Genomic DNA, 86036 nt, shown 5'->3' with positions numbered 1-86036 from the left:
GGGAGAGGGAGAGGGAGAGGGAGAGGGAGAGGGAGAGGGAGAGGGAGAAACTCGGCGTTCCCCACAACACACGCATAAAAACACCGCGAAAGCAGCCTTGGCGCAAACACCAAGGAAGACATTTTCTATCCCTTCACGGTCATCGGCTTCCCAGCCTGTACCGTGATTATTCAATAGATTAATTTTACTCGCGAGGCAACAAGTTTTGGAACGTGCCACGGTAAACTATGCATCGCGTAAAGAGAACCCGGAGCATATTGAGGACTGCCCAAATAGAACTATGCATCAATTTCAGACTTTCTGCCCCTGTGTATAGCGGGTCGCTCCGCAGGTTGGTCAGCTGGCGTCGCCCACCGTATACCAGCACCCTCAGTCGAGGTTTGGGGAAGAAAGCGAATTCCAGCGCTTTGGATCGCACCAACGATTTTGTCGCGAGTGCCCTCCACGTGAAAGGCCCCGCCTTTCTCGATACGTTGAACGGTGACAATTCCGCAGCCTGCTCTGTCAGCTAGCTCACGTTGACTCCACCCTAGCAGCTCCCTCGCCGCGCGCAGAAGGTTTCCTGGGACTTTTTCGCTCATGGAATGAGGAATGACTTGAAGTCTTCCCATGTCAACGACACTTCGCGGAGCATTGATTTCAAATCCAATAGGATGCATTCTCCATCCCATGGGATTTTAAATAAATCATTTGGGCTAGACGAAAACTCCGACGACCGCTACACAAGGGCATCAGACGGAGCGAATCATTAGTCGTGAAGCGCGATATGGGGCGACCGACTGGAAAGCTCGACAAAGATGCAGTGCGACTGGAGGAGACGCCCTCCGATCTGTGCGCCATTGATGCCGGGAAGCGGATTGCTCCTCAGGAGTTTGGAGAGGTGTATGAACGTATCAGCTGCAGAGTTTGAATATGGGCCTCGACGCCTGCAACGGGAAGACCTGGCCATAAGGCTCGAAGCATTGGCAGCCGACTTGCGCGGGGTGGGTACCAAGGGATTCACTCTATCTACTTCATTCGTCGACATCACAGATTGGAGTCTTGCGGTTCGTCCAACGGCCTGCCTGGAGGGTTTCGTCTGGGACCATCCGACCGTTGGGACAGAGCGTGTAAAGACGTCTGAGCTCTACTATTTCGACAAGAAGGCGGGCATCGCGCGGACGCTGTCACGCTGGTACCGGCTCGGTCAGCCGTATCAACCTTTCAATCTGGATTTCGATTTTTGAGACGTGGACCGATGCGCAACCTTCCCTATGACATCGGAAGTCTTCCAGAAGCGATGGCCCACTGCGCGCTTCGGCGGGCGCTGAGGTCTGTGATCGACCGCGATGTGGCATTCGTCGCCTGCATCGTCGTGGACGACCCTGAAAGATTATCCACTTATGAACTCGCGGCGGAGAGGTTGTTTCTCAGGCGGGACCTGAGGGGCATCAGAATGGCCCAGGACAAGACTTCGGTCTGTGCGTTTTCCGACAGCACCGCGTTATTAACGCGGATGCACGGCGACGCCACGATCTATAACCGGAATGTCTTCTTGTTCGCGTCTGAAGACCTCATCCCGACGCATTTCCGACTTGCCTGCGAGTTCCTGATCAAGCTCGCGCCTCCGGACGCAGGGCTGGTGACCTCCGCGATCAAACTGATCCGAGGTGAGGTCATCGGCAAGGAGATTGCCGACATTATTGCGCGGGCGGACTGGAAAGACCTTCGGATCCTGTTTCGTGACGGCAAGTCGATCCGGCAATCGGCCGATAGGCTTGCTCAGGCGAAGAAGATGAGGATGTCCAACGCTGACATCGATGAGGCTGCACGCCGCCAATCTCAGGCGAAAGCATTGCGTGACCTCGAGGGCTATGGGGACGCGACTGCATGGGGCAAGCAGATGGTGGCCGACCTCACCAAGTTTAGAGCGGGCGCTTTGCCTTGGTCCGAGATCGAGCGGGGCATCCTGCTCTACGGTCCTCCGGGTACTGGCAAGACCCGGTTCGCCCGTCTGTTGGCAGAAGCCTGTGACGTACCTCTTGTCTCCGGGTCATATGCGCGGTGGCAGTCGCACGGTCACCAAGGCGACGCTCTCAAGGCCATGCGAGAAACCTTCAAGACGGCGTCCGCATACGAGGCATCCATTCTGCTGATCGACGAGTTGGACAATTTCCGCAATCGTGACCTCGAGTCCGACACAGGTGATTATCTCAGAGGCGTGACCAACGGTTTGTTGGAATGCCTGGACGGGGTCGAGAGGCGTGTGGGGACGGTGGTGGTCGCCACCACCAACCGGATCGACGTCATCGATGAGGCTGTGATCCGGCCCGGGCGTATCGATACGCACATCCGGATCGATCCTCCGGGTGCCGACGATCGCTGCCTCATCCTTGAGAGGTATCTCGATTGGACCATACCGACCGACTTTCGAGAGGAAATCGCCATGGCAACCGAGGGAGATACGGGCGCATCGCTCGAGAGGCTCGCTCGGGTCATTCGTCGCTGGGCACGTGACAGCGGAACAAAGGTAGGAATGGAAGCCATCCGCGCCTGCCTGCCCAAGATCTCGTTTATTCCAGAAGGTAGGGTTCGAGCCTCGGCTCTGCACGAGGCGGGACACGCCGTCGTCGGGCTCACGCTAGGGCGCGAACTGATGGAGCTGCGCCTGGCCCACCGCTATCTTGAAGATCGCGGGGAGTATCAGCTCGGCGTCTGCCGTTTCACTGAGATCCCCTTTCATGGTCGGGGCCCGAGCTTTCTGCTCGACGAAATCAAAATCACGCTTGGCGGCATGGCGTCCGAGACCGAGTTCTTTGGTGCTCACAGCGACGGATGCGGCGGACACCAGAATTCTGATCTGGTGCGCGCAACGAACTATGCGACCTCATACGAGGCAGTCTATGGCATGGGCCAGAGCCTTGTCTCCGAACCCTTCAAGGGCAACGGCCAGCTTGCCCGGCTCCGTCAGTTCAATCCCGCCATCTGGTCGCGCGTTGATGCGCTTCTGAAACAGGCGTTCGAGGAGACAAGGACGATCATCCGCGAGAACAAAGACTTCGTGTCCGCCTTGGCCGACAGTCTTGCCGAGGCTAGGAACCTGTCGGCTGAAGACGTGGCCCGCCTCCAACTCGATCACGCCTTTCGGTTTCGAGAGGACAAGCCGCAGTCGCGGGCGGGCTGATCGTCATGAAGCTATGGGTCTTCTCGGACCTCCATCTGGCGTTCAGCTCGATGGAGACACCACTCGCAATCCCCGACGCCGATATCTGCGTCGTCGCAGGCGACATCCATGTCCGCGGTCCCGAACGCAGCATCGCGTGGTTGGGCGAGCATGTCTGCCCACATATGCCCGTGGTCTTCGTTGCCGGCAATCATGAGTTCTACCATTCCAGCATCGTGGAGGGCATCGCCAATGGGATGGTGGCCGCAGCCCGGTTCCCGAACCTCCATTTCCTCGAAAATGGCTTCGTCGAGATCTTCGGGGTCTGGTTCTTCGGCGCGACGCTCTGGACAGATTTCGACATCATGGGGTCACGGGCGCTCGCCATGGACCATGCTGAGCAGGTCATGAACGATTATCGGCAGATCGCCTATTCCAAGAACCCGTATATGCGGCTTCGGTCCTACCACACCAGCCGACGCCATTGGGAGACCAGACGATGGCTGACGGCTTTCCTCGACAGCAGAAGACCCGAAAAGACGGTCGTTGTCACACATCATGCGCCGAGTTGGCAGGCGATCGCCCCTGAATACAAGATCGACATCACCTCGGCCGGCTTCGCTTCCAACATGGAAACGCTGATACACGAGTTTCGGCCCTCGTCTTGGGTCCATGGCCATGTGCACACGCGGCTGGACTATGAGATCGGCAGCACACGGTTGATTTGCAATCCGCGCGGCTACCCCGGAGAGCGATCTTATGGGAAATTCGATCCTACCGCAGTTATCGAGATCTAGGGCGCGTTAGCCCTGAGAGTTCAGCGTTGCCTCTGGACACGCAGTCGCAACGGCGTCGCTGGCGCGCCACACGACCTCGCCGATAATCCTTGACAATTTTCCTATAACTCGCAAAACCTAGGTAAATAATCCGGCGGTGGATTCGTCCCTTCAAGGATCAAAATGCAAAACTCCGGCGGCCCAGATTTCCGCTTCTATGGCCACGGGGTCAAGACCTTCCGTGTCCATGACGGCAGAAGCCTTCGAGAATTTGAAGAACCTTTCGGAATGGGAGGTGCTCGGCGGCCGCTGCGCGGTTTGCGGCCCTGTCTCCTGGCTCGACAAGAAAGCGATCGAGCGCCAGATCGGCAATCAGTACCTGCTCAATCTGCGCGGCAAGCTTCGCTGCAGCTGTGGCAACAGGATCGGAAACGAGGTCCTTATCGAGCGGATTGACCGAAACGCGTGAAGCCGCAATTATCGGCGGCGGAAGCAGACTTTTGCCATGTGTAACCTCTACCGCTTCGAACCACGAGACTGGTCCGCGCGCTTCGCTCAAGAAGTCGGAGCCTTCGAGAACCTGGTCAACATGCGAGAGAGCTACGAGGTTTATCCCGACCGCGAGGGACTGATCCTTCGCAATACCCCGTTAGGAGGTCGCTTGGCAGCCATCTTTCCTGGAAAGTCTCCTTCGGGCCACGAACCGTCAAGTCGTGATATTCTGTCGACGCTCGCGGGGAGCGATGTGGTGGGAGGCGTGGCGGAGGAACCGTCATGGAGTCCGATGTACCGCGTACCCGCCATCCATGGAACAAGGGTATTCTCGTGGGCCAGAAGCGGCCGCTTCAGCCCAAGAACGTGTGGTCAATTCGCGTCCGCCTCGAAATGAGCGGCGCAACGCGCGAACTGGCCCTGTTCAATCTCGCAATCGACAGCAAACTTCGCGCGTGTGACCTCGTCAGACTGAGAGTGGAGGACCTTTGGTCCGGAAGCGCGATCAGGGACCGGGCTACGATCATCCAGAAGAAGACAAAGCGCCCCGTTCAGTTCGAAGTCACAGAACAAACGAAAGTCGCCCTCGCCGCATGGCTGCCGTCGGTGAAGAGGACAGGAGGGAGCTATCTGTTCCCAGGAAGGCGTCGCCAGTCGGCCCATCTCTCGACCCGACAATACGCGCGCATTGTGCAACGATGGGTCCGAAGCATTGGGCTCGAAGCGAGTGCCTACGGAACTCACTCTATGCGACGGACGAAGGCTGCCTTGATCTACAAGAAGACTGGAAACTTGCGGGCCGTCCAAATCCTCCTCGGCCACACCAAACTAGAAAGCACCGTCCGTTACCTCGGTATCGAGATCGACGACGCATTACGAATTGCTGAGCAAATCGAGCTCTGAGTTCGGCGGCCATCGGCGAAAAGCCGGTGGTCGTCAACGCGCCAATAGCAGTCATCCACACTGACGATGATACACGCCTATCCAGCGACCTGACGGAAGGCGTGCGTCTGAAGCAAGGCAATGAGAGCGAACGCCGCAGCCCCGGCAAGCCCGGCCGCCGTTACGACCCACAACGATATCGGCACGCCGATCCCGGCCATCGACATCGACATCGCGAACGGAGCCAACCCCGATGTCACCTGCTTTGCCGATGTCGACCACCCGAGCCGTGATCCGTATCCCAGTCGGCCGAACAGTTCCAACGGCAGCGTTCCGCCGACGATGCTCGTTAGCCCGGAGCCGAGACCCATGAGGATGGCGAACACGACCGCCCCCGCGAATGACGGTGTCGTCGCCAGCAAGACCACGATGCCGATGGGCATCAGAACCGCCGCGATGACTGCGAGCCAAACCTGCGACAGGCCGCTTCCGAAGACGAGATTGATCAGGCGGCTCGCGACCTGCGCCGGGCCGAACAGGGATGCCACCAGAAGCCCGGTAGCGCCGAGACCAAGGGCCTGCGTCAATGGCACGATATGCACCAGCATCGCCGAGAGCGCGTAGCCCTCGATCGCGAAACCGAGCAGCATGAACAGGAAGACGAGGCTGCCGTTGCGATGGGCGACCGCCGCCTCCACAGGGAGGTCCGTGAGGCGCGCCACCGTGACCGCGCCGGAGGTCAGCCTGGCGAGCGCCCAGTGAATTGGAAGGCACGCGACGACATGGAGGGCGGCATACAGCAGAAGCACTTCCCGCCACGACATCATGGCATGGAGCCATGTCGTCAGCGGCCAGAACAAGGACGAGGCGAATCCGGCGATGAGCGTCAGGTGGACGATAGAGGTCTGAGCCTTGCGGCCACCCGCCTGGACAATCGCAGTGAAGGCGGTCGAATAGAGCACGCCTGCCGACACGATCTGCATCAGGGCGAGCGCGACGGCGAATGTCCAGGCTCCCGGCGCGAGCGCCGTCAGGACCAACGTGGCGGCTGACCCGATCGATCCCACGGCCATCACGCGGCCTGCGCCCCATCGGTCGGCCAGCTTGCCGGATGTCGGAGCCGCGAAGGCCCCGACCAGCAGCGCCACCGAGAACGCCCCGAAGACCCAAGGTTCCGACACCGCGAGATCACGCGCGATGTCGGGGACGAGGATGCTGATGCAATAATAGAGGGTGCCGTATCCGACGATCTGGGTCGCCCCCAGTCCGGCAAGCGCCCACATGGGCAGTTTCGCTTCAGGCATCACACGCTCTCAGCCACTTTCTCGGGCGCAGCCTTCGAGCCGCACCCGCATCCCGACTTGCCTTCGTCCTTGGCGACAGCGTCGGCGACACAGCAGGCGTCGACATCGGCCGGGGCCGGACCTCCACAGCAACCAGCCTCCGTTGTATTCGACGTGGTCGTCACCGAGCAGACGCCCGTCTCCGGCAGGACCAATTCGACGCGCCGCGCAGCCACATGGTCCCCGGCAATCTCGGCGACGACCGAGCGCACCTGCTCGTATCCGGTCTTCATCAGGAAGGTCGGCGCACGGCCGTAGGACTTCATGCCGACGATGTAGAAGTCCTTCTCGGGATGCGACAGCTCCTCGACGCCGTGCGGCGGGACGGTGCCACAGGAATGCAGGTTGGGATCGATAAGCGGTGCCAGCGCCGGGGGCGCTTCGACGACAGGGTCGACCTCGACGCGGAGTTCACGGAGAAAGCCGAAGTCCGGCCGAAACCCGGTCGTCACCACGATCTGGTCGATCGACAGCTGGATACGCTCCCCGCCCGCCTGCGCCAGCACGGTCGGGCCGCCGTCGGTCATGATGGAGTCGGCGGAGAACGAGGTCAGCATGTTGAGGCGGCCGTCCTCCATCGCCTGTTTGGCGGCGAGGCCGAGCGCGCCACGTTCCGGCAACTTGTCGTTCAGGCCGCCGCCCAGCAGGCAGTCGACGCCGTCGTGGCGGAGCGCCCAGAAGATTTCGGTCGCGGGATCGGCGTCCTGCAGTTCCATGAGCGCGATCGCGACGTTGATTGCGGAATGGCCGCTGCCGACGACCAGCGTCCGCTTGCCCGCGAACTCGCTCCGGCGCGCGCCGACGACGTCGGGGATGCCGTAGGACAGGTAGCTGAAAGACCCTTCGCCCGGAATTATCAGCCCGTCGACGCCGAGCGGGTTCGGCTGGCCCCAGGTGCCAGAGGCGTCGATGACGGCGAGGACGTTCTTCTCGATGCCGTCCTGCTCGTAGCGAACGACGAACGGGGCCGCGTCGCGGTTCTTTGAGCCGACCTTGCTCAGGCCCTTGCGGGTGATCGCCGTCACCGTCGCGCCGAGCTTCAGGCCCTGGGCTATCCGCGGAACCTTGGAGAGCGGCGCGAGATAACCATCGACGATTTCTTTTCCGTTGGGGTGATAGTCGGGATCGGGCTTCGACCAGCCCGCATCTTCGAGGAGAACGCGCGCTGCGTCGTCGATGTTGTACTTCCAAGGAGAGAAGACCCGGACATGGCCCCATTCGAGCACAGCCGCTCCGGCGGACGCCCCCTTCTCGAAGACGAGCGGCTCGATGCCGCGCTCGATCAGGCGTGCGGCGGCTGCGAGGCCGACGGGTCCGGCTCCGATGACCGCCACGGGAAGCTCTGCATTCTGTGTCATTCCACTCTCCTTTTATATTTCCAGAAGGATCGAATTATAGGATCAAAAAAAGGGGTGGATCATGCCGCCGCCTCGTCTTCGTTGTTCGCCGCAGCACATCCCTCGTCGGCGCAGCACTCGTCCATGAGAAAGCCGATCAGCGACTGCATGCTCGAATAGTCGGCCCGGCAGATCAGGGTCGTCGCCTGCCTCTCCTGCGAGGCGAGGCCCGTGTCCAGGAGCCGCTTGAGATGGTGCGACAGAGTCGAGGCAGGAATGCCGACACGCTCCTGAAGCTGACCGACGGGAATGCCCCGGCGACCCGCCCGGACGAGCGTGCGGTAAATCTTCAGGCGGGACTCGTTGCCGAGCGCTTCGAGTTGGGATGCTGCTTTTTCGATGATCATGGAAATAAGCTACGCGGCCTCGCAATATGCGTCAACTGGTATTTCGACAATCTTCGAAATAAGCTCAAGTGGCCCGCGGACCTACTAGGATGACGGCGGTCCCGACAAGGCAAATGGCGGCACCGGAGACATCCCACCTGTCTGGTCGACTCCCCTCAACGATCCAGAGCCAAAGGACCGACGCGACGATATAGACGCCGCCATAAGCCGCGTAGGTCCGGCCTGCCGCGTCGCTGTCGACGAGCGTCAGCAAGTAGGCGAAGAGAGCGAGCGAGGCCATGCCCGCGATCAGCCAGATCGGTGACTTGTCGAGGCGGAGCCAAGCCCAGAAGGAGAAGCATCCGGCGATTTCGGCGAGCGCAGCGCCCGCATAGGCGAGAAAGGTGAGCATCGATGTCCTTTGTTCTTGTTCGGTGGGCCGGAGGCCACCGCCTCCGGCTGTTTCAGAGGCTGGTGGAGATGGCGGACAGCCAGTCGGGCACCATGCCTTCGAGATAGGTCTGAAGGTGTCGATCCCATCCCGTCAGGGTCATGACGCCCGCGAAAACCAGGAGGATGCCGAGAGCTGACTTCAGGCCGCGCGCGGCACCGACGAGCCTGCCACGCCAACGAAGTAGCGCCTCCCTCGAAACGGCGGCAAGCGCGAGCAAGGGAGCGGCGGTGCCGATCCCGAATGCGGCCATGGTCGCGCCCGAGGTCCAGAGGCTCTCGCCCCGGATCGCCATGACCGAAGCCGCGCCAAGCGTCGGGCCGACACACGGTGTCCAGACCGCTCCGAGCAGCAGGCCGACCGCGAACTGACCGCCGACACCCGCCCCGGAGAAACCGCCGAGCCTTCGTTGGGCGAGATCGCCAATCGGACCCGCCGCCGCGGCCAGCGCCGGTTGGAACCGCGGCAGCGCGAGCACCGCGCCGGCGACGACCAAGAGAACCGCCGACGCGATCCTGAAGGTGTCCATGTCGAGGCCGAGAGCGAAGCCGAGCGTCGACACGAACATGCCGATGCCTGTGAAGGACAGCGCCAACCCGGCCGCGAGCGCCAGCGGCGCGAACCTGTGCTCCGCCGCCGCCCCGGCGAGGACGACGGGCATGAGCGGTAGGACGCAGGGCGAGAGGACAGAGAGGACCCCAGCGAGAAAAGCCAGCGCCAGCATCCGTCACAGCGCCTTCCGGAACAGCGCCTCGATCTCTGCCGGATCGGTCTGGCCCATCTGTCGGTCGATCTCCTTGCCGTCCTTGAATACGATCATCGTGCTCTGCGTCGTCACCCGGAGCTTGGCGAGGACATCCTTCTGGCTGTCGAAGTCGACGTCGACCTTCCTGAGCGTTTTGAAGTCCGGCTTGTCGAGAAGCTCGGCGACGATGGGCTTCTGCGCCTGGCAGGTCTCGCACCAGGGGGCGGTGACGTGGACGAGGACGGGGCCGCCCGCCTGGATTGCGGTGTCGGTCTCGTCGGCGAGCGCGAGGCCCGGCAGCATGACCGAGAGCGCCATGGTGGCGGCGAGGAAACTACGGCGGTTCATCATCATGCGGGTTCCTTCTGATCGATAGCGTGCGCGAGGTCTGGCGAGAAGTGGTCGAAGAGCATGTCGGCCGCCTCAGCGGCGCTCTCGGGTGCAGTGATGACGAGATGGACGCCGTCGGCCCTGATCGTCCTGTCGAAGTCGAGAAAGGCACAGCAGGCTCTCTCCTTTGCTACGAGTTCGGCGACCTCATCGGCTGCATCGGCGGCGTAGACGAGCGACAGCGTGAGGCGGCCACGCGAGGACTTGAGGAGCGAACGCCGGGCGAGATCGCGGATCGACGCCGTTCGCGCCTTGAAGTCACCCGCGTCGAGCGTGCAGGCGATCGGCGACGACTCCTTCGTGGAATCGCACGAAGGGCCGCAGCCACATCCGGACGACAGCGGCGTGCCAATGGCGCTCGTCGCGGGGACCTCTTTCGATGTCGACGGCTTGCGGATCATCAGGTACATGCCGATCGGCACGGCGAGCAGAAGCGCGGGAACACCCCATGCGGCGACCGCGCCGCCGACTGCGGCAAAGCCTACCCCCGCTATGGCGGAGGGCACGATGCTGACCGCGCAACACGCGGCGCAGGCGGCGAGAGCCGCGCCTCCGGTGGCCGCGATCTTGGTGGACGTCTGCATGATGTTCGACCTTCTCCTGTTGGACTGGCCAAACCGTAATCCTTCAAGTAACTTGAAGGGCAAGGAGAAAAATCGGCCATGAATCTTCACATCCGCGTGTTCACCATCGGGGCGCTCGCCAAGGCCACGGGCCTGACCACGCCCACCATCCGATACTACGAGGAGATCGGTCTTCTGCCGCCAGCGCGGCGGACCGAGAGCGGTCAGCGGCACTATTCCGAGGCAGATGTCGAGCGGCTGACCTTCATCAAGCAGTGCCGGGATTTCGGGTTTTCGATCGAGCGCGTCAGGCTGCTGGTTGAGTTGTCGGTCAGTCGGGATCGCGATTGCGTGGAAACCCGCGACATCGCCCAACTCCATCTCGACGAAGTCCGAGCCAAGCTCGCCGAATTGCGCTCGCTGGAGACCAAGCTCCAGGGCTTCGTCAAGCGTTGCGACGAAGCCTGCGCCGGCGGCCCAGGTGTCGACTGCGTGATCTTTGAGGACATGTCGAAGCCGCAGGCAAAGGGGTGCTGCAGCTAGAATGTCTGTGTTACGATCTCTCCCCGTATGGGTCGATCTTTGGAGCGATGGCAAATGACGACCGTTGACACGGACCTGCGGCGTGTCGTCCTGTTTGTTGCGATCGCCAACCTTGCCTACTTCGGGATCGAATTCACGGTCGCGCTCGCCATAGGCTCGGCTTCATTGCTGGCCGACAGCGCTGACTTTCTCGAAGACGCCTCGGTCAATCTGCTCATTTTCTTCGCCGTGGCCTGGTCGGCGCGAAACCGAGCCCGTGTCGGCATGGTCTTGGCGCTGATCCTGCTGGCACCTGCCTTGGCGTTTCTCTGGACCGCTTGGCAGAAGTTCATGAACCCGCTGCCGCCAGAGCCGTTCGCGCTTTCCATGGCAGGTCTTGGCGCACTGGCGGTCAATCTGGGATGCGCCTACGCCCTGGCCTCTTACCGCCACCACAGCGGCTCTCTCACGCGGGCCGCGTTCCTGTCGGCGCGCAACGATGCGTTCGCGAACGTCGCGATCATCGCCGCGGGCTTGGTGACGGCGTTCCTGTGGAATTCGGTGTGGCCCGATCTCGTGGTGGGCTTCGGCATTGCCTACATGAACCTCGATGCTGCCAAGGAGGTTTGGGAGGCGGCGCGGGAAGAGCACCAAGCGGTCTCGTAGCAGTGTTCCGGTGACTATTTGTGCCGCCAGACCTTCACGGCCGATATCACGAGGATTGCGGCCAACAACGGGAGCAGGATGGCTTCCGGCACCAGGCCCAGAAGTCGGCCGCCGATGAAAGTCCCGAGGATGGAACCGGCCGCCATGACGAGCAGGAAAGTGCGGTTCCGGCCGAGGACGGCGAAGCTGCTGTCGCGGCTGTAGCGGGTGAAGCCGACGACCATGGTCGGCAGGCTCACCGCGAGCGATAGGCTACCCGCAAGCTTGATGTCGATGCCGAAGAGCAGGATAAGCGTGGTGATCAACAACTCGCCTCCGGCGACACCGAGGAGCGAGGCCACGACGCCGATCACGAAGCCCGCGGCTATTCCGGCGATGATCTGCGCGAGGCCGGAGAACGCCGGACGGCCATCGCCGCCGGGTTGATGGCCGAGGACCAGAACCACGGCGATCATTAGAAGTAGAACGGCGATGACGCGATAGAGCGTCTCCGATTTCAACCGGGTTGCCCATCCCGCGCCGACCCACGCTCCGAGAAGGCTCCCCGCGAGGAGATTGACGATGACGGACCAATGGGAAAACACGTCCGAGAACGGGATCGTGGACGCCCGGAACGGCAACGCAGTCGCCACGACGACGAGGCTCATCGCCTTGTTAAGGATGACCGCTTCTAGCGCCTGGAAACCGAAGACGCCGATCAGGAGCGGCAAGCGAAACTCGGCCCCACCGAGACCTATCAGGCCTCCCAAAGCGCCGATCACCGCGCCGCCCCCGAAAGCCCCCGCCTTGCTCTGCGTCATGTCCATCTCCCCGTGCCTTGGCGACCTATCATGTCGCCAGCTAAGCGCCAACGGGCATCAGGTCGCCGTCTTCAAATTCACCCGCGCCTCCAGTTCTGCGGAATTCTCCTTCCGCTCGCTGTAACGGTCGGTGAGGTAGGCCGCGCAGTCCCTCGTCAGCAGTGTGAACTTGACGAGTTCCTCGCAGACGTCGACGACCCGGTCGTAGTAGGACGACGGCTTCATCCGACCGTCGGCGTCGAATTCCTGGAAAGCCTTGGCGACGCTGCTCTGGTTCGGGATCGTGATCATCCGCATCCAGCGGCCGAGCAAACGCATCGTGTTGATGGCGTTGAACGACTGCGAGCCGCCTGAGACCTGCATGACGGCGAGCGTCTTGCCTTGCGTTGGCCGGACCGCGCCGATGGAGAGCGGAATCCAGTCGATCTGCGCCTTCATGATCCCCGTGATGGCTCCGTGGCGCTCCGGGCTGACCCAGACCTGGCCTTCGGACCATTCGGAGAGCTGCCTAAGCTCCTGCACCTTTGGATGGCTCGCGGGCGCGTCGTCAGGAAGCGGCATGCCCGACGGATCGAAGAACCGGACCTCCGCCCCGAAATGCTCGAGGAGCCGCCCGGCCTCCTGCGCCAAGAGACGGCTTTAGGACACCTGCCTGAGCGATCCATAGAGGATCAGGAGGCGGGGCCGATGGGTGGAGAATGCGGGACGCAACGCTTCGACGTCGGGAAGGCGCAGATGGCGGCTGTCAGCCGCTGGCAGATCAGACAATGCGCTTGCCTCCCTTGTCCAGAACCTGCTCGCCGTCTTCCTTCGTGAAAGGACCGTGGAAGATGTCGGTGGGCAGGATGTCGAGAACGACCTCGGACGGACGGGAAAGCCGGGTGCCGAGCGGCGTGACGACGAACGGTCGGTTGATCAGGATCGGGTCCTTGAGCATGGCGTCGAGCAACTGGTCGTCGGTCAGCGAGGGATTGTCGAGACCGAGTTCGGCATAGGGCGTGCCTTTCTCGCGGATCGCTTGCCGGATGGTGAGCCCCGCGTCGGCAATCATGGTGACCAGCTTGGTACGTGACAGCGGGTTGACGAGATATTCGATCACGGTGGGCTCAATGCCGCCATGACGGATCAGGTCCAGCGTGTTGCGCGATGTCCCGCATTCGGGATTGTGGTAGATGGTGACATCCATTGTCATACGACCTCTTTTGGTGAAAAGGTGGGGCGGTTCCCGGCGAACAGCCATGAGGCAAGCGCGGCGGCCAGCAGCGCGCCGACAGTCTCGGCGATGACGAAACCGGGAAGGTCCAGCGGGCGGATGCCGCTGAACGTATTGGTGAGGCTTCTCGCGATCGCCACTGCCGGATTGGCGAAGCTCGTCGACGAGGTGGCCCAGTACGCTGCGGTGATGTAGAGCCCGACCAGCCAAGCCACTGAGTCCGGCCTGAACCTCACGCCGCCGAGGATCGTGAACAACAGGCCGAAGGCCGCCACGGCCTCGGCCGTCCACTGCGGCATTCCGGTCCGGACCGTTTCCGACACCTGGAAGATCGGCAAGTCGAACATCGCGTGTGCGATCCATGTTCCCGCGATGCCACCGACGATCTGCACGAGGGCATAGGCGGCCGCTTCCGACAATGTGATGTCCCGCTTGATCGCGGCCACCAGACTGACGACCGGATTGAAGTGCGCCGAGATCGGCCCGAGGATTGTGATCAGGACGACCAGGATAGCCCCGGTCGCCAAAGTGTTGCCGAGAAGGGAAATGGCGACGTCGTCGGAGAGCTTGTCGGCCATGATGCCGGAGCCGACCACCGTCGCGACTAGAATCGCGGTACCGAGCGCCTCGGCCGCCAGCCGGCGGCGGATGTCGAACGTCACCTCAGTTCGCCTTCGTCGTGTCGCGGCCGATCTGGTCGAGCCGCTTCTGCAGGGCGAGCTTGTCGATCGAGGTCATCGGCAGGCTCGTGAAGATGCCGATCCGGTTGTTGAGCATCCGGTAGGCGTCGTCGAACGCCAGATGCCGCTCCGCCTCCGTGCCCTCCGCAGACGCCGGATCGGGAATGCCCCAATGTGCCGTCATCGGCTGCCCCGGCCACACCGGACAGGACTCGGCTGCCGCGCTGTCGCAGACCGTGAAGACGAAGTCCATCTGTGGCGCACCGGGCGCGGCGAACTCGTCCCAGTTCTTCGACCGTGCGAAGTCGGTGTTGTAGTTGAGGGTCTTGAGGAGCTGGATGGTGTATGGATGGACCTCGCCCTTCGGATGCGACCCTGCGGAATAGGCCTTGAACTTGCCCTGGCCGATCCGGTTGAGGATGGCTTCGGCGAGGATAGAACGTGCGGAATTGCCCGTGCACAGGAAGAGCACGTTGAAAATCTTGTCGGTCATCGTCGTTTCTCTGGTTGGCTCAGCTGGAGTGGGCCGCCTCCTTTGGAGGACAGCAGGGGGTCAGTTCCTTGATCAACGGAGCGCAAAGTTCGGCGTTGCCGCCGCAGCAGTCCCGGATCAGGTAGAGGGTGACTTCGCGGAATCGTTCTAGGTCGGAACGGTAGATGATCGAGCGGCTCTGGCGGTCGCCGCGGACAAGCCCGGCATTGGCGAGGATCGAAAGGTGCGCCGACATCGTGTTCTGCGGCACGCCGATCAGGCGCGCCAGCTCTCCAGCCGGAACGCCGTCGGGTTCCCGCGCGACCAGAAGCCTGAACGTCTGGAGCCGAGTGGCTTGGGCCAGGGCGGCAAGCGCCGCGATCGTCTGAATCTCATCCATATATCCAGACTAATGGATATATGGATTTTGTCAACGAACTTTGTCGGACTTCGGATGTCCTAATCTAGGAAGCGCATCATGTAGACGGAGGCCCGAAATTGCCCCCAAGGGTCGACGAAGTGCCGCGGAACTACACCAATCTCCTGCCACCCGAGCCGTCGATAGAGGCGTTCGCCAGCGCCATCCTGGACGGTGTCGAGGAGTAGCACAGAACGCCCGCGCCGTCGGGCTTCCGTCTCAAGAGCGAGCATGAGCACCTCGCCGATGCCGCGGTTTCTGTAGTCTCGATGGACGAGCAACTTGTAGACTTCGCCTCGATGGGGGGCGTTGGCCTCCGGTGACAAGTAGAGCTGGACGGTCCCTGCGATCTGGCCGTCGACGGCCGCGCATATGAGAAGACGCTCTCCGGCTGCCACCGATGCTACGACGCTCACCCAATAGGCCTCGACAATTGCTCGGTCGATCGGCAAGACGTGTCCAATCAAAGCGCCGCCTTCTACGCAGTCTATCAATATGTCTGCGAAGCGAGAGAGGTACGACCTCGCCTCGGTTTCGTGGAGAATGTCGATGCTCATCGTGGTCATTCGTGGCTGCTCCCGTACGTCGAGCAAATTGGGCGCACGGATGCGCCACCAATTGAAGTCCGAAGTGCCTGAGGGACAACAGGTTCGGGCTTGCAGCCGAGATCAAAGTCCCTTGGCCATCCCCTGAGGACACCTTCTCTTTTGACCCGGCGGCCAGCTTGCCAAAGCCAATGATCTGCGTATATTGAGAATAATTCTCAATAGCAATAATGAGCAAACCCATGGATGCGAACGTTAACTGGAGGTCGGGGGGCTGGCGAACCGAGCGTGGCGAGCCGCCGCTCGCCGACGTCTACAAGTCCATCAGGGTCGCCCCGAACGCTTCGCACTTCCGGCGAATGGCGGCTTTCATCGGTCCGGGCTACATGGTCGCGGTCGGCTACATGGACCCCGGAAACTGGGCGACATCCATCGCGGGCGGCTCCAAATTCGGCTTCACGCTTTTGAGCGTCGCCCTGATCTCGAACATCATCGCGATCGTGCTTCAGTCGCTTTCGGCCAGGCTTGCCATCGCCTCCGGCCGCGACCTCGCACAGGCCTGCCGAGATGCCTTTCCGAAACCCGTCGCCTATGTGCTCTGGCTATTGGCCGAACTCGCCATTATCGCCACGGACATAGCCGAGGTGATCGGCACGGCCATCGGCCTCAACCTGCTCTTCGGCATTCCGCTCGAAATCGGCGTCATTATCACGGCGCTCGACGTCTTCCTTATCCTCTATCTCCAGAAACTCGGCTTCCGTTGGATCGAAGCCTTCATCATGGGGATGCTCGGCGTCATCGCGGTTTGTTTCTTCGTCCAGATCGCTCTCGCTGATCCCGTTTGGGGGGATGTCATCCGCGGCTTCGCGCCGACGACGGAAATCCTCAAGAACCCCGAGATGCTCTATCTTGCCCTCGGCATCCTCGGTGCGACCGTCATGCCGCACAATCTCTATCTTCACTCGGGGATCGTTCTGACCCGCGAGATCGGCGAAAGCGTGCGAGAAAAACGTCAGGCGCTGACCTATGCGACCATCGACTCAACGGTGGCCCTGATGTTCGCCCTGCTGGTGAACGCATCGATCCTGATCCTCGCCGCCGCGACCTTCCACACCACGGGGCGGTCTGAAGTCGCCGAACTGGGCGAAGCCCATTCCCTCCTGGCTCCTATCCTCGGGTTCGCGATTGCTCCCGCATTGTTCGGAATCTCGCTGCTCGCTTGCGGCATCAATTCGACCGTGACGGCGACTTTGGCTGGCCAGATTGTTATGGAGGGCTTCATCCAATTCCGGATGCCCCCATGGATGCGTCGCCTGATCACACGCGCCATTGCGATCGTCCCGGCTGCCATCGTCACGATCTGGTATGGCGAAGGCGGCACGGCGAAACTCCTGATCCTCTCTCAGGTCGTGCTGTCGCTGCAGTTGTCGTTCGCGGTCTTTCCGCTGGTCATGTTCACAGCCAGCAAGGCGAAGATGGGAGAACTCGTCGCGCCCCGATGGCTCTCCGTTGGGGCCTTTGCCATCGCGGTCTTTATCGCCGGATTGAACATCAAGTTGCTCTACGACGTCGCTGTAGGCAGTTGACGCACCAACGTTAACCACGATCCCAACCGAGCCATTTGGCGGATTGCTCGCAACCGCGCTGCCGGGGTATTAACGCTTCGTTAATCATGCCGGGGACGGAACATGAGAGCGAAGTGGGTTGTAGTCGTTGCCACCGTAGTTTCTGCAATCGCGGTGGGCGCGGTCGCCGCTCCTGAATTCGCCGTTCCCGACCGCGAGCCATTCATGCGCATCGGCAGGATCACGTCGCAACCCATCGGCCACTACGAATTCTGTAAACGCTACGTGGATGAATGCTCGGTCAAGTCGATCCGGCGCTCCAAGGCGCAGGTCACCGAGGCAGGATGGGCTGCGATCAGGCAGGTGAACACCGAGGTGAACGCGCGGATTGCGCCGATGACCGACGACGAGATTTTCGGGCGCACCGAGGTCTGGGCCTACCCGGTCAATGTCGGGGACTGCGAAGACTATGTCCTGGAGAAGCGCAAGCTGCTTCTCGCACGCGGCTTCTCCGAGGCCGATCTCCTGATCACGGTCGTGCGGAAATATGACGGCACGGGCCATGCGGTGTTGACCTTGAGCACCACCGACGGTGACTTCGTCCTCGATAATCTCGACACCGAGGTCAAGAGCTGGTCCGAGACGCCCTACCACTATCTCAAACGCCAATCCGCGAGCGACACTGGCCGTTGGGTCGAGATCGAGAACTGCCCCGACGACATCCCGGTCAGCTCGATCGAGTGATGTTGCCCGCCCCAAACCGTCCAAATTTACGAAACGTTTAGCTTAATATGTTCTTTCCAAGATCGCCTAAGGTGATCCGTGCAATGAATTCGGCCGTTCTCGCCGCGCCACCGCGGTCGGCATTACATCATTCATTTTATGGATTGCCCATGACCCATATTGCCACCTACGAGCCTATATCCGTTCCTTCCGTCGAGGTCAGGACATCTGTCATTGTTTCGGTCAAGACTCGCCTCGTCGGCCCGGACACATTGCGGGCGCTGGCGATTCTGCTTGTCATGCTCGTGCATATCCCCGTAGAGGCGACACCCTCGTTCCTGGTCGGAGTTCGAAACTACGCCTGGCTCGGTGTCGACATCTTCTTCGTCCTCAGCGGCTATCTCATTGGTACTCAGCTGTTCAAAGAGATCGGCGCAGCCGGCCGTATCGACTTCAAGTCCTTCTATTTGCGTCGGGCGTTCCGCATATTTCCCGCCTTCTTCGTCGTGCTCGCGGCCTACGCTCTATTCCCCATAGTGCGCGACAGTGCGAATATGCAGCCTCTCTGGAGCTTCGCCACCTTCACAGTCAATTTCGGCTTCGATCCGCGAGAAGGCAATGCGTTTTCCCAGGCGTGGTCGCTCTGTGTCGAGGAACACTTCTATCTGATACTGCCGTTGCTCCTGCTCGCGTTTCGCGGTCGACTTGGTATGAAGACGACCCTTTGGCTGGTCGCTTCCTTGGTGGCAACCGGGATAATCGTACGGTTCGCGCTCTGGGAGGGTGAAGTCCGGCAACTCGTCGAAGCCGCCAAGTTCCGGGAGGCCTTCGCTGTCTATCTCCGGGATGTCTACTATCCGAGCTACACCCGGATCGACGGCCTGTTGTTCGGCGTTCTGTTGGCGGCGGCGAGGTTCTACAAACCGGAGCACTATCGCCGCTATGCCCATCCGAGCGTCGCGATACCCGTCGGCATCGGTTTGGTCGCTGTGGCGCTCTATGTGTTCTCATTACGCGGACCGCTCGAGGGCAGCAATGTCTTTCCCGTTTTTCAGGCCGAACTGGGAGCAGTGTTGGGTTTCCCGATCATATCGATGGGCATCGCACTCTTGCTGGGAGCAATGCTCGATCTCGAACCTGAGTTAAAGGGGTGGTCGATCCCGGGAACGGCCATGGTAGCCACGCTTTCCTACAGCCTCTATCTAACGCACAAGTCGACGTTCCACATCGATCGCGTATTGTTCGGAAAGGAAAACCTGGAGGGAGGCCTCGGATTTCTTGTCTACCTCTCAACCAGCTTCGTCGTGGCGGCCGTTCTCTGGTTCTGTGTCGAGAGGACGTTTCTGATGATCCGTGATCGGGTCCTGACGAAACGATAAGAACGACGGCCATAGTTACCTCAGTGGACTCTCGGGCCTTCTGAGTTCGATCTCACAGCCAGCGTCTGACGCGCAGCTTGTAGTCGGCGTAAGGCTGACCGAGTTCGGCAGCGAGCACGCGCTCCTCGATGACGACTTGAAGATGAATGGCGGCGAGAAGCGCCGCCACGGCAACGGCCTGAGGTTCGGACGGGAAGACGGCAAGTGACCCGATAAAAAGTAGAGCCTGGCCGACAAACACCGGATTGCGCGAGATCGCGAAAGGCCCGTCGTCCACAATCGCGCCCTGATGGCCTTCGGCTGCACCAATCCGCCAGGACGCCCCCATGTGCCGTTGGGCCGCCAAGGCTAGCACCACGCCGATCGCCATGACGAGAAGGCCGAAGATTTCGAGAGTTCCATCATGAAGGCTGGACCACAGTTGCGTCCGCCCGCTGTAGATGGACCACGCCTCCCAGAGCGGTGGATAGATGGCCCCGAATATGAACGTCAACCTGAAGAGCAAAGCGGGAAGCGCCTGACGCTCCTTGCCGACACCGAAGAGCCAGACCGGGCGGCCGGCTTTCTTGGCGGCGGTTGCCGTCAGTACCATGAAACCCATCAGGTAGGCCCACATCACCAGGATACCAAGCCCTTCACCGATCGTCATCGTTTCCTCCAGTCAGTGATGGTCGTGAACGCATTTCGCGTGGTCGGCCAGAACCTCGATGACCCGGCATTCGGACACATGTCCGTGACGGCATCCTTCCACCATCTGCTCCAACTCGGTTTTGAGAGCCAACAGGCTTCTGATCCTCTGGTTGACCTCAATCAGCCGGGCCTGGGCTATTGCATCGGCTGTTGCGCAGGGCTGGTCTGGTCGGTCTTGCAGTTCGAGGAGCGTGCGGATCGCATCTACTTCAAAGCCAAGCTCGCGCGCATGTCGAATAAAGGCCAGGCGTCTCAAGTCGTCGATCTGGAAGACGCGTCGATTTCCGCCGTCTCGTTGCGGCGACGCCAGCAGTCCAATTTGCTCGTAGTACCGAATCGTGGGCACTTTCACACCGCTTTCGCGCGCGGCGTCTTTGATGGACATCGAGTGCATGTCTCTCTCCTCTAGTCCCTTGAGCATGGCGACCGTTCAAGGCGAATTCAAGCCCGACGCACGCACCAAGAAAATTACCCGATCGATGAAAATACCGCTTGCTCCTCTAGCCGCTAGAGGGTGTAGGCCAACATGAATCATCCTGGGGAGTACCATCATGGCGAATGCATCTAGCAAGAAGCGCTACCGCGTCGACGGCATGGATTGCGCAAGCTGTGCCGCGAAGATCGACACCGCCGTCCGCAAGCTGCCTGGCATAAATGACGTCTCCGTTTCCTCTACCGCAGGCACGATGACGGTGGACTTCGTCGGCGAGGAGAACCTCGAAGCCGTCGAGCGGACGGTCAAGAAGCTCGGCTATGGCGTCGCGCCGAAGGAAAGTTCGGACAAGACGCCGAAGAGCACTCCTGCCCACAGCGACCATTCGCATGAGGGGCATGATCATGACCATGAGGGCCACGATCACGACCACAATCATGAAGGCCACGATCATTCCCATGACAAGCACGATCACGGCGACAAGACCGAAGAGAGTCTTGGCCTGCATGGGCATGATCATGGCCCCTCCGACGGCCCCTGGTGGAAATCCAGGAAGGCCCTTCTGACTCTCGCGAGCGGCGCGGCACTTGTCGTCGCCTATTTGGTCGGCCACTTCATCCCGTCTATCGACAAATACGCCTTTGCCGTCGCGATGCTGGTCGGACTTATCCCGATCGCCAAACGTGCGCTGGCTGCCGCGTTGGCGGGGATTCCCTTCACCATCGAGACCCTGATGACCATCGCGGCCGTCGGCGCTGTCATCATCAATGCGAGCGAGGAAGCGGCCGCCGTGGTATTCCTGTTCCTGGTCGGCGAATTGCTGGAAGGCATAGCCGCCGGACGCGCCCGCGCCAGCATCCAGTCGTTGACGAAGCTCGTTCCCACGACCGCGCTGATCGAGGAGAACGGCAAGACGCAGGAAGTGCAAGCCGATACTCTCCAAATCGGAGCCATCATCGTGGTGAGGCCCGGCGACCGGATTCCGGCGGATGGCACCATTGTCGATGGCGCTAGCGCGGTGAATGAAGCGCCTGTGACAGGCGAGAGCGTTCCAGTGCGTAGGGCAAAGGACGATGACGTCTTCGCAGGGACCATCAATGGCGAAGCAGTCCTCAAGGTCCGCGTCACCGCCGCCGCCGCCGACAACACGATCGCGCGGGTCGTGAAGCTCGTCGAAGAAGCGCAGGAGTCCAAGAGCCCCACGGAGCGGTTCATTGATCGCTTCTCCAAATACTACACGCCCGGAGTGCTGGCCGTCGGCGCGCTTGTCGCCGTTCTGCCGCCACTCGTGTCGGGCGCGTCATGGTCTGAATGGGTCTACAAAGGCCTCGCCGTCCTTCTGATCGGCTGCCCCTGTGCCTTGGTGATCTCGACGCCGGCTGCAATCGCGGCGTCGCTTTCGGCTGGCGCGCGACGCGGCCTTCTGCTCAAGGGTGGCGCGGTCCTGGAGGGCCTTGGCAAGATCACGGCCATCGCACTCGACAAGACGGGGACACTTACCGAGGGGAAACCCAAGGTCACCGACATCATCTCCCTGAGCCGTAGCGAAAGCGAAGTCCTGGGACTTGCCGCAGCTTTGGAAACGGGCTCCAGTCACCCGTTGGCTCTGGCGATCCTGGCTAAGGCCGAGGAAGCCAAAGTGCAGGCTGCCTCGGCCTCGGAATCGAAGGCGATCGGGGGCAAAGGCGTCACCGCGATGGTCGACGGCACTTCCATATTCCTCGGATCACCTCAAGCGGCAGCGGAAATCGCCACGATTTCGTCAGACTTCAAGGAGCTCATCCGGCTGCTGAACGACGACGGCAAGACGGTGTCCGTGCTTCTCGCGGGCCAGGAGGTGGCCGGAGCTATCGCTATGCGTGATGAGCCTCGGCCGGACGCCAAGGATGGGCTCAAGGCGCTCAAGGAGCTTGGCATTCAGACTGTCATGCTTACAGGCGACAACAGCCGCACCGCCAAGGCGATCGGCGCGCAGCTTGGGATGGACGATGTCCGTGCCGAGCTCCTGCCGGAGGACAAGCAGAAGATCGTCGGCGAACTACGCGCGAAGGGCATGGTCGTGGCAAAGGTCGGCGACGGTATCAACGACGCGCCTGCACTCGCCGCGGCCGACATCGGCATCGCCATGGGGGGCGGCACGGACGTTGCACTTGAGACCGCGGATGCCGCCGTCCTGCATGGCCGTGTCCGCGACATCTCGCGTATGATCCGGCTGTCGAAGAATACCATGTCCAACATCACGCAGAACATCACCATCGCGCTCGGCCTGAAGGCCGTATTCCTCGTGACCACGGTCATTGGCGTAACCGGGCTGTGGCCTGCGATCCTAGCCGACACCGGAGCGACGGTGCTCGTCACCATGAATGCCCTGCGCCTGCTGTCGCCGAAGCTAGGAGGTGAGACCGAATGATCGGCCGCCTCGTCGCATTCCTTCTGATCTTTGCGGCCGCCTCGCTATCGTCGGTCGTCCAGGAGGCGTGCGCGGCAGACCTGGAGATCAAGAGAGCGTGGTCCCGTGTTGCGCCTCCAGGCGCTCCGGTGCTCGGAGGCTATTTGTCCATCACCAACAGTGGTGTTGAACCCGACCGCCTCATCGCGGTCTCATCCCCGATAAGCGACAACGTCCAAATCCATGCGTCGGCGATCAACGATGGTATCGCGACCATGCGGCAGGTGACGGATGGCGTTGCGATCCCGCCGGGCCAAACCGTCGAATTCGAGCCAGGTGATCTTCATCTCATGCTGCTCAATCCGAAGTCCCGCCCGGGGGAAGGTGAGAAAATCCCGCTTACATTGACCTTCGAGAAGGCGGGACGGTTTGACGTCGAGCTCGTAGTGGCGCGTTCGCCGCCAGAGGTGGCCAACGAGCATCAGGACCACATGCAATGACTCCTCGCTTTCGACGCCTGCTGCCGATTTATGTGGTTGCGGCTGTGGTCGTCCTTAGCCTGTCGATCTATGTCCGGCTTCCCACCGTATCGAGGAACGAGATTACCGCCCAATCAGGGCTGGAGATCGGCGACTTCAATTTGAAGACACTCGATGGACGGGATTTCTCGAAGGCGAACATCGCGGGTCGCCCGCTTGCCGTGTTCTTCGGCTTCACCCACTGCCCGGAAATCTGCCCGACGACATTGGCCGAACTGACCTCCTTGCTGAAGGAGATGGGCGAAGCTGCCAATGAACTCACGCCCATCTTCATAACCGTCGATCCCGAGCGGGACAGCGCCGAGTCCCTGCGCCAATACATGACCGCATTCGATGCACGGATCATCGCCCTTCGCGGCGACGTCGACGCCACCAGATTGGCAGCCAAGGCCTTCGCGGCCTCCTTCAAGAAGGTGCCAACCGAGGGCGGAGACTACACTATGGATCACAGCGCGGGCGTCAGGTTGGTCAAAGCCGACGGGACCTTGCAGGGCACGCTCGACATGCATGACAGCCGGGATGCGCAGGTCAAGAAACTGATCATGCTCGCCCATACGGCCCCGACACATGTCTCCAGCAACGAAAATCCACCTGCGGCGAGGGCGAATTGAAGCAGAGGACCACCTTGCACGACACTGGGACCGACACGAAGCCGATGCGCCTTGCCGCCGCGACCTTGGTGTTCACGCTCATAGCCTCGGCCGTGACCGCCTCCACTCAGGATGTCCATAGCCAGTCTTCAGAGTACGAAGGCTCTGTGCTCGTCGAGCACGCCGAATTCGTTCCATTCGGGTCGGATGGCTTTGCAGGCTACCTGACGATCTGGAACGGGTCCTCCTCGGATAAGGTCATCCGTTCGATCGAGGTCGAAGCCTTCGGCAAAGCGGAGCTCGCCAAACGTGTCAGTGACGACGTCGTGCGTTCCATGCTGGACGCGTCCGTTGTGACGGTGCCGTCGAAATCCGAACTTCACATGGATATCGATACGGTGTTCCTGCTCTTGAACGGCACCAAAGCCATCGAGAGCCCCAAGATCACCGTCCGTTTTGATGACGGGTCGTCCGCCTCGCTGCAAGCGCGCTTCATCGCCGATGATACGTCATTGACCGACCATCACCATCCGTCACCGAACAAGCCATGACTTGGCCGACCGTGGGACCCACGACAATAAGCAGCTTTCGGGCGCTGGCCGCCGGAGCAGTGTTCGGCATGACGCTGGCGATGGGAGGCTGCTCCGAGTCCAACCTTGACCCGAATGCCGAATATTCGGCGGCCTCCGCGCAAGTCGCCTACACCACATGGAGAGCATCAGATGCCCACCGACAATGAAGTCCGCGAACGCCAGCAAATGCGCAACAGGGTCACTGTGATCCTTCTGGTCCTCTTTGTCGCGATCGTCTTCGCGCTCAGCTTCAGCCATGTGCTCAAGGAGCAACCGCCCGCGAAGAAGACGACGCTTGTCGAGGAGCCCGCAATCGAAGCCTTGGCGGCAACATGAACGGTGTGAAGCAGACACCAAAGACCGCCAGCGCGTGGGGACCGCTCTTCGCGGCGTGGATGGTCGCGCTCGCGGCGACCTTGGGGGCACTGTTCATCGGTGAGGTCATGGGGCAGACGCCCTGTGTACTCTGCTGGTATCAGCGTGTGTTCATGTTCCCCCTCGCCATCGTGTTGGGCATAGCCTCGTTTCGCGACGACACCCGTGTCTGGCTTTATGCCGGCCCTCTCGCCCTGGTCGGCTTCTTGATCGCCGCCTATCACAGCCTTCTCTATTTCGGTTTCATCGCCGAGGCGCTCAAACCATGTGGCAAGGGGCCATCATGCTCCGACGCGGCAATGACCATTCTGGGCCTGCCCATCCCCTTGCTTTCGCTGGCAGCCTTCGCCGCCATTCTGGGCCTGTTGGCCCTCACTCATCAAAGGAACCACTCATGAACAGGCGTCTCCTGGTGTTCGTCGTGGCAGTCGCCGCGATTTTGACCTTCGTGGTGGGCGGATACATATATGCCTATGTCAGGATGCTTCAAACACCTACGTCCGCTACCACTTCGGCTGCTGAAACTTCCCTTGTGAGAGCTCATTCGCCCGTAATTGGAAAGGTCGACGCCCCGGTCACCATCGTCGAATTTCTCGATCCGTCATGCGAAGCGTGCCGCGCATTCTTCCCGATCGTCAAAGACGTCCTGGCGCAATATCCTGACGATGTTCGCCTTGTCGTCCGATATGCCGCTTTTCATCAGGGATCGGACGATGCGGTCAGGATCATTGAGGCCTCGCGCAAGCAAGGCAAGTTCGAAGAGGTTCTCGCGGCGCTCTTCGATAACCAAGAACTATGGGCAGCCCACGGCGCTCCGGATATCAAGAAGGCCTGGGAAATCGCGCATGGTCAGAAAGTCGAGGGCATGCAGGCCAGGCTCGACAGCGTCACGCCGGAAATCGACGCCATCCTCAAACAGGACGCCGCCGATGTCGCCGCGAACAAGGTTGAACAGACTCCCACGTTCTTCGTCAACGGAGCGCCATTGATCGATTTCAGCGAAGAGGGCTTCAGGACATTGGTCAAGCGCCAGGTCGAAGCTGCCCGCAGCGGCTCTAAGACGTGAGGTCCATGATGAAGCGCGCCTTGATTCCCATTGTCCTCCTCCTGACGGCCTGCGCCAAACCGCCGGAGGACATTGTCGCCACCGCAGTTCCGGTCGATCCCTATATCCGAAAGAGCTGCGTTGAGTTGGCGGCGCTGCAGATGGAAAGGCAACAAGCCCTGACTGAGCTGGAAGCGCGGCAGCGCGCCACGGCCCAGGAAGACCGGGATGCGATGTGGGCTGTCCATATCCCGATGGCCAGCATCCGAGGCGGTGACAAGGAGAAGGACATCGCCTCGGCAAAAGGCGAGCTTCAGGCTATTGCGTCAGCCAGTCGATCGGGTGGCTGCACGTCCTAGCCTTAGGCACGGCCATCGATATCGGGTCCATCGAACCGACACGAATATTCGCTAGGGATGACTCGTTGTTTGGAGGGGGCGACGACATGCGTGGCGGACGCCCCATTCCACGGCGTCGAACAAGGACAGGAGTGACAACCTCGTGGCGACATTCAATCTCACCAAAGGCCAATCGTTTCGGATCAAAAAGGACATCCAGCTTGTCCACTCGGGCCTCGTCTGGGAATCGCCCGAGGAGGGCGGCCCCACTTTCGATCTCGACGTCCACTGCTTCGCGCTGATCCATACCGGCGGCGACCGCACTCGGGCCCGGCTCTACAACTTCGGCTCCCATGCCCTCTGCTATGCCTTCGTGCGGGGGCCCGGCAATCTCGACGGTTCCCTGAACAAGCGGCCTGACGGCTCGTTCGAGACTGACGACGGTTCGATGTGGCACCAGCGAGACGACCGCACCGGGCGCGGCGTGGTGGAGGCCGATGATGATGGCGACGGTGGCCATCATGACGAGGGTTTCCGCGAAGAATTCAAGATCGTGCTGGCAAAGCTGCCGTCCGATGTCGTGGAACTGGCGGTATGGGGCACAATCCACGACGCAGACAAGAAGCGGCAGGATTTCGGGGGAGTGAAAAACGCCTATATCGAAGTCTGCGACATGGCCGACGTCGAGCTGTGCCGCTACCAGCTGACGCAGGAATTCGCCGGCAAGACGACGATCCATGTCGCCTCGTTCCTCAAACAGTCTGATGGCTCCTGGGAATTCCAGGCCGTCGGGGCGGCGACCAGCGAAGGCCTCGGCGAGGTCATCGAAGCCTACCTCCGCTAAACGTCCGAATCCCCCTCAACTCACATTGACAGGATGAACCGAATGACGACCTTCAGACTTGAGAAGCCGGAAGAGGAAGTCCGCCGCGTGGGCTTCGTTCTGCAGAAGCAGGGCATCCACGAGCGCATCCCCGCCCAGGTTGGCCTCAACATCGACGTGTCGGGATCGATGCAGAACCTGTTCTCGAACGGGATCGTCCAGTCGGCGCTGGAACGCGTCCTTCCCGTCGCACTCTATTTCGACGACGACGGCCGGATCGACACATGGGTGTTTTCGGGCGACGCCAACATGGCCGCGATCACACAGGCGACCGCATACAATTACAAAGACTATGTCCGGCGCGAGATCACGGACAACCGCGGCCTGGACGGCATCCTCTGGGGCGGCACGAACTACGGCCCGGTCATCCGGTCCAATCTGCTCACCTATGGCCTGCTCGAAGTCCATGAACCCAAAGGGTTTCTTGGCATGATCTTCGGCAGGAAACGCGATGTTCTCGGCGAGGAAACGCGGTCGGGCATTCCGGCGATCAACTATTTCCTCACTGATGGCGAGAACTCCGACATCGAGAATGCGTGGAACCTGCTGGAACAGGCCGAGCATGCCGAATCCCAAATCTATTACATCATGGTGGGCATCGGTCCGAGCGACTTCACATTCCTCAGGAAGGCCGCGGAGGCGTTCCCCAATGTCGGCTTCGTCAGCGTCGAGGACCTCGGCAGCTTTGTGGGCAGCGACGACGCCTATGAGAAGCTCCTGCCCGCCGAATTGTGCTCGTGGCTCAAACATGAACATGAAGATGAGGACGACGACCATCCTTGACCCCAGTCAGCGTGTTTCCCCGGGAACAGCTTGAGATAGGGTGTCGTGCCAATACGGTTTGTATTGAGGGTTCATTTGAAAGCCGGCCCTTCGAAAATCTCCCGAGAGTGTGTGGCGCGTATTTGCCACGCCGCGGACCTGGCCCTTTCATGGTGGGCCAGGTTTTTGCGTTATAGATAGCGCTGCAGTTCGGCCGACGCCTCCCTGTAGTAATTGCTGAACTCGGCCGCCTTGGCACTGCCTCCAGTGCGCTCCAGCCAGTCCTGAAGCACAGGCTGCTGAGCCCGGGCGAAAGCACTGAGGTCGAGATTGCGGTCATATCGAAGATAAGAGACGAAGCTCGCGACGACACGCCCCATCGGTGTCGTTCCGGCAGCTTTTGCCACTCTGGCGGTCATCACGGGGGAATGCTTCAACAGCAGGTCGACGTAGCGCCGGATCGCCTGCCCCTGATCCATAAGTTCGCTACGCTCGATATCGAAGTCTTCGCGATCAACGATGTGCTGATTGCGATACACGACTGGCGCGGCATCCGAGATGTCACACAGCCAGCCACCCCTTGGCTGAAGGAGATCGGCTTGGAACTCCTCGTCCTTGTAGGCGTAGAACGGCATCGTGCGACAGCGGATGGGCTTGGTCGCATGGATGCCGCACAGATTGTCCGGCGTGAGCTGCGGGCAAGGCATGGACGGAGGCACGAAGGATACGGGCGACACGAGCAATTGCATGCGCTTCTTCGGCGGCAAGATGACACTAGCTCCGATCTTCTCCAGGACTGACTGGCCACGCGTCCCGGGTTTGACGGGCGTGATCATCATTGCGAGCGGAAAGCGATCGGCCATGTCGACGGCCTCCCGCACGGTCAGGGGGACGAGCCCATTGCAGCAGAGTCCGCACGCCGTGCAGGCGAACCGTCGTTCTGACATCGTCAGGCTCCACAGCACTTTTTGAATTTCTTTCCCGATCCGCAGGGGCAAGGGTCGTTTCGGCCGACCTTCAGCACGCGGACCGGAGGGGACTTGGGATTCACCTCGCTGTGGTCATAGCGCCACTCGCCGTCAACTCTCACGAAGCTCGCGAGCTCGAACTGGGAAAGTTCTCGCCCGCCATTGCGGTAGCGGAAGGAGAATTTCACAGAGCCCGTGTCGTCTCCCCGTTGTCCGCCATCGGTCTCCATAATCTCGAGGCCGATCCATTCGGTGCCCGGAAGGGACGCCTCCATGTCGACCCGGTTGAAGGAGTCCATGGCGTGATCTGTGTTGGTTCGCTCGATGTAATCGAGATTTCCCACGGTGAACGCGACATACCGGGACCGCATGAGCGCCTCCGCGGTCTTGGCCGGCTCTCCATTGATGAGCGGTCCGCAGCAGGTATCGAAGTCTTGGTCGGAGCCACAGGCGCAGGCAGTCATAGGCGGTCCTTTCTTTGGCACAATCATCTGAGGGGAAGTTTCGAACGCAGACGTTGCAGGGCGCGATAGAGCACAGGGCGCTCCTTCACGAACCGCTTGAGGCTGGTTGCCGCCCGGCTCACTTGCATCGCGGCATTTCCCGTGGCCCCGATCGGCATCACCATGTCGAACTGGGGAGTCTCGACGTTGCACCATCGCCTCTTGTGCGGCTGGTCGCCGATGCCGAAGTCGAAAATGCGGAAACGCGCCTTGCAGAGCCGCTCGACGATCAAATGGTAGAGAAATTCGCCAGGGCTCGCTCCTGGGACCGCACTCTCATCGACGGACCCGAATTGGCTGATCGCGTAGGCTCCCTTCGTCGAAATCCCCGCGATGGCGATTGGCTGCCCCGCCGGACCCTTCAGACGCAGTACATGCAGGCGCAGTATGTGGCCGCCATCGGCTTCAGGCGATATCACGAGGCGGTTGAAGAACGACTTCGTCGACGGATCGGCGAAGACATTCGGCAGACCAGCGGCCCTGAAGCGGGCTTCCTTCTGCGCAAAGAACTGGTTGAGCACAACCGATGCCGATAGCGGATCGGTGATTTCTTCATAGTGCCAGCCTCCCGCCGCATCGAATTTGCGCCAGGATGCCCGAAAGACCTTCATCCTCTTCGCCCTGTCGAGTTGGGCGATGGTCGATGACGTGTCGTCGGCGAGTTCGAGCTGAAACGACGAGTTCACGCTCGGGACGCGCGACAGACCCAAGAGGACATTATCCTGGCCACCCCACGCCAACGCAGTCTTGTCGAATTGAAGTAGATCGGCATGGTCGGCGAGCTCCTGTAAAATCGAGTTGAGAAACTCCTCTGGATCAAATCCGCGCTCGATATGGGCGACCGCGGTGTTGAGATTGCTGAAGCGGGTTCCGAGTGGCCTTGCGGTTCTCCCTAAACCACCTGATGCGATTTCCAACGGAAGAATGATCCGGCTGCCGCCCTGAACATGTTCGACGACCAAGGTCTCGGCGTTAGTCGCCTCTTTCCAGGCGCGGCACCACGCCGTAGTCTGGTGGACCGATACGGACGGGAGCTTCTCCATTTCGGCCCATGTCCCGGATATCAATCCGATTTCCTTATGAACGGTGGTTGACATGGGCGACCTCAGCCAGACTGCCCGGGGTTCATCATCTCGTTCTCAACGGCGTCGATCGACGGCCGCTCGTAGGAGGAGATAGTCTTGCGGCCATACTCCAGCGCGACCTGCGGTACAGAGCCGTTCATGTAGGCGATAAGCGTCTGCTTCACGATCACGTAAAGGCGGTTCTGCTTCGTCCTCACCGCCTTGATCATCGAGCAGAGCGGATTGACGATGCAGTACGACACCAGGATGCCAGTGAAGGTGCCGACCAGAGCCGCGCCGATCAGCTCGCCAAGTACCTCCGGCGGCTCAGTGATCGCGCCCATGGCATGGATGACGCCGAGAACCGCGGCGACGATGCCGATGGCCGGGAAGGCGTCACCCATCGACTGGATGGCATGCAGCGACTTGAGCTTGTCGTGGGAGATCGTCTCGATCTCCTCGTCCATCAGCGCCTCGATTTCGTGGCTGCGGGCATTGCCGATGATGATCAGACGCACATAGTCGCAGATGAATGCCGTCAACTCCGTGTTCTTGAGAACCGAGGGTGCGGTCTGGAAGATCGAGGATTCTTTCGGATTGTCGATATGCGCTTCGATCTCGTTTCGCGACTTGGTGCGCAGGTCTCTCATCAATCCGTAGAGGACCCCAAGCGTGTCGAGATAATTTCGCTCCTTGGGGACCTTGTAGGCGAAGGCCTCGCCGAGGGCCTTTCCTGCGTCCTTGATCACTTTGAGCGGATATCCCGCTACGAAGGCCCCAAGGCCGGCCCCGAGGATGACGATGAATTCGTAGGGTTGCCAGAGAACATTCAGATGCCCTCCGCTCGCCATGAAGCTTCCGATTATGCAGCCGAATACGATGACCAGTCCGATGATGATGTTCACTTGAGGGTGTCCCTGAAATTTCGATTGGACGGGACGCATGGCAGACATGCGATCCGGTCTCTTCAGGCGAACGGTGTCAACTGCGCCATCTCTCACGGCAGAGCCGGTGGCGGCGCGGTCATTGTTCGCTGGTGAAGTGCCGCATGGCGGCTGACGTCAGGCGATTGCCGACGTCTTCGGGGGGCGGTCGATGGAGCTGGGGCGGTTGGTCACGACATCGGACGAAAGCGCGATCGCCCATGCGGCACGGTTGATCGAAATGTCCATGCCTGCCGCGCTCGTTCCAGTCGGCAGGTCATGTGCGTGGTCCGCCGAGTTATGACCATGTCGGTGCTGGACTCCGCCCTTTGCGAAGTGAGGTCCGGCTTGGTTCTGTTCGAGGTCGTCGTGGTCGATTGCCGTGATGATCGCAACATGCCCGGGCACAGAACCTGCGCTCGACGAGGGTGATGGAAGCGGCACGAGCAAAATAGCGATGATCGTCGCGAGGATCGCGACTGCTCTTTGCCATTTGCTTCCAAATTGTCTCAGCATCAATGCCAAACTATGTGCGGCTGTCCAACGCGTCGAAACCGGATAGTCTCGAATCACGCATTGATTATTCCACATGTCGCAGACGAACACAAATGTGGCTGCCTGCCTCGGAGCGTATTCCCTGTGGGTGGAGCACCCCTGCGGTGTATTTTAGTCGGGAGAGGTGTGAGGCTTGATGGCAGCTTTGGGCCAAGAAGAGCCCTGCCCTAAAGTCACGGATGCGCCAACACCGGTCATCGAACGAAGCTCCTTTGACTTAGGAGAGCCGGTAGTGCAGCCGCACACAGCCTTTGTCGAGCGTCTTTGCGCTGATCAGCTTCGGGGTTAATCTGAAGCCAGTCGGTGGGAAAAGAGGACGACCACCGCCAAGCAACTCGGGGATGATGTAGATCTCGATTTCGTCGAGCGCGCCACGTTCCATGAACGCCATCTGCAGCATGCCTCCGCCCAGCATCCAGACATCACCATCATCGAGCTTTCGAAGCTCGGCTATCAGGTCGTCCACATTGTCTTTGATCTCAAGCGAGCCTTTGGGGTTTTCGATAGGTCGCGACGTAACAACGACGACCCGCTGGTCGCCATATGGCCAAGGTGCGGGATCTTTTGCTAAGAAGTCGTAGGTGCCGCGACCCATTACGACTGTGCGAATGCTCTTCACGAAGATCCGGTAATCATGCGCGCCCAGATCCATTTCGTCGTACTTGAACAGCCAGTCGAGTTTGTCGTTCTCGTCTGCGATGAAGCCGTCCAGACTCGTTGCTATGTACCCAACAATCTTGGCCATCAAAGCCTCCTTGATTTATAACCGAATGCACGTTTATATATCGCTATGACGAGACGCAAGACAATTCCGGATGAACAGGTTCTTGACACCTTGTTCGAGCTGATGATGAAGACAGGACCTGATGGCTTGACTTTTGCGCGTGCTGCCAAGGCTTCAGGCTTGTCTGCGGCGACACTGGTGCAGCGCTACGGCAACCGTGAGCGCATGGTCGAGGCAATCCTTCTTCAGGCCTGGGACCGCTTGGATGCTCAGACGGAAGCCGCAGACGATGAGGAGGATCTGTCGCCTGAGGGAGCCATCAAGCTTCTACTGCGGTTGATGTCTCCCAATATGGCCGAGCGTGACGCCACTGACGGGCTTCTTCTGCTTCGAGAAGATATACGGAACCCAAGACTTCGCGAAAGGGGCGCAGCGTGGGGACGCGCATTAGTCTCGGCACTGGGGCGACGGCTGTGTTCGGACCCGCAGGAGGCGAATATTCTGGGCTGGCAGATGGCCGCTCTCTGGCAGGGCGCGCACACTTGGTGGGCGTTCGATCAGACGGTGCCCGCAGATCGTGCGATCCGGCAGACTCTGGAGGCTTGGCTGCAACGGCGTTGACAGCTGGCCCCGCAAGACATTCAACGGCGGTGGTTTTTGCTGACAAGTTGCCCCAGAGCGGCAGGCCTTAGAAAGCAGCCGCGGCAACATTAACGGCGACAAAGCGCCATTAGCGGTCATCCCTCTCAGATCGACAGGAACAAAGGGCGGCTCGAGCCGCCCCCCAAGGTCACTCAGCGGGTGCCATCGCGTCCTTGCCGCTGCGGAGGCCGGCCAGCGCCAGCGCGGCTCCGGCGGCAGCTACGATAGCCGCTCCGGAGAACGCGGCTTTGAAGCCGGAGAGAAGGTCCGCCACATCCGCCGGGCCCGACTGATAGGCGGCCGCCACAGCCACCATCGCGGCAAGGCCCACTGCCGATCCCACCTGGTAGGTCGTGTTGATCAGGCCGGAAGCCAGTCCGGTCTCCTCCGGCCTCGCGCCCGAGACGCCGACCATCGTCGCCGGAATGTACGCGAGCGACATGCCGAACGCCGCGAGCAGAGAGGCTGGGAGGACGTCGGCCAGGAAGTCCCCGTGGGCGGGCAGGCGTGAAAGCATGACCAGCGCGGCCGCCATGACCGCGAGACCCAGAACGAGGTTGGTCTTTGGCCCGAGGAGCGCGATGAACTTAGCCGAAAAGCCCACCATCAGGACCATGATGGCCACCGTCATAGGCACCAATGCCAATCCCCCCTCCCATGCGGAGAAGCCGAGCGTCTGTTGGAGATAGAGGTTGAGGTAGAACCAGAGCGGAATCCACGCGGCCCCCAGAAGCGCCATGAGCACGTTGCCGACCGCGAGGTTCGGGGTCCGGAAGATGTTCAGCGGCAACAACGGCTCGGTGCGGGCGGCCTGGACGAGCACGAACACCACGAGCAACGCGGCAGCACCGCCGAGTTCGGCCAATGTCGCCGTCGAGGTCCATTGCCCGGGTCCAGTCGTGACGATCGCGTAGACGGCGAGGATCAGGGCGGCTGTGATGAGGACCGCGCCGATCCAGTCGACACCGCCTTCAGAGACCGCGCTCTTGCTCAGTACCGCCGGGCTTGCGGCCAGGACGATCAGACCAAACGGGACGTTGATCAGGAAGGTCCACTCCCAGCTCATCCACTGGGTGATGACGCCGCCGAAGAAGACCCCGGCCGTGCCGCCCGCGGCCGCCGAAGCGCCCCAAAAGGCGAAGGCCCTGCCGAGTTCCGCTCCGTTGTGGCCGAAGAGACCGACGAGGATGGTCATGGCCGACGGCGCGATCAGCGCGGCTCCGAGCCCCTGGAGCGCGCGGCCGGAAAGCAGGACCTCCTGCGACGTTGCGAGACCCGCAACAAGCGAGCCGACCGTGAGCACCGCGAAGCCGAGCATGAACAGACGCCGCGCGCCGAACAGGTCGCTGAGACGTCCGCCGAGAAGCAGCAGGCCGCCGAAGACGATCACGTAGGCGTTGAATATCCACGATAGCCCTTCAGCGCTGAAGCCGAGATGCGTTTGGATCGCCGGCAAAGCGATCCCGATGATGGAGGTGTCGAGGATGACGATGAACTGGGCGGCGCATAGGAGCGAAAGCGCCCACCACCGCCTTGGGTCAGGTGTCGTGATTGACATGTCGAAGTTCCTTCAAGAAGCGGAAATCCCGGGAGCGAAGCCCGGGACCGCACGCCATCGCGCGGTCGACATCGAGTTCTAGTGTTTCCAACGCTCGCAAGGTCAAGAGGGTTTTACGGCCTGACGCGGGAGTCGGAGCCCACCGCGTGGGCTGGCAGGTCGGCGGCGTCCTCGTCGCCCCGGCCCCACTTCACGGTCACGTCGCTTTCCAGCACCGCCCGGCACGCTAGGATGAATCCCGCGGCCTTCTCTTCCTCGGTCAGCGAGAATCTGGTGTGGGGCAGCAGGGTCACGGACCCGCCCGCGAGCCGCGACTTGCAGGCACCGCAACGCCCCGATCGGCATCTGTGGGGGTAATCGACGCCGGACGCGAGCGCGGCGGCGAGCAAGGTCTGGTCCGGCCTCACCGCAATGGTGCGGCCGGCTTGCGGCATGTACGCGGTAAAGCCGCCCGTGGGCTTCGCGCTTTCGACGTGATGCTGATTCATTCGATGCTTCCTTCAGTTGGACGGCGGGATTGCCATCGAGCGGAAGGATGCTGTTTTCAAGCGTTGGAAGGTCAAGCCCGTGGTGCTCACCGGTGTCGGGCGGGCGTCGAGAAGCGTCCCCGCTTCATTCCGGTTTGGCGTCGCACTCGGCCGGAGTCTTCCTGGTCTGCTCCATGAGCTTGATCTCGAGCCAGAAGATCGTGCGCCCGACCTTCTCCAACGGGTGGTCCCCGCTCTGTCTGCACTGCGGCGAGGCGGCCGCGTTCGCCGTCTCGGTGTCTCGTGTCGTACAGGACGTCGCCGCCAGCAGAACAAGAGCGGCGCAGGCGAGCTTGGCAAAAGGCATACAGACCTCCATTCGTGCGCTGCATATCGAGCGCCCCTTGGACTGTTATCGAATTCGATCAACCGATCCTAGCCGCCCGAAGCCGCAAGGCGTTGGCGATCACGCTGACCGACGACAGAGCCATCGCGGCCGCCGCGATGATCGGAGACAGAAGGAGACCGAACGCCGGATAGAGCACGCCCGCAGCGACCGGAACCCCGGCCGCGTTGTAGACGAAGGCGAAGAACAGGTTCTGCCGGATGTTGTTCATGGTCGCGCGCGACAGCTCCCGGGCCTTGACCAGCCCCTGCAGGTCGCCCTTGAGCAGGGTCACTCCCGCGCTCTCGATGGCGACGTCAGTTCCCGTGCCCATGGCGACCCCGACGTCGGCGGCGGCAAGCGCAGGCGCGTCGTTGACGCCGTCCCCCGCCATGGCGACGACCCGGCCCTGCGACCGCAAGCGCTTGACGATCTCGCTCTTGTTTTCAGGCAGGACTTCGGCCTCGACTTCCGCGATCCCGAGCCGCTGGGCGACCGCGAGCGCTGTCGTCCTGTTGTCGCCCGTGAGCATGACGACGCGGATGCCTGCATCGCGCAGAGCTTGAAGGGCGGCGGGGGTCGTCTCCTTGACCGGGTCGGCGATCGCGAGCAATCCGGCGACCTTGCCGTCGACCGCCATGAAGATGACGGTCGCGCCTTCTCCCCGGAGGTGTTCGGCATCGGAGGCGAACTCCCTGACATCGACGCCTTCCTCCTCCATGATCCGGTGGCTGCCAAGGACAAGCCGCCTGCCGTCCACGAGACCGACCACGCCCTTGCCGACCGGGCTGTCGAACTCCGACGCTTCGGCCAGCGGAATGCCGCGGTCCGCGGCCGCTTCGACCACGGCGAGCGCGAGCGGATGTTCGCTCGACTTCTCGAGGCTGGCGGCGAGCCGCAGGAACTCGCGCTCGTCGATGCCGGCCACGGTCCTGACGGAAGTCACCTTCGGCCGACCTTCGGTCAGGGTGCCCGTCTTGTCGACCACGAGGGTGTCGACCTTCTCGAAACGTTCGAGCGCCTCCGCGTTCTTGATCAGGACCCCGAGTCCCGCTCCCCTGCCGACGCCGACCATGATCGACATCGGCGTGGCGAGGCCCAACGCGCACGGACAGGCGATGATCAGGACGGCGACCGCGGCGACGAGGCCGTGCGCGAAGCGCGGCTCCGGCCCCCAGACCATCCAGGCGGCGAAGGCGACCAAGGCGATCCCGATGACCACGGGCACGAACCATCCCGAGACCTGGTCGGCCATGCGCTGGATCGGCGCGCGGGAGCGCTGCGCGTTGGCGACCATCTGGACGATCTGCGAGAGCATTGTGTCCCGGCCGACCTTACCCGCCTCCATCAGGAAGCTTCCGGTCTTGTTCATGGTGCCGCCGATCAGCGCCGATCCGGCCTCCTTGGTGACGGGCATGGACTCGCCCGTGATCATCGACTCGTCGACCGAGCTGCGGCCTTCGAGAAGCTTGCCGTCCACGGGGACCTTCTCGCCGGGCCGGACACGGAGCCTGTCGCCGACCACGACCTCCTCAAGCGCGATGTCGCTTTCCGATCCATCCGTGGCGACCCTGCGCGCCATCTTGGGGGCGAGGTCGAGCAGCGCCCGTATAGCTCCGCCCGTCTGCTCGCGGGCGCGGAGCTCGAGGACCTGACCGAGCAGGACAAGGACGGTGATGACGGCCGCCGCCTCGAAATAGACCGGGACCGCGCCGCCCATGCCGCGGAAGGTCTCGGGAAAAGCGCCGGGAGCGATCGCTGCGACCACGCTGTAGAGCCAGGCCACGCCTGTCCCCATGGCGATCAGGGTGAACATGTTGAGGTTCAGCGTCCTGAGCGACTGCCATGCGCGCTCGAAGAACGGCCAGCCCGCCCAGAGTACGACGGGCGTCGCGAGCACGAGCTGAATCCAATTCGAGACCATCGGGTCGACGACCATGTGGAGGTCGACGAGGTGTCCGCCCATCTCGAGCACTAGCACCGGAACCGCGAGCACGAGGCCGATCCAGAAGCGGCGGCGCATGTCGAGATACTCGGCGCTCGGCCCTTGGTCGGCCGTGGCGATCTCCGGCTCCAGCGCCATGCCGCAGATCGGGCAGTTACCCGGCCAGGGCTGCCTGATTTGGGAATGCATCGGGCAGGTGTAGATCGTGCCTTCGGGCACATTACCCCGCGGCGAGGCCTTATGACCGGGATGGTCATGGGACGGGAGGTCGCCGGATTGATGTCCTTCGTAGCGGTGCTGAGCATGGTCGTGATGATGATGCTCATGAGCTTGCCCGTGTTGGGCTTGGCTCTTCGCGGGGCCCTCTCCAGGCAGGTGGTTCCCGTGACCTTCCATGTCATCCTTCGTGCCCACGAGAACCTCCTCCGGTGTTTGAGATATTGCGAGAAAGCCGAATACCGCGACGCACGGTTTCGGCTGCGCGAATTGTTTTCCAAGGCCTGTGCGATCTGGTATGATCGACCACCATACAAGGGAGGCTTCGATGATCACGATCAAGCTCCTGACGGTGACAGTGTTGACGCTCGGTGGAGCGACGGCCGCGCACTGCCAGCCGCCTGCATTCTACTCCGCTCGACTTTCCGACGACCAAACGGTCGGCTTGTTTCTCGAGCATACGATCTCCGCGGCGGAAGCAGGCTTCGACTACGACGTGATGATCGGAGTCGGAAGCGTGAGGTCCGCGGGAAGCGATCTCTATGTCGACCCCTCCGCCCACCCTGCCGCGGTGCGGTGCGTCGAGCCCGCAGTCGTGATGGTCGCGGGGCGGGAATATACGATCGGCAAGCTCGATCCTTCCGACTGGAAGACCGCGCTGTGGAACACGGTCTGCCACGCTCCGATTTCTTGATCTTGGGCGGCTGCGGGCGTTCATGCTTTACCCCGCAGCTATGATGCGTCGATGGTCGGTCGCCTGCGGCAAATAGGCGATGTCGAGGGAAAGCGAGCGGCCGGGAATTTCGACGTTTGCCGCATGCGTCCAAGGCACGTCCGGCGGTGTCGTCGAAAGTCTCGTGAAGACGTCGGCGGAAACCACCAAAGACGCCTGAAACGTCTTGGACACGCTTTGAAGTCTTTGGGCGACGTTGACGGCGTCGCCGACGACGGTAAATTCGGAGTGGCCGCCGGCCTCGAGTACGCCGCCCATGACCGTTCCGACATGCAGGCCGATACCAGCCCACAATGCAGGGAGCCCCTTGACGTCGCTCGTCCGCTTCCAATCCGTCAGCGCCGCGACCAATTCCAGCGTGCAGGCCAGTGCCTTGTCCGCATCATCCGGTCCTGAAGTCACGTGCCCGAATACAGCCATCACTCCGTCGCCCATGTATTTGTCCACCGTCCCGCCATGGCGGGTGATGATCGTGGACGCGATTGCCCGGTAGCGCGACAGCACGTATGTGAGTTCCTTCGAGGTCGCAGATTCGGCGAATGTCGTGAACCCGCGAAGGTCCACGAACATGATCGCTGCGCGCCGCCGCTCCATCCGCAGCGCCGGACTGGCGTCCTCGATCTGGGAAACCACCTGCGGAGAGAAGAACCGGGCCAGGTTGTTGCGCCTGCGCGCCGACGCCTCCGCATGTTCCCGCGTCTGTCCGTGATCCCTTGCCACTACATAGACGGCGAAAGCCGTGAACCCGAAGCTCGCGGCGAGGCCGAGGTCCCGGTTGAGGAACGCTCTGATCACGGCAGCGGGCTCCGTGCCCTCGTGGCGGATCGCCATTGCCGCCAAGAATCCGATCCATGACAGAATGACGATCGACGAGAAGACGAGGACCAGTTTGCGGTCCGATGAGAGGCCGACGTGGTTCAGAAGGATGAAGGCGACCACGAGGCCCGTCGTGGTGAGGCTATGGGTGTGATCGACGGGAGCCTGGAGGAGCTGGGCATAGAGCACAAGCGCCACGGCCAGCGCGTCGAGCGCGACGAACCCAGTTCGCATCCACCGGGAATCCAATCCGAACAGAACCGTCAGCGCGGAAGCCGCACTGACGGCAAGATAGGCAACGATCACGGCGGTCTGGATGGACGCGCCGTGATCGGCCCCGAGCACGAGGTTGCCGATCAGAATCGCGAGCGCGACGAAGCGGAGCAGTTCGACCCGTAGTCCTCCAGGCGGTCGTTGCCGCGCCTCGTCCGCGAGTTCCGTCACGGCGTTCCTCCGGTCACTTCACGTAATAGATTGTGGTGCCGGACATCGTGCTCCTGGAACCGATGACGTTCTTGACGGTCACGTGATGGGAGCGCAACTCGTCAGCGATGGCGGGATTGGCCGCGATCACTGCCTGAAGCTGCTGGACGTAGTCGTCGGTCGCCCGACGCAGGACTTCGGCCTTCTCGGGCTTGTTGAGCTTCTCGACATACCGGATCGTGAAGCCCTCGGGCGGGTGGTACGCCTTGTTGCCAGAGAGGTCGTTCGCTATAGAGGGGGTCGCGCCCATCAGGAACGCGAGGCCGGCCAGGGTCGTGACTGTCTTCTTCATGGTCTTGTCCTTTTCTGACTGGTGCTCCGCGTCAGCGGAGGCGGTGCCTGGTGGAATGTCCGTTCCTCTAGGCACCTCGCACGGAGACCGACGGTGACGAACCGTCGGTTGGTCGACTTCTCTCCAAGCCGCCGCCGTCGCGGCCGGCGCCCTCCACTTCCCGGCACTGGAGACCGGGAAGCCGCTTACCCGCGGACGCGGATCACTTGACTTCGGTGACGGTGAGCTTGCCGTTGACACGGTCGGCGACGAACTCGATGTCCGAGCCTTCCTTGAGCTTCGCGGCGTCGACGCCGTCGCCGATCCTGAACACCATGGTCATCGCGGGCATCTCGAGGTTCTTGAGTTCCTCGTGGATGATCGTGACCTTTCCGGCCTTCTCGTCGAGCTTCTTGATCTTGCCCTTGGTGAATTCGGCCGCGAAGGCGGTCCCGGCGAGCGCCATCGCGAGGCTGGCGGCGACCGCCAGATTGATGATTTTGCGCATTCTTGTGCTCCTTTCTTGGGGTTACTTCTTCGCCGTGACGTCGACGGCTCCATGCATGCCCGCCTCGTAATGGCCAGGGATCAGGCAGGCGAAGGTAAGCGTTCCGGATTTGGTGAACTTCCAGATGATCTCGCCCGTCTTGCCGGGTGCGAGGCGCACGGAGTTCGGGTCGTCGTGTTCCATCTCGGGGAACTTCTCCATGACCTTCTTGTGCTCCATGATCTCGTCCTGGGTATCGAGGACGAATTCGTGGTCGGTCTCGCCGCCGTTGCGGATGGCGAAGCGAACGGTCTGTCCTTCCTTCACCGTCACCGAGGCGGGCATGTAGAGCATCTTGCCGTCCTCGGTCTCTTTCATGGTGACCTGGATGGTCTGGGTGACCTTCGCCTTCTTGCCGGGCTCACCCGCGAGGGAGTCGCCGGGGTGCCCGCCTTCGTGGCTGCCTGAGGCGAGCGCCGTCGTTCCGAGCGCCGCAAGCGCGATTGCCATGAGATATGTCTTCATCGTGTTTCCTTTCACTGATGGTTGTCGTGGGATTGCTTGACGGCGTCCTTGGCGGGCACCATCGTTTTGGAGTCAGCGGCCTTGACGGGATCAGGGAGGGAGCCCGTCCATTCCCAGGCCTGGGTTCCGGGCGGGTTTTCGTACCAGCCGGGATCGCTGTAATCGTCCGCCGAGATGCCCTCGCGGACCTTCACCACCGAGAACATGCCGCCCATCTCGATCGGGCCATGCGGACCCCAGCCGGTCATCATCGGCACGGTGTTCTCGGGGATTTCCATTTCCATCTCGCCCATGTCGGCCATGCCCTTGGTTCCCATGGGCATGTATTCCGGCTGGACCTTGCGAATTTTCTGGGCGACCTTGCTCTTGTCGACGCCGATGAAGGTGGGCACGTCATGGCCCATTGCGTTCATCGTGTGATGCGACTTGTGGCAATGGACCGCCCAGTCGCCGAGATATTTGGCGTCGAACTCGTAGGCCCGCATGGCACCGACGGGGATGTCGATAGAAACTTCCGGCCACCGAGCCTCGGGCCGTACCCACCCGCCGTCCGTGCAGGTGACCTCGAAGTCGTAGCCATGCATGTGGATCGGATGGTTGGTCATCGTGAGATTGCCGACGCGCACCCGCACGCGGTCATCCTTGGAGACGACGAGAGGGTCGATCCCTGGAAACACCCGGCTGTTCCAGGTCCAGAGATTGAAGTCCGTCATCGTCATCACTTTGGGCACGCGCGTCCCGGGATCGATGTCGTAGCCGGAGAGCAGGAATGCGAAGTCCCGGTCGACGGGCATGAACTTCGGGTCCTTGGGATGGATGATGAAGAGGCCCATCATGCCCATCGCCATCTGCACCATCTCGTCGGAATGCGGGTGGTACATGAAGGTGCCCGATTTCACGAGATCGAACTCGTAGACAAAGGTCTTGCCGACCGGGATATGCGGCTGACTCAGCCCGCCGACGCCATCCATGCCAGAGGGCAGGATCATGCCGTGCCAGTGGACGGTCGTGTGCTCCGGCAGCTTGTTGGTGACAAAGATGCGAACGCGGTCGCCCTCGACCGCCTCGATCGTTGGACCGGGCGACTGACCGTTGTAGCCCCATAGATAGGCGGTCATGCCTTCCGCCATCTCGCGCTCGACGGGTTCCGCCACAAGGTGGAACTCCTTGACGCCGTTGTTCATTCGGAAGGGAGCCGTCCAGCCGTTGAGGGTGACCACGGGCTGGTAGTCACGTCCGGACTTCGGATGGAGCGGTCCCTGCGTCGAGGCCTTGTCCATCAGGGCTGCTTCAGGCAGACCCATGTTGGTCGTGGCCGCCCAGGCGGAGCTGGAGACCATGGCGGCCCCCGCTCCGAGTATCTGTCTTCTTGAAAACATCGTCGTTCCTTTCTAGTGCCCGCCGCCTTCATTCGAAGGCGCTGACGAAGCGGACTCCGCTGGGGTCGAACCTGCGCCGCCGCCGTAGATGGCCGCCGTCAAGTTCGCCGCCGCGAGCCAGAAGTCGCGCTTGGCGTTGATGGAGAGTTGGGTGGCGTTCACCTTGTCACGGGTGTCGGCGAGCAGCTCGAACGTGTTGGTGATCATGCCGTTGTAGGAGAGCAGCGACTGCTGCTCGATCGTCGACCTGAGCGGCACCAGGCTGTTGCGGTAGTGACGGGCGATGTCGTAGCTCGACCGATAGGCCTCGTAGGCAGACCGCGATTCCGAGCGGACATTGACCGCCTTCTCCGCGAGCTGGTTGGCCGCCCGCATATAGGCGAGCTCGGCCTTGCGCATCCGCGCCTTGCCGCTGTCGAAGATCGGGATGACGAATTCCAGTTCCTTGGAATAGGTCGTGTCCTTCTTGATCTTGCCGTCCTCTTTCTCGCGCTCGGTCTCGAAGCCCGACACGATCTCGAGATCGGTGACGAAGCGGGTCGCCTCGGTCAGCCCGTAGGATTTGGCGTTTGCTTCGAGCTCCAGCTTGGCGACCTGGAGGTCGACCCGGTTGGCGAGCGCCTGGGCCTCGATCACATCGTTGGTGATCAGTTTCTTGGGCAAAGACGGCAGACGGTTCGGCAGTTTGTAGGCGACGTCGTCGCCCCACAGCCCCATCAGGCGCGTGAGCTCTTCCTTCGCCAGCCTTTCTGCGAGCCGAGCTTGCGCCGTCTGACCAGCGATCTCGGCGTTGAAGGCGTGCTCTCTGGCCTGGGAGGCCTTGGTCAACGATCCGGCCCGGCCCAACTCCATAGCGAGCTCCGACGCCGCGTCAGCGGTGATCTGGGCTTGGCCGAGCTGGATGACGGCCTCGCGTGCCGCGACCGCGTTCACCCAGGCCCGACGGGTGTTGGCCGCCAATTCCAAGGTCTTCAGCGCGGCGTTGAGCTGCGCCTGTTCGAAGCGGACCTTCGCCACCTTGATGGTCTTGTCCCGCGTGGCCAGCGCCAGCAGGTTGACGGCGAGCGTGCCCTCGATCGCACGGTAGGCTTCGAGACCGGGCGTGCCGATGCCTGTCAGACCGACCGCCACCGTCGGATTGACGAGAAGCGTAGACTGCCAGACATCGGCCCCGGCGTCCCCGAGGTCGGCGTAAGCCGCCTGAAGCCCCTTGTTGTTGAGAAGAGCGATCTGGACCGCCGTTTCGGCATCGATCGTCTTCGATTGCGCGAGAAGCGTCTTGACGCGCGCTCCGACCTGTTCGGCCTCGCCCCGGCTCTGTATCCACACGGTTTCCTTGGCGAGAACCGCGCTTTTGCTCTGCGCCGACGAAAATCCGGCGTCGATGGCCATGAATTCGTTGGACGCGCATCCGCCCAGAACGAGCACGGCTAGGAGCGCGCCCGACATGAAAAGTCCCCTCATGACTGGTCACCTCCCTCGGAGGCGGCGTCGTCATTCAGCTTCTTCCACGGCTTGGGGTCGACGGGGTCGCGGTGCAAGTAGCCCGCGATCGGGTTATGGTGGTGCGACGAGACGATTTCGGCGCTTGGGTCCGAAGGGTCTCTGGAGGCGGTCACCTCCGATGGATAGGTGGACGCGCATCCGCCGAGGAATAACGGCAGGATGGCCACCGACAACAGGTGTCTCATTGTGGAATCCGGGCATGGGTTTGATCGGGGCGCGTCCGGAAGACGAACTACGCCCGGCGTACCGCATCAGCGGCTTTCGATCATGCGCGGATACTGGGGGGACGGTGCAGGCTGGAGAGCTGCCCGTGGACGAAGCCGTCGTTCAGGAAGACGATGACGGATTCATTGCGGGGGGACCCGTAGGCGGGCGCATCGGCCATGATGGCCAGGCTGATGCAGAAATCGGAGCAGCAGTTCTGCTTGTCCTGCTTCTGGTCATGCTTTGCGACGTCTGTGGTGACGCCTTGGCCGTGATGATCGGATGCGCCCATCGACGCATGGTCGGCGTGGTCGTCCTGCAGGCTGACGACGGTCGCGGACACCTCAGCGCCATGCATGGCGAAGGTGGCGTTGGGCAACGTGTAAAGCGCCAGCGATGCCACCACCGCCAAGCGAACCAGAACCAGCATTTTCAAGAATGCGATTCGAACCACGTTTCCCATTTCCTCTGGATAACACACCAAGCTAGCCTGTCAATTTAGACCGAATGTTGGCGGCCGACTCCGATGCGTCTTCTTTCAGTCGAGGGTTAATACGATGGCAATCATGTCCAAAGCTTATCCTATCGACCATTCCGCGACGCTAAACCTTGTCAGCGTGACAAGGTCAACAGGGGTTCAGGAATTTTTCGAAAGGCCGTTTCCTGCCTCGGGTCATACCCGAGCCGTTCGGGCCGGAACATTTGTCCCGCAGAGTTGTTCGGTGTGTGGTGGAGGACGATGCCGATGCCCGTGCGCGGCGTGAACCGCATGTTTCTGATACTTGTCGCGGTGCTGTTCGCATTCCACGTTCAGGCCATGGACCACCCGCGCACTCTGCCGCATGGTCATGAGGCTGAGCGAATTGCCCACGCCGACCATGGCCTCCGATGCGGTTCCGCCTGTTGCTCGACCTCCGCTTGCTGTGTGCAGGCGGCATCGGCCGACGAGATCGAAGCGCCCGTCACCCATTCCCCCGTCTACGGGATCGACTACCATCGCGAGATGGCGCTCGCCGCCGTCGCTCCGCCCGATCCGCCTCCACGATCGCCGTTTGTCTAGGATCGAAACAGACACACGATTGATGGAGAAACAAGATGTTCGAACTTACCCGCACGACCATTGCCGCCGCGTCGGTCCTTGCTTGGGTCGCGACCGCCGCCACCGCGCAAGAAGCCGCCTTCCCCGAGAAATGCATGATGTCGGGCGACATGATGGCGCAGCACGAGCAGATGATGAAGGGCCATGACATGAGCGCCATGCAGGCCGACTTCCAGAAGGAATTCATGGAGGGCATGAAAAAGACGATGCCGCTGATGATGGGCGGCATGATGAAGGAAGACCCCGACGTGGCTTTCGTGTGCGGCATGATCGCCCATCACATGGGTGCGATCGAAATGTCGAAGACCGAGCTCAAGCACGGCAAGAACGACGAAGCCAAGGCGATGGCGCAGAAAATCATCGACGCCCAGCTCAAGGAGATCGAAGAGATGTCCCGATGGGTCGAGGCCAACGCGAAGTGAGGAGATAGGACGATGCACCAGATGAGCACCGACATGAAGGCTTGCGTCGACGAATGCCTAACCTGCTACAGCACATGCCTTTGGACCGCCATGGGCCACTGCTTGGAGATGGGCGGCGAGCACACGAAGCCAGCCCATTTCCGACTGATGGCCGCCTGCGCTGAAATGTGCCGGACGGCAGCGCATTTCATCCTGATCGGCACGGACCATCACAGGCACACATGCCGCGAATGCGCTGAAATCTGCGAAGAGTGTGTAGCGGACTGTGCACGTATTGGCGGCATGGAGGCATGCGTCGACGCGTGCCGCCGTTGTGCCGAAAGCTGCCGCCGCATGGCGGCCTGAAACCCGGCACGGAGCCGGGGCGAACCCGGCTTCGTGCGACCCTTCAGCCGTCGATTGCGGGCTTCGCGGCGGGCCGGGTCATACGGTCGATCGTGTCGTCCTTCAGGACGAGCGTATGCCACGCAGCCGCGGCAACATGAACGGCGACCATGCAGAGGATGATCCACGATCCGGCGACGTGGAGCGGCGCGACGCTGAAGGTCAGGTAGCTCGCGACGAAGCCCAGGCACGCCTGGCCGATGATGGCGGCGTAGAACGCGAGATGGAGCGCTTGGGCGGCTTTGGCCGTGCGCGTGTCGGGTGTCGCAATGCCGCCGCCTACCAGTCGAACGATCAGGCGAACGCCCATCAGGAAACCGATTGCCATGCCGCAGTAATTGTGGACGAGGTGCTGGATGATATCCCAGCGGTCTGGTTCCATCCCCATGTGAACCGCGTGATGGGTGCGCTCGACACTGCCGCCCGTGAGATACTGGACGGGAATCATCAGGACAATGATCCAGTGCAGCGCGATCTGGATGGGGCTATAGCTTCCTTGCATCGGGTCCTCCGTGAGCGGTGTTCCCGATAGTGATAAATCTTGCCGATTAACAAATGCCGCGTGACGGAGAGTGAGGATGCATATCGCGAAGACGGTCATTGGGCTGTTGTTGACGGTCATCCCCGTGGCTGCCGTCACGCGCGAAGCCGACCCGGTCGTGCGCGAACGGCAGGCGGACATGAAGGCGATGAGCGCGGTGGCGAAGTCCCTTTCAGAGTTCTTCTCTGGCAAGAAACCATACGACGCCATGGTCTTCAAATCGCAGGCGCGATCGATCGGCGACCTCGGCGGCGAAAGGCTGATCACGCATTTCGCCGACGTCGTCACTGCAGACGGATCGCAGGCGCGGGTGGAAATCGGGCTCGAACGCACCAAGTTCGATAAGCTCGCGCACGATCTGGCGATCTACGCGCGGCAGGTCGCCGCCGGGGCTTCGGACGGCGACACGATGCCGAGCAAGATGCGGATGCGTCCAGCCGAAATGACGGAAGGCGGTCCGTTCGCTCGAAAACGCAAGGAAGCCCCGGACGTCGATTCATACTCGTCGGAGCACGCCTTTCACATGATGCTTCAGACGTGCTCTACCTGCCACGCCGCTTTCCGGGTGCGGCGCTGACCCTGTCGGCGCTGCGACAAATTGCCGTGATCCCCTTCCTCGCGACGCTTCGCCGTGTCATCCTTGAGCGATGAAGCTTATCGCCCGCCTCCTCTCGGTCATCGCTGTCATCGGATTGCTCGTCTTTCCGATAAGCGCTGTTGCCGCCGGGAACGCGATGGCCGCCGCCGAACGGGCGCAAGCACAGGCCGTGGCCGACATGGGCGACATGCCCTGCTGCCCCGGCATCAAGCCCATGAAACCGGATTGCGGCAAGGACTGCCCTCTGGTCGTCATCTGCACGACCTCGACAGCGGTGCACCTAGCCAAATCCGGCTGGTCGCCTGCCGCGATCCATTGGTCATCGATGGACTTCCGGCCATCAGCCTCAAGCGCGCTAGCGTCGCTGGCCGCCGAACCTCCGGCGCGACCTCCGAAAGCCTGATCTCACATCGACCCATGAAACGCGGCGCTTTGGCACGAAGTGTCGGCCGCGACCGTAACCCGTGGCCGGACGACGTCCGATAGCCAAGAAGATGTGAAACGATGAACTCCATTCTCTCGACCGCGAGGATCGCCCTCGCCACCCTTCTCCTTTACGCCACCGCTCTCCCGGCCTTCGCCGGAGCCGCCGACTACGAGTTCCAGTCCGTGAAGACCGAGCTGCCGACCGGGCCGGAATCCGAGTTCGCAGTGAAGATCGTCGACAAGCGCACGGGCAAGCCCGTCCCCGACGCCGTGATCTTCTCGACCCGCCTCGACATGGCTCCCGACGGCATGGAGATGATGAGGTCGACGCTAGACCCGCTGCCGTCCGCCGAACCCGGTGTTTACAGGTTCAAGCTCAATCTCAACATGGCGGGGGACTGGCGCTTCCTGATCGCCGCCAAAATCCAGGGCGAAGAGGAGACGGCCAAGGGCGAGATCATCCTCAAGGCGACCGAGTAATCCGATGATCAGGACGCTGTTGATCATACTCTCCCTCGCCGCCGCCGGCGGGGGAGGATACCTCGCAGGCACAGGCAAGTTGCCCTTCGACCGTGCCCTCGTCACCTTGTGGCTCCCGTCCGAGTGGTCGGAGGCCGCGGAGAAGTCGGAAGGCACCGGGCCGATCATCTATTACAGGCACCCGGACGGCAAACCGGAATATTCCGGCACTGCCCGCAAGACTGCGGATGGACGCGCCTTCACGCCCGTCCGCGAGAGCGAAGACGTGAGTTTCGCCGATCTCGGCAAGGCGAAGGAGAAGGCGGTCACTCATGTAGCTTCAGCCGACCGTAAGGTCCTCTACTACCGGAACCCGATGGGCCTGCCCGACACCTCGCCGACTCCTAAGAAGGATTCCATGGGGATGGACTACATCGCGGTGTTCGAGGGCGAGGCCGACGACAGCGGCACCGTGAAGGTGTCGCCGGGCAAGCTCCAGCGGACGGGTGTGCGCTCGGTCGAAGCGACGCTAGCTCCGATCGTGCGCCGCCTCCGGTTGCCGGGAACGGTGACGCTCGACGAGCGGCGCGTGCGGATGGTCGCCATGCGGACCGACGCCTTTGTGGAGACGGTCGCGGATGTAACCACAGGCGACCGCGTGCGGGAGGGCGAGCCTCTCTTCCAGTTCTTTTCAAAGGACATCGCGGCCGCCGCCGCCGAGCTCGTGACACAGCAGGAGACGTCGGCCAAGGGCGGCGCGCTCAAGCTTCGCAACTTCGGCCTCTCCGATGACGTGGTCGAAGGCATCAGGCGCAGCCGGAAGGTGCCCGACAGGCTCGATTTCGACGCGCCCGTCTCGGGTGTCGTCCTCGAGCGGATCGCGATGCCCGGCATGATGGCCGAGACCGGGCAGACCCTGTTCCGGATCGCCGACACGTCCAGAATCTGGGTCGTCGCCGACGTGCCGGAGAGCCAGCTCGACGCCGTCGCCGACGGTGCTAAGGCGATCGTCACCGTCAGAAGCCTGCCGGGCCGGACGTTCACAGGGACCGTCGCCGTGGTTTATCCGGAGGTTCGGATGGAGACCAGGACCGCGAAAGTCCGAGTCGAACTCGACAATGCCGACGGCGCGCTGCTCGCCAACATGTTCGCAGACGTCGCGATCGAAGGCGGCACCGCGAAGCCCGTGATCACCGTGCCGGACACGGCGGTCGTCGACACCGGCGATCGTCAGGTCGTGTTCATCGACCTTGGCGACGGCCGCTTCGAGCCGAGGAATGTGAAGACCGGACTGCGCGGCGAAGGCCGTACCGAGATCATGCATGGAGTGAAGGCCGGAGACCGTGTCGTCGTAGCCGCCAACTTCCTCCTCGATGCCGAAAGCAATCTGACGTCCGCCCTCAACGCCATGACCTCCGATGAGGCCGAGCCATGATCGTCAACCTGATCTCCTGGTCGGCGCGCAACCTGCTGCTCGTCATCGTCGGCGCTGCCCTCGCCGTCGCCGGCGGCCTTTACTCGCTCCGCTCACTGCCCCTCGACGCGATCCCCGACCTCTCGGACGTCCAGGTCATCGTCTTCACCGACTATCCGGGCCAGGCACCGCAGGTCGTCGAAGACCAGGTCACCTATCCCTTGACTACGTCGATGCTAACGGTGCCGAAGTCGAAGGTCGTGCGCGGCTTCTCCTTCTTCGGCGTCTCCTTCGTCTACGTCATCTTCGAGGACGGTACCGATCCCTATTGGGCGCGAAGCCGGGTCCTTGAATACCTGAACGCGGCGGCCAGCCGACTGCCGACGGGCGTGACTCCGACGCTGGGTCCGGACGCCACGGGCGTCGGCTGGGTCTACCAATACGCCGTCGTCGCCAAGGAGCTCTCCCTCGCCGAACTGAGATCGCTCCAGGATTGGGCCGTGCGCTTCGCGGTCTCGAAGACCGAGGGCGTCGCGGAGGTCGCGAGCGTCGGCGGTTTCGTGAAGCAATATTCCATCGTCGTCGATCCCGTGCGGCTCAAGGCGCAGGGCGTCTCGCTTCAGGACGTGGCCGACGCCGTCCGTTCGAGCAACCGCGACGTCGGCGGCCGCACCGTCGAGCTCTCGGAGTTCGAGTTCATGGTGCGCGGGCGCGGATATCTCAAGGGTGTCGAGGACATCGAGAGCATTGGGCTGAGAAGCCAGGACGGCGTGCCGCTGAGGCTTTCCGATGTCGCCAGGGTCGAGGTCGTCGGCGACGAACGTCGTGGCATCGCCGAATTGAACGGCGACGGCGAGGTGGCGAGCGGCATCGTGCTCCAGCGCTTCGGCGAGAACGCGCTGACCGTCATCGACAACGCCAAGAAGAACCTGGAGATCGCGGAGAAGAGCCTGCCAGGGGACGCGAAGATCGTTCCGGTCTACGACCGTTCCCGGCTGATCGAGGCGGCGATCGAGACCTTGAAGTCGACGCTGGTCGAGGAGTCGATCGTCGTGGCGCTGGTGACCGTCGTCTTCCTTCTCCATGTCCGCAGCGCGCTCGTCGCCATCATCATGCTGCCGGTCGGCATCCTGATGGCCTTCATCGCGATGCGGTTGCTCGGGCTCGGCTCCAACATCATGAGCCTCGGCGGCATCGCCATCGCCATCGGCGCGATGATCGACGCGGCCATCGTGATGATTGAGAACGCTCACAAGCATCTCGAACGCGCGCCGCCGGACAAGCCGAGGACCGAGGTGCTGGTCGAGGCGGCATCCGAGGTCGGCCCGGCGCTGTTCTTCAGCCTGCTGATCATCACCGTGTCGTTCTTGCCGATCTTCACGCTGGAATCCCAGGAGGGACGGCTGTTCGGCCCGCTCGCCTTCACCAAGACCTTCGCGATGGCCGCCGCCGCGCTGCTTTCGGTGACGCTCGTCCCGGCGCTGATGGTGGTCTTCGTGCGCGGCCGCATCGTGCCGGAACACCGCAATCCGGTGAACCGCATCCTGATCTGGCTCTACCGTCCGCTGATCTCCGGCGTGCTCAAGGCAAAGACGCTGACGATCCTTCTGGCGCTGATCATTCTCGCCGCCACCGCCTGGCCCGCGCGCCAGATTGGCAGTGAGTTCATGCCATCCCTCAACGAAGGCACGCTGATGTACATGCCGACGACCCTGCCGGGCCTGTCGGTGACCAAGGCGGCCGAGCTTCTTCAGATGCAGGACCGGATCATAAAGTCGTTCCCGGAAGTCGAGACCGTGTTCGGCAAGGCGGGCCGCGCGATGACAGCGACCGATCCCGCGCCGACCGAGATGTTCGAGACGATCATCACGCTCAAGCCTGAAGAGGAATGGAGGCCCGGCGTCACCGTCGACAGCCTCAAGCAGGAGATGGATGCGGCACTCCAGTTCCCCGGCGTGTCCAACGCCTGGACGATGCCGATCCGGGCGCGCATCGACATGCTGTCGACGGGCATACGAACCCCGGTCGGGGTGAAAGTGTTCGGCACCGACCTCAGGGAGATGGAGCGCATCGCCCGCGACATAGAGACCACCCTCAAGACCGTTCCTGGCACGTCGTCGGCCTATGCCGAACGCGTCATCGGCGGCTACTACCTTGACATCGTGCCTGACCGCGTCGCTCTGGCGCGATACGACGTGAGCGTCGACGCCGTCCAGGACGTGGTTGCTATGGCGCTGGGCTCCGAAAGCGTCACGTCGACCGTCGAGGGCCGCGAGAGGTACAGCGTGGCGGTGCGCTATCCGCGCGCCTACCGTAGCGATCCGAAATCGATCGCCGAAAACGTCCAGGTCTCGTTGCCCGGCGGCGGCACCGTCCCGCTTGGCGAGGTTGCGCGGATCGAACTCACCCGCGGCGCGACCTCCATCCGGACTGAGAACGGCCAGCTCGCGGTTTACGTCTTCGTCGACATCGCCGGCCGCGATCTGGGCGGGTATGTCGCCGATGCCCAAAGATCGGTCGCCGAGCGGGTGTCGATGCCGCCGGGCTACTCCGTCGCCTGGAGCGGCCAGTTCGAATATCTCGAACGGGCCAAGGCGCGGCTCGCCATCGTCGTGCCGCTGACGCTGGCGCTGATCTTCCTGCTGCTCTACCTCAACTTCGGCAGGCTGACCGAGACGCTGATCGTGATGCTGTCCCTGCCCTTCGCGCTGGTCGGCGGCATCTGGCTGATGTGGTGGCTGGGGTTCAACGCCTCGGTGGCGGTCGCCGTCGGCTTCATCGCGCTTGCGGGCGTAGCGGCCGAGACGGGCGTGATCATGCTGATCTACCTCGACCAGGCGCTCCGCGAGCAACGGGAGGCGTGCGAGCATGAGGGCCGCACCTTCGGTCGTGCCGATCTGAACCGGGCGATCATGGTCGGCGCGGTCGAGCGCGTGCGGCCCAAGATGATGACCGTCGTCGCGATCATGGCGGGTCTAGTTCCGATCCTGTGGAGCACGGGCACGGGATCGGAGATCATGCAGAGGATTGCCGTGCCCATGATCGGCGGCATGGTGTCGTCGACCCTGCTCACCCTGATCGTCATCCCCGCGGTCTATGGCCTCGTCAAAGGCGTCGGCCTGGCGAGAACCGGAGAACACCGAACAACCGCGCCGGAAACCGCTTCCGCGCAAGTATTGAAAGGAACATGAGCATGAAGAGAAGAGAGTTCGTCGCGGCGCTTGCCGCCACTGTCGCCCTCCCCGCGGCATCCGCCCTCGCGGCGGAGCCTGACGCGTTCACCGTCTACAAGGACCCGAACTGCGGATGCTGTTCGCTGTGGGCGGATGCCTACCAGAAGGCGGGCTACCGGGTGGAGATCGTCGAGGAGCGAGACCTGATCTCGCACAAACGGAAGCTCGGGGTACCGCTCGACATCCAGGGCTGCCACACCGCCGTCTACCGCGGACAGTTCCTCGAAGGCCATGTGCCTATGAAGGCAGCCCGCATGCTCGAAAGCCGGACCGATCTCGCCGGGCTTGTCGTGCCGGGGATGCCCGCCGGATCGCTGGGCATGGGGGACGATGCCTCGGCGTCCTACGACGTGATTGCGGTCGGCAAGGACGGTAACACGTCTGTGTTCTTGCAGGTCAGGCCGAAGGCATGAACCGGGCTTGGCGGCGGAGGCGCGTTGCCGTCATCCCCAGCGGCTCGGGCCTGCTCGGCTCATGTCCTTGAATATGACGCTGTCCGCCTGCGAATTCCGGTCGTGTCGCTCGGTCGACCACTCGCCGGAAGCCCGCCGTCTCCGAACTTGGAAAATTCGCAGCCGCCGGCTATCGAAGGCGCTTGCATCTGTTTACTTTGGTGTATAGTTGCAGCTGGAGAGGGACACGGCCGATGACAAAAATGAACAATGCGCCTGTCGTCTATGTCATCGGTGTGGTCCGGTTTCCGGTGATCGCCGATTTCGACAATTTCGCCAAGGAATTCGCGGCCGGCATCGCGGACGAGTATCCCGCCCCCAAGGACCTGGAGATTCCGCAGATCAGTCTGCATCTGGGTGACCAGGGCGTCCAGGTACAGTCCGAGACGGGCCTGATCTGGCAATATCGCAGCGCCGACTACAAGTGGGCGGTGTTCCTCAACAAGGACGTCGTCGGGCTGCACACGATCGCCTACACCGATCACAGGGAGTTTCTCGAGCGGATGCTCAGGGTGGTCGAGGTTGCGGCCAGGTCGACCCAGATCAGGCTCGTGGAAACCATCGCTTTGCGGTATCTCGATCTGGTCGTTCCCCGCGAAGGCGAAAGTCTTTCGCAATATGTCGACGACAAGGTGCTTCCCGGCGCGATCGACGTAGCCGGATTGACGATCGTCGAAGGAGTGACGTCGCTCAACATGGACACCGGAAAAGGGAGCCTTCTGAGGGTGCAGGTCGCCAGGAAGCCCGCGGCGGTTTTTCCGGTCGACCTGAATTCACCGCTTTTGTTGGACAACAAATGGAACATTCCCCGTCCCTCAGGCGATTTTGCCACTTTGGACGCGGACCATTCGATGACGATGTCCCCGCCGTCGCCTATTGATCTAGGCCAACTGAAAGACAACATGTTCAATCTCAGGCAACCCATTCGTGATATCTTCGACAGGATCACGACTCAACATGCCATGGAAGTCTGGAAATGAGTGCCATCGCCTCGCTGCCCAAAGGTACATTCCAAGCGCTCGTGCGCAGTTTCGGCTCGATCAGCCTCTTTGCTGCGGCCGGCGCGTCGGCGGCCAGTGGATATACGCCACAGCGGGTGATCGTGACGTCGGCGAACGTCTATGAGGTTCCGACGGTCGACCACTTCCTCAAGGAGCCTATGGTCGACTTCAAGCCGACCATAGAAGCGATGAAGTCGCGCGGCCTCCCCGTGACCGTGATCGCGAGCCTCATGCGCGTGGAGAGGAAGACCGTCTACTCGTGGCTTTCCGACGCCCAGCCCCGTCGCGAGGCCCAAGAGAGACTTGCTCTGGTTTATCCGGTCCTCGATGCCGCCTTCGGCGGCAACTTCAAGACGATCCACCGCCTGTGGGGCACGAAGGACCGCCTGGGCGTCACGCTCGAAGCGCTGCTGACGACCGAGGACGTGAACGTCGCCGCCCTCCAGCGCCACCTCGAGACCTTCGCTCCCGCCATCCGCCGATACGCCGCGCAGGATGCCGACACGTGGTCGTCCGGCCGCGGTGGAAACGGGTTTGTCGACGATTCTCCGGTTGTCGTCTCCGACCGCATCTGATCTCATGGACACCGTGGATTGAATCACGGAGTTTCGATGGGTGAATTCGGCGAGTCCGAAGCAAAGCACCTGCTGGCGTCGGGCTGGCGGCAGGGTTCGGTGTTTCGCGCAAACGCCATGATCGCACAGGAGACGGGGCTTGCAGAAGGAACGCTGCTTGTCGTCCTGACGCAGTCCTGCACAGTGGTGAACGAGGATATCGTCAAGGACCCATGGATCGAGGTCGCCGCGATAGAACGCGATCCGCAACCCTACAGCGCCAACTCTCCCCAAGCCAAAGGCAGGATGTTCCGCAAGCTCAGCGTTCCTCTCGACGAGAGCGGGCAGCAGGTCGGCTTCGTCGTCGACATCAACGTCCGCCGTTTTCTGGACCGTCGCCTTTTCCTCGGCTTCGCGCCCGATGGCCCGGTCTGTTCGGTTGCCGTCGGCGAGTCCATCGGCAGATGGGTTGGCCTGACTTACTCGCGGGCCGCACTGCCCAACAACCTGGTCCGGTTCTTCCGCGAAGAGGGCGTCAAGGACAAGCTGGAAAAGGTTTTCAAGACCAAGCGCGAAGGCCAGCCGATACACGGGAGCGTCAGCTGGCTGTATGCCGACTGGTCGAGCGACGACGAGGTCGATCATTACGACATGACTATCGCCATGGTGTGCGACGACGAGTTTGTCGCCATGGAACTCGACGAGATGATCTCGAAGGCGTTCGGCCGGGAAATTCCCCTGATCCATGAGAGCGAGCGGTTGCGGCTGCGCATCAAGGTCCACGACGCGAAATCGGTTCCGGTCAGCGAATTCGATCACATGCGGCGATTCTCGGAGTGGGACTTCCTGACGGGCCTCGGCGAGGAGTTGGGTTAGGCAGCGTTCGCCAGCCTCGGAAAATCGATGTTGGCGTCTTCCGCGTCCGACACCGGGATCGGTGGCTTCAGCCGTGCCGGCCCTTTGGTGTCCGGTGAACAAGTAGTCGCCAAGGAATGCGTCTACCCCTGCGGAGTTCGCGGCGGCCCGTCCCACCGCGAGATGCGGCGCGATTACGGATTTCGGTTGTTGGCCAACAGCTTACCCGCTCAGGATGAAGTCGAAACCGGTCGCAGGCAGTCATATTTCGGATTGTGAAGAACCGTACCTTTTGTGAGGGAACATTCGATTCCACCGACCATTGCCTTTTCAACCCAACAGGAGGCGTCCATGCCCAATTCGAAATCTCCCGCGGCGCTTCGCCCGCTCGCGATCGTCGTCGCGGCCGTCACGCTGGCCACCAGCTCGCTGCTTCTGTCTGCCGCCCAGATGGGGTCGCCGCGGGTTTCCGGCTATGGTGTCGAACATCCGAAGCTGGAGGTCTCGGCAAGGTAGGCCGCAAGTCCGCCGAGCCGAATAGACATCCATAACCCAGCGCCCCTCCGCTCTACCGTATTCCGTAAATTAGTGTTAGCTTGCGTTACGGTCATTCAAGACCATTGCGGAGGCTTGTCATGACGCCTTGGGAGATCGACGCCCCGCCTGGAGAAGGCCGACGGCTAACGAGGCGAAGGCTAGGGGGACGATCACCCACCGGGTGACCGTCGGCATCACGGAATAGAAAGCCTTTGCCGAAGCGTCGTTGCCCGCGACAAGCCCGGCGACCGCCAGGCAGAAGAAACCGCGACCGCTCCCATGAACCCGGCTGACGTGGCGATGTGGGCGACGAGCAGCGATTTCCTCGGATAGCCCACAGTCATGGCGTGGCGGCTGTGTGAGCGCCGAAATGACGGCCTGGACCGTGTGCCGTGGCCAACACCATCGCGGCGACCGCAAAGAGCAGCGCACCCGCGAAGACGAAGCCTTTCACCCAACCGGGCACGGGCGGCTTGGTGGCGGTCGGCCTGTCGGGATCACGCTTTATCGGTACGCTCTCCATGGGGTGCTGGCATTTATCTATACAATGTGTTTAATGTCAATCCGGAGTGTCGTGGAGATCGGATGCCGAAGACGTGGGTCGAAACATTGGACGGACATCGCGAAGCCGTCCGGCATGCAGCCATCAACGCGGCGATGGCGATCGCGTCCGAGATCGGTTTGCAAAAGGTCTCGATGTCGGAGGTCGCGTCGCGGACCGGGATCACGCGGGCGACCCTCTACAAGTACTTTACGGACGTCGACGCGATCTTCGTCGAGTGGCATAGGCGGATGCTCGAGCACCATCTGGCGCATGTCGAGGTGGTCGCCGGAAAGGACGGCGCAGCGGTCGACCGGCTTACCGAGATTCTTCTTTTCTTCGCCATGACCGCGCGCCGCCACCATGGCACCCGCTTTGCCGAGGCGCTCCGCGACCGGGAACATGCGCGCGCCGCCGAGGAGCGGCTGGTCGCCGTCGTCGAAGAGGTCGTTGCGGGAGGTATCGACGCCGGGACGTTGAGAGCCGACCTGTCGCCACGCGAAGCCGCGGTCTTCCTGCAAGGCTCCCTTTCCGGGGTCCATCGGCTACCCGACGAGGCGGCGGTCAAACGTCTTGTCGGTCTTCTCGTCGATTTTGTCTCGGTTCAGACATAGGCGATGTCGAGCGGCAGCGTCCTACCGGGGATCGCCACCGATCTGGCGTCAAGCCAATCCACGGCCGCACCGGCCGCCTTCGCCCCGGACTTGAGGTCCTGTGACACCACGAGCGTCGCGCCGACCGTCTTCGATACGGCCTGCAGCCGCTGCGCGACGTTCACGACGTCGCCGAGCACGGTGTACTCGCTGTGACATCCCGCCTCAAGGACTCCGGCCATCGCGGTCCCGGCATGCAGGCCGATGCCCGCCTTGAGCGCCGGGCGTCCCGCGGCCTCTTCACCTTTCCGCCAGCGGTCGAGTTCGTCCACGAGTTCCAGCGCGCATGCCAGCGCGCGGTCGGCGTCGTCTTCGCGCGGCCTGGGATGGCCGAACACCGCCATGACACCGTCGCCGAGATATTTGTCGACAGCGCCTCCGTGGCGGACGACGACGCCCGAGACGATGTCGCGGAACTCGGAAAGCATGTGGCGGAGCTGCTCCGACGTCGCGGATTCCGCAAAGGTGGTGAAGCCCCGGAGGTCGACGAACATGACCGCGATCCGCCGCCGCTCGAGCTGGACGTCGTCGCCGTCAGCCAGCTGCTCGACGACGACAGGAGAGAAGAACCGCGCGAGGTTGCTTCCCCGCCGCCGGGCGACTTCGGCTTCGGTCGCGCGCTCCACATTCTCCCTCACAATGACGTAGACCGCGAGCGCGGTGACCCCGAAGCTCAGCGCCAGTCCGAGCTCTCGTTGCACGTCGGCGTCCGACAGCGCATCGAAGACGCCGAGGCCGGAGAGCGCGACGGCGGCCGCGATGATCGCGACCCATCCCGCGAATACAACGCCGGAGAACCACGCCACGAGCTTTGGGTCGGAGGTGAGCGCGGCGTTGATGAGCAGGACGAAGATGACGACCAGTCCCGGCGGCGTGAGCGAATGGCCGTGGTCTAGCGGCCCCTGCGCGGCGTGCATGTAGAGGATGAGCAGGATGGCGACTGCGTCCGCAAGCGCGAACAGGGGCTGCCGCCACCGGGCATATGGCTTGTGGATCGTCACGGCCAACGACAGCAACGTGACGGCCAGATAGCCGCCGATCAGCGCCGTATGTACGGGGTGCCGCTGATAGGTGCCGAGCACGAAGTTTCCGGCGAGCACGGTTACGGCGGCGAAGCGCAGCAGTTCGCTTCCGACCGCCCGCGCGCGGGCTGAACCGGGGCTCGAGGCTGCGATGCTGGCGGCGTGATGCGCTGCTGAATGGGCGGACATGTGACTCCCCGGTCGCATGGTGTGACCTCGATGGCGATCGTGAAGGAGATGGAGGCCCTGCCTAGGACTTGAACCTGGATCGGCTGCGAACGAAGCAGCTGCTCTGTCGTTGAGCTACTAGGGCCGTGGGTCCCTATATCGCTCCATCTTCCTTCGTGCGCAAACGGATCGCGCGGTTAACGTTACTTTCAGACGGCGGCGACGCCGAACTTGCGGCCTTCCTTGGCGGGCGTGGCGTCGACCTTGCCCTTGCCCTCCGCGAAGCCTTCGATGATCGGACAGTCAGGTCGGTGGTCACCGTGGCAGTTGTTGACGAGATGCTTGAGCGTCTTCGTCATCTCCGCGATCACCGCGGCCTTGCGTTCCAGTTCGGCGACCTGTTCGAGAGCGATCGCCTTGACGTCGGCGCTGGCGCGGGAGCGGTCCCGCCACAGCGCGAGCAACGTCTTCATCTGCTCGACCGAAAACCCGAGGTCCCGCGCCCGTCGGACGAAGCGCAGGGTATGTATGTCATTGTCGGTGTAGGTCCGATAGCTCGAGTCCGTCCGATGCGCGGGTTTGATGAGCCCGATCTGCTCGTAGTACCGGATCATCTTGGACGAGACCCCGGACGCCTTGCTCGCTTCTCCGATATTCATGTCCGTCTCCTTGGGTTGTCGAGGCCCGCGCCGATGTCGGCGCGGGCGTGTTGGTTCAGGCGGTCCTGAAGGTCCGCAGCCTAAGCGCGTTGGCGAGCACGAAGACGCTCGACATGCCCATGGCGGCGGCCGCCAAGGCCGGGGACAGCAAAGTTCCGCTCACCGGATAGAGCACGCCTGCGGCTACGGGGATCAGGACCACGTTGTAGGCGAAGGCCCAGAACAGGTTCTGCTTGATGTTGCGGATCGTCGCCTGGCTGAGCGCGATGGCGCGCGGCACCCCCGTGAGTTCCCCGGACAACAGGACGACGTCGGCGCTTTCGATGGCGATGTCCGTGCCTGTCCCGACGGCGAGGCCGACGTCGGCTTCAGTGAGCGCCGGGGCGTCGTTGATGCCGTCGCCAATGAAGGCCACCTTGCGGCCGCCGTCGCGAAGACGCTTCACAGCATCCACCTTGCCGTCCGGCAGCACTTCGGCGACGACTTCGTCGATGCCAAGCTGTGCCGCCACAGCGCGGGCAGTGTGCGCGTTGTCGCCCGTGATGACAGCCACCTTCAAGCCGAGCGCGTGCAGCGCCTTGATAGCGTCAGGCGTCGTGTCCTTGATCGGGTCGGCGACGGCGATGACGGCGGCGAGCTTGCCGTTGACGGCCGCATAGAGCGGCGAGCGCCCCAGACTGCCCAACTGCTCTGCGCGGGCGGCAAAGCCAGTGACGTCAATCCCTGCAGCAGCCATTGCGCGGTCAGCGCCCACCAAGACCATCTTTCCGTCGACGACGCCGCTCACGCCGAAGCCGGGCTTGGCTTCGAACTCCGCGACGTCGGCCAGCGCGATACCTTGACGCTTTGCTCCGGCGACGATGGCCTCGGCGATCGGATGCTCCGACCGCGCCTCGACGCTGGCGACCAAGCGCAGGACTTCGGTCTTCTCAAATCCTTCGGCGGCATCGAAGTCCGTCAGCTCAGGTCTGCCCTTGGTGAGCGTGCCCGTCTTGTCCAGCGCCACGACGTCGACGTCGCGAAGGCTCTGCAGGGCCTCGCCCTTCCGGAACAAGATGCCGAACTCGGCGGCGCGGCCGGTGCCGACCATGATCGAGGTCGGGGTGGCAAGACCCATGGCGCAGGGGCAGGCGATGATCAGGACCGCGACGGCGTTCACGAGAGCGTAGGTCAGCGCGTGATCTGGTCCCAACACCAGCCAGGCGACGAAGGTTATTGCCGCCGCGGCGATGACGGCGGGCACGAACCACCCCGTCACCTTGTCGACCAAAGCCTGGATCGGCAGCTTCGAGCCCTGCGCGGCTTCGACCATTCGAATGATCTGGGCGAGCAGCGTGTCGCCGCCGATCTTGGTCGCCCGGAAGGTGAAGGAGCCCGTCTTGTTGATCGTGCCACCGACGACCTCGGAATCGACCGCCTTCTTCACCGGGATCGGCTCGCCCGTGATCATGGACTCGTCGACATAGGATTCGCCGTCGATGACTGTTCCGTCGACTGGCACCTTCTCGCCGGGACGGATGCGTACGACATCATTCCGGCGCACGTCCGCCACCGGGACCTCGACGAACTCGCCGTCGCGCTCGACGAAAGCCGTCTTGGGCTGGAGGCCGATCAGATGCTTGATCGCCTGGCTGGTCTTGCCCTTGGCGCGCGCCTCGAGGAAGCGTCCGAGCAGGATCAGCGTCACGATGACAGCGGCCGCCTCGTAGTAGACGTTCTCGGTGCCCTCCGGCAGCAGTTCGGGGAAGAAGGTGGCGACGACGGAATAGCCGTATGCCGCCGTGGTGCCGAGCACGACGAGCGAGTTCATGTCGGGCGTCCACCGGATCAGGTTCGGCACGCCTTTCTGGAAGAACCGAAGCCCCGGTCCGAAGAGGACGAGCGAGGCGAGCGCGAACTGGAGGTAGCGGTTCTCCTCCATGCCGATTGTATCCATGACCCACACATGGATGGCGGGCACGAAGTGCGACCCCATCTCCAGGATGAACAGCGGCAGCGTGAAGGCGGTGGCGAAGGCGAGCGACAGGCGGAGCGACCTCAGCTCCTGCGTCTTGCGGTCCGGAGCGGTGTCCGTCGCCGTCGCTTCGCGCGGATGGATGACGTCATATCCGGCCTTGCGGACCGCGCCCTCGAGCGCGGCGACGTCGCCGCCCGTGAAACGGACGGTTGCCTTCTCGGTCGCGAGGTTGACGGAGGCTTCCAGCACGCCCGGCACCGCCGACAGCGCCTTCTCGACGCGGCGGACGCAGGAAGCGCAGGTCATGCCCTCGATCTGGAGTTCGCGGGTCTCGATGCGCGGTTCGTACCCGGCCTTCGAGATCGCCTGGAGCACGGCGTCGGTCACGGACGGATCATGCAAGGAGACGGTGGCGCGTTCGGTGGCGAGGTTCACGTTGGCGGCCTGGACTCCGGGCACCGCGGCGATGGCCTTCTCGACCCGGCGGACGCAGGAGGCGCAGGTCATGCCGTCGATGGCGAATTCGGCCCACGTGGTGTCGAAGCTTTGCGGTTCGGTCTTCTGGAGCGCAGTCATGGGATGGTCCCTTTCAGTAACTGCACAGATAGATAATCCTTCCAAGCTTGGTAAGGTCAAGCAGCCTTTTGCGGAATTTTCAGTCGGTGCGGCGACATGCCCGGTTTGATCGAAATAGGGTAGCCCCCTATATTATCTGAAAAGGAGAAAAGGATGTCTCACACCGTCCGTGAAAAAGCGAAACTGTTGGCGCGGGTCCGCCGTTTGAAAGGCCAGATGGAGGCGGTCGAACGCGCCCTCGAAGCCGAGGCCCCCTGCGGTGAGGTTCTGAACCTTGTCGCTTCGATCCGGGGAGCGGTCAGCGGCCTCACCGCCGAACTCATCGAAGACCATGTCCGCGAGCATCTTGCGGACCCCGACAAGGATGCCGATCCGGACCGTGCCCGCGGAGCCGCGGAATTGATCGAGGCCATCAGGACCTATCTCAAATGACCGACACTCACTTTTCTAATCCCCACAGCCACGTCTTCCTCGGCGAAGGCCACGCGCGCAACGAACGCCGCACCTGGATCGTCATCGCGCTGACGGCGACGATGATGGTCGCCGAAATCACCGCGGGGACGATCTACGGATCGATGGCGTTGACCGCAGACGGCTGGCACATGTCCACCCATGCCGCCGCCATGCTGATCGCGGCGCTTGCCTATCTCTACGCGCGCCGTCACGCGGACGATCCCCGCTTCACCTTCGGGACCGGAAAGCTCGGCGACCTGGCGGCGTTCGCAAGCGCGGTCGTGCTGGCATTGATCGCGCTGCTGATCGGCTGGGAAAGCGTCGTACGGCTCTACAATCCGACGGCGATCAATTTCCACCAGGCGATGATCGTCGCCGTCATCGGCCTTCTTGTGAACCTCGCGAGCGCGTGGCTGCTCAAGGAGGACCACGGCCATCACCATCACAGGCATGACGGACACCATGCCCACGGCCACGACGGCCACCACCATGGACACGGCGGCGACAACAACCTTCGCGCGGCCTATCTCCACGTCATGGCGGACGCGCTTACCTCGGTGCTGGCGATCGCCGCGCTGCTGCTCGGAGGCGCATTCGGCTGGAGTTGGCTCGATCCCGCCATGGGCATCGTCGGGGCGCTGGTCATCGCGCGCTGGTCCTTCGGCCTCGTCCGGCAGTCCGGGGCGGTGCTCGTCGACTTCGTTCCCGGTTCGGAAAGCCTGCCCGCGGAGATCAGGGAGGCGCTGCGGAATCCCGACGACGAGATCACCGACCTCCATGTCTGGCAGCTCGGTCCGGGCCATCATGGAGCTGTCGTGTCCTTACGCTCGTCCGATCCGCAAGAGCCTGCCCATTATCGAAGCAAGCTCGCGCATGTCCACGAGCTGTCGCATGTGACCGTCGAAGTCGAGCGGGCTTAACTCCGCGGAGAGCTTCTAATAGTCGAGCGGGGGACGCTATTTCCCCCGCGACGGTCGGAATCGCTTCGACCGCTCGCGGTAGAGCGCTTCCGGAGAAACGCCGATCTCTTCGGCGACGTCCTTCCAAGACGCCCTCTCCGGCAAGCGGCCGTCGTTCCAGGCGAACCAGAAGTCGAGCCGTTCGGAGACCGTCCGGAGCGCCATGAGTTCGGCCCTGCACCTCGCTGCCTGGAGCTGGTGCGACAGTGCGGCCGCCCAGGCGCGGCAGAAGGCGATATCGGTTTCGAGGAGGCGGCGGACTTCCGAAGCGACATAGACGTCGGCGACGACTTCCGTCGAAGCGACGGCGTCGCAGTGGTAGTTCGCGGCGAACACGGAAGCCTCGGCCAGGATGTCGCCTGGACAGGCCCGCTGGAGGATCACCGGATGTCCATCCTCCTGATGACGCACCAGCCTGACGGTTCCGCTTTTGACCACGTGGAGTCGTTCGACCGGGTCGCCGCGGTGGAAGACGGCGGCAGCCTGCGCGAAGGCCCGTTCGGTGGCACGTAGGCTGCTGAACAATTCGACCGACATGATAGCTATCATGTCACGGGGGTGGGGCGACGTTCAAGATGGCGCGGAAAAGGAGACCCACGATGCCGAAACCCGCGATCCTGATCATGTCCGCCCTCCTCTCGGTCGATCCGGCGCTCGCCGCTGAAAGCCATCATGGGAATGCCCACGCCTCGCCCTATGCCGGGGAGCAAACGCGCGACATCAAGGCGCTTTCACGGGAGGACATCGACGAGCTGCTGCGCGGCGGCGGATGGGGTCTCGCGAAGGCGGCCGAGCTGAACGGGATGCCGGGACCGTCGCATGTCCTCGACATGGCCTCCAAACTGGGCCTGTCGGTCGAGCAGATCGAGACGACGCGGAAGGTTCGTGACGCCATGCTGAGCGAGGCGAAGGCGATCGGCGAAAGGTTCGTCCGGAAAGAGGCGGAGCTGGAAGCAAGGTTCAGGGCGGGCGACATCGCCGAGCCGGAACTCGCGGCCAGGGTCTCGGAAATCGAGGCTCTCAGGGCGAAGCTCAGGACCGCACATCTGTCGGCGCATATCGAGATGACAGGCGTCTTGTCCGCCCACCAGGTCGGGCGCTATGCGGCTCTGCGCGGATACAGGTGAGCGGGCCGTTCCCGGCCCGCCTCGAACCCGAAATTACGCGGCCTTGTAAGTCGCGGGATAGCCCGCTTCGTCAAGCGCCGCGCCGATCGTGCCGGGATCGGCCTTTGTCTCCACGGTCGCCTTGCGTTTGCTGAGGTCGACGTTGGCGACGGCCGCCGGGTCGACCGACTTGATCGCTTGGGTGACGGTGCCTACGCAATGCCCGCAGCTCATGTCGGGGATATCGAATTCGTACATGGTCAAATCTCCTGTCGTTGGGACATGAGATGATATGGGGTTTCCAACGCTGGCAAGGTCAAGAGGCGGTGGGAAAGAGATGTTGCGTCGAGACTGCGATGGCAGCTTTGGGCCAAATGCGGAAATCATTTCCGCTTTCCCAGACATTACTAAGCGGCTAGCTCACCCTCACCATCTGCTCATCCGGTAGCGGCCGCTGCAACGCTTTTGCCTCCGCCCACGGCGCTGTCAGCCAGACCTCGACTTCCTCATCTGTCGTGAGCAGAACCGGCATCGCCTTCTCATGCACCGGGCCGACGACGCCATTGGGTTCGGTCGTGAGGAAGCCGTAGAGATCGGCCTTGATCAGCCCGTCCTTGACCTTCCTCACGCTCTCCCACTGCGGAACCCAGACGCCGGCGAACCAGAACACTGGGCAGTCCTCGTTGAGTGCGAACCAGGCGTTCGGCGTGCGTCCACCTTCTGGCTTGTTGGCGGGGTCCGGCTCGGCGAAGCTGGTGACGGGTACGAGGCACCTGTGTTCGACGCCAAGCCAGCGGGTCCAGTGCTTGCTCGCGGTGTTGCGCACATTGGTGGTTCCGCCATCCGGCTCCATCTTCAGCAGGGCCTCGAAGTCGACCTCCTTGCCCTTCGCCCGAAGCTTGTCGGCGCGTTTGGCTGCCGCCTGGTAGAGCGCCTGGGAAGAACTCGGTAGTCCCCAGCGGACATTGGCGAGCTGGCGCTTCCCGTCAGCCGTGTTCCTAAGGACCGGCGCCGTCTGGTCCGGATAGACTTCATAGGAGGGCATGAGGTTCACCAGGTTCTCGGCGTCCTGCACCCAGCGGTTCGGCCAGTCCTTCGGATTGAAGCGGTAGATGGGGTGATTGCTGTCGTGCCCCCTCGATGATCCACTGGCGCGGCTGAAACTCAGGAGCGCAACCGATGAAATACTATGCTGGTTTAGACATACCCCTGGCCGAAACCGCTATTTGTGTTGTCGACGAAGACGGCATCATCTTTCGCGAGGGCACCGCGCCTTCGCACCCTGACGATATCGCAGATTGGCTGGGGACAATGGACATCAAGTTTACGCGGATAGGCTTGGAGGCCGGAAGTACAGCTTCATGGCTCTATAACGGACTGCGGTTACGAGGGCTGAATGCGATTTGCATCGATCCGCGACGGCTCCGAGCCGTGACAAAAACCATGGCGATCAAAAATGACCGAAATGACGCAAGGGCTATCGCAAGCTGCATGCGGGTCGGATGGTTCTCTATCGTGCACGTGAAGAGCGATGAAAGTCAGGAAATACGGATGCTTCTGAACAATCGGCGCACGCTGCAGGCGAAGCAGATTGATATCGAGAACGAGATTCGAGGCACGCTCCGGGTATTTGGGATCAAGTTTGCCGGTCGGATTACGGGAGGCCCTTTCGAAGCCCGTGTTCTCGATGCGATCGAGAGTGTGCCGCGCCTCGCAGCGATGGTCAAACCCATGCTGATCGCTCGGGCAGCGCTCAGACAGCAGTGTGCAGTCCTTCAAAAAATGCTTTTGGAAACTGTCCGAAAAGATGAAACGTGCCGCCGATTGATGACCATTCCCGGAGTTGGAGCCATAACGGCAGTCACCTACGTGACGACTATCGATGATCCTGCTCGGTTCGAGCGATCTCGAGATGTCGGCCCTCACCTCGGGCTCACGCCGAAGAAGTATGCATCGGGCGAGACGGACCGAAATGGTGGCATCTCGAAAAGCGGAGATGCGGGAATGCGGACGACGCTCTACCAGGCCAGTCTTGCTTTGCTGACCCGGTCAAAAAAGCCTTCAGCAATCCGAAAGTGGGGGCTCTCGATTGCAAAGAGACGCGGACTTCGGCGGGCAATCGTCGCCGTGTCCCGAAAGCTCGCGATCGTTATGCATAGGGTGTGGGCGGACGGAACGGAATATCGCTGGGGAGATGCCACCACCGCATAAAACCATACTGCCGACCTGAGGGAGGCAGGACGATGTCCCGCAAGGACCTGGTCGAGGTGACTGCGCTGCACTCTTTGTAGAAAACTACGCGCAAGGTAGACAGCAGCCTTCGACTATCGGACCACCATCTTGAGGCGATCAAGCATCGACCTCGCAGACAAGAGCGAGCCTCGCGGGGCTTTGGTACACGTCGCCTCTTCTCGGTGCCAAGATCGTTGCTCACGCCTCTCCTTTCCTGCCATATGCATTTGACGCAGTTGGGAAAGGCTAGGTTTGAATATGGAGGACTTTTGGCTCGGAGGATGCTTCCTCTTGGTCGCAACGATCTATGCCGCGGTTGGACAAGCTGGGGCGTCTGGCTACATTGCTGCGATGTCGCTGTTCGGCGTTGCTCCGGCCGTGATGAAAACCACAGCTCTCGTATTGAACCTGGTCGTGGCGACTATTGGGACCACGTTCTTTTTGCGAGCGGGCAGGGTGTCTTGGAGAAACGTGTATCCATTCGCTGTGCTCGGCTTTCCGTTCTCTGTCATAGGGGGAGCGGTTCAGCTTCCCGAAGGATTTTATTATCCTCTGGTCGGGGTCGTGCTCGTTCTCTCTGGAATCCAGATGACGCGTTCCGCATTCGGTCAAAAGGCATTGGACAAAGTTCCCACTTCGCCGCCTTGGATCGCGGCTCTTGCGGTTGGCGCGGTTATAGGATTCGTCTCTGGAACAACAGGCACCGGCGGGGGCGTCTTTCTTGCCCCCGTAATACTTGCTCTAAATTGGGGAACCGCGCGTCAAACCGCGGCGACAACAGCGATTTACAATCTGATGAACTCGGCTGCGGCTCTGCTCGGCGCTAGCCGCCAGTGGGGCCATCTTCCGCAATCTCTTCCATGGTGGATTTTGGCGGTCGCGCTAGGTGGCGTGGCAGGTGCGTATGTGGGAAGCCGTTATCTTCCAGAGAAGTGGCTTCGCTTGATCCTTGCAGTTTTGCTTACCGTTTCCGGATTGAAGCTACTTTTTTGAGGTCTGGTTCCAGGTTCAGAGCACGCGGGAAAAAGGGGTTGAAGATAAAGTCGCAATCAGACAAGAGATTGCACATCAGAGCGTTCCGTCCTCCCAGTCGTACACGCGCACCAGACTTACACCGACGAGACGTCGAAGGCGAATGCCCTTGAAGTCTCCGCCTTGCGCCGTCAGCCAGTCGGCGGACAGGAACGCCTTGCGGCCGCAGGACTCGCAACGGAAGAAGCCGGCGATCTCATCGAGTTGGACATCGCCGCAGATGGTGATGAGGTCGGCAGGCCGATAGCAATGGGTGATCGTGCAGGCATGGCACTTGATCTTGACCAGCATGCCGTCCGTGTTGGCGTCTGAGAGGCCATATCGGGGAGCGCCAACGCGAATGCGCCGCATCAGTCCCTCGCCATCGCGCCGATGATGAAGCAGTTGCCGCCCTTGCTCTGGCATCGGGTGCACCGGAGCATCGGCTGAAGACGGATCAGTTGCACCGCGCCATAGCGGCGTTCCAGATCGTATCGATCAAGCCAACCCTCATGAGCGCAGCGGGAACAGAGACCACCCAGCCGTTGCCACTGACGTAGGGATTGGAAGTCCGCTTGAGGCGCGCTTTCCCCGGTCTCAATGCGACCGTCGTCAGAACTTTCGGGGATGAGCACAATGGAGCGCGCGTGCCGCATGACGCTCCTCACACACGCTCATAGCGCGGCCTCCATCCACGGCCCATGCCGCGGCTGAGGAGGCAGGAGGCGGTGTAGAGCTGATCGCGCAGGAAGTCGGCGTCGAGCAGTAGTTCCTCGATCGCCTTGCGGTAGTCGCCTTGGTAGAAGTCGAGGACGCTGGCAATGATGTCCACCTCGGGCTGTTCCCCCTCGGCCTGCTCTGGAATGACCGCGCCGAGATCAAGACGCAGTTGCTCGACCGCCGATGTCGCCATGGGACGTCTCCTTGAATGCGATAGGATTGGGTTCCGCACCGCGGATTATGTTCCTATTTTGTTCGTGTTTGTTTCAGGAGTCAAGCGGCCAAATCAAACTAGATACCCAATTGCGTTCGGTCCCGCGATTCCGGTTCAAAGCCGCCATCCCTATAATGCCCCGTCCGCGTTCCGGCACAAACTTCATCCTGCCGACGCGGGCAGCCCATGTGGGGATCGATGACTGCTGCCTATCTTAAGAACTTAAAGACCGTCATTGGCATTGCCGAATGATGAGAGCTCGACAACCAGCTCTGATCACGGAGGTGGCTCTGTCATAGAGCGAGCCGCATCTCACCTGCACGGGTGAAGCCAAGTTTCTCATACATTGGCGTACCGGCTTCAGATGCATGGAGTACGACATGCGTACAGCCGTTGTCTCTAAGGTGGTCGATTGCACGCGTGGTCAAAGCCTTGCCGACGCCTTTGCCGCGATGTGACCGTACCGTATAGACAGACCAGATATAGCCGCGGCGTCGGACATCCGGCTTCAGGACATCCGGGAAAGGCGAGCGCAGCAGGCAGCAAATTGCCGAGCCCGCGATCTGACCATCGATGCGTGCAACAAACCCTGCATGGGTCCTGTTGCCGCGGTTTTCCTCGATGAAGCGTACAACTGTTTCCCGCGCATCCGATGCATAATGCTCCTCTGGCGTACCGTAGCTGTCCCAGATGGCCAGATAGTGCTCGATCAAGAGCGGATCTTCAGCCGGGCCGGCGGTTTTGATGTCCAGCAATCTTCTTCTCCCATGGTTTTCTGGTGCCCTCTGGAGGCATCGGTCGTCGCCACAGCATCGCTCCGCATCTACGGTGCCGCGCCAGCAGGCCAGCTCTCCAAATCCCAGCGAGGGCTGCGCTCAGTTGAGCCCCAACATAATGGCTGAAGGGAGGTGACGCTCGGCCGGACGGGATAGGAACTCGCCTGCCACTTCGTTGGCCACGGGAAGAAACCGGAAAAATCCCCGTGTTTTCCATGCCGCCATGTCCGGTTGACACGACCGAGCGTTGCTCGATAAAGCCTTGGCTGAAGTAATTGTTCCGCAAGTTTCAGGATCAAAAATCGGCGGGCAACTAGGCCGTCGATGGTTACAGGATGGCCATTTCCTTGAACCTTGAACCCTATTTGTCGGAGCGAACTTCTGGGCGGCACAAAGCGTTTTGCGGCCGGAGGCAGCATGACCGCGGCAGAGAAACCAGGAGCGAGCACTCAGTTCGAGTTTGAACGGATGACGGTGGAGCGCTTCCGCGCGACGTTTCCGAAAGCAAGATGGGACGATGTTGCCCGGGCGTGGTGGGTTCCGGGCAAGACTGCAGAGCGACGGATTGAACGCTGGAAAGCGCTGGAGCAAGCAAAGGCCGACGTCCATGCCGATGCCCGAGGACGCGACGCATTTGAATTCGATCCAATCGAAAGCAGATATCTTCTGCCAGCCGCAGAGATCGTCGTGCAGACGCCGTATTCTCGCACAGTCGTCAATGAGTTGCGGCAGGTCCCTTATGCCCACTGGGATGCAGCCCGCACCGCCTGGATGGTGCCTTACCGTTCCTACGAAGAACTCAAGCGACGTTGGCCGGTGATCGAGGCGGCTGCGAAACGCAATGAGCCGGAAGAGCGCAAGGCACGGCGTGAGGCGAACAAGGACAGTGATGCGCGATCACCTGCCGGGTTGCGGAGGGCGGAAAGACGCCGCCGCCGCCATCCAATCCCACTGGTTGATCCGCCTCCGCTCGATCGTCCCGTCACCACCGTTTCCTGGGGCATCGTCGTGTTCACCGACACTCAGGGCGAGATTGTTGATCCGCAAGAGTTGGGTGAGGTCTATTCAATGATCCGCAGCGATGGCGACATGATCTGGGCAGCGTGGCGGACGCCAACGCTGAAGGAGCTGGTTGAGACCTGGCCTGCGCGGAACGGCCCGAACGAGCGAGAGAAATTGCGCGGGTGGTGGCACTCCACGAAGCCTGAACTGGTTATCGCCAGACGCGACGCGAAATCACGCGAAAGGCGGTTACGGAATGCCTGACGGCGAGCGCCCTCTGACGACACCCGACGGCAGATATATCATTGTGCGCGGACGACTATGGCGCGCCAGCGATCCAAACCTTGCGGACGACAAACGTCAGTGTCTGGTAAGCGAGCTTATGGCGGCAAGGCGCGCTGTCAAGGCGGCCGCTGACGACAAGGACGCGCTTGCCGCCGCCCGCGATCGGGTCAACACGGCGAAGATTGCCTTGGGGGAGCGTGGCCCGGTGTGGTGGCACGACGGAGCACCGGACCTCAACAAGCACATGGTTGAGACGACGCATTACGGCACGTGGTACCGGGCGATCAAGCAAAGTGGATGAGCTTTGGCAGGGTTGTTCCACCCCGATGCGCGTCATTAACCCGTCCATGCACTTCCGAAGTTTGCCCGTCACGACGTTCTTCCATGCTCTCAAAGGACATGGATCTCCCAGACTCATCCCCAGGAGTGGACCGTCTGGCCTCCGAACATCATTTGCGTGGGCAAGGCGAAGATGAAGTACGGGTTGAATGAAGGTGGAGCGCTGATCTGATCCAGTCGCGAGATCTGCTCGGCGGTGAGTTTCACCGTCATCGACGCCACGTTCTGCAGGAGCTGTTCGGCACGGCTCGCGCCAACGAGAATGCTGCCGATGCCGGAACGCTGCAGCGTCCATGCCAGCGCCACCGCCGCCATCGGCTGTTCAAGCTCGGTGGCCACCTGCCGCACGACATCGACGATTTCGAAGTTGCGCTCGGTGAACAGCATACCACCGAACGGATTGTCACCATTCAGCCGACCATCGCTCTCGCTGTCTTCATCGGCGGAACCCTTGTCCGGAACACTGCCTGGCGCTCTTGATCGTGCGAGCATGTCACGGCCATATTTGCCTGTGAGTAAGCCTGCCGCCAGGGGACTCCAGGGAACAAGGCCCATGCCGAACTCTGCGGCTGCCGGAAGGATGTCGAGCTCGACGCCGCGGTCAATGAGCGAATAGGCATATTGCAGCCCGATCGGCACAGGCAATCCGTGGGCAGCCACCAGCGTCGCAATCTTCGCGACATACCAGGACGGCGTGTTGGAGAAGCCATAGTGGAGGATCTTGCCGCTGCGCACGGCGTCGGTCAGCGTCTGCAGCACCTCTTCGGCAGGTGTGGTGCGATCCCATACATGCATCCAGTACATGTCGATGTAATCAGTCTTTAGCCGGTTCAGCGAGCCTTCGATCCCGAGCCGGATGTTCTTCGCTCCATTGCCGCCATGTAGCGGCGTGCCTTGGCTGCGCGCAAAGCCCGACTTGGTGGCGATGACGACCCTGTTGCGCAGACCGGCGTCAGCAACGAACGATCCCAGCATTTCCTCGCTGCGTCCGCCCGAGTAAACGTCAGCCGTATCGAAGAAATTTCCGCCAGCGGCGACATAGGTGTCGAAGATTTCTCGTGAGCCTCTGGCGCCGGCGCCCCAGCGCTCGGCCCCGAAGGTCATGGTTCCAAGCGCCAGCGGGCTGACGATCAGGCCAGATCGGCCCAGCGTTCGATAACTTGTCAGATCCATGTTGCAGTCCTTGTGTGCGGTTCGGAAGAACTCTGCTAAGACCATAGCCGGCCGCCTGTCCCGCGATTAGCCGTTGCGTGCCGCATGAGCTTGTGAGCACAGTGCAACAATGGAACGAGGCGAACTGAACGATCTCCTGGCTTTTGCCGCCGTCGCACGCGAGCGGAGCTTCACGCGCGCCGCGGCCTCCCTGGGCATATCGCCTTCGGCGCTCAGCCACGCCATGCGGGCGCTGGAGGAAAGGCTCGGCGTCCGGTTGCTGGCGAGGACGACGCGTAGCGTTTCCCCTACAGCGGCAGGCGACCGGCTGCTCCAATCCATCCGGCCCGCTTTTGCCACCATCGAAGATGGGCTAGCGGCGCTGGCCGAATGGCGCGACAGCCCGTCCGGGTCGGTGCGCATCACCACCTTCTCTTATCCTGCCAAAACCGTGCTCAAGGAAAAGCTTCCGTCCTTCCTTCTCGCTCATCCAGGCATCCAAGTCGAAATCAACATTGACGATCGGCTGACGGATATCGTGGCGGAAGGGTTCGATGCCGGAATACGATTTGGCGAGACGGTCGAAAAGGATATGATCGCGGTGCGGGTCGGCCCCGACCTCAGAACCATCGTCGTCGCCACACCCTCCTATTTCGAGCGCCATCCAAAGCCTGAGACACCGCAGGATCTCGACGCGCACAACTGCATTGGTTACCGCCTCGCGAGCGCCGGCGGCCTTCTGCCCTGGGAGTTCGAGCGCAATGGACGGGAGATCAAGATCCGCACCTCCGGCTCCTTCATCGGCAATGACGGCGATCTCGCCGCGGCTGCCGTCAGAGCCGGCGCCGGCCTCGGCTATATCCTGGAGAGCGATGTTGCCGAAGACCTAGCCACAGGACGATTGGTGCAGGTCCTTGATGATTGGTGCCCAAAGTTCCAGGGCTGCTACCTCTACCATCCCAGCCGGCGTCAGACGCCACCCGCGCTCCGCGCTTTGATCGACGCGCTGACGGTGGAGAGCTGATTGTATCCGGACATCGACATCGCCCGGTCAGCGCCATTGGATCAGCATATGATCGTTTTGAGCAGGTTAGATGCGGAAATTATTTCCGTTTCGCGCAAACCAGTTAATTCATCTTGGCCTCCAGATAGGCGCGACACATAATCAGCAATTGCCGGCGCAATTCTTCCGCGATCTCGCCCGACTGTCCCCGTTCGAACGAATTTCGCACGGTGCCGAATACGACCGTGACGAGCGTGCGGTTAACGGAGACGACATCGGCGAAACTCCTGTCCGATGCACTCGCAAGCATCTCTGTGGTCGCCGCGTCGGTGCGATCCGCAAAGGCGAGTATCAGGGCTTCGTTGTCCAGTTCCACAACGGAGCGGTAGAGCGCCCGTGTCACGTCGGGCCTTTCCGTTTTGGCCCTCCAATAGGTGTCAATCACGGCTTCCACCATCTCCGCAGCTGTCCGGCCATGGTACTCGCGGCAAGTGCTTTCGATCCTTTCCGCAAGTGCGTCCAGATAATGTTCGTTGACGGCATAGATCAGCGCCTGTTTGTGCGGGAAGTATTGGTACATCGTGCCGACCGAGGCGCCGGCGCGTTCCGCGACCCGAGTGGTGGTGAGCCGCGCAATCCCATCCTTCACCAAAAGCTGAATGGTCGCCTCAAAGATCGCATCCAAAGTCGCTGTCGCGCGGCGCTGTTGCGGTCTTTTCCTCGGCTTCAGGGCAGCAGGCGCGGCGTATGTCAAAAGCGAATCCTCAAACTGAACAATCCTTCATATCATAGGCCAAACCACAAAACGGGAAAGGCCTGAACATGAAGGACGGACGTATCGCGCTGGTGACCGGCGGCAACAAGGGCATCGGGCTGGAGGTCGCTCGCCAACTCGGGCAGGCTGGCATCACGGTGCTGGTGGGGGCAAGGGATGTGGATCGCGGCCGTGCGGCGGTCGCGGACCTGACATCGCAGGGTCACCACGCCGCATGAATACAGCTTGATGTGACCGACGATCAAAGCATCGCATCGGCGGCGCGGACCATAACGGACAGATACGGCCGCCTCGACATCCTCGTCAACAATGCCGGCATCTTCGACTTCGCCGATGCGCCGCCCAGCCGAGCCTCGGTCGCCGCGGTTCGCCGCGTGATGGACGTCAACTTCCTGGGGGCGCTGGCGATCACCCAGGCCGTGCTCCCGCTGCTCAGAAACGCGCCTGCGGGACGGATCGTCAACGTATCGAGCTCACTCGGATCTCTGGCGCTGAACGGCGATCCCAAATCGACATATTATTCGCAACAGTTCATCGGCTATAACACCTCGAAGGCGGCATTGAACATGCTGACCATCCAGCTGCATGAAGAACTCAAGGATATAGGTATCACGGTGAATTCGGTAAGCCCCGGCTTCGTCAAGACGGATTTGACCGGTTATGGCAACATGACACCGGAAGAAGGCGCGCGGCTCTTGGTCGAATATGCGCTCTCCGCAACGACTTCCGGCACCTTTGTCGAACCCGGCGGCACGACGCCGTGGTGATGGATCATCACGAGATCTGTCCCTGCCGCAGAGTCAGCGCCTGGCCGCAGGAAGGACAAGTATGGCCAGTCCCTTGACGGAGCCCGCAGCATCGACTTTCAGGCCATTGTATCTCGCGCTCAGCATCAGACGAATCCCCGTCGGGCCACTTGCCGCGGGAACCACTCTGCCCCCTCGTGCCAAGAGCGGTCAACAACTCCATCTGATTACAATGCCGTTGCCGCCTCTCGGAGATGGTCATGGTTTCGCGGAGGAGTTCCACGGACGGATGACTCTCAGGCGGCCACTCTCCGAGAACTCCCAGTTCTTGCGGTTCTATTTAATCGAAACGTTGCGCAACCACTAGACATGCCAAAGCTTCCATGGAGCTTGGTCCACCTCTCGGCAAGCCTGTATAGACTTTCTCACAATACAATATCGTTGTCGTTTCGGGCATTGAAGTTACGTTCCATCCGCAGGCTCCTGGCGCTGGGCTTCCTTACGCGCCGGACATCGCCGGGCGGCCGATTCCAGATCATCCATCGGACGCCCTTACCACGGTCTGCAGGATAGAAAGGCACCCCTTGAAAAGCCTGGCGAAACGTCTCCGCATGTCCGGGATCGGCGAAACAGAACACCCGGTGGGATACTCCCTCGTGACCTACGCTGTGGCCCATGGTGCAAAGGGACAGGTCTTTACAGAATTCCCGGTGGACGTCGAAATGCTTGCCCGAGCAGCGGTCGGCGGGCACGGCCACTTGATGGGGCCAGCCCAGGTCCACGGCGGAGGGCGACAGCTCGCTCCTACTCCGGCTCATCAGACGCGCTCGTACTTCGGCCGCCAGCCGCGCGTGTAGCCTCGGCTGATCAGCATGGCCGCCGTCGAGAGTTGGTCGCGGAGGAAGTCGGCGTCGAGCATGAGTTCGCCGACGGCCCGACGAGCGTCTCCGCCATATGCCGCGATCATGGCATCGACGAGATCGACATCACCGCAGACGGAGCCTGGCTCGATACAGATGTCCAGACGCAATTGTTCGGCCGCAGACATGGCGGTTCCTTCCAAGCAAAGTGTTGACGACAATCCGACAAGGGAATATGTTCTTATTTTGTTTCGCACATTAGGAAAAGAGTCAACGATGCGAAGCGAAGGCGAACCTCGATCGGGGGTAGAGCTTCGGAAGCGCTGGCTCCACCGCGGCGTAAGGTCACGTTAAGCTCCAAGTGGTTGAAGTCGCCTGTGAAGGAAGTTAAGATTCGTCTACTCCGAACGGTAAGCAATGAGAGTTGGGCCATGGCAACCGCGATTTTCGGCAAAAGAATCAAAGAATTACGAACGAAAAAGGGCATGACGCTCGACGACCTCGCCGGCGCGACCGGCTCCTCGAAGAGCTATATCTGGGAGCTCGAGAACAAAAACCCGCCGCGCCCATCCGCCGAGAAGCTGTCGGAGATCGCCGCCGTTCTCGAGGTGACGACCGATTATTTGATCGGCCGGGAAACCACGCTGGAGGCTGCGGAGGACAAGGCGTTTTTCCGGGAATACAGCAACATGCCCCAAGCCACCCGGGAGAAGATCAGGGCGATGGCGCGTCTGCTGGGGAGTGACGCCAAGGAATGACGAAGTCGCCCAGGCGAACCGCGAATGACCTCACTCTGATGCTCAATGCGGTTCTCGGCGAGGATCGGTTTGACAGAGCGCCTGTCGACGTCGAGGCTCTGGCGCTCGAATACACCCGCAATACCGCCGGCGCGCACGGCGAATACATCGAACGGATCGAAGCCGACGATCTTGACGGATGTGAGGGGGCTCTGGTCCCGGGCGAGACGAAACCCAGGCGGTGGGGCATCATGTATGACCGCCGTCAGAACCGAGGCAGACGGGCCTACACGGTCGCCCACGAACTCGGGCACTTCATGATCCATCGACATCTCGTAGATGACGACCCGGACTTCGACGGCGGATTCCACTGCTCGAAAGAAGCGGTCGAGCACGGTTCCGGCAAGGACATCGAAAAGGAGGCGAACGAGTTCGCCGCGACCCTGCTGATGCCGCTCGACGACTTCCGGCGCATCATCCCCGCGAACGAGCTTGCCGATCTCGAGCGCCTGGGGAGGGCCGCCCAACGATACGGCGTGTCCCTCACTGCGGCGACGCTTCGGTGGCTGAGCTACACCACGACGAGGGCGATGCTGATCTCGTCCATGGACGGCTATGCCCATTGGGCCAAGCCGAGCGAGGCGGCGCTGAAGTCGGGCCGCTACATCCGCACCCGCAACGAAATGTACGAGATGCCCGCTTCCAGTCTTGCGGTACGGAAGGTCGGCGGCGATGGAGCCCTGACGGGCGTTCGTCAGGCGGCAGGCGTCTGGTTCCCGGAAAGCGTAGTGGAGATGTGCATGCGTACCGACCGCTACGACTTCGAGCTCACGCTCCTGCATTTCGACGGAGGGTCTCTTGCCTACCAGGCCGAGCCGGAGGAGGCAGGTGACTCTTACACCCAGTTTTTCGGACGAACGGCACGGTAGCCGTACCACTCTGCCAAGCGTCACCCGACGACGATGCCCTCGGAATAACCGCTGCCGCGGGGACCGTCGTGGTCCCACTCGTAAACCGCCGTTCGACCAAGCGCCTGCTGCTGTTGCCCGAGGAAGAATGTGAATCCATTCGGCGCGGCGATGAAGAGATGCAACGTCGAACCGCGCTTTTCCTTCCGCACGGCCGCCGCCACGGCCTCCGCCAGCTTCATCGCGTGAGAGCCGGACCTCACGCTCGCCCCGGACGACGATCCCTTGTCGAGGGCGACCGAGAGCAGAGCCCCGATGTCGGGCCGCGACTGGAGATAGTCCTTCACCATTGGGAGGACATCGTGGGTCAGGCCGATCGCGACGGCGAGTTCGGGTCCGCCGCTTTCCATCTCGACGCGTTCGACCACGATACCGGGCCAATCGGGGTCAACAGGAACATCGTCGCGCTTCCAGAAGCGCTTGCCGTCCGTCCGTTGCTCGATCTCGATCGACTTTCCTGATTTCACGTTCAGGATCGATCCGACGGCGAACGCGAGTGACACATGGGCGTCGAGCACAAGGCGCATATGGTCGCCCTGTTGCGCGGCACCGACCATGAACTCGCGCGCCCGCGGAAGAAGGTCTCCATTCCAGGATTTGCCATCCTTCAGATAGCGTCCGTCGAAATCTCCGATTAGGTCCAGCATGTCCGGCACGCGCGCCGAGAGATTGTCGATCGGGTGCATGAAGGAACGCACGCCGACGATGGTCCTCTCCGGTTCCGGCGGCCCGGCCAGCAGGTTCTGTTCCCGGACCAATTCACCGAAGCTCTTGCGGTCGAATTCCTTGCGACCCTGCAGATGAAGTTTCCGGATGAGGTCGTCATACTCAAAACCCGTCTGCGCGGAACTGATCTGCCGCATGCCTACCGACGCGAACCGGTCATTCAATTGCTCGCGAAGCTGAGCGCCGGACTGAAGCCGCGTGTGAAACACCAGGGTCCGGGCAAGCTTGCGGAGTTCAGGTTCGTCTATGCCGAGATGATCTGCCCAACCCGTACGCAGCCTGCCCATGACGGTGCCTGGGCCGCCATCGAAAAGCAGGTCGAGGTCGAGCGCGTTCCATTCAGTGCGGATCAATTTCCAGAGCGGATCAGCGCGCCGCAGGTTCCAATTGGTCAAGAGTTCGAACATCGCTCCTTCGCCCGTCGGCGCGAAGGCGACTTGGGCGTCGTGCGCCCGGTTAAGGAACGAGTGCTTTTCGCCGCCGATGAACTTCGGCAAGATGAGCTCATCCGCACCGAAATCGCCCGGCTTGACGTGCCATTTGCACTGCTTGTGGAGCCGCAAAATCTGCTTGCCATGGTGATCGAGCGGACCTTTGCCCGCAGCGTAGTCGATCACTACGTCGTCGAATGCCTTGGGGCCTGTTTCGAAGGCGACCTTGGTCACTATCCCATCGCCACGAAGCAGAAGCGCGGCGCTCAGCCAGAACATTCGGGCCTGAAAATCGTCACCCTGCTGCCGGGCCAGCACCGCATCCGCCATCGTCGCACCTCACTTCGTCGGGAAATAACGCCCCATGATCTCGCGCCACAGGGCGATGGCGTCGCCCTGCTTGCCCTGCTTTTCAAGCTGAACGGCCAGCGCCGCCTTGATGTCGGCCTTCCGCAGCGCCTCTTTGGCGGCCTTGATAAGCTCCGGCGTCATCTGCTCCGAAACCGGAGGGCCATATCCCGCAGGATCAGGCCACGTCCGATCCAGACCATCCTGCGCCGCGGCGAAGAAGCGCCGCACCTCGCCTGGATAGGTCGTGAATGGCGGGTCGACGAGGTCCTGCATCATGACCTCGATCAGGAAGGCCGGCTTGATCGGCTTGCCCGCCGAACGGTTCCAGCGCTTGATCATTTTCACCAGGGGAATCCATTTGCCGCTAAGCTCCTTGTTCTTGTTGGTGGCCTGCTCCATGTGGATTTCCGGATCGGTCTTGACCCAGTCGCCGCGAACCCGGTCGGGGATTTCGTAGCAGTCGCCGACGTCGAAAGCGGGAACCGCGTCGATCGACAGGACCTTGCCCTCCTCGTCCGTCGTGTCCTTCTCGAACTCGACAGTGGCGCAACGACGGCCTGGCTCGACGGCGGCGTCACCGTACTTGCGGCGCAACGTCTTTACAAACGCATTGATAAGGTCCGCCGGAGGCTTGTCGCGATACTTGTCGCGCTCTTTCTTGCCGAGGACGAAGAACACGTCGACGTCCTTCAACGGCTTGGTTTTCGTATGGCGCTTGTACGATCCGGTGAGGATGTCGCGGTCGACTACGAAGTCGCCCTTGATCACGCCCCGGACTTCCTCATGGCGCTTGATGGTGTCCTTGCGCTCGGTCTCGCTGAGTTCGAGGCGCTGGCGGAACTTCTCGAATGCTTCTTCTGTGTTGATCATCTGTAATAAGTCGCCGATGCCATGATGTCAGGGGTCCCAATTACCGTGCCCGCCTGGCGGGCGGTGAGCCCTGCGAGGCTGAGGTACGAAGCGCTGCTCATGCCGGGCAGCGAACGCGCGCCGGGACCGGGTTGGAGCAGAATCCGATACGTGCATCCGGGAGGCGGCGCGGGTGCCTTGGCGAAGGTGCCCTTCAGGAAGTCGGTGTCGATCCACATCTGGTCGATGTCGGAGCCGTCATAGCGGATCGGGAAGTCCCACCGGGCGGAGGCCGTCGACGAGCCAGGTTTATAGAACTCGATGACGAAGCTCTTGAGATCGCCGTCTTCCATCCATTGACGCGCGGCGTCCTGGACCCAATCCGACCATGCGTCGACCAGCTTGGTCGGGTCCAGACCGTAGTTAATGATCAGGAGGCGCATCAGATTGCGGACCTTGTCGGACACGTAGATGGCCGTGTTCGTCCTGGTATAGTTGTGCGTGCTGACGGCCATCTTATTCGATCGCTCCCCAGTTGACGGCAAGCGATTTCGCCGGTGCCGTGGAATTTTCCTCCGCCTCGTCCACGGCCGTGTTGACGTCGTGCACGGTGATGCGAGCACACCGTTTCGCAAGCGTGTCGTTCATCCATTTGACGTCGTCGGCGTCGGTGGGGGCGGTCATCGCCCAGTTGCCCGCCGTGGGGTTCCAGGTGAGCTTCTCGACCTCGAGGTCCGCCTCCATCGCGTCTTCGCCATAGAGGCAATAGATCACGAGCCGCGACCCCACGCCCTTGACGACAATCGGCACAGACGTCGGGTGTTCGTCGGCGATCAACGACTCCATCACGCTGGCCGCCGCCAACAGTTTGTCGGCGTCGACCGAACCGGTGCCCGTGATGAGCTCCCTGATGGCCCTCCAGGTCTCGGCAGCCGACCGCTTGGGAATGGATGCAATGGTACGCTTCACCTTCATGCTGCGTCTCCCTGAACGTCGGCCTGCGATGCGGCGCGCTTGAGCGTCGCGGTCACATGGTCGGCCGTGAGCTTGTTGAGGTCCTTGGCGGTGTCGATCGAAATCGCGCCGGCGGCCGTGATCGCCTTCCTGAGCCTGCGGCCGTCCATCCCCTCAGACGCTTCGACAAACGCGGCAATGTCATTTTTCAGGTCGCCGACCTTCGCCCAGTGCTTAGCGAGAAGGCCAAGCGTGTCGAGGATGATTTCGCGGCGGGCCTCGGCGTTCGGCGGACCGATGTCCTCGATCCAGTCCGCCCGGGAGAGCAACGCGCGGTCGACTGCCTTCGGATAGTTAGTCGTCGCGATCAGAAGCGTGTTGCGATGGGTGCGGGAGAGCAGGTCGATCCCGGCCAGCGCGGCGTCCGTCGCCCGGTGCGCATCGATGGGATTGGCGTCGAGGCTCATTTTCTGCCGGTCCGCCGCCAAGGTCTCGACTTCGTCGAGCAGGACGATCGTCGGCTCATTGGCTGCGAACTCGGGGATCGTCTGCTGGAAAATCTTCGAGACTTCCTTCTGGCTCTTGCCGAGCGACGAGCTTCCAAGAGCGTGCGGGTCGAGCTGGAGGTAGCGAACCGATCCCAACGCCTTCGCGACCTGGTTGGCCAGACCGCGCGCCAGCGTCGTCTTGCCCGTCCCCGGAGGGCCGGTCATGACGATCAAGCCGTGGATCGGCATCGATTCAAAGGCAAATCTTTCGCGGAGCTGCAATGAGAGGATCGACTGGGCGAGAAGGCGCTGCTTGACCGACGACTCCACCTTAATCGCGTCCCAAGCGTCGCCGAAGTCTTTGCGCGGCAGAAGAATGTTCTCGACGATTGCGTCCATGCGCTCACCTCTGTTCGATACGTCCTCAGCAAAATGAGTCCGCCGATTCCGTTTCACGGTATACTACATATTGTGCATCAAGATGCAATATAGCACAACATGTGTCACCAATGCTGTCAAAGAAGCAATAGCCATATCGCCACACCGAACAAGATATGGGGACTCCAGCGGAAATGTCAAGAACAGGAAATACGCCTACTCCGAACTTTCGGAGTCTTTGCCATAAAGCGTTTTAGGCGTCTTCCTTCGATAATCGACCCGAGGTCTTTGTCATTCACAAAAGAGGAGCAATTCCGGCCGGCTCTCAGGCCGAAATGGCATTCATCGCGGTTTAAAGTCTTGCCTTCGACGATATGCATATAAACATAGGAGGATGATGGAATCGCCCGAAATGCCTGTTTCAAACTCTCTAAAAGACTTCAAGTCGCCGGCAACAATTCGCGAAAGAGACCCGCGTCACGTATTGCAGGAGGTTTACGGTTACCCGGCGTTTCGCGGTCGGCAGGAAGAGGTGGTCCGACATGTGGTCCGCGGAGGCGACGCCCTTGTGCTCTTCCCTACAGGCGCGGGAAAATCTATTTGTTATCAAATACCTGCTCTATGTCGAGACGGCTTGGCGATCGTGATTTCGCCCCTGATTTCATTGATGCGAGATCAAGTCGCCGCATTGCGGGCACTGGGCGTGGACGCGGTGGCGATAAATTCTGCGATGACTCCGGACGAAATGCGCTCTACTCGCCAGGACCTTGGAAACGGAAAGATTAAGCTTCTCTATGTGACGCCGGAGCGGGTCGTCACCGAGGGCTTCCGCTCCACAATCGGTTGGCAAAAAGTGTCGTTGATTGCCATAGACGAAGCCCACTGCGTAAGCTCCTGGGGGCACGATTTCCGCCCCGAGTATCGTGGTCTGGCTTCCTTACCTGAAATGTTTCCCGGGGTTCCACGCCTCGCGCTTACGGCAACCGCCGACGAACACACACGGGAGGACATCCTCCGAGTGTTGCGGCTTGATCAGGCATCCGTGTTCATCACGAGTTTCGATCGTCCGAACATCTCGTACACAATTGCTGAGCGGGAAAAGCCGAAACAGCAGTTATTAGACTTCCTGAAACGACATGAAGGCGACAGCGGGATCGTTTATTGCCTTTCGCGCAGGAAGGTCGACGAGACCGCGGAGATGCTCAACGACGAAGGTATCCGGGCATTACCCTATCACGCTGGAATGGCTCCGGAGGAAAAAAACTCTAATCAGGACGCCTTCCTGAATGAAGAAGGCCTGTGCCTCGTCGCAACGGTCGCTTTCGGCATGGGAGTCGATAAACCCAACGTCCGTTACGTCGCCCATACCGACATACCCGGATCGGTCGAGGCGTACTATCAGGAGACAGGGCGTGCGGGGCGCGATGGCCTGCCGTCGGCGGCCTTCATGATGTACGGAATGGCCGACGTGGTGCAGCGCCGCCGCATGATTGATGAAGGAAATTCTCCGGACGAGATTAAGCGTGTCGAACGCTCAAAATTGAATGCGCTACTGGCAATATGCGAAACTGCAGGATGCAGACGGAGCGCGCTCCTGGGGCATTTTGGAGAGAAGCATCCTGGCAAATGCGGAAATTGTGACACCTGCCGAGAGCCGGTGGACTCCTGGAACGCAACGGACGCAGCAATTGTAGCGCTCGCGGCCGCATATCGCACATCCGAACGCTTCGGGACCGGACATTTGATCGACGTGATCACGGGGAAACCGTCGGATCGGGTCAAGCGATTTCGCCACGACGAACTGAAGGTGTTTGGTCAAGGTCGGGGCCATTCTCCAGGCACATGGCAATCGGTCTTCAGGCAGCTGTTGTCGTTGGGATACATCTATGTCGATCATGACGCGTTCGGCGCGATCAAATTGGAGGCGGATGCGGCAGCGGTGTTCAAACGTGATCGAACGCTGATGTTCAGGCGAGATCGACCCCACAGGACATCCAAGGCCGCAAGACTCCGGAACCCCGCCCGCGATGGTCTTGACCCGGCGGCGCACGAAACGTTTGAGAGGCTTCGAAAACTTCGGCTCGAAATCGCTCGTGAAGCCGGCTTGGCTCCGTATATGGTCTTCAACGATGCAACGCTCGTGGCCATGGCGACCACTATACCGCGCGACATGTCGGAAATGGCATCTATTCCGGGTTTGGGTACGGTGAAGCTTCAAAAGTACGGTGAACAGTTTCTGGAGGCCCTACGTGACATCTTCTGATGCGGTAGATGACGAATCTACAGCCCCTTTTTGGCACTGAGCTCGGCAATCTTGGCATGGGCTTCCACCAATTCTAATTCCAGATCGTGGATGTACTGCTTGAATTCGTCGAGTTCACCTCCCGAACCCCCATTGTTATCTGAGGTTGATCCTTGCCCCCGAGCATCGCTATCTGCCCGCTGATCCACAGCCTCCTCGCCGAATAATGATGCCAACCACCTATGTATCTTGTCTTTCCGCTCGGCCTGCTTCCGGTCACGTTCTTCGCTGACCCGTTTGGCTTCAAGAAATGCTGGGGAGAACCCCGCCCGCCAAAGGACCATCTGGAGATTGGGGCCGCGACCAGAGGGGGAGAAGGGCTTCTTTCCAGCGGCTACTTCAGCCTTAATCTCAGCCATGACGAAGTCGAGTTTCTCATCGACATCGAGATTGGATGGTGGTCGAGCTGGCGGCCAAGGTTTCGACCGTCGTTCTGACGCCAATTTTGGCTTAGGCTGCTTCACGGAAAATCTCCGCGATGTCTGAACGCGGCAAGAGGGATTCCAAAATCTCCCTGCCTTGTTTGGGCCAACGTCGCGATTGCGCCAAGAGTTGCCCCTTCAGACGTGCGCGGATCATTATATGGTCATGCGGCGTGGCCATGAATTGTTTGGCCATTTGTGTAAGCTCTACCGCAAATGCCTTTCGCTCGATCTCGAGCTCCAATCTTCTGTCGCACCCCGTACTGCAGGAGCCAATGTCCTCCCGCCCTCGGCCACGGATACAGGGAGCTGATTGGCCGACCGCCTTTGTGCACAATATTCCGCCGCGGACGCGACGAAACGCGGTACCTTCTATGGTGAGCAGGTGCGCGGCCTCTTCGATGTCGTCGGTGCCCAACGCCAGTATTCCGCGTCGCATCTTGTAATCCTCAAGCGCGACGGACAGCCGCTCAGCGCCCTGTCCGCCTGCTGTACCCTGTTCAACCTCACGGAGCGCGTCCTTGGCCAGGACCAATGCCGCCTCTTCCGACACTCTGATAGCGTCGGCCGCGACATCTGGATGAGACAAAAGGTAGGTCAATCCGGCTTCGACCCCTCTATGACCAAGGAGGTCCATTATGACCTCTTGGGCCTCGTCCACCGTAATGCCGATCAACCTGGCAATCGTATGCCGCCATCGGTGAAGATGAATCGTCCCTTCCGACCACTCATCCATGCCGAGGTATGAGAGTGCTTGATGTGATTGTTGGGTGATGCTTGCGAGTGGTGTTCCCTTCTCGTCTTGCGCGCTGGCCTTGATCTGAACCCACAGATGTTGCGTCCCAGATGGACGGACCAGGGACGCCAATCTCTCCTGTATGGCGATGGCCCGTTCGGCGATCGGGTGCAGCGGCCACTCTCTCTCAACGCCACCGACCCGCCGACTGAACTTGAATGTGGTTGCGTGCATCAAGCCATTGTCTATCCCGCCGCTCTCCATTCCGGCGACCTCATGATGGCGACCGCCCGTACAGAAGGCTAGGACAGATGCATTGCATACCTGCAGAACCGCAAGGAATGATGTAATGGTGCTGTAGCTTTCGGGCGGCCATTTGGTCGACAAGTCCCAACTCGCAGCCGTTCGCTGATGGATATCAAAAGGAAGGGCGGTTAGTGGGTTACCTTCCCGGTCCTTCCATGGAAACTTGGCGAACAATTCAATTTGGGCACGGCGCAGTCGCTTCCGCGCAACCTGTTCGCAATATCGCTCCTCACGAGGGAGCTTTTCCGCGAGTTCCCAACAGTCAAGAAACTGATCTGCAATATTGTCTTGCAACCAGAGGCAAATACGAATCAATTTCGACACGAATACATTGGAAAACGGCTTATATTTACCTCCGGGCAGTTCCTTCGGTCTCACTGGTTTTTTTTGCTGATCCGAATAGCTGGCTTCCGTTGCATGGTCGTGAAATTTCGTCTCAATCCGTGGCGGAGCGAACATGACGCCTGACTTGGCATTTTCCTCCAACACTTCCAGGAGAAGGTTGAGATTGGTGATCGAGCTGTATCCGTGCGTGATCCCGCGGTAAGACTCACGTCGAAATTCCTGAAATTTGGGCCAATAGTCCCAGTCATCAGGCGACATCGTCTGCTCGGCTGCTGCGACAAGTCGAAGGAAGAGGCGCATGTACCCACCCCATGATGTGGACTTGCATCGGAAAAGTGGAGAGGTTTTCTTGAGTTGAAAGGAAACCGGAATGCCGAAGCAGAAGAATTTTACCAAAGA

101 protein-coding genes, 1 tRNA gene and 2 pseudogenes are annotated in these 86036 nt (G+C 61.5%); 49 read left to right on the top strand and 55 right to left on the bottom strand.

What is annotated here, in order from left to right; translation table 11 throughout:
- The 6 genes from E8Q41_RS25760 to E8Q41_RS20930 form a co-directional block, all read left to right on the top strand.
- Positions 1-182: hypothetical protein (locus E8Q41_RS25760; RefSeq protein WP_205910405.1), on the top strand; the 182-nt coding region annotated here is incomplete at its 5' end.
- Positions 183-884: 702 nt separating this feature from the next.
- Positions 885-1226 carry a DUF6634 family protein gene (locus E8Q41_RS20950; RefSeq protein ID WP_137157508.1) on the top strand — a complete coding sequence of 114 codons (342 nt, stop codon included), beginning with the start codon at positions 885-887 and terminating at the stop codon, positions 1224-1226.
- Between the two features lie 11 nt (positions 1227-1237).
- The gene (locus E8Q41_RS20945; protein WP_137157507.1) at positions 1238-3163 is read left to right on the top strand and encodes an AAA family ATPase; all 1926 of its coding nucleotides are present in this window, start codon (positions 1238-1240) and stop codon (positions 3161-3163) included.
- Positions 3164-3168: 5 nt separating this feature from the next.
- Positions 3169-3939: a metallophosphoesterase gene (locus tag E8Q41_RS20940; protein ID WP_137157506.1), complete on the top strand. Its 771-nt coding sequence runs from the start codon at positions 3169-3171 to the stop codon at positions 3937-3939.
- A 220-nt stretch (positions 3940-4159) separates the two neighbouring features.
- Positions 4160-4387: a hypothetical protein gene (locus E8Q41_RS20935; protein ID WP_137157505.1), complete on the top strand. Its 228-nt coding sequence runs from the start codon at positions 4160-4162 to the stop codon at positions 4385-4387.
- Positions 4388-4692: 305 nt separating this feature from the next.
- A complete protein-coding gene (locus E8Q41_RS20930; protein WP_137157504.1) occupies positions 4693-5313 on the top strand; it encodes a tyrosine-type recombinase/integrase in 621 nt (206 codons plus the stop codon).
- Positions 5314-5390: 77 nt separating this feature from the next.
- Here E8Q41_RS20930 and arsK read toward each other — a convergent pair whose 3' ends face one another.
- The 7 genes from arsK to E8Q41_RS26000 all read right to left on the bottom strand — a co-directional run bounded on the left by arsK (position 5391) and on the right by E8Q41_RS26000 (position 10528).
- Positions 5391-6596 carry an arsenite efflux MFS transporter ArsK gene (gene arsK / locus E8Q41_RS20925; protein ID WP_137157503.1) on the bottom strand — a complete coding sequence of 402 codons (1206 nt, stop codon included), beginning with the start codon at positions 6594-6596 and terminating at the stop codon, positions 5391-5393.
- Positions 6596-7993, bottom strand: a complete 1398-nt coding sequence (locus E8Q41_RS20920) for an NAD(P)-binding domain-containing protein (protein WP_137157502.1) — start codon at positions 7991-7993, stop codon at positions 6596-6598. The genes arsK and E8Q41_RS20920 overlap by 1 nt, the downstream gene beginning before the upstream one ends.
- Positions 7994-8052: 59 nt before the next feature.
- Entirely contained in the window at positions 8053-8379 is a 327-nt protein-coding gene (locus tag E8Q41_RS20915; protein ID WP_137157501.1) for a metalloregulator ArsR/SmtB family transcription factor, read from the bottom strand.
- Between the two features lie 64 nt (positions 8380-8443).
- Positions 8444-8770 (bottom strand): YnfA family protein, encoded by a 327-nt coding sequence (locus E8Q41_RS20910; protein ID WP_137157500.1) that lies wholly within the window; start codon positions 8768-8770, stop codon positions 8444-8446.
- A 52-nt stretch (positions 8771-8822) separates the two neighbouring features.
- Positions 8823-9533, bottom strand: coding sequence for a cytochrome c biogenesis protein CcdA (locus E8Q41_RS20905; RefSeq protein WP_137157499.1), 711 nt, complete (start codon positions 9531-9533; stop codon positions 8823-8825).
- 3 nt (positions 9534-9536) lie between these two features.
- Entirely contained in the window at positions 9537-9908 is a 372-nt protein-coding gene (locus E8Q41_RS20900) for a thioredoxin family protein (protein WP_246660270.1), read from the bottom strand.
- Positions 9905-10528, bottom strand: a complete 624-nt coding sequence (locus E8Q41_RS26000) for a hypothetical protein (RefSeq protein ID WP_246660269.1) — start codon at positions 10526-10528, stop codon at positions 9905-9907. Before E8Q41_RS26000 ends, E8Q41_RS20900 begins: the two co-directional genes overlap by 4 nt.
- Before the next feature lie 78 nt (positions 10529-10606).
- On the opposite strand from E8Q41_RS26000, the gene E8Q41_RS20890 reads away from it, so the two are divergent.
- Both E8Q41_RS20890 and E8Q41_RS20885 read left to right on the top strand, forming a co-directional pair.
- Positions 10607-11050, top strand: a complete 444-nt coding sequence (locus E8Q41_RS20890; RefSeq protein ID WP_170976563.1) for a helix-turn-helix domain-containing protein — start codon at positions 10607-10609, stop codon at positions 11048-11050.
- 54 nt (positions 11051-11104) lie between these two features.
- On the top strand, positions 11105-11695 hold the full coding sequence (locus E8Q41_RS20885) for a cation transporter (protein ID WP_137157498.1): 591 nt from the start codon (positions 11105-11107) through the stop codon (positions 11693-11695).
- Between the two features lie 14 nt (positions 11696-11709).
- Here E8Q41_RS20885 and E8Q41_RS20880 read toward each other — a convergent pair whose 3' ends face one another.
- The 7 genes and pseudogenes from E8Q41_RS20880 to E8Q41_RS20850 form a co-directional block, all read right to left on the bottom strand.
- Complete coding sequence (locus E8Q41_RS20880; RefSeq protein WP_246660268.1) at positions 11710-12495, bottom strand: sulfite exporter TauE/SafE family protein; 786 nt, start codon at positions 12493-12495, stop codon at positions 11710-11712.
- Between the two features lie 57 nt (positions 12496-12552).
- Positions 12553-13263, bottom strand: a pseudogene (gene arsH, locus E8Q41_RS20875) (arsenical resistance protein ArsH).
- Positions 13256-13687, bottom strand: coding sequence for an arsenate reductase (glutaredoxin) (arsC, locus tag E8Q41_RS20870; RefSeq protein WP_137157496.1), 432 nt, complete (start codon positions 13685-13687; stop codon positions 13256-13258). The pseudogene arsH and the gene arsC overlap by 8 nt, the downstream one beginning before the upstream one ends.
- Positions 13684-14370 (bottom strand): MIP/aquaporin family protein, encoded by a 687-nt coding sequence (locus E8Q41_RS20865; protein WP_137157495.1) that lies wholly within the window; start codon positions 14368-14370, stop codon positions 13684-13686. Before E8Q41_RS20865 ends, arsC begins: the two co-directional genes overlap by 4 nt.
- A 1-nt stretch (position 14371) precedes the next feature.
- Positions 14372-14881: an arsenate reductase ArsC gene (locus E8Q41_RS20860; RefSeq protein ID WP_137157494.1), complete on the bottom strand. Its 510-nt coding sequence runs from the start codon at positions 14879-14881 to the stop codon at positions 14372-14374.
- A 19-nt stretch (positions 14882-14900) separates the two neighbouring features.
- Positions 14901-15260, bottom strand: coding sequence for a metalloregulator ArsR/SmtB family transcription factor (locus E8Q41_RS20855; RefSeq protein ID WP_137157493.1), 360 nt, complete (start codon positions 15258-15260; stop codon positions 14901-14903).
- A 59-nt stretch (positions 15261-15319) separates the two neighbouring features.
- Positions 15320-15844 (bottom strand): GNAT family N-acetyltransferase, encoded by a 525-nt coding sequence (locus E8Q41_RS20850; protein ID WP_137157492.1) that lies wholly within the window; start codon positions 15842-15844, stop codon positions 15320-15322.
- Between the two features lie 221 nt (positions 15845-16065).
- Here E8Q41_RS20850 and E8Q41_RS20845 point away from each other — a divergent pair, with 221 nt between their 5' ends.
- The 3 genes from E8Q41_RS20845 (at position 16066) to E8Q41_RS20835 (ending at position 19490) form a co-directional block, all read left to right on the top strand.
- Entirely contained in the window at positions 16066-17409 is a 1344-nt protein-coding gene (locus E8Q41_RS20845; protein WP_137157491.1) for an Nramp family divalent metal transporter, read from the top strand.
- A 204-nt stretch (positions 17410-17613) separates the two neighbouring features.
- The gene (locus E8Q41_RS20840) at positions 17614-18132 is read left to right on the top strand and encodes a transglutaminase-like cysteine peptidase (RefSeq protein WP_137157490.1); all 519 of its coding nucleotides are present in this window, start codon (positions 17614-17616) and stop codon (positions 18130-18132) included.
- Positions 18133-18281: 149 nt separating this feature from the next.
- Entirely contained in the window at positions 18282-19490 is a 1209-nt protein-coding gene (locus tag E8Q41_RS20835) for an acyltransferase (protein WP_137157489.1), read from the top strand.
- A 52-nt stretch (positions 19491-19542) separates the two neighbouring features.
- On the opposite strand, the gene E8Q41_RS20830 is transcribed toward E8Q41_RS20835, so the two are convergent.
- Positions 19543-20139, bottom strand: a complete 597-nt coding sequence (locus E8Q41_RS20830; RefSeq protein WP_137157488.1) for an isoprenylcysteine carboxylmethyltransferase family protein — start codon at positions 20137-20139, stop codon at positions 19543-19545.
- A 12-nt stretch (positions 20140-20151) separates the two neighbouring features.
- Positions 20152-20574 carry a helix-turn-helix domain-containing protein gene (locus tag E8Q41_RS20825; RefSeq protein ID WP_137157487.1) on the bottom strand — a complete coding sequence of 141 codons (423 nt, stop codon included), beginning with the start codon at positions 20572-20574 and terminating at the stop codon, positions 20152-20154.
- 157 nt (positions 20575-20731) lie between these two features.
- On the opposite strand from E8Q41_RS20825, the gene E8Q41_RS20820 reads away from it, so the two are divergent.
- The 10 genes from E8Q41_RS20820 (at position 20732) to E8Q41_RS20775 (ending at position 28127) form a co-directional block, all read left to right on the top strand.
- Positions 20732-23023: a heavy metal translocating P-type ATPase gene (locus E8Q41_RS20820; protein ID WP_137157486.1), complete on the top strand. Its 2292-nt coding sequence runs from the start codon at positions 20732-20734 to the stop codon at positions 23021-23023.
- Positions 23020-23502: a copper chaperone PCu(A)C gene (locus E8Q41_RS20815; RefSeq protein ID WP_137157485.1), complete on the top strand. Its 483-nt coding sequence runs from the start codon at positions 23020-23022 to the stop codon at positions 23500-23502. Before E8Q41_RS20820 ends, E8Q41_RS20815 begins: the two co-directional genes overlap by 4 nt.
- Positions 23499-24152 (top strand): SCO family protein, encoded by a 654-nt coding sequence (locus E8Q41_RS20810; protein WP_137157484.1) that lies wholly within the window; start codon positions 23499-23501, stop codon positions 24150-24152. The genes E8Q41_RS20815 and E8Q41_RS20810 overlap by 4 nt, the downstream gene beginning before the upstream one ends.
- A 14-nt stretch (positions 24153-24166) precedes the next feature.
- Complete coding sequence (locus tag E8Q41_RS20805) at positions 24167-24682, top strand: copper chaperone PCu(A)C (RefSeq protein ID WP_137157483.1); 516 nt, start codon at positions 24167-24169, stop codon at positions 24680-24682.
- Between the two features lie 171 nt (positions 24683-24853).
- Positions 24854-25039, top strand: coding sequence for a hypothetical protein (locus E8Q41_RS20800; RefSeq protein ID WP_137157482.1), 186 nt, complete (start codon positions 24854-24856; stop codon positions 25037-25039).
- Entirely contained in the window at positions 25036-25476 is a 441-nt protein-coding gene (locus E8Q41_RS20795; protein ID WP_137157481.1) for a disulfide bond formation protein B, read from the top strand. Before E8Q41_RS20800 ends, E8Q41_RS20795 begins: the two co-directional genes overlap by 4 nt.
- The gene (locus tag E8Q41_RS20790) at positions 25473-26144 is read left to right on the top strand and encodes a thioredoxin domain-containing protein (protein WP_137157480.1); all 672 of its coding nucleotides are present in this window, start codon (positions 25473-25475) and stop codon (positions 26142-26144) included. Before E8Q41_RS20795 ends, E8Q41_RS20790 begins: the two co-directional genes overlap by 4 nt.
- Before the next feature lie 5 nt (positions 26145-26149).
- A complete protein-coding gene (locus E8Q41_RS20785) occupies positions 26150-26482 on the top strand; it encodes a hypothetical protein (RefSeq protein WP_137157479.1) in 333 nt (110 codons plus the stop codon).
- A 142-nt stretch (positions 26483-26624) separates the two neighbouring features.
- Positions 26625-27305: a TerD family protein gene (locus E8Q41_RS20780; RefSeq protein WP_137157478.1), complete on the top strand. Its 681-nt coding sequence runs from the start codon at positions 26625-26627 to the stop codon at positions 27303-27305.
- 42 nt (positions 27306-27347) lie between these two features.
- A complete protein-coding gene (locus E8Q41_RS20775) occupies positions 27348-28127 on the top strand; it encodes a VWA domain-containing protein (protein WP_137157477.1) in 780 nt (259 codons plus the stop codon).
- 170 nt (positions 28128-28297) lie between these two features.
- Here E8Q41_RS20775 and E8Q41_RS20770 read toward each other — a convergent pair whose 3' ends face one another.
- The 6 genes from E8Q41_RS20770 to E8Q41_RS20745 all read right to left on the bottom strand — a co-directional run bounded on the left by E8Q41_RS20770 (position 28298) and on the right by E8Q41_RS20745 (position 32864).
- Positions 28298-29053: a YkgJ family cysteine cluster protein gene (locus E8Q41_RS20770; protein WP_246660275.1), complete on the bottom strand. Its 756-nt coding sequence runs from the start codon at positions 29051-29053 to the stop codon at positions 28298-28300.
- Positions 29054-29055: 2 nt separating this feature from the next.
- Positions 29056-29538 carry a YchJ family protein gene (locus E8Q41_RS20765; protein ID WP_137157475.1) on the bottom strand — a complete coding sequence of 161 codons (483 nt, stop codon included), beginning with the start codon at positions 29536-29538 and terminating at the stop codon, positions 29056-29058.
- A 23-nt stretch (positions 29539-29561) separates the two neighbouring features.
- Entirely contained in the window at positions 29562-30674 is a 1113-nt protein-coding gene (locus E8Q41_RS20760; RefSeq protein ID WP_137157474.1) for a GNAT family N-acetyltransferase, read from the bottom strand.
- Between the two features lie 8 nt (positions 30675-30682).
- Positions 30683-31546 (bottom strand): flagellar motor stator protein MotA, encoded by an 864-nt coding sequence (gene motA, locus E8Q41_RS20755; RefSeq protein WP_137157473.1) that lies wholly within the window; start codon positions 31544-31546, stop codon positions 30683-30685.
- Positions 31547-31702: 156 nt separating this feature from the next.
- The gene (locus E8Q41_RS20750) at positions 31703-32089 is read right to left on the bottom strand and encodes a hypothetical protein (RefSeq protein WP_137157472.1); all 387 of its coding nucleotides are present in this window, start codon (positions 32087-32089) and stop codon (positions 31703-31705) included.
- Between the two features lie 247 nt (positions 32090-32336).
- A complete protein-coding gene (locus tag E8Q41_RS20745; RefSeq protein WP_137157471.1) occupies positions 32337-32864 on the bottom strand; it encodes a dihydrofolate reductase family protein in 528 nt (175 codons plus the stop codon).
- A 45-nt stretch (positions 32865-32909) separates the two neighbouring features.
- On the opposite strand from E8Q41_RS20745, the gene E8Q41_RS20740 reads away from it, so the two are divergent.
- Positions 32910-33464, top strand: coding sequence for a TetR family transcriptional regulator (locus E8Q41_RS20740; protein WP_113462254.1), 555 nt, complete (start codon positions 32910-32912; stop codon positions 33462-33464).
- Between the two features lie 169 nt (positions 33465-33633).
- Here the strand turns inward: E8Q41_RS20740 and E8Q41_RS20735 are convergent, their stop codons facing one another.
- The 4 genes from E8Q41_RS20735 to E8Q41_RS20720 form a co-directional block, all read right to left on the bottom strand.
- Complete coding sequence (locus E8Q41_RS20735) at positions 33634-35043, bottom strand: MFS transporter (protein WP_137157470.1); 1410 nt, start codon at positions 35041-35043, stop codon at positions 33634-33636.
- Between the two features lie 113 nt (positions 35044-35156).
- Positions 35157-35531 carry a 2Fe-2S iron-sulfur cluster-binding protein gene (locus tag E8Q41_RS20730; protein ID WP_246660266.1) on the bottom strand — a complete coding sequence of 125 codons (375 nt, stop codon included), beginning with the start codon at positions 35529-35531 and terminating at the stop codon, positions 35157-35159.
- Positions 35532-35655: 124 nt separating this feature from the next.
- The gene (locus E8Q41_RS20725) at positions 35656-35877 is read right to left on the bottom strand and encodes a hypothetical protein (RefSeq protein WP_137157469.1); all 222 of its coding nucleotides are present in this window, start codon (positions 35875-35877) and stop codon (positions 35656-35658) included.
- 58 nt (positions 35878-35935) lie between these two features.
- Entirely contained in the window at positions 35936-38236 is a 2301-nt protein-coding gene (locus tag E8Q41_RS20720; protein ID WP_246660265.1) for a copper-translocating P-type ATPase, read from the bottom strand.
- Positions 38237-38384: 148 nt separating this feature from the next.
- On the opposite strand from E8Q41_RS20720, the gene E8Q41_RS20715 reads away from it, so the two are divergent.
- Positions 38385-38750 carry a hypothetical protein gene (locus tag E8Q41_RS20715; protein ID WP_137157467.1) on the top strand — a complete coding sequence of 122 codons (366 nt, stop codon included), beginning with the start codon at positions 38385-38387 and terminating at the stop codon, positions 38748-38750.
- 27 nt (positions 38751-38777) lie between these two features.
- Here the strand turns inward: E8Q41_RS20715 and E8Q41_RS20710 are convergent, their stop codons facing one another.
- The 8 genes from E8Q41_RS20710 to E8Q41_RS20675 form a co-directional block, all read right to left on the bottom strand.
- Complete coding sequence (locus E8Q41_RS20710; protein ID WP_246660264.1) at positions 38778-40049, bottom strand: adenylate/guanylate cyclase domain-containing protein; 1272 nt, start codon at positions 40047-40049, stop codon at positions 38778-38780.
- Between the two features lie 13 nt (positions 40050-40062).
- Positions 40063-40380 carry a hypothetical protein gene (locus tag E8Q41_RS20705; RefSeq protein ID WP_137157466.1) on the bottom strand — a complete coding sequence of 106 codons (318 nt, stop codon included), beginning with the start codon at positions 40378-40380 and terminating at the stop codon, positions 40063-40065.
- Positions 40381-40582: 202 nt separating this feature from the next.
- Entirely contained in the window at positions 40583-40867 is a 285-nt protein-coding gene (locus tag E8Q41_RS20700) for a copper-binding protein (RefSeq protein ID WP_137157465.1), read from the bottom strand.
- Positions 40868-40888: 21 nt separating this feature from the next.
- Entirely contained in the window at positions 40889-41371 is a 483-nt protein-coding gene (locus tag E8Q41_RS20695) for a plastocyanin/azurin family copper-binding protein (RefSeq protein ID WP_137157464.1), read from the bottom strand.
- Between the two features lie 11 nt (positions 41372-41382).
- A complete protein-coding gene (locus E8Q41_RS20690; protein ID WP_137157463.1) occupies positions 41383-42750 on the bottom strand; it encodes a copper oxidase in 1368 nt (455 codons plus the stop codon).
- 12 nt (positions 42751-42762) lie between these two features.
- Positions 42763-44199: a TolC family protein gene (locus E8Q41_RS20685; protein ID WP_246660263.1), complete on the bottom strand. Its 1437-nt coding sequence runs from the start codon at positions 44197-44199 to the stop codon at positions 42763-42765.
- 11 nt (positions 44200-44210) lie between these two features.
- Positions 44211-44429: a hypothetical protein gene (locus tag E8Q41_RS20680; RefSeq protein ID WP_170976562.1), complete on the bottom strand. Its 219-nt coding sequence runs from the start codon at positions 44427-44429 to the stop codon at positions 44211-44213.
- Positions 44430-44521: 92 nt separating this feature from the next.
- Positions 44522-44914, bottom strand: a complete 393-nt coding sequence (locus E8Q41_RS20675; protein ID WP_137157460.1) for a hypothetical protein — start codon at positions 44912-44914, stop codon at positions 44522-44524.
- A gap of 315 nt (positions 44915-45229) precedes the next feature.
- Here E8Q41_RS20675 and E8Q41_RS20670 point away from each other — a divergent pair, with 315 nt between their 5' ends.
- From E8Q41_RS20670 to E8Q41_RS20660, 3 genes are read left to right on the top strand one after another with little or no spacing between them, the layout of a single operon-like run.
- The gene (locus E8Q41_RS20670; RefSeq protein WP_137157459.1) at positions 45230-45520 is read left to right on the top strand and encodes a hypothetical protein; all 291 of its coding nucleotides are present in this window, start codon (positions 45230-45232) and stop codon (positions 45518-45520) included.
- Between the two features lie 35 nt (positions 45521-45555).
- Complete coding sequence (locus E8Q41_RS20665; protein ID WP_137157458.1) at positions 45556-45981, top strand: DUF305 domain-containing protein; 426 nt, start codon at positions 45556-45558, stop codon at positions 45979-45981.
- 12 nt (positions 45982-45993) lie between these two features.
- On the top strand, positions 45994-46326 hold the full coding sequence (locus E8Q41_RS20660; RefSeq protein ID WP_137157457.1) for a four-helix bundle copper-binding protein: 333 nt from the start codon (positions 45994-45996) through the stop codon (positions 46324-46326).
- 43 nt (positions 46327-46369) lie between these two features.
- Here the strand turns inward: E8Q41_RS20660 and E8Q41_RS20655 are convergent, their stop codons facing one another.
- Positions 46370-46867 (bottom strand): cytochrome b/b6 domain-containing protein, encoded by a 498-nt coding sequence (locus tag E8Q41_RS20655; RefSeq protein ID WP_137157456.1) that lies wholly within the window; start codon positions 46865-46867, stop codon positions 46370-46372.
- 76 nt (positions 46868-46943) lie between these two features.
- On the opposite strand from E8Q41_RS20655, the gene E8Q41_RS20650 reads away from it, so the two are divergent.
- From E8Q41_RS20650 to E8Q41_RS20605, 11 genes are all read left to right on the top strand, one after another.
- On the top strand, positions 46944-47483 hold the full coding sequence (locus E8Q41_RS20650) for a cytochrome c (RefSeq protein ID WP_137157455.1): 540 nt from the start codon (positions 46944-46946) through the stop codon (positions 47481-47483).
- A gap of 157 nt (positions 47484-47640) precedes the next feature.
- Positions 47641-47907 carry a hypothetical protein gene (locus tag E8Q41_RS20645; RefSeq protein WP_137157454.1) on the top strand — a complete coding sequence of 89 codons (267 nt, stop codon included), beginning with the start codon at positions 47641-47643 and terminating at the stop codon, positions 47905-47907.
- A gap of 101 nt (positions 47908-48008) precedes the next feature.
- Positions 48009-48410 (top strand): FixH family protein, encoded by a 402-nt coding sequence (locus E8Q41_RS20640; RefSeq protein WP_137157453.1) that lies wholly within the window; start codon positions 48009-48011, stop codon positions 48408-48410.
- Between the two features lie 4 nt (positions 48411-48414).
- Positions 48415-49824, top strand: a complete 1410-nt coding sequence (locus tag E8Q41_RS20635) for an efflux RND transporter periplasmic adaptor subunit (RefSeq protein WP_137157452.1) — start codon at positions 48415-48417, stop codon at positions 49822-49824.
- Positions 49821-52994: a CusA/CzcA family heavy metal efflux RND transporter gene (locus E8Q41_RS20630; protein ID WP_137157451.1), complete on the top strand. Its 3174-nt coding sequence runs from the start codon at positions 49821-49823 to the stop codon at positions 52992-52994. Before E8Q41_RS20635 ends, E8Q41_RS20630 begins: the two co-directional genes overlap by 4 nt.
- On the top strand, positions 52991-53449 hold the full coding sequence (locus E8Q41_RS20625) for a DUF411 domain-containing protein (protein WP_348640031.1): 459 nt from the start codon (positions 52991-52993) through the stop codon (positions 53447-53449). The genes E8Q41_RS20630 and E8Q41_RS20625 overlap by 4 nt, the downstream gene beginning before the upstream one ends.
- A 182-nt stretch (positions 53450-53631) precedes the next feature.
- On the top strand, positions 53632-54468 hold the full coding sequence (locus tag E8Q41_RS20620; RefSeq protein ID WP_137157450.1) for a TIGR04255 family protein: 837 nt from the start codon (positions 53632-53634) through the stop codon (positions 54466-54468).
- A complete protein-coding gene (locus tag E8Q41_RS20615; protein WP_137157449.1) occupies positions 54465-55064 on the top strand; it encodes a hypothetical protein in 600 nt (199 codons plus the stop codon). The genes E8Q41_RS20620 and E8Q41_RS20615 overlap by 4 nt, the downstream gene beginning before the upstream one ends.
- A 36-nt stretch (positions 55065-55100) precedes the next feature.
- Positions 55101-55919: a hypothetical protein gene (locus tag E8Q41_RS20610; protein WP_137157448.1), complete on the top strand. Its 819-nt coding sequence runs from the start codon at positions 55101-55103 to the stop codon at positions 55917-55919.
- Positions 55920-56249: 330 nt separating this feature from the next.
- On the top strand, positions 56250-56414 hold the full coding sequence (locus E8Q41_RS25650; protein ID WP_170976560.1) for a hypothetical protein: 165 nt from the start codon (positions 56250-56252) through the stop codon (positions 56412-56414).
- 606 nt (positions 56415-57020) lie between these two features.
- Positions 57021-57590, top strand: coding sequence for a TetR/AcrR family transcriptional regulator (locus E8Q41_RS20605; RefSeq protein WP_170976559.1), 570 nt, complete (start codon positions 57021-57023; stop codon positions 57588-57590).
- Here E8Q41_RS20605 and E8Q41_RS20600 read toward each other — a convergent pair.
- The 4 genes from E8Q41_RS20600 to E8Q41_RS20585 all read right to left on the bottom strand — a co-directional run bounded on the left by E8Q41_RS20600 (position 57581) and on the right by E8Q41_RS20585 (position 62011).
- On the bottom strand, positions 57581-58840 hold the full coding sequence (locus E8Q41_RS20600) for an adenylate/guanylate cyclase domain-containing protein (RefSeq protein WP_170976558.1): 1260 nt from the start codon (positions 58838-58840) through the stop codon (positions 57581-57583). The two genes, E8Q41_RS20605 and E8Q41_RS20600, sit on opposite strands and share 10 nt — an antisense overlap.
- 49 nt (positions 58841-58889) lie before the next feature.
- Positions 58890-58965: transfer RNA gene (locus tag E8Q41_RS20595), tRNA-Thr, on the bottom strand.
- Positions 58966-59028: 63 nt separating this feature from the next.
- The gene (gene cueR / locus E8Q41_RS20590; protein WP_137157445.1) at positions 59029-59478 is read right to left on the bottom strand and encodes a Cu(I)-responsive transcriptional regulator; all 450 of its coding nucleotides are present in this window, start codon (positions 59476-59478) and stop codon (positions 59029-59031) included.
- Between the two features lie 55 nt (positions 59479-59533).
- The gene (locus E8Q41_RS20585; protein WP_137157444.1) at positions 59534-62011 is read right to left on the bottom strand and encodes a heavy metal translocating P-type ATPase; all 2478 of its coding nucleotides are present in this window, start codon (positions 62009-62011) and stop codon (positions 59534-59536) included.
- Positions 62012-62164: 153 nt separating this feature from the next.
- Between E8Q41_RS20585 and E8Q41_RS20580 the strand changes: the two genes are divergently transcribed.
- Together E8Q41_RS20580 and dmeF are read left to right on the top strand one after the other, a co-directional pair.
- A complete protein-coding gene (locus tag E8Q41_RS20580) occupies positions 62165-62443 on the top strand; it encodes a metal/formaldehyde-sensitive transcriptional repressor (protein ID WP_137157443.1) in 279 nt (92 codons plus the stop codon).
- A complete protein-coding gene (gene dmeF, locus E8Q41_RS20575; RefSeq protein ID WP_137157442.1) occupies positions 62440-63384 on the top strand; it encodes a CDF family Co(II)/Ni(II) efflux transporter DmeF in 945 nt (314 codons plus the stop codon). The genes E8Q41_RS20580 and dmeF overlap by 4 nt, the downstream gene beginning before the upstream one ends.
- Positions 63385-63420: 36 nt before the next feature.
- Here the strand turns inward: dmeF and E8Q41_RS20570 are convergent, their stop codons facing one another.
- Positions 63421-63960, bottom strand: a complete 540-nt coding sequence (locus E8Q41_RS20570; RefSeq protein WP_137157441.1) for a Crp/Fnr family transcriptional regulator — start codon at positions 63958-63960, stop codon at positions 63421-63423.
- 62 nt (positions 63961-64022) lie between these two features.
- Here E8Q41_RS20570 and E8Q41_RS20565 point away from each other — a divergent pair, with 62 nt between their 5' ends.
- Positions 64023-64550, top strand: coding sequence for a hypothetical protein (locus tag E8Q41_RS20565; RefSeq protein ID WP_137157440.1), 528 nt, complete (start codon positions 64023-64025; stop codon positions 64548-64550).
- 33 nt (positions 64551-64583) lie between these two features.
- Here the strand turns inward: E8Q41_RS20565 and E8Q41_RS20560 are convergent, their stop codons facing one another.
- The gene (locus tag E8Q41_RS20560; protein WP_137157439.1) at positions 64584-64787 is read right to left on the bottom strand and encodes a heavy-metal-associated domain-containing protein; all 204 of its coding nucleotides are present in this window, start codon (positions 64785-64787) and stop codon (positions 64584-64586) included.
- Positions 64788-64944: 157 nt separating this feature from the next.
- Entirely contained in the window at positions 64945-65643 is a 699-nt protein-coding gene (locus E8Q41_RS20555) for an SOS response-associated peptidase (protein ID WP_137157438.1), read from the bottom strand.
- A gap of 65 nt (positions 65644-65708) precedes the next feature.
- Here E8Q41_RS20555 and E8Q41_RS20550 point away from each other — a divergent pair, with 65 nt between their 5' ends.
- Together E8Q41_RS20550 and E8Q41_RS20545 are read left to right on the top strand one after the other, a co-directional pair.
- Positions 65709-66740, top strand: a complete 1032-nt coding sequence (locus E8Q41_RS20550) for an IS110 family transposase (protein ID WP_137157437.1) — start codon at positions 65709-65711, stop codon at positions 66738-66740.
- A 312-nt stretch (positions 66741-67052) separates the two neighbouring features.
- Positions 67053-67754, top strand: coding sequence for a sulfite exporter TauE/SafE family protein (locus E8Q41_RS20545; RefSeq protein ID WP_246660262.1), 702 nt, complete (start codon positions 67053-67055; stop codon positions 67752-67754).
- Between the two features lie 75 nt (positions 67755-67829).
- Here the strand turns inward: E8Q41_RS20545 and E8Q41_RS20540 are convergent, their stop codons facing one another.
- From E8Q41_RS20540 to E8Q41_RS20530, 3 genes are all read right to left on the bottom strand, one after another.
- A complete protein-coding gene (locus E8Q41_RS20540; RefSeq protein ID WP_137157436.1) occupies positions 67830-68144 on the bottom strand; it encodes a hypothetical protein in 315 nt (104 codons plus the stop codon).
- A gap of 292 nt (positions 68145-68436) precedes the next feature.
- Positions 68437-68685 carry a hypothetical protein gene (locus E8Q41_RS20535; protein ID WP_246660261.1) on the bottom strand — a complete coding sequence of 83 codons (249 nt, stop codon included), beginning with the start codon at positions 68683-68685 and terminating at the stop codon, positions 68437-68439.
- A gap of 314 nt (positions 68686-68999) precedes the next feature.
- Complete coding sequence (locus E8Q41_RS20530; protein ID WP_348640029.1) at positions 69000-69461, bottom strand: GNAT family N-acetyltransferase; 462 nt, start codon at positions 69459-69461, stop codon at positions 69000-69002.
- Positions 69462-69899: 438 nt separating this feature from the next.
- Between E8Q41_RS20530 and E8Q41_RS20525 the strand changes: the two genes are divergently transcribed.
- Together E8Q41_RS20525 and E8Q41_RS20520 are read left to right on the top strand one after the other, a co-directional pair.
- Positions 69900-70748: a hypothetical protein gene (locus E8Q41_RS20525; protein WP_137157435.1), complete on the top strand. Its 849-nt coding sequence runs from the start codon at positions 69900-69902 to the stop codon at positions 70746-70748.
- A complete protein-coding gene (locus tag E8Q41_RS20520) occupies positions 70741-71070 on the top strand; it encodes a hypothetical protein (protein WP_137157434.1) in 330 nt (109 codons plus the stop codon). The genes E8Q41_RS20525 and E8Q41_RS20520 overlap by 8 nt, the downstream gene beginning before the upstream one ends.
- A gap of 113 nt (positions 71071-71183) precedes the next feature.
- On the opposite strand, the gene E8Q41_RS20515 is transcribed toward E8Q41_RS20520, so the two are convergent.
- Positions 71184-72281, bottom strand: coding sequence for an aldo/keto reductase (locus tag E8Q41_RS20515; protein WP_137157433.1), 1098 nt, complete (start codon positions 72279-72281; stop codon positions 71184-71186).
- A 109-nt stretch (positions 72282-72390) separates the two neighbouring features.
- Here E8Q41_RS20515 and E8Q41_RS20510 point away from each other — a divergent pair, with 109 nt between their 5' ends.
- The gene (locus tag E8Q41_RS20510) at positions 72391-73284 is read left to right on the top strand and encodes a LysR family transcriptional regulator (RefSeq protein ID WP_137157432.1); all 894 of its coding nucleotides are present in this window, start codon (positions 72391-72393) and stop codon (positions 73282-73284) included.
- Positions 73285-73387: 103 nt separating this feature from the next.
- On the opposite strand, the gene E8Q41_RS20505 is transcribed toward E8Q41_RS20510, so the two are convergent.
- A complete protein-coding gene (locus E8Q41_RS20505) occupies positions 73388-74017 on the bottom strand; it encodes a TetR/AcrR family transcriptional regulator (RefSeq protein WP_137157431.1) in 630 nt (209 codons plus the stop codon).
- Between the two features lie 68 nt (positions 74018-74085).
- Between E8Q41_RS20505 and E8Q41_RS20500 the strand changes: the two are divergent.
- Positions 74086-74805, top strand: a pseudogene (locus E8Q41_RS20500) (SDR family oxidoreductase).
- 796 nt (positions 74806-75601) lie between these two features.
- On the opposite strand, the gene E8Q41_RS20495 reads toward E8Q41_RS20500, so the two are convergent.
- Positions 75602-75832, bottom strand: coding sequence for a hypothetical protein (locus E8Q41_RS20495; protein ID WP_137157430.1), 231 nt, complete (start codon positions 75830-75832; stop codon positions 75602-75604).
- A 243-nt stretch (positions 75833-76075) separates the two neighbouring features.
- Here E8Q41_RS20495 and E8Q41_RS20490 point away from each other — a divergent pair, with 243 nt between their 5' ends.
- Both E8Q41_RS20490 and E8Q41_RS20485 read left to right on the top strand, forming a co-directional pair.
- Positions 76076-76402, top strand: coding sequence for a helix-turn-helix transcriptional regulator (locus E8Q41_RS20490; protein WP_137157566.1), 327 nt, complete (start codon positions 76076-76078; stop codon positions 76400-76402).
- Entirely contained in the window at positions 76399-77310 is a 912-nt protein-coding gene (locus E8Q41_RS20485; RefSeq protein ID WP_137157429.1) for an ImmA/IrrE family metallo-endopeptidase, read from the top strand. The genes E8Q41_RS20490 and E8Q41_RS20485 overlap by 4 nt, the downstream gene beginning before the upstream one ends.
- Positions 77311-77330: 20 nt before the next feature.
- Here the strand turns inward: E8Q41_RS20485 and E8Q41_RS20480 are convergent, their stop codons facing one another.
- The 5 genes from E8Q41_RS20480 to E8Q41_RS20460 are packed head-to-tail and all read right to left on the bottom strand — an operon-like array spanning position 77331 to position 81547.
- A complete protein-coding gene (locus tag E8Q41_RS20480; RefSeq protein WP_137157428.1) occupies positions 77331-78836 on the bottom strand; it encodes an SAVED domain-containing protein in 1506 nt (501 codons plus the stop codon).
- Positions 78837-78845: 9 nt separating this feature from the next.
- Positions 78846-79727 carry a CBASS oligonucleotide cyclase gene (locus E8Q41_RS20475; protein WP_137157427.1) on the bottom strand — a complete coding sequence of 294 codons (882 nt, stop codon included), beginning with the start codon at positions 79725-79727 and terminating at the stop codon, positions 78846-78848.
- Positions 79724-80221, bottom strand: a complete 498-nt coding sequence (locus E8Q41_RS20470; RefSeq protein ID WP_137157426.1) for a hypothetical protein — start codon at positions 80219-80221, stop codon at positions 79724-79726. The genes E8Q41_RS20475 and E8Q41_RS20470 overlap by 4 nt, the downstream gene beginning before the upstream one ends.
- 1 nt (position 80222) lies before the next feature.
- Positions 80223-80681 carry a hypothetical protein gene (locus E8Q41_RS20465; protein ID WP_137157425.1) on the bottom strand — a complete coding sequence of 153 codons (459 nt, stop codon included), beginning with the start codon at positions 80679-80681 and terminating at the stop codon, positions 80223-80225.
- Positions 80678-81547 (bottom strand): AAA family ATPase, encoded by an 870-nt coding sequence (locus E8Q41_RS20460; RefSeq protein WP_137157424.1) that lies wholly within the window; start codon positions 81545-81547, stop codon positions 80678-80680. The genes E8Q41_RS20465 and E8Q41_RS20460 overlap by 4 nt, the downstream gene beginning before the upstream one ends.
- 391 nt (positions 81548-81938) lie before the next feature.
- Here E8Q41_RS20460 and recQ point away from each other — a divergent pair, with 391 nt between their 5' ends.
- Positions 81939-83789 (top strand): DNA helicase RecQ, encoded by a 1851-nt coding sequence (gene recQ / locus E8Q41_RS20455; RefSeq protein WP_137157565.1) that lies wholly within the window; start codon positions 81939-81941, stop codon positions 83787-83789.
- Positions 83790-83806: 17 nt separating this feature from the next.
- Here recQ and E8Q41_RS20450 read toward each other — a convergent pair whose 3' ends face one another.
- Together E8Q41_RS20450 and E8Q41_RS20445 are read right to left on the bottom strand one after the other, a co-directional pair.
- Positions 83807-84292, bottom strand: coding sequence for a hypothetical protein (locus E8Q41_RS20450; RefSeq protein ID WP_137157423.1), 486 nt, complete (start codon positions 84290-84292; stop codon positions 83807-83809).
- The coding region (locus E8Q41_RS20445) for a hypothetical protein (protein ID WP_205910404.1) at positions 84279-86036 on the bottom strand (1758 nt) is incomplete at its 5' end. The genes E8Q41_RS20450 and E8Q41_RS20445, both read right to left, overlap by 14 nt.

Source organism: Rhizobium sp. FKL33, assembly GCF_005222915.1.
In the GTDB taxonomy this organism is placed as follows: Bacteria; Pseudomonadota; Alphaproteobacteria; order Rhizobiales; family Rhizobiaceae; genus Rhizobium_E.
This window is presented reverse-complemented; position numbering and strand designations above follow the sequence as displayed.

Excerpts from the sequence above, each read along its gene's own strand:
- E8Q41_RS20950 (WP_137157508.1), top strand. The coding sequence starts at position 885 with ATGAACGTATCAGCTGCAGAGTTTGAATATGGGCCTCGACGCCTGCAA.
- E8Q41_RS20945 (WP_137157507.1), top strand. The coding sequence starts at position 1,238 with ATGCGCAACCTTCCCTATGACATCGGAAGTCTTCCAGAAGCGATGGCC.
- E8Q41_RS20940 (WP_137157506.1), top strand. The coding sequence starts at position 3,169 with ATGAAGCTATGGGTCTTCTCGGACCTCCATCTGGCGTTCAGCTCGATG.
- E8Q41_RS20930 (WP_137157504.1), top strand. The coding sequence starts at position 4,693 with ATGGAGTCCGATGTACCGCGTACCCGCCATCCATGGAACAAGGGTATT.
- arsK (WP_137157503.1), bottom strand. The coding sequence starts at position 6,596 with ATGCCTGAAGCGAAACTGCCCATGTGGGCGCTTGCCGGACTGGGGGCG.
- E8Q41_RS20920 (WP_137157502.1), bottom strand. The coding sequence starts at position 7,993 with ATGACACAGAATGCAGAGCTTCCCGTGGCGGTCATCGGAGCCGGACCC.
- E8Q41_RS20915 (WP_137157501.1), bottom strand. The coding sequence starts at position 8,379 with ATGATCATCGAAAAAGCAGCATCCCAACTCGAAGCGCTCGGCAACGAG.
- E8Q41_RS20910 (WP_137157500.1), bottom strand. The coding sequence starts at position 8,770 with ATGCTCACCTTTCTCGCCTATGCGGGCGCTGCGCTCGCCGAAATCGCC.
- E8Q41_RS20905 (WP_137157499.1), bottom strand. The coding sequence starts at position 9,533 with ATGCTGGCGCTGGCTTTTCTCGCTGGGGTCCTCTCTGTCCTCTCGCCC.
- E8Q41_RS20900 (WP_246660270.1), bottom strand. The coding sequence starts at position 9,908 with ATGATGATGAACCGCCGTAGTTTCCTCGCCGCCACCATGGCGCTCTCG.
- E8Q41_RS26000 (WP_246660269.1), bottom strand. The coding sequence starts at position 10,528 with ATGCAGACGTCCACCAAGATCGCGGCCACCGGAGGCGCGGCTCTCGCC.
- E8Q41_RS20890 (WP_170976563.1), top strand. The coding sequence starts at position 10,607 with ATGAATCTTCACATCCGCGTGTTCACCATCGGGGCGCTCGCCAAGGCC.
- E8Q41_RS20885 (WP_137157498.1), top strand. The coding sequence starts at position 11,105 with ATGACGACCGTTGACACGGACCTGCGGCGTGTCGTCCTGTTTGTTGCG.
- E8Q41_RS20880 (WP_246660268.1), bottom strand. The coding sequence starts at position 12,495 with ATGACGCAGAGCAAGGCGGGGGCTTTCGGGGGCGGCGCGGTGATCGGC.
- arsC (WP_137157496.1), bottom strand. The coding sequence starts at position 13,687 with ATGACAATGGATGTCACCATCTACCACAATCCCGAATGCGGGACATCG.
- E8Q41_RS20860 (WP_137157494.1), bottom strand. The coding sequence starts at position 14,881 with ATGACCGACAAGATTTTCAACGTGCTCTTCCTGTGCACGGGCAATTCC.
- E8Q41_RS20855 (WP_137157493.1), bottom strand. The coding sequence starts at position 15,260 with ATGGATGAGATTCAGACGATCGCGGCGCTTGCCGCCCTGGCCCAAGCC.
- E8Q41_RS20850 (WP_137157492.1), bottom strand. The coding sequence starts at position 15,844 with ATGACCACGATGAGCATCGACATTCTCCACGAAACCGAGGCGAGGTCG.
- E8Q41_RS20845 (WP_137157491.1), top strand. The coding sequence starts at position 16,066 with ATGGATGCGAACGTTAACTGGAGGTCGGGGGGCTGGCGAACCGAGCGT.
- E8Q41_RS20840 (WP_137157490.1), top strand. The coding sequence starts at position 17,614 with ATGCGCATCGGCAGGATCACGTCGCAACCCATCGGCCACTACGAATTC.
- E8Q41_RS20835 (WP_137157489.1), top strand. The coding sequence starts at position 18,282 with ATGACCCATATTGCCACCTACGAGCCTATATCCGTTCCTTCCGTCGAG.
- E8Q41_RS20830 (WP_137157488.1), bottom strand. The coding sequence starts at position 20,139 with ATGACGATCGGTGAAGGGCTTGGTATCCTGGTGATGTGGGCCTACCTG.
- E8Q41_RS20825 (WP_137157487.1), bottom strand. The coding sequence starts at position 20,574 with ATGCACTCGATGTCCATCAAAGACGCCGCGCGCGAAAGCGGTGTGAAA.
- E8Q41_RS20820 (WP_137157486.1), top strand. The coding sequence starts at position 20,732 with ATGGCGAATGCATCTAGCAAGAAGCGCTACCGCGTCGACGGCATGGAT.
- E8Q41_RS20815 (WP_137157485.1), top strand. The coding sequence starts at position 23,020 with ATGATCGGCCGCCTCGTCGCATTCCTTCTGATCTTTGCGGCCGCCTCG.
- E8Q41_RS20810 (WP_137157484.1), top strand. The coding sequence starts at position 23,499 with ATGACTCCTCGCTTTCGACGCCTGCTGCCGATTTATGTGGTTGCGGCT.
- E8Q41_RS20800 (WP_137157482.1), top strand. The coding sequence starts at position 24,854 with ATGCCCACCGACAATGAAGTCCGCGAACGCCAGCAAATGCGCAACAGG.
- E8Q41_RS20795 (WP_137157481.1), top strand. The coding sequence starts at position 25,036 with ATGAACGGTGTGAAGCAGACACCAAAGACCGCCAGCGCGTGGGGACCG.
- E8Q41_RS20790 (WP_137157480.1), top strand. The coding sequence starts at position 25,473 with ATGAACAGGCGTCTCCTGGTGTTCGTCGTGGCAGTCGCCGCGATTTTG.
- E8Q41_RS20785 (WP_137157479.1), top strand. The coding sequence starts at position 26,150 with ATGATGAAGCGCGCCTTGATTCCCATTGTCCTCCTCCTGACGGCCTGC.
- E8Q41_RS20775 (WP_137157477.1), top strand. The coding sequence starts at position 27,348 with ATGACGACCTTCAGACTTGAGAAGCCGGAAGAGGAAGTCCGCCGCGTG.
- E8Q41_RS20770 (WP_246660275.1), bottom strand. The coding sequence starts at position 29,053 with ATGTCAGAACGACGGTTCGCCTGCACGGCGTGCGGACTCTGCTGCAAT.
- E8Q41_RS20765 (WP_137157475.1), bottom strand. The coding sequence starts at position 29,538 with ATGACTGCCTGCGCCTGTGGCTCCGACCAAGACTTCGATACCTGCTGC.
- E8Q41_RS20760 (WP_137157474.1), bottom strand. The coding sequence starts at position 30,674 with ATGTCAACCACCGTTCATAAGGAAATCGGATTGATATCCGGGACATGG.
- E8Q41_RS20745 (WP_137157471.1), bottom strand. The coding sequence starts at position 32,864 with ATGGCCAAGATTGTTGGGTACATAGCAACGAGTCTGGACGGCTTCATC.
- E8Q41_RS20740 (WP_113462254.1), top strand. The coding sequence starts at position 32,910 with ATGACGAGACGCAAGACAATTCCGGATGAACAGGTTCTTGACACCTTG.
- E8Q41_RS20735 (WP_137157470.1), bottom strand. The coding sequence starts at position 35,043 with ATGTCAATCACGACACCTGACCCAAGGCGGTGGTGGGCGCTTTCGCTC.
- E8Q41_RS20730 (WP_246660266.1), bottom strand. The coding sequence starts at position 35,531 with ATGAATCAGCATCACGTCGAAAGCGCGAAGCCCACGGGCGGCTTTACC.
- E8Q41_RS20725 (WP_137157469.1), bottom strand. The coding sequence starts at position 35,877 with ATGCCTTTTGCCAAGCTCGCCTGCGCCGCTCTTGTTCTGCTGGCGGCG.
- E8Q41_RS20720 (WP_246660265.1), bottom strand. The coding sequence starts at position 38,236 with ATGGAAGGTCACGGGAACCACCTGCCTGGAGAGGGCCCCGCGAAGAGC.
- E8Q41_RS20715 (WP_137157467.1), top strand. The coding sequence starts at position 38,385 with ATGATCACGATCAAGCTCCTGACGGTGACAGTGTTGACGCTCGGTGGA.
- E8Q41_RS20705 (WP_137157466.1), bottom strand. The coding sequence starts at position 40,380 with ATGAAGAAGACAGTCACGACCCTGGCCGGCCTCGCGTTCCTGATGGGC.
- E8Q41_RS20700 (WP_137157465.1), bottom strand. The coding sequence starts at position 40,867 with ATGCGCAAAATCATCAATCTGGCGGTCGCCGCCAGCCTCGCGATGGCG.
- E8Q41_RS20695 (WP_137157464.1), bottom strand. The coding sequence starts at position 41,371 with ATGAAGACATATCTCATGGCAATCGCGCTTGCGGCGCTCGGAACGACG.
- E8Q41_RS20690 (WP_137157463.1), bottom strand. The coding sequence starts at position 42,750 with ATGTTTTCAAGAAGACAGATACTCGGAGCGGGGGCCGCCATGGTCTCC.
- E8Q41_RS20685 (WP_246660263.1), bottom strand. The coding sequence starts at position 44,199 with ATGTCGGGCGCGCTCCTAGCCGTGCTCGTTCTGGGCGGATGCGCGTCC.
- E8Q41_RS20670 (WP_137157459.1), top strand. The coding sequence starts at position 45,230 with ATGTTTCTGATACTTGTCGCGGTGCTGTTCGCATTCCACGTTCAGGCC.
- E8Q41_RS20665 (WP_137157458.1), top strand. The coding sequence starts at position 45,556 with ATGTTCGAACTTACCCGCACGACCATTGCCGCCGCGTCGGTCCTTGCT.
- E8Q41_RS20660 (WP_137157457.1), top strand. The coding sequence starts at position 45,994 with ATGCACCAGATGAGCACCGACATGAAGGCTTGCGTCGACGAATGCCTA.
- E8Q41_RS20655 (WP_137157456.1), bottom strand. The coding sequence starts at position 46,867 with ATGCAAGGAAGCTATAGCCCCATCCAGATCGCGCTGCACTGGATCATT.
- E8Q41_RS20650 (WP_137157455.1), top strand. The coding sequence starts at position 46,944 with ATGCATATCGCGAAGACGGTCATTGGGCTGTTGTTGACGGTCATCCCC.
- E8Q41_RS20645 (WP_137157454.1), top strand. The coding sequence starts at position 47,641 with ATGGCCGCCGCCGAACGGGCGCAAGCACAGGCCGTGGCCGACATGGGC.
- E8Q41_RS20640 (WP_137157453.1), top strand. The coding sequence starts at position 48,009 with ATGAACTCCATTCTCTCGACCGCGAGGATCGCCCTCGCCACCCTTCTC.
- E8Q41_RS20635 (WP_137157452.1), top strand. The coding sequence starts at position 48,415 with ATGATCAGGACGCTGTTGATCATACTCTCCCTCGCCGCCGCCGGCGGG.
- E8Q41_RS20630 (WP_137157451.1), top strand. The coding sequence starts at position 49,821 with ATGATCGTCAACCTGATCTCCTGGTCGGCGCGCAACCTGCTGCTCGTC.
- E8Q41_RS20625 (WP_348640031.1), top strand. The coding sequence starts at position 52,991 with ATGAGCATGAAGAGAAGAGAGTTCGTCGCGGCGCTTGCCGCCACTGTC.
- E8Q41_RS20615 (WP_137157449.1), top strand. The coding sequence starts at position 54,465 with ATGAGTGCCATCGCCTCGCTGCCCAAAGGTACATTCCAAGCGCTCGTG.
- E8Q41_RS20610 (WP_137157448.1), top strand. The coding sequence starts at position 55,101 with ATGGGTGAATTCGGCGAGTCCGAAGCAAAGCACCTGCTGGCGTCGGGC.
- E8Q41_RS25650 (WP_170976560.1), top strand. The coding sequence starts at position 56,250 with ATGCCCAATTCGAAATCTCCCGCGGCGCTTCGCCCGCTCGCGATCGTC.
- E8Q41_RS20605 (WP_170976559.1), top strand. The coding sequence starts at position 57,021 with ATGCCGAAGACGTGGGTCGAAACATTGGACGGACATCGCGAAGCCGTC.
- E8Q41_RS20600 (WP_170976558.1), bottom strand. The coding sequence starts at position 58,840 with ATGTCCGCCCATTCAGCAGCGCATCACGCCGCCAGCATCGCAGCCTCG.
- cueR (WP_137157445.1), bottom strand. The coding sequence starts at position 59,478 with ATGAATATCGGAGAAGCGAGCAAGGCGTCCGGGGTCTCGTCCAAGATG.
- E8Q41_RS20585 (WP_137157444.1), bottom strand. The coding sequence starts at position 62,011 with ATGACTGCGCTCCAGAAGACCGAACCGCAAAGCTTCGACACCACGTGG.
- E8Q41_RS20580 (WP_137157443.1), top strand. The coding sequence starts at position 62,165 with ATGTCTCACACCGTCCGTGAAAAAGCGAAACTGTTGGCGCGGGTCCGC.
- dmeF (WP_137157442.1), top strand. The coding sequence starts at position 62,440 with ATGACCGACACTCACTTTTCTAATCCCCACAGCCACGTCTTCCTCGGC.
- E8Q41_RS20570 (WP_137157441.1), bottom strand. The coding sequence starts at position 63,960 with ATGTCGGTCGAATTGTTCAGCAGCCTACGTGCCACCGAACGGGCCTTC.
- E8Q41_RS20565 (WP_137157440.1), top strand. The coding sequence starts at position 64,023 with ATGCCGAAACCCGCGATCCTGATCATGTCCGCCCTCCTCTCGGTCGAT.
- E8Q41_RS20560 (WP_137157439.1), bottom strand. The coding sequence starts at position 64,787 with ATGTACGAATTCGATATCCCCGACATGAGCTGCGGGCATTGCGTAGGC.
- E8Q41_RS20550 (WP_137157437.1), top strand. The coding sequence starts at position 65,709 with ATGAAATACTATGCTGGTTTAGACATACCCCTGGCCGAAACCGCTATT.
- E8Q41_RS20540 (WP_137157436.1), bottom strand. The coding sequence starts at position 68,144 with ATGCGGCGCATTCGCGTTGGCGCTCCCCGATATGGCCTCTCAGACGCC.
- E8Q41_RS20535 (WP_246660261.1), bottom strand. The coding sequence starts at position 68,685 with ATGGCGACATCGGCGGTCGAGCAACTGCGTCTTGATCTCGGCGCGGTC.
- E8Q41_RS20525 (WP_137157435.1), top strand. The coding sequence starts at position 69,900 with ATGACCGCGGCAGAGAAACCAGGAGCGAGCACTCAGTTCGAGTTTGAA.
- E8Q41_RS20520 (WP_137157434.1), top strand. The coding sequence starts at position 70,741 with ATGCCTGACGGCGAGCGCCCTCTGACGACACCCGACGGCAGATATATC.
- E8Q41_RS20515 (WP_137157433.1), bottom strand. The coding sequence starts at position 72,281 with ATGGATCTGACAAGTTATCGAACGCTGGGCCGATCTGGCCTGATCGTC.
- E8Q41_RS20510 (WP_137157432.1), top strand. The coding sequence starts at position 72,391 with ATGGAACGAGGCGAACTGAACGATCTCCTGGCTTTTGCCGCCGTCGCA.
- E8Q41_RS20495 (WP_137157430.1), bottom strand. The coding sequence starts at position 75,832 with ATGTCTGCGGCCGAACAATTGCGTCTGGACATCTGTATCGAGCCAGGC.
- E8Q41_RS20490 (WP_137157566.1), top strand. The coding sequence starts at position 76,076 with ATGGCAACCGCGATTTTCGGCAAAAGAATCAAAGAATTACGAACGAAA.
- E8Q41_RS20485 (WP_137157429.1), top strand. The coding sequence starts at position 76,399 with ATGACGAAGTCGCCCAGGCGAACCGCGAATGACCTCACTCTGATGCTC.
- E8Q41_RS20480 (WP_137157428.1), bottom strand. The coding sequence starts at position 78,836 with ATGGCGGATGCGGTGCTGGCCCGGCAGCAGGGTGACGATTTTCAGGCC.
- E8Q41_RS20475 (WP_137157427.1), bottom strand. The coding sequence starts at position 79,727 with ATGATCAACACAGAAGAAGCATTCGAGAAGTTCCGCCAGCGCCTCGAA.
- E8Q41_RS20470 (WP_137157426.1), bottom strand. The coding sequence starts at position 80,221 with ATGGCCGTCAGCACGCACAACTATACCAGGACGAACACGGCCATCTAC.
- E8Q41_RS20465 (WP_137157425.1), bottom strand. The coding sequence starts at position 80,681 with ATGAAGGTGAAGCGTACCATTGCATCCATTCCCAAGCGGTCGGCTGCC.
- E8Q41_RS20460 (WP_137157424.1), bottom strand. The coding sequence starts at position 81,547 with ATGGACGCAATCGTCGAGAACATTCTTCTGCCGCGCAAAGACTTCGGC.
- recQ (WP_137157565.1), top strand. The coding sequence starts at position 81,939 with ATGCCTGTTTCAAACTCTCTAAAAGACTTCAAGTCGCCGGCAACAATT.